The sequence below is a fragment of the Rhizobium sp. NLR8a genome (genome assembly GCF_019685235.1).
GTDB lineage: Bacteria > Pseudomonadota > Alphaproteobacteria > Rhizobiales > Rhizobiaceae > Rhizobium.
The window spans coordinates 1-113,128 of record NZ_JABDWI010000017.1 but is presented as its reverse complement, the minus strand read 5'-3'; the positions used below and the strand labels follow the sequence as shown (position 1 = coordinate 113,128).

The window sequence follows — 113,128 nt, the reverse complement described above, 5'->3', positions numbered from 1 at the left end:
CAGGCGGTGCGCCGCGAGGTCTCGGCCATGAACGAAGGCATCGAGCGCACCATTGCGCGCGCTTCCGAGCTGGAAACGCTGGTCCATTCCGAAGTCAACGCGCTGGAACGCTCCTATGCGGACAACGAGCTGCGCGTGCGCGGTCTTGTCCATGAACTCGGCTCGGAGCGGGAGGCGATCGTCAATCATGCCGACCGCATCCGCACCTCGATCGGCAGCGTCCACGACCAGCTGAAGGAAGAACTGTCGCTGGCGACCGAAGAGATCGCCGTGCGGCTCGCCACATCGGGTGAAGCCTTTGCCTCGCTGATCGACACGCGCGCAGCGACGATCCTGGAAAAATCGGACAGCGCCCTGCAGTCGATGGGCAGCCTGCTTGCCGCCAAGACCGACAGCCTCCTCCAGACACTGAACGCCTCCGGTTTTGCGCTCGCCACCGAATTCGATAACCGCCTCGAGGCGCTCTCCGTCAACCTCAACGAACACGGCGAAAGACTGCTCAGCCAGTTCGAGACGCGCGCCTCGACCATGGACAGCAGCACCGAGAAGCTGAACGCGGCGCTGAACGAGCGCACGCATCAGCTGAACGAGATCCTGATCGCCCGCACCCGCGAGATCAACGAGAGCCTGACATCGGGCGAACGCACCATCGGCGGGACGCTGGACGACGTGCTGTCCAAGCTGAACAGCGCGCTCGATGAGAAGGGCGCAAGCTTCCGCCAGAGCCTGCAGAGCACCGCCGACGACGCCGTCATGGATCTCGACCTGCGCTCGGGCTTCTTCGAAGAACGCCTGCAGACGACCGTTGCCCAGCTGTCGACCGCCTTCGACGAGCGTGTCGCCGAATTCACCAGCGCTTTCGACAAGCGCACCGGCTCGCTCGACACCAAGCTGATGGAGAGCCTTGCCCGCATCAACGAAACCCTGACCGGCGGTTCGGATTCGATCGAGGGCATTTTGACTTCCAGCATCGACCGGCTCGGCTCCTCGATGACCGACCAGTCGCTGGCGCTCGCGACTGCGCTCGCAACCGGTCATGAAGTGCTGGAGAGCACGCTCAACAGCCGCACGGAAGAAATCACCACCGCACTCACCAGCCGCACCGGCGAGCTGACCTCGGCGCTGCAGAGCGCCACGTCGGACATCGCGCTGGCGCTTGCATCAGGCACCTCCGATCTGCAGAACAATCTTCAGGCCCGCTCGGCCGAATTCCGCGATACGCTGCGCACAACCACTACCGATTTGACCGCCGCCGTTGCCGCCGGCACCGAGCAGGTCACGACGGCCTTCGGCGGCCGCGCAGAGGAACTCACCAGCGTATTGACAGCGCGCGCAGCAGAAATCCGGGACGCGGTTGGCACAGCCCATGAGCGTATTGACAGCGTCATGTCGGAGCGCGGCGGAGCGCTGATCGACGCGCTAACCACCCATCACGGCCGCTTCGAGGAAGCGCTGACGACCCGCTCCGACGCTATCATCAACGCCGTTTCCGGCACCCATGACCGTCTTGCGGAAACGCTTGACGAAAAGGCGATGGCACTTGCCATTTCCCTGAACGAGAGCCAGGCCCGCATCGAGGATACGCTCGAAACCCGCTCCGAGGCGCTGCTCACCGCCGTTTCCGGCACCCATGACCGCCTCTCCGAAACCCTTGATGAAAAGGCGATGGCGCTCGCCATCTCCTTGAACGAAAGCCAGAGCCGCATCGAAGACACGCTGGAGACCCGTTCCGCGGCTTTCCTCAACGCCGTCTCAGGCACGCATGATCGGCTATCGGAAACGCTGGATACCAAGGCAGCAGCCCTGACGGCTTCGCTCGACGAGCGCCATGCCCGCATCGAAGACGCGCTTGGAACCCGCGCCGAAGCATTGTTGAACAGTGTGTCCGGCACGAGCGACCGGCTTGCCGAAACCCTTGATGAAAAGGCGATGGCGCTTGCCATTTCCTTGAACGAGAGCCAGACCCGCATCGAGCAAACGCTCGCAACCGGTTCGGCGGGCCTGCTGAACGCCGTTTCCGGCACTCATGACCTGTTTGCCGAGACGCTGGAAGGTAAGGCGGCAGCTTTTGCCAACTCGCTGAGCGAGACCCAGTCACGCATCGAAAATACGCTCCAAAGCCGCTCCGCGGCCCTGCTGGATGCTGTATCCGGCACTCATGACCGCCTCGCCGAGACGCTCGACGAAAAGGCGATGGCGCTTGCCATGTCACTGACCGAAGGCCAGGCCCGCATCGAGGACACGCTGCAGACCCGGTCGGCAGCGCTGCTGAATGCAGTCTCCGGCACCCATGATCGCCTGTCGGAAACGCTGGACGAGAAAGCGATGGCGCTCGCGATCTCGCTCAATGAGAATCAGACGCGGATCGAAGACACGCTGGCAGCCCGCTCCGAAGCTTTCCTCAAGGCCGTCTCCGGTACGCATGAGCGCATCGCCGAAACCCTTGACGAGAAGGCATCGGCACTGACCGCCTCCTTGAACGAAGGCCAGAGCCGCCTGCAGGACACGCTGGAGAGCCGCTCGGAATCCTTCCTCAATGCGGTTTCCACCACCCATGACCGCCTGTCCGAGACGCTCGACGATCGGGCGATGGCCCTTGCCATATCGCTGAACGAGAGCCAGAGCCGTCTCGAGGAGACGCTGACATCAGGCGCCGATGCGATCACCAATGCGGTCTCCGGCACACATGAACGCCTGAATGGCGTGCTCGACCAGAAGGCCAGCGCGTTGGCCGCCTCGCTGAACGAAGGGCAGGTCCGCCTCGAGGAAGCCCTGGGACATCGCGCAGCCGCGCTTGTCGGTGCCGTAACGGCAAGCCATGACCGGCTCACAGATAGGCTCGACGAAAAGACCATGGCGCTCGCCATTTCGCTCGATGACAACCAGAGCCGATTCGACAGCGCCCTCGAAGCCCGCAGCAATGCGATCATGGAGGCCGTCACCAGTGCCGAGGCCCGTGTTGCCGGCGCGTTTGCCGACAAGACGGATGCCATCCACAACGCCTATGCCGACAATCAGCGGCGGCTTGAATCGGCGCTCTCCGAGCACAGCGCGGCTCTTTCGGGCATTCTCGATGCGGGCGGCGCCCGCTTTGAGGATCTCGTCGGCGGCTTGACCGGCCGCATCGAGGGCCGCCTCAGCGACGCCCATGCGCGGCTTGGGGGTCTGGCCGAGGAGGCCGCGGCACGCATCGAAGGCGGGCTTGCTTCCGCCCATGAGCGGATCCGCACGACGCTCGAGGACCGCGGCAATGCCATCGAGCTGTCGCTGAGCCAGGCGCATGCGCAGATCAGCGATACACTCACCGAACAGGCGACCAACATCGGCACTTCGGTGGCGACGAGCGTCAGCATGCTCGAAATGTCGCTGGAAGACCGAGAAGCCTCGATCCGCCAGGCGATCGATGCCGGCGCCCAGACGCTGGAAGATCGCATGCGCGCCGGCGCCGGCCAGATCGCCGGCCGCTTCCAGGAGGCGGCGAACACGATCTCGAGCTCCGCACAGAACCTCTCCACCCATCTCGACAAGTCGGTCGAGAACCTTGCTGGACGCCTTGAAGAAACCGGTTCTCGCATGGAATCCGGCCTTACAGCGATAGAGACCCGCATCCGCGACGGCGTCGGCGGCGTTGCCGAAAAGATCGAAGCCGCCAGCAGCCAGCTCTCCGGCGTGCTTGCCAACGGCATTTCCCGACTTGGCGCACTCGGTGATGACGCCACTCAACGCATCTCGACGACGCTCGAAGGCAGCGCCGCCAATCTTACGCAGGCAATCGACAGCCGCACGACCAGTCTGGCCGAGACGCTGGACAGCCGCACGACCACACTTGCAGGCGCCATCGAGGGCCGCACGGCAAGTCTCGGCGAAACCCTTGACCGCGGCAACGAACGCATCGAGGAACGCCTGTCCACCATGGATCGCGCCTTGACCGTCGGCCTCGAAGCCGTTAACCGCACCATCGAGGGCAAGGCCGCCGGCCTCGCCTCGACGTTGCGCAGCGCGGTGGCCGAAGCAGCCCAGGGAATGGAAGGCGAAGCGACGAGAACGACGGAACTGCTTGGCAAGACCGGCCAGCAGTTCGCCGAGGATCTCAATGCGAAAAGCGACGAATTCACCCGCACCATGGATGAGCGCTCGTCGCAGATCGTCACGCGGGTTGCCGAAGCGCAGAACCGCCTGGCAACTCAGGCCGCTGCCGTCGCCCAGACCTTCTCGGAAGCCGGCAATGCAATCGTCAACAAGGTCGCCGAGGCCGAGACGGTTGTCGGCACCCAGGTCAATGCCATTTCCAAGGCCCTGTCGGATGCCGGCCAGTCGCTCGAGGCACGCGGCAATGCCATCCGCACGACCCTGTCCGGGGCCGGCAGCGAGATTTCCGCCACCATGGCGGATGTCGAGCGGGCGCTCGAAGCCCGCAGCAGCGCCATCCGCTCCAATCTCGAGGAGCGCGTCCGCGAGATCGATACTTCCCTCTCCGACGTCGACCGGGCGCTCGAAGCGCGTGGCAACTCGATCCGCTCGACGCTTGAGGAACGCACCCGCGACCTCAATTCGATGCTGTCAGGCCGCTCTGTCGAATTGACCCGCATCCTTGACGAAACCGCCCGCCCGATCATCGATCGCTACACCGATGCCGGCGAGCAGGCGGCTGCCCGCATTACCGCCGCAGCCAATCTCAGCGCTGACCGTCTGCGCGCCGAGAACGAAGCGCTCGCCAGCGCCGTTGCCGCCCGCACCGAGAATGTCGCCAACGCCGTCAGCGCCATCGAGAATAGCCTGGTCGGCAACGTCAACGGCCTGGTTCAGCGCATGTCGGAAAGCAGCGCGGCGATGGCGATGATGATGAACCGCGCCGCCGAACAGTTGACGAGCGTCGACGGGCGTCTCGGCGAAACCACGACCCGCTTTGCCGACTCCGCCACCAAGGCGGCTGAAATGGTCAACGCCTCGACCAGGCTTCTCGAAGGCAAGGTCGACCGCCTCTCCGACATCTCTGGCCAGACGCTGGCCCAGGTCGGCAGCATCATCGGCCGCTTCGACGAACATTCCAAGGTTCTGACCCAGGCCTCGCAGCTTCTGGGTGCCGCCCAGTCCAACCTCGCCTCGACGCTCGAGGAGCGTGAAGGCGCGCTGCAGGCCCTCTCCGTCAGCCTGGTCCAGCGCTCCGACGAGATCGAAAAGACCATGCGCGGCCTCGGCGACATGATCGAAACCGTGTTCGAGCGGGCCGAGCAACGCTCCAACCAGGTCACCGGCAACCTGCGCCAGGGCGTACAATCTTCCTTTGCCGATATTGGCCGCGTTCTGACGGAAACCGAGAAGCGCGCTCAGGAGGCCGCCGAGACGATGCGCGAGGCGATCACCCGCGCCGGCGACGAGGCCAATACGACGATCGACAGCACCTTCGCCAATGTCGAACGCCGTTCCGGCGATCTCTCCAATCGCATTCGCGGCGGCCTCACCGCCTCCTTGTCGGAAGTCGAGCGCATGCTCGGCGAAGCCGGCCGCGCCTCCGATGGTGCTGCCCAGCACATGCGGGAATCGCTGCGCGAGGCGATCGAGGATGCCGTCGGCCGCTTCTCCGGCGCTACCGAGGACATCCGCCGCTCCGCTGCCGACATCCGCAACGAGCTCGACGCCACCCGCGCCGAACTGAAGCGCGGCGCCTTCGACCTGCCCGAGGAAGCCAAGGAAAGCGCCTCGGCCATGCGCCGCGCCGTCGCCGAACAGATCAAGGCCCTGCAGGATATCTCGCAGCTTGTCGGCCGCTCCAGCCAGCAGCTGGAAATCTCCGAGCCTGCCGCCCGCTCGCTTGCCCAGGCGCAGCCGGCTCCGCGCCCGACTCCGCCGGTCGCAGCTCAGCCGCCGCAGCCGTCAGCGCCTGCGCCGATCGAAGCGGCGGGTCTGCGCGGTACGATTGCGCCGTCCGCTCCGGCCGCCAGTCCTCAGCGGGCCGCTCAGCAGCCAGCTCCCACTCGCCAGGAATTGGGCCGCCAGGAACCGGCCCGGGAAAGTGGCGGCTGGATCAGCGATCTTCTGCGGGGCGCATCCCGTGAAGAGGCCGCGGACCAAGCGCCGACCCGTGCTCCCGCCCGCCCGGCGGAAACCGCCGCACCGGCCGCACGCAGCAACGACAGCCGCAATCCGCGCCATGTCGTGGAATCGCTGAATTCGCTCTCCGTCGATATCGCCCGGGCCATCGATCACGATGCGTCGGTCGATCTCTGGCGCCGCTACCAGCGCGGTGAGCGCGACGTCTTCACCCGCCGCCTCTACACGCTGAAGGGCCAGCAGACCTTCGACGAGATCAAGCGCAAATACGACCGCGAACCGGAATTCCGCACCGCTGTCGACCGCTATATCGGCGATTTCGAAAAGCTGCTCGCCGACGTCGCCCGAACCGACCCGAACCAGACAGTCACACAGTCCTATCTGACCTCGGATACGGGGAAGGTTTACACCATGCTCGCCCATGCAGCGGGCAGGCTGAGATAGAGTCTGGCCGATATCGTGGAGCTGAAGCCGCCTGAACATGTGTCAGGCGGCTTTCACTGATGACGGGGGTATGCTCTGCTCCCCAGCCCGGAACCGCGAACGAAATGACCAAGGCCCTTTTGATTATCGACGTGCAAAATGCAATTCTCTCGGGAAAGGCCATGCCGGACCGCCAACCACAGGTCGATTCCGCACTTGATGAGACCGTTGCTCGACTGGCATTGCTCAAGGAAAAGGCGCGACAGGCGGGCGTGCCGATCGTGCTGGTGCAACATGATGGCGATAGCGGCCATCGATTGGCCGTAGACACGCCAGGATGGGCGCTGCGCCGCGAAATTGCACCGCAAACAGGTGAGGTCGTCGTGCGCAAGACGAGCGCCGACTCCTTCTTCGGGACCGATCTTGCCGACCGCTTGCAAGAACGTTCGATTACCCACCTCGTTGTCGGCGGCTGCATGTCGCAATTCTGCGTCGACACGACCGTCAGGCGTGCCGTTTCGCTCGGTTATGACGTGACCTTGGTTGCCGACGGCCACACAACCGGCGACACGGCGACCTTCAGTTTCTCCGAGATTGTCGCCCACCACAACGAAACGCTTGATGGTTTCGATGCGGGTGACGCGACGGTGGAGGTCCGCCCCGCCGTCGACATTGCCTTTTCGTAAAGGCTCTGGCAACAACGCCTGACATCAAATCGGAAGCAGGTAATCGGTCCGATCGGCGCCTGGTCGATCTCCTGGCGCCTCCTGCAGCCGTTTCGACCATGATCGCCCCCCCACGCCTGCAGCAATTCGAAGTGCAGCGGAAAATTCGTGTGAAAGGCGCGCTTCATGCTCATGACGAATTTAGACGTGCCATGCGCGCGATTGTCAAAACCGCAGGGCCCGGGACAAAAGGTATCATCTGTGGATGGGCCTTTTTTATTTGCCCGCCTTCCTTCATTCCGTCACAAACTTTTTCGACCCGCTTGCGTTTAAAGCCAACGGCTCCTCGGCCGTGCAACGAAAGAGACAGCAATACCGATGACCACGACGACATCCCGGCTCCTTGCCATCGCGCTCTCCTCCACCCTGCTGATGGGCGCTTTCATTCCGGCAGAAGCCGGTCAGGCAAGCTTCGTCATCGATGCGCAGTCTGGCAAGGTTCTTGAAGCTTCCAACCAGGACGATCTCAACTATCCCGCGTCGCTGACCAAGATGATGACGCTCTATCTCGCATTCGAGGCGCTGCATGATGGACGCCTCACCTGGGATCAGAAGCTCACCATGTCGGAAAACGCCGAGAGCAAGGAACCCTTCAAGCTTGCCGTCGGCGCTGGCCGCAAGGTGACGCTGCGTGAAGCGGTCGAAAGCATCGTCGTGCTGTCTGCCAACGATTCCGCCGTGGCAATCGCTGAACAGCTCGGCGACTCCGAACAGGCTTTCGCCAGAGCGATGACCGACAAGGCGCGCCAGCTGGGGATGCAGGACACGGTCTTCAAGAACCCATCGGGCCTTCCCGATCCGGAGCAGGTTACCACGGCGCGTGACATGGCCACGCTCGGCCTTTCGCTGATGCGGGACTTCCCCGAGGAATTCAAGCTCTTCTCGATGCGCGGCTTTCAGTTCCGAGGCATGAAACTGCGCGGCCACAACAATCTGATGTATCGCTATGACGGTGTCGACGGCATCAAGACAGGCTATACCGATGCATCGGGCTACAATGTCGTGACCTCGGCGTTGAAGGATGGCCGCCGCGTCGTCGGCGTCGTCATGGGTGAAAAGACTGCAAGCCTGCGCGACGACAAAATGGCGAGCCTCCTCGACAGCACCCTGCCCTCATCACCAACCGCCACCGCCTCCACCACCCCAGGCAGCCAGCCTGCAGCGACGATGACCGACGCGCAACCGACGAAATAACCGGCAAGCCAAGCTGAAAGGGCGCGGCGCACTTTCGCTACCGGAAAGCCACCTCCAGGTTTTGCCGGTCTTGCGCAATTACCCGGCAATTGGTTTCAAAACCTTCGCCCTTGATGGCAAGAATGAATTCCAAAGGAATGCCCGCTGTACTGGAGACCGAAATGCCGGCGCTCTCCACGCCGATCGATTTCACCGTGCAGTCGATGGTCGAGCGCCGGTCGTTGAACAGGATCGCACCTGCCTTCAGCACGCGCCGCCGCGCGCCGATGGCGTGGTCGGCGTGAATGGAATTCGATGAGACGCAGCGGTTGCGCCCACTCTGCTTTGCCTGATACATCGCCGCATCCGCCTGAGCGAGCAGCGTTTCGATGTCTTTGCTGACGATCGAAAGCGCCGACGTTCCGAGGCTTGCCGTGACGTTCAGAGAGCCGTGATGGCCGAAAATGACCTGCGAGGCGATGGCGGCCCTGAGTTTTTCGGCGACGGCCGCCGCTCCTTCCCGATCGACATGCGGCAGAACGACGGCGAATTCCTCGCCCCCGATACGGCCAAACAAATCACCGGCGCGAAGCGTCGACCTGCAGATCGATGCGACCGCCTTGAGAACCGCGTCTCCTGTGGCATGCCCGTGCCCATCGTTCACCTGCTTGAAGTGATCGATATCGAAAACGATGCATGACAGGTCGTGCTGACGCCGCAGCGCGAGCGAAATCAGCTGATCGGCTTCCTGCTTGAATGCACGCCGCGTCATCGCCTCGGTCAGACTGTCGGTGGCGGCAGACTGCACGAGCTCGATGCGGTCCATCGCCGCTCCCGCCAATTCCTCGAGAAGACCGAGGTCCTTGCTGCCGAATGATCTCGGCCGACGATCGATGGCGCACACGGTTCCGATCATGTGGCCAGCCTTCGTTCTAAGCGGAACGCCGGCATAAAAGCGGATATGGTCCTCGCCCGTGACCGCTGGATGCCTTGCAAAGCGGAGATCCTTGCTGGCATCCGGAACGATAACGGGCTCATCACAGTCGACTACGCAGCGGCAGAACGTGTCTTCCAGCGACACCTCGTCGGCCGACATGCCGGAACAGGCCTTGTACCATTGCCGGTGCGCATCGATCAGCGACACGATGCCGATGTCGACGGAAAAGATCTGCTTTATCAGGCGGACGATCCGCTCGAATCCCTCGTCCCTCGGCGTGTCGAGCAGATCGAGCTGCTGCAACGCGGCCAGCCGGTCCTTTTCTCGCTGAAGCGCTTCCGATGACGACTTTCCGAATACTCGTGCGACCACCATGCAGCATGCCTCCTGACAGCGCTAACACGAGGCATTCCACAAATTCGTGAAGAAATTTAATACGACGAACGCCTCAACCTCGTGGCGCCCAATTTTTTTGGAACCCGCAACCCTTGATGTTGACGCGGCAGTCGCGAAACGCCCTCTCAGATTGAACGCAGGGTCCAGCTTACGATCTCCGAAACTACCGCCGAAAAGGCGCGGTCGAGACCTTTGACAAAGCCCGTATTGTCGCCGCCCGCCGGGGCCGTGGCGCGGAACACCTTCTGAGCGTGCACCGAGCCATTTCGGTCGTTCAGAATCTTGGCGGAAATTTCCACCACCGCCAGGTTGCCGCTCGAAGCGTCGATCTCGAATGAGCGGATGTCGGTGACGACCTGGTAATCGATTGCAAGCCCCTGGCCCGGCATCCCGACGCCGCCGAGTTTGCCCGAATTCTCGAAGGCCTCGACCAGTTTCGATTGCACCATGCGCGGCAGCTTGTCGCCCCACTGCGCTCGCGACAGATTCTGGATTTCCGAGGACGAGACGCGGATGACGATTTGGTCGCTGTCGAGCGCCCTCAGCGCCGTCGGGGTGGCAATCAGGATCTGGCGGGATTTGGCCGCGGGCCCATCGCCATCGACGGCGCCCGACAGGTCATAGGTGTCGTTCTTGGCAGTGGTACCGCACCCGGAAAGGATCAGCGCCGTCAGCGGCAGCGCGATCGCCGTTCCCCTGATCCAAGAACGGCGCGACAGCAGATGCGATGCGACCATATTAGGCTACCCCTGACTTCCCCTGTTAACGCCGCGTCCGGCCGTCGTACTGCTTGACCGTGTCCCCGCCGAAGATCAGGCGTTGCGGATTGCGGTCGAAGTTGCTGATCGTATCGTTGAGATTGCTCACGGTTCCGCGCATGTCATTGATGAGAGTCTGCACGTCGCGCAAGCCGCCGCTCGAGAATTTCTGTAGATTGTCGGCGATCGGACCGATGCGCGAATTCAGATTGTCCGCGACCTTCTTAAACGATTCGAGCGTCGCGCGCGCCTCGGTAAACAGAGATTGCGTATTGTCGGTGCCGAGCAACGCATCGACCTTGATGAGAATGCCGTCGATACGTGTCGAGGCTGAATTCAGCTTGTTGGCAAGCTGCGACACGTCTTGAATTGTCTGGTCGATATCCTTCTGGCGCAACGAAACCGTGTTGGCGACGTCGCGGATCGAGGCGACTGCCGCACGTGCATCCTTTGTGGCCTGCGAGATATCGTCGACGGAACCCTTGATCTTCGCCGGGTCGATCTGGGCGACGAGCGTGTCGACGCGATCGAGCGTCGCCTGCGCCTGCTTGCCGAAATCGTTGAAGGTGGTGGCCGTCTCGTCGAACTTCTGGATCGCGCCCTTGAGATCGCCCGAGGCATCGGCGACATTGGCAGTGATCTTCTCGGCATTGGAGACGATATTGTCGATCTTCTGAGCGTCGACCGCCTTGACCAGCGATTCCACAGCCTGGAGCGTCGAATCGAGACGCCCGGAAACCGCCTTCACCGTATTGGAGAGCTCACCGACGCTCTGCAGGAAGGAGTCGATATTGTCGGAATTCTTGGCCAGCGCATCCGAGAAGGTTTCGGCATTCTTGAACGTCTGGGTCAGCGGAGCACGCGAATCTTCGATGAAACCCTGAAGTTCGCCGACCGCGTCATTGGCGCGATCGAGGATCTTGTCCGCGGTCGCCAGCAGATTGGTGACGCTCGACTGGTCGGCCACGATGACGGCGCGTTTGCCGTTTTCGATCGCATGTTTGAGGATACTCTCCTCACCCTTGCGGCCGCCCGACAGTTCGATATAGGCGGCCCCCGTCAGGCCCTGAATTTCAAGGGCGGCCTTGGTGGAGGGGTAGATCGGTGCGTCCGCGCGCACCTGGGTGAAGGCCAGCGAATATTGCGGATCGTCGGCATCGATCGACAGCGTCTGCACCGAGCCCACCTGGATACCATTGAAGCGCACGGGCGAGCCGACGCTGAGCCCGTTCGCCGAGCCGGGAATACGCACGATCAGCTCCGTCATCGGGCCACCGCGGCCATATTCGGCCATCCAGTAGACGAAGCCGAAGGCGGCCGCGATCACCAGCACCGTGAAAAAACCGACAATCGTATAATTGGCTTTGGTTTCCATCTATCCGATCACTTCCCGCCGCTGCCGTTGCCGTGCCGCGCGCCATTGTCCTGCGGCACGATGGACCGTGCCCGTTTACCTTTGAAATAGGCCTGCACCCACGGATCGTCATAGGCCAGCATGTCGTCGATCGTGCCTTCCACCATTACCCGCTTCTTTCCGAGCACGGCAATACGGTCACAAACCGAAAACAGGCTGTCGAGATCGTGCGTCACCATATAGACGGTCAGTCCGAGACTATCGCGCAGATTGGCGATGAGTTCGTCGAACTCGGCCGCGCCGATCGGATCGAGACCTGAAGTCGGCTCGTCCAGAAAGACGAGCTCGGGATCGAGCGCCAGGGCGCGGGCAAGCGCGGCGCGCTTGATCATGCCGCCCGAAAGCTCGGACGGATATTTGTCGGCGGCGTCGGCCGCAAGCCCCACCATGCGGATCTTCAAGTGCGCCAGCTCATCCATCAGCGAGCGCGGCAGGTCGAGATATTCGCGCATCGGCACCTGGATATTTTCCTTGACGGTCAGCGACGAAAACAAAGCGCCCTGCTGGAAGAGCACGCCGAGCCGCATGTCGAGCGCGTTGCGCTGCGGCTCATTGAGCTCGTCGAAGTCCTGGCCGAGGATCTTGATCGTGCCGGAGCGGCGCGGCAGCAGCCGCAGCACCGTGCGCATCAGCACCGATTTGCCGGTGCCCGACGCGCCGACGAAGCCGAGGATCTCGCCGCGATAGATATCGAGGTTCAGTTTGTCGAGCACCACCTTGGAGCCAAAGGCGACGGTGACGTCGCGCGCCGAAAGCACGACATCCCTGCCCTGTCCTTCGCTTTCTATCGGTTGCTCGTCCACGCTGCCCGCCATGCTAGAAATCGATCGCTGCATAGAACATCGCAAAAAGCCCGTCCATCAGGATGACGACGAAAATCGCCTTCACCACCGAGGCCGTCACATGCTGACCGAGCGACTCCGCACTGCCGCCGACCTTCAGCCCCTCGACGGCGGCGACGATGCCGATGACGAGCGCCATGAACGGCGCCTTGATCATGCCCGACAGCACGGTCGACAGCGTAATAGCCTCGTGCAGCCGCGCCAGGAAATTGGCGAAAGTGATGCCGGAATAGCCCCAGGCGACGACCGCAGCCCCCGCCAGCGACGCGAAGTTCGCCAACACCGTCAGCAGCGGCAATGCAATGGTCAGCGCCACCAGCCGCGGGAAGATCAGCACGCCGATCGGGTTCAGCCCCATCACCTTCAGCGCGTCGATCTCCTCGCGCATCTTCATCGAGCCGATTTCGGCGGTAATCGCGCTGCCGGAACGACCGGCAATCATGATCGAGGTCAGCAGCACACCGATTTCGCGCAGCTGCAGAATTCCAACCAGATCGACAACGAACACCTCCGCCCCGAAATAACGCAGCTGGAAGGCACCCTGCTGGGCGATGATCGCACCGATCAGAAATGACATCAGCAGAATGATCGGAACGGCACGCACACCCATGTGATCGATCTGGTTGACGATCGAGGCCGGCGAGACGCCGCTGCCGCGGCCGAGCTTCATTTGCGCGCCGCGCACCGCCGAGCCGAGGATATACATCGAGGCGGCGAGATTGTCCCAGATGTCGTAAGTCATCTTGCCGATCGGCGCCAAGATGCGCGCGGCAAGCGAGACCTTCTCCTTCTGTTCCGGCTCCGGTTTGGCTGGCTCCTCCGAAAACATCTCCAGCATTTCGTCGATATGCGGATTGGTGCCGACGAAGCGCACCGTGCGCCCGGCCGCTTCCTCCTCCTTCTTTAGCCGGCAAAGAAGCCAGATACCGGCAGTATCGATGTCCGATACATCAGAAAGGTCCAGCGTCAGATTGCCGATCTTCTCTCGCCGAAGCTTATCGAAGTCGCGCAGCACAAGATGCACATAGGCGCTGCGCCAATTGCCGCTGAGACGAACATGCTGCCCCGAACCATCTGGCCGGTCGTCCACTTGCAGTGAGGCGGCGTTGCGATTCTCGGCGTTCAAGATACTTGTGTCTTTCAAGGCTTACGGCGACATTGCCGACTCGCGAAGCGGATCGCCGCCGGCGCGTCAATATACAGAAGCAACGTCCAATTTCCATGCTCGCAGGATAGCAATAATGCCGCGCACCCTCGATATCCAGATGAATTCCTTTCCGATTGCCGGGACCTTCACCATCTCGCGCGGCGCGAAGACGAAGGCCGAGGTCATTACCTGCACAGTCACGGAAGAAGGCGCGCAAGGGCACGGCGAATGTGTGCCCTACCGCCGCTACGGTGAGACCATGGAGAGCGTCTTCGCCCAGATCGAGGCGGCGCGCCCGCTGATCGAATCCGGCATTTCGCGCGACGATCTCTTGTCGGCGATGCCGCCGGGTGCGGCACGCAACGCGGTTGATTGCGCTCTCTGGGATCTCGAAGCAAAACGGACGGGCCAAACGGTCGCCGCCCGCCTCGGCCTCACTTCGCTCAAACCGCTCACGACAGCCTACACCATCTCGCTCGGTGAGCCGGACGTAATGGCCGCGCAGGCGCGCGAACATGCCGGTCGCGCTCTGCTCAAGGTCAAGGTGGGAACCGGCGACGATGAAAGCCGCATCCGCGCCGTCCGCGCGGCGGCACCCGAAGCTGCGATCATTCTCGACGCCAATGAGGGCTGGCCGGAGGCGGTGCTGGAACGTCATCTGCAGATCGCCGCAGAGGCGGGTGTTGCCCTCGTCGAGCAACCGCTGCCAGCGGGCCGCGATGCGCTGCTTGCCGAAATCCGCCGCCCGCTGCTGGTCTGCGCCGACGAGAGTGTGCACCACACCGGCGATCTCGCAAGCCTTGCCGACCGCTATGATGCGATCAATATCAAGCTCGACAAGACAGGCGGCCTCACCGAGGCCTTGGCAATGAAGACCGAAGCCGAGAGACTCGGCATTTCGATCATGATCGGCTGCATGGTCGGCACCTCGCTCGCCATGGCGCCGGCCGTGCTGCTCGCGCAGAATGCCGATTTTGTCGATCTCGACGGCCCGCTGCTGCTTGCCCACGACCGCGAGCCCGGCCTGCGCTACGCCGCTTCCCTGGTCTTTCCGCCGGAAAGCGCCCTCTGGGGCTGAAGATAATAGGCTGAGATGACGATCCCGAGGCCCGTAAGAGCGACGAGCGCCATGACGTAATAACTGACGAGACCGAGCCAAGCGTAGAGATAACCCGAAGCGATGGTCATTAACCCCATCGCCATGCCGACATAAAAGAAATAGGCGCCCTGCGCCGAGGCCTCCTGCGTCTCCTGCACTGTCGCCACGATCCGCCGCTGCACGCCGGTATGCACGAAGGCATAGGTGAAGCCGTGGAAGCATTGCAGCAGAAAGAAGCCGGCAAAGCCGGCATTCATGGGAAACAGGATCCAGCGGCAGACGCTGACGGCGCAGCCGAAGCGGATTAGGGTCCAGGCAGTGAAGCGCCGATTGAGCCGCTTCGACAGAAAGAACACCGTCACCTCCGAGGCAACGCCGGCGCTCCAGAGCAGGCCGACTTGCGTGCCGGAAAAGCCGAGCTGATGCCAATAGATCGAGGAGAAAGCATTGAGCACGGCATGGCTCGACTGCTGGATGGCGACGCCGATCAGAAGCAGCAGCAAATGCGGTTCGCGCAGGCCGCTGCCGGTGGCGGCAGGAAGGTCGATCGGCAGACCGCGCCGCCGGGTCGGCCCGATACGCGGACAGAAGATCGCCATCACTACCGTCATCATGAAGCCGAACACCATGACGATGAGCACCATGCCGCCGCCCCACCGGCTGATCAGCTGACCGCCGACCAGCGTCGAGACGATGAAGGCGATGGAGCCCCACACGCGCATCGACCCATAATCGAGCCCCCAACGCCGCACGCCTGAAATGACGATCGATTCGACCACGGGCACATAGGGCGCAAAGCTGGCGCCCTGCAGCGCGAAGACGATTGTCACCGGCCAGAAGCTGGTCGACCAGTAAAGCGCGATCGCCGTCAGCAGCGACAGGCTCCCCGACCAGAGCAGCACGGTGGCGCGCTCCTTCATGCGGTCGGCGATCATGGCGACGACAGGCGCCACCAAGACTCGAACCACCATCGGTATGGCGAGGATAATGCCGATTTCATGGTCGCTGAAACTATGGGTTTCCAGCCATACCGGGAAGAATGGCAGCACGACGCCATTGACGAGCAGCGGCGCGCAATAAGACAGCGCACTGAGCAGCCGGAAGCGCGGCGGCGCTCCCTCACCCGGGAAATGTTGAGCGGGAATCATCTGTGGACCTGAAGGAAACTGGATGTTTTCCTAACACACCACCCGGGGGGCGCCTATTGCGAGAAATAGCCGTCCGGAAACGTTTTAGAAAATAAATATGGCCTGTTACCTCGCGGTAACGGCTAAATTGCCGGCGAGCCGCCGCGACAGCGACGGCCGTAAAATCACGCCGCCTGCGGGGCGAGTTCCGCCTCTTCGGTACTCTCGATGGCGGTAAGCGCCGGTACGGCGGTGGCAAGCGCCCGCCAGGTGATCAGTTCGAAGGTGCCGTCGGCATGTTCGGCAACCGCCGTGCAGCTTTCCACCCAGTCACCCGTGTTGATGTAGCGAATGCCGTCCATATCCTGGATCATGGCGTGGTGGATGTGGCCGCAGATCACGCCGTCGGCGCCGCTCTTGCGGGCCTCTTCGGCTACGACGCGCTCGAACTCGCCGATGAAATTGACCGCGTGCTTGACCTGCAGCTTCGCCCAGGCGGAGAACGACCAATAAGGCATGCCGAGGCGGCGGCGTACGGCCGCGAGCAGGATGTTGATGCGGATCGCCGTATCATAGGCCCAGTCGCCGAGATAGGCGAGCAGGCGGGCGTTGCGGACGACGACATCGAACTCGTCGCCGTGCAGGATCAGGTATCTCTTGCCGTCCGCGCCGTCATGCATCATACGCTCGACGACCTCGATGCCGCCGAAATGCATGCCCGGGAAGTCGCGCAGAAATTCGTCGTGATTGCCTGGGATATAAACGACGCGCGTGCCCTTGCGCGCCTTGCGCAACAGCTTCTGGACGACGTCGTTGCAGACCTGCGGCCAGTACCAGCTGCGTTTCAGACGCCAGCCGTCGACGATATCGCCGACGAGCACGATGGTGTCTGCCTCGTGGTAGCGCAGGAAATCGAGCAGGAAATCAGCCTTCGCGGCCTTCGAGCCGAGATGAATATCGGAAATGAAGAGCGTGCGGAAATGTCTGGGTTCCATCATGTTTGTCACGAACAGTGCTCGTGCCCCATCTTTCATCTAGCCCTCCAAAACCAGACTCGTGTTTCAGGAAGATGACAAGCTGGGGAAAAGCCCTGCAGACCGACCCATACCGTCTGGATGGTAAACGCCGGTCCCGTCGGTCACGAAGGTCGCAAAACCGAAATCGGAAATCCGATCACCATAATTTCGTGCCGCGAGGTTCTAGATCTTTCCCGCATGCCGAGAATCAAATTAACAGCAGGTGCCGATTTGGCGTATCCTTGGGGGTTGATGATGCATGTCCACACCGCGACGATAATGATTTCTATTGCAATACTTGCAGGCTGTGCACCGACGCAGCAGGATTATGATGCGACCGTCACGTTGCTGCAAGGCAGCACCAGAGCGAGAAATGAGTTCGTCAAAGTTTGCGCAAAGGATTTCGATGCAAATGCGCGTCGCACCGCCGGGATCGTGACAAACGTCTCTGACAAGGACGCTCCGAGGGTCGCCTGCCAGCGATATCTGGCGGCCGCGATCTCCGGTCGGGCCACGTATCAGGATCTGCTCGACATCAAGGCTCACCGGTTTACGCCAAAGCTCGTCAAGATCTTCCAGGGCCGCTGATAGCGCGGAAGCCCCTCCCTCGCTCCTTGATTTTGGAACCGAGTGAACAAGATCGACGGGCCAAGCGGATTGGGGCAAGCGGCGACCAAACGCTCGCCCCCTTTTCCGACCGACGATATTGCCCTGCCAATCGAGCGCGTTCATGATGACGACGATTCCATATCCGATGAAGCGGGGATGGCCGATGCGTCTCTTTCTCGTTCGCCACGGCGAATCCCTCGGCAACATCAACGAACAGGCCTACCGTCAGTTCGGCGATCATAACGTGCCGTTGACCGAGTGGGGCTATCGCCAGGCGGCGGAGGCAGGCGCTGTCATCGCCTCGTACCTGAGAGGGCTGCCGAGCGAGGGATTCCAGAAGCTGCATATCTGGTATTCGCCGTTCCTGCGCACGCGCCAGAGCAAGGATGCGCTGCTCGAAGTGCTGCCGGAAAACTTCGTCGGCGATGTCAGGGAAGATTATCTTCTGCGCGAGCAGGATTTCGGCCTCTTCACCGAAATCTACGATCATGCCGAGCAGAAACAGAAATTCCCCGAGGAATTCGAAAAATGGGCGAGGCTCCGCAACAACAGCGGCAAGTTCTATGCACGGCCGCCGGACGGCGAAAGCCGGGCGGACGTGGCGCAGCGGGTGCGTCTCTTTCTCCAGACCGTCATGCGCGAAGCCGAGACCGGCGACCACAATGTCGCGATCGTCGGCCATGGCGTCACCAACCGCGCGGTCGAAATGAATTTCCTGCACCACTCCGTCGACTGGTTCGAGCGATCCGACAATCCTGGGAATTCCGACGTCACGCTGATCGAGGGAACGCGTTTGCAGGGCTACGACACGATCCTGCTCCACCAGGCCGCCGACCGGCAGCCGGGACAGGAGGACAAACTGCGCGATGCCTATGGCGCTGACGTGAGGATGACGCCGAAGTGCGGTGGGTAAACCGTTCCTGAGTTCGCGCACTCATCCATGTGCACGAGGTTCGGCCAGTCCCAGGCAAATGTGAATTCAAGCAGAGATTGGTGCCATATTCACTTGCGGCACAGAGTTGCAGATGGTTCATTTTCCCGAAATAGCTCGTGAGACATTCTGAAAGCTCTATTTCAACACTGCCATCCGCATGACGGTTCGGAGACGATGAAGGAGAGATGTCGAAATGACGAGGAGATCAAGTCTCGTACTGCAAGAAGTCCGTCGGCTAAACGCAAGGATGATGGCCGCGGCCACAGGCTCGCCGGATGAACGGTATGAACGCATTTTCGACCTTGTACCCCGCGAAGCCTTCCTTGGTCCCGGTCCGTGGCATATCGCCGTCCATCCTTGGAAGAAATCCTACCGGCATCGCTACATTGAAACTCCGAGCGACGATCCGGTGCATGTTAATCAGAACGTGCTGGTCGCACTTGATCGGACGAAGGGCATCAACAACGGCGAGCCCCTGTTGCATGCAGGTTGGCTCGGGAGCGTGAATCCACAGCGCGGCGAAGTGGTGACCCATATCGGAGCAGGCACTGGCTACTACACCGCAATGCTCTCGATGTTGACGCTCCCATACGGCAGCGTGCATGCCTTTGAAATCGATGACAATCTTGCTGAGCGTGCGCGTGAGAACCTCGTTCCCTTCGAAGGGGTTTCGGTTACTCATGGTGACGCTACTGTGCTGACGCTGCCGTCATCCGACGTGATCTACGTGAATGCCGGCGTTGTGGCCCCGCCAGCACATTGGCTCGAATCATTGCGTCCAGGCGGTCGTATGATCTTTCCTTGGCGCCCGAACGAGGATGTTGCCGTCACGATGCTCATCACTCGAGGTCAATCGGAATTCTCGGCGCAGCCATTAATGCCAGCTTGGTTCATTCCCTGCATTGGCGCAAGTGACCCTCGCCAGAGCCTTAGAGTCCCGGATCGCACCGGCGCACGAACCATCCGCTCCGCCTGGCTCACCAGAGATCGCAAACCCGACGAAAGCGCCGCCGCGATCTTCCGCGACGTATGGTTCTCCAACGATTCCGCAGCTCCAACCACAGTTGCCACGTAATTCGCAATTCCGCGAAAAGCTGCCAGCGCTTGAAGTGCGGCAGCCTAATTTCGCAAACCTGTCGCAAAGGCCTGTCTCCTGCGACAAGAAGCGTTCCAATTGAGGTACAGCGTCGACATTGGTGGCTTGCCAATCACCTGCCTCCATCGGTCCAATACTCGTGCCTGACCAGACCGCTTGAGCCGACGCGCGTCGCGGCCCGTCACGCAGCCCGCACGGCCGCCATCGGCTTCACATTCTGGTTCATCCGGAACAGATTGTTCGGATCGTAGCGCAGCTTGATTTCGGAAAGGCGCGCATAATTGGCCCCGTAAGCCATTTCGACCCGATCGGTCTCGTCCTCCGGCATGAAGTTGATGTAGGCAGTACCCACAGCATGCGGTTTGGTTGCCTCAAAGAGTTCGCGTGCCCAGCCGATGCAGTTTCCGTCCATCTCGGATTCCCGCCAGCGTGCATGGACATTCATGACAAAATGCGAACTGCGCTGTGGAAATGCTGTGGCTTCGGTCGGCACGCGGCCGGCGGCGCCGCCGACATGGCCGATGAATATTTCGCATTCCGGCCCTGGCAACTTCCGCACGGCATTGGTGAGAACCTCGATCGCCGCATCGGAGAGGGAGGCGAAATCCTGGCTCTTCCAGTAGTTACGGGCGCCGGGCGTTAGAAGCGGGTCGAATGCCTGCTGCCAGCCGATGAATGGCATCGGGCCGACGATGTCGGCGATCGGCTTTCCGATCCCACGCAATCTCGCCGCCGCCTTTTCGCCCGCCGCCATGTCCCCGCAATAGCACATGGCGAGCACCACGATTTCCTTGCCGTGCCATTCAGCCGGCAGGAACGGCAGCGGCGGCGCCTGGCGCATCACCACCCAGCAGGTCAGCTCGTCGGGTGCTGTTTCCAGCGCCTCGCGATACTCTCTGAGAACTTTTTCCGCATCGGCGAAGGGATGCACCACCAGTCCGGCGAAAACTTCGGGATGGAGCGGGTTGAGCTGGAATTCGAAGGAGGTCACGACGCCGAAATTGCCGCCGCCGCCGCGCAGGGCCCAGAACAGGTCCGGCCGCTCGGTCTCGCTCGCCTTCACCAGTTCGCCATCGGCCGTCACCACATCCACCGAAATCAGATTGTCGAGGGTCAGCCCGAATTTCCGGGTGAGCCAGCCGAAACCGCCGCCGAGCGTCAGGCCGGCTATGCCGGTCGTGGAATTGATGCCGGTCGGCAGCACCAGCCCGAAAGCCATCGTTTCCTTGTCGACGTCGCCGAGCGTAGCGCCCGGCTCGATCCTGGCGCGGCGCGTCTCGGGATCGACCCGCACGGACTTCATTGGCGACAGGTCGATGACAACACCACCCTCGCAGACGGCATTGCCGGCAATGCCGTGCCCGCCGCCGCGCACCGAAACGAGCAGATTGTTATCGCGCGCAAGACGCACCGCGCGCACGACATCAGCTGCCCCTGCGCAGCGCGCAATCAGCCCCGGCCGGCGATCGATCATCGCATTCCAGATCGCCCGCGCCTCGCCGTAATTCACGTCGTTGCTGGTCAGGAGACTGCCGCGAAAACCGGCGGCAAACGCATCCATGGCCACGTCATTGACCATCGTCTGACCCCGCTGCAGGGTCGTGAGGTTCAAATTGTCCATGATTTCCTCCATGCGACCGGCGCCCCGCACCGTCGCGGCCAGCATCTTGCGCTCGCAGGGGGCGTCAAACAAGTTTTCCAAAAGGATTAATACTGGCGATGCCGATACTCGGCCGGCCTGCGGCGTCGTGGGACACGCCCGTCTCGCGAAAACTTCTTCCAGCCCTCATTTCCATACTGTCGCCCGTATCCGATTGATGTATGGAGGGAACTCCAGAAAAAGACGTGCACGGAGGCGGCAATGGATCACCAGGATAAATCCAAGACGGACAAGAACCTGCCGGGCGGCGATCTCGACGAGCAGGCGCTCTTCTTCCATCGCTATCCCCGCCCCGGCAAGCTGGAGATCCAGGCGACCAAGCCGCTCGGTAACCAGCGCGATCTCGCGCTCGCCTATTCGCCGGGTGTCGCCGCCCCCTGCCTTGCCATCCGGGACAACCCGGAAATGGCAGCCGAATATACCTCGCGCGCCAATCTCGTCGCCGTGATTTCCAACGGCACCGCCGTGCTCGGACTCGGCAATATCGGGCCGCTGGCTTCGAAGCCGGTCATGGAGGGCAAGGCCGTGCTCTTCAAGAAATTCGCCGGTATCGACGTCTTCGACATCGAGATCGACGCCGCGAGCGTCGAACAGATGGTCTCGACCGTTTCCTCGCTGGAGCCGACCTTCGGCGGCATCAACCTTGAAGACATCAAGGCGCCGGAATGTTTCGAGGTCGAGCGGCGCCTGCGCGAGAAGATGAAAATCCCGGTCTTCCACGACGACCAGCACGGCACCGCGATCATCGTTGCCGCCGCGATCCTGAACGGGCTGGAACTCGCCGGCAAGGCGATCGATAACGTCAAGATCGTCGCCTCGGGCGCGGGTGCGGCCGCCCTTGCTTGCCTCAATCTGCTGGTGACGCTCGGCGCCAAGCGCGAAAATATCTGGGTCCACGATATCGAAGGCCTCGTCTATGAGGGCCGCACCGAACTGATGGACGAATGGAAGTCCGTCTATGCCCAGAAGAGCGACACGCGCACGCTCGCCGAAAATATCGGCGGCGCCGATGTCTTCCTCGGTCTCTCGGCCGCCGGCGTCCTGAAGCCGGAGCTGCTGGCGCAGATGGCCGACAAGCCGCTGATCATGGCGCTCGCCAATCCCACGCCGGAGATCATGCCGGATCTCGCCCGCGCTGCCCGCCCCGACGCAATGATCTGCACCGGCCGCTCGGACTTCGCCAACCAGGTCAACAACGTCCTCTGCTTCCCCTACATCTTCCGCGGCGCGCTCGATTGCGGCGCCGAGACGATCAACGAGGAAATGAAGATGGCCGCCGTGCGCGCCATCGCAGCGCTTGCCCGCGAAGAACCCTCCGATGTCGCTGCTCGCGCCTATTCCGGCGAGACCCCGGTCTTCGGCCCCGACTATCTGATCCCTTCCCCCTTCGATCCGCGCCTCATCCTGCGCATCGCCCCTGCCGTCGCCAAGGCCGCCGAACAGAGCGGCGTCGCGCGCCGCCCGATCCAGGATTTCGACGCCTACCTCGATCAGTTGAACCGCTTCGTCTTCCGCTCCGGCTTCGTCATGAAGCCGATCTTCACTGCGGCAAAGGCCGCCGAGCGCAAGCGCGTCATCTTCTCCGAAGGCGAGGATGAGCGCGTGTTGCGCGCCGCCCAGGTGCTGCTTGAGGAAGGCTTGGCCAAACCGATTCTGATCGGCCGCCCGCAGGTCATCGAGACACGCCTCAAGCGCTACGGTCTGCGCATCCGGCCACTGCAGGATTTCGAGGTCATCAACCCGGAAGACGATCCGCGCTTCCGCGAATATGTCGATCTCTATTTCTCGCTCGTCGGCCGCCGCGGCGTCATTCCGGAAGCCGCCCGCACCATCGTGCGCACCAACACGACCGTCATTGGCGCGCTGGCGCTGAGGCGCGGCGAGGCCGATGCGCTGATCTGCGGCCTGGAAGGCCGCTACGAAAAGCACCTCCGCGACGTCCGCCAGATCATCGGCAAGCGCAAGAATGTCCGCGATTTCTCGGCCCTCAGCTTGATGATCTCGCAGCGCGGCGCCACCTTCTTCACCGACACTTACGTGACCTTCAACCCGAGCGCAGAAGAGGTCGCCGAGGCGACGGTGATGGCGGCCGAGGAAATTCGCCGCTTCGGCATCACGCCGCGCGCCGCCCTCGTCTCGCATTCCAATTTCGGCTCGCGCGAATCCGAAAGTGCGACCAAGATGCGCAACGCCCTGCAACTCATTCGTGAAACCGCGCCCGATCTTGAAGTCGACGGCGAAATGCACGGCGAAAGCGCCATCACCGAAGCGCTGCGCAAGCGGGTCATGCCGGATACGACGCTGCATGACGAGGCGAACTTGCTCGTCTTCCCGAACCTCGACGCCGCCAACATTACCTTCGGCGTGGTGAAGTCGATGACAGACGGACTGCATGTCGGCCCGATCCTGCTCGGCGCCGCCCTGCCCGCTCACATTCTTGCTCCCTCGGTCACTTCCCGCGGCGTCGTCAACATGGCCGCACTCGCCGTCGTCGAGGCATCGCAGCCGGCATAAGCCGGCTTTGCGACCAGGAGATTCACGGATAACCAGCACTCGCCGAGATATTTCGCAAGTGCTGGCATCCTGCCGCGTTTTACCTCGGCGTTACGTCAAAGCCGAACCACTTCTGCGATAGCTTGACGATCGTGCCGTCCGCCTTGGCTGCTGCGATCGCGTCGTTGAACATGGCTTTCAGTTTTATATCCTCCTTACGCAAACCAACCGAGCTGCCTCGCCCGAGCATGCCGCCCTGGAAACGAGGGCCTGTGACGATCAAATCCTCGTTGCCCGGCTTTGCCGCCGCTGTCGAGAGATATGCCATCGACGCCATGACGAGGTCGACGCGACCGGCCTTCAGATCGAGATCGTGCTGTTCCGTCGTCTTGTACTCACGGATATCGACGACGCCCTTCAAATATTTGTCGAGGAAGGTCGCGGCGATCGATGCAGTCTGCACGCCGATTGTCTTGCCCTTGAGCAACGGCTCGAGCTGCTTCAGCGCAGCGACAGCGCCGGCCTCGTCCGTTGCGAGCGAAAACACCTTGCCCTTCAAAGGCAGAGTGGCAAGCGGGGAGTCTTTCAATGTCGCAAAGGTCTGCCCGGTCGTGCCGTAGGAATCACTGAAGGCAATGACCTCCTCACGCTTGGCGGTTGCAGACATCCCCGAAATGATTGCGTCGAACTTTCCGGCATTCAGGGCCGGGATCATACCGTCAAAAGGCTGGATCACGGTCGTGCATTCGACCTTCATATGGGCGCAAAAATACTTGATCAGCTCGATTTCGTAACCATCCAGGCTACCGTCTGCCTTGGTGAAGTTCCACGGCCGAAACGCCCCCTCGGTCGCAATCGTCACATGTGTCCAGTTCTTCTCCTCGGTGCGTGCCGCCGTGGAAACGGCTAAGGTGGCGACCATAGTGATCGCGGCCATGATTGCGGTCAGGTATTTCATACTTGAGTTCCCCTTCTTGATTGAGCCTGATGAACTATTGATTGATGAACTGGCGGAAGCGCTCCGACTTCGAATTCGAGAAGACATCCTGAGGTTTGCCCTCTTCCTCGACCAGACCCTTGTGTAAAAAGACAACGCGGCTGGAGACGTCGCGCGCAAATCCCATCTCATGTGTGACGACCAGCATGGTGCGCCCTTCCTCTGCCAAGGCGCGCATGACGCGCAGAACCTCTCCCACAAGCTCCGGATCGAGCGCCGATGTCGGCTCATCGAAGAGCATCACCTTTGGATGCATGGCGAGCGCGCGGGCAATGGCGGCGCGCTGCTGCTGGCCGCCGGAAAGATGAGCGGGATAGCAATTGCGTTTATCGGCGATGCCGACTTTGGCGAGCAAAGCTTCAGCTTCCTCGATGCATTCGGCGCGTGAACGGCGCTGAACATGGATCGGCGCCTCGATAAGGTTTTCCAGGACCGTCTTGTGAGACCAGAGATTGAAACTCTGGAACACCATGCCGAGCTGAGAGCGGATACGGTCGACCTGCCATCGATCCGTCGCCCGGTGTGCGCCTCCGGCATTGCGCTGCATCGAGATCGTTTCGCCGGCAACGGTCACTTCACCGGAATCCGGCGTTTCCAGCAGATTGATGCAACGCAGGAACGTCGATTTCCCGGAGCCGGACGAACCGACAATGGAGACGACATCGCCTTCCAAAGCATCAAGGGAGATGCCCTTGATGACTTGTACAGGCCCGAAGCTCTTGTGCATGTCGCGCACGCTGAGGGCGATTGGTGTAGCCGTCATCGATGTTCTCCTGCAGGGATCGCCACAACGGCATTCTCTCGGTTGACGGGAGGAGGCGCGCGCAAATGCGGGCTAAGCCTGTACTCGGCGAATTGAATGAGACGCGTCAGCAAGAAATTGAGGGCGAGATAGATGGCCCCGGAGACAACGAAGACCTCGATTGCCCGGTAGGTCTCGGAGATGATCTTCGCGGCAACTCCGGTTACCTCCATCAGCGTAATGATCGAGGCAAGCGATGTCGCCTTGACCATCGAGATCATCTCGTTGCCGTATCCGGGCAATGCCTGTCGGATTGCCAGCGGCAGGACGATCCGGCGAAACATCAGAAAACGGTTCATGCCGCAGGCGCGGGCAGCCTCGACTTGACCGTGCGGTACCGAGAGCATGCCGCCGCGAATGATCTCGCTGGCGTAGGCCGCGGTATTCAAGGTCAGCGCCAGAACCGCGCACCAGTAAGGATCGCGGAGAAACGGCCAGAAGACGCTGTGCCGTATGGCTGGAAACTGACCGAGACCATAATAGATGAGAAATATCTGCACCAAGAGCGGCGTGCCGCGGAAGACAAAGACATAGAGCCGCGCGAACCAGTCCAGCGCTGCCACACAGGAGAGGCGGGCAAGCGCCAGCAGCATCGCCAGAATGGCCCCAAGGCAGATCGACGTCACGGCAAGCTCGAGCGTCAGCGGAATTGCGAAGACCAGGCTCAGAAATGTTTCCTGGAGAAAGGGCCAGTCCATCACGCCCTCCTCACGCCGCGCGACAGGCGCCGCTCCGCCTGCCGGATGACGAGGCTCGAAACTGTCGAGATCATCAGGTAGATCGCGCCGGCCATCAGGTAGAAATCGAATGGAAGCCCGGTCGACCCCGCGCCGACCTGGGCCTGGCGCAGGAGCTCGGCAACACCGGTGATCGATACCAGTGCCGACTCCTTCAGGACGACCTGCCAGACATTGCCGAGACCGGGAAGCGCGTGACGTAGGGTCAGCGGCGCAACGATCCGCCGCAGACGAAGCCAGCGCGGCATGCCGCAGGCGATAGCCGCCTCGATCTCACCCGGATGGACCGCCTTGAAACCACCTCGCAGCACTTCCGTGAACTGAGCGCCGGAGGTGACGCCCACGGCGAGGGAGCCGGCAAGAAAGCCCGGAAAGCCGAGGAAACCTTCGGCGCCGAAAAGCCGGCCCACCGCCGTAACCACGGCGCTACCGCCGAAATAGAAGAGATAGATGACCAGCAGATCGGGAATGCCCCGCAGCACCGTTGTATAAGCGTCGGCGACTGCGCGAGCAAAGCCGTTACCTGCAATCTTGGCCCATGCCCCAAGCGTCCCAATACAGGCGCCGACGGCATAGCCGGCGATTGCAACAAGGATGGTCATCCACGCTCCGGCTAGAAGAGCATGGCCCCAGCCATCCGGACCGAAGCCGGCAAGCTCGAAAAAACCAGGCTGGCTCATGTTGCTGCCCCGGAAGAGCATGTTTTTGCAGGAACTGACATTGTCATAGCGTGGCTGGTCGACTGAACGACGCCGACCGTCTTGCCTTTGAGGGCTTCGCCGATTCCGGCAATCACCGGATCGGCCTTGGACTTGTCGTTCAAATTCGGCCGTTCGCCGAGCATCGGCAGAGGAGACACCGGCCGGTCCTTCAGATGCAGAAAGCTCTCGAGCTCCTCCCGCGTTCCGGACAATTTCACCCGACGGGCAAACTCGCGGATAAGCGCTGTCAGGCGTTCACGATCGGGCTGCAAGTCCTGGTTAGGCATCAGCCTGCTCCGGCAATGGCGGCTCAACGTCATCCGGGATCGGATTGATGAAAGGCGTCCGCTCCAGACGCGCCCTGTGATCGGCCTTGGCAGCTTCGATCAATCCGGGGTTACCGATGAGATCGGCGGCCGTGCTCGCCATCACCTTGGCCGCGTGTTCGGTTCCCTTGTGGGCAGCCGGCAGCTTCCCTTGCGCAACCAGCTGCCAGGAATGTCCTGGCGTTCCGACAGCATAGGTAGCTCCTCGCATCTGCACGGTCGGCACCACCCAGCTGACGGTCCCGACATCGGTGGAACCGACCAATGTGCCGTCACCGGCATTCAACGGAAAAATCTCCTCGCAGAGCGGCTGGTCCTCCTTCGGTTTCAGCGCGAAACGACCATAGGACGCTGCGATATCCTCTGCATTGAAGGTCTGCTGGAACTTGCGGGCCATTTCTCGATCCGCGTCATCGAACACGGGCGGGCCAAGGCGCTGCAGATGCGAGAACATGCATTCTTCGAGTGGTGTATTGCCGACGAGGTTGGCGTCGCCGCTGACGATTTCACTGCGGACGGCCGTCTCGGTCATCAGAGCCGCACCTTCGGCAACCTTCTTGACGCGGGCGACCAGAGACAGGAGTTCCGGCAAGGTCCTCGCGCGGACGAGATAGCGTACCGTCGCGCGCGCCTGCACGACGTTAGGCGCCCCGCCGCCCGCATCAGTGATAGCATAGTGGATGCGCGCGGTCGAAGGCATGTGCTCGCGCATATAGTTGACGCCGACATTCATAAGCTCCACCGCATCGAGAGCGCTACGGCCGAGATGCGGTGTGGCGGAGGCATGCGATGCGCGGCCCGAAAAATGGAAATTGATCTCATTGCAGGCGAGCGAAATGGGGTTATTGACCCCGGCAAAGGCTGCCGGATGCCAGGAGATCGCGATATCGACGTCGTTGAAAACGCCGGCGCGCACCATGAAGCCCTTCGAAGAGCCGCCTTCCTCGGCCGGGCATCCGTAATAGCGCACCCTTCCCTTCAAGCCGCTTTCGGCCAGGAAATCCTTGATCGCGGCGGCAGCGAGCATGGATCCGGCTCCGAGCATGTTATGGCCACAGCCATGACCATTGCCGCCGTCGACCAAGGGGCGCTGCTCGGCAATACCGGCCTCCTGACTCAGTCCCGGCAGCGCGTCGAACTCGCCAAGAATTGCAATGACCGGGCCACCCTCGCCTGCCTCTCCCATGACTGCTGTCGGCAGACCGGCAATGCCGCGCTCGACACGAAAGCCTTCCCTTTCCAGCATGCGGGCGTGCTCTTCGGCGGATTGATATTCGAGGTAATTGGTCTCGGGAATATCCCAGATGCGATCACTCAACTCGAAGAACGACGCGCGCTTTCTCTCGACTATTTCCCAAACCGCATCGGAGTTCTGCATGGATTTACAACCCGCCTCGTATAATGGTAATCAAATTGGCGCCAATTTTATGCTCCAATTGAGTCGGACACGCAAGCCATGAGCAGGAATATTTTTCGACGCTGTCAATCGGCCTCGTTGTTGGCCGGGGGAGAGCTATGATAGTCATCGCCGAAATCGGGCTGGGGAGAACTGCATGAATTCGCTGGAAAGCGGAGCGATGGTGCAAGCACAAGAGCTGCAAACCTCCGATGTGACCGAACTCATTCTCCAGGATATCCTTGCCGGCCGTCTCCCGCCTGGAACCTGGTTGAAGCAGATCGATCTCGAAAGGCGGTATAACTGTACGCGACCCGAGGTCCGCAGAGCTCTCGACAGATTGGTGCAGAAGCGACTGGTGGAGCATGTCCCCAATCGAGGTTATCATGTCCATGAGCAAGACGGGCGCCGCGCCCAGGAGGTCAGCGACATTCGCGTCATCCTCGAAGTTGCCGTCAGCGACCGCATCGTCGCGAATGCGAGCGAGACGGATATTGCGAACTTACGGGTTCTAGCTTCACGCTTCGACGATCTGGTGCTGAACGGCACCATGCTTGAACTTTACGAAGCCAATCTCGCCTTCCACCGCCATCTGCTTGCTCTCGCAGGCAACCAGGAACTCGTGGAACTGATCACGGAGATTCGGCAGCGGACATCCTCTGCGCCGGTGTCGCAGTGGCGAACGCGCGCCCGCATCGAGCAATCCGGTCGCGAACATCAACAGATGGTCGATGCGATAGAGAGACGCGACACCGATGGTCTGATGGAGCTGACGCGCAGGCACATTCTTCAAGCTTGATCGGCCTCGATGACGCGGCAGCTGTTGCTGGAACTTGGGATAACCGGAAATCGCTGGAGGGTGCATTTTTCGCCACCTCCGGCATGACCTCGTGGCTTTTATGCAATGGAACCGCCTGCAGTTTTGGCGCCGTGCCATCTCAACCATCCGCAGCCAGTTGATATCCCCATATCATGCACCTCGTACCGACAGCCGCCCTCCATCCGCAAGCTCATCCGCGCGTTCGTTGCCGGCTATGCCGGAATGGCCCTTGCACCAGGCAATGGTCACCAGGGCGTTCTGCGAGAATTGAAGATCGACCGCTTTCCAGAGTTCCGCATTAGCGATCGTCCGGCTTCGGGCGTTCCCATTCGGACTGCTTTTCTTCCAGCCGTTATTCTTCCAAATGTGCCGCCTGTCGTTGCAGCCTTTGACGGCATAGATCGAATCCGACCAGATGGTCGCTGCTTCGCCCGTTGCTTCGCTATTGATCCACATGATTGCCTTCAAGACGGCGGTCAATTCCATCGAATTATTGGCGGAATCACGCATACCGCCGAAGCTGGACGCGATTTCCGCAACCTCGCGATAGGCGACGAAGGCCCAGCCTCCGTGCCCGGAACCGGGGTCATAACAACCGTCCACAAAGACGTGGAGACCGTGGCTTTTCGGTAGTCCGGCCGTCGTTGTGGAGGAGCCTAGCTCATTGGAAATGCCCGCCATTTTCGCCTTCGCTGCGCCCCGCCCGGACCGGCGCGATTTGCGACGGCCACCCGAAGCCGACATTGGAATTGAACGTTCCCTTGTGTCAACTATTGACGACCGTGGGGCCGACAGCGCCTACTGCCGATGGGAAACTGTGAGGGGCAGCGCCATGGACAATCCGTTGAGCAGGGCCGGCAAGCGGGATCATGCCGTAACCGTTCGCCGTATTCTCAAGGTCAATCACGCCGGCGAATTCGGCGCAATTCGCATCTACGGGGCACAGATCTGGATGGCCCGTCGGCTGTTTCCTGAGATCGGGCCCGCACTTCGCGAAATTCGGGACGACGAGATCGAGCATTGCCGCCTGTTTCGCGACGCGATGCCATCCAGGAATGCCAAGCCATGTCGCGTCACGGCATTCTGGAGCCTCGGCGGTTATCTGCTCGGTTTCCTGACGGCCCTCGGCGGGCGTAACATGGTCTGGGTCTGCACCGAGGCGGTTGAAAGCACAGTTCACCGCCATCTCGAAGATCAATTGATCCTCCTCAAGAGCCGCGATCCACAGCTTCACGGCCTCATCGCCTCGATCCAAGAAGAGGAGTTGGCGCATCTCAGGGAGGCTGAGAGGAACCAGACGAAACGCGGCATCGGCCACGCCCTGCTTCTGCCAGTCATCGCCGCGCTCACGGACCTGATGATCTGGCTCTCGACATGGGGAGACTCAAGCTGGATGCGTGCCGAAATGGCGCGCTCCAAGGGTGTTTGATGGTCTGGCAGCCGCTTCTGGCGCCATTCAGTCATCACCGGTATTGGCCCAAAGCAGGCATTGCTCTGGGCCAAAGGGCTTAATTGAGACGGCGAAGTCAGTTCTTCGCAGGTGGCTTGGGAGGCTCGGCCAGGTTGATCCGGTTGCCCTCACCGTCGAATATCTGAGCCACGAGCCCAAAGTCGCCTTCGATTTTGTTGGCGAGTTGCAAGCCCTGACGCGAAAGCCTTTCGAGCTCAACCTCGAGCTCGGGGACGACGATCGTTATGATCCCGTTGCCGGCGCGTTTGTCATCCTTCCAGACCTGCAGGCCGGCCCCACCCATGTTACGCCACTGAGCCATGCCTGGTATCGGCCTGCTATCTGCTGGGCGCCCCATGAGCTTCTCATACCAGATGAGTGCCTCGTCAAAGTCGGAAACGGTGGCGGAAGCGAAGATGCTCTGTACTGCTATTGAAGTGGTGGTCATGTCGTACTCCTTTGTTGGACAAATGGATGTCGTGCAGGAGTTCTCGATTTCGACAGGCCGCGCAAAAAAGCTCGCAGTCAACACAAAACTTTTGAGCGCTGTTCTTCAAGGTGGTGCCGTTCTGCCTCCGACCAACACAATCCGATAGCGACCGTGAAAGCTTCCGCCGCCTCGACATGCCTTCCGAGATCGGCGCAAATTTGCGCTCGGGCCGTCCAGTACGGCAGGTAGTCGGCCATTCGCGGGTCGCCGGCAAGCGCATATATGTCACCAAGGGCCGCGTCCGCCTGCCCTATCCGCACGAGAGCCACGGACCGATTGAGCGTCACGACGGGCGACGGAGCAATCCTGCCCAGCACATCATAGAGGGAAACGACGGCCTGCCAGTTTGAGATGCCGCTCAAACGGCGCACGACATGGGCAGATTGGATGGCCGCCTCAATCTGGTAGCGGCCAGTCGCACCCTTTGCGTTGGCGTCTCGCAGGAGACCCTCGGCGAGGCGCAATTGCTCGTGATCCCAAAGTCCGACATCCTGGCTGTCCAGCGGTACGAATGCACCGGAGGGGCCCCTGCGGGATGATCGCCGCGCCTCCGTATAAAGCATCAGCGCAAGAAGACCTTTCGGCTCCGGCTCGTGCGGAAGCAGGGATACGACCACGCTTGCAAGCCAGATTGCCTCTTGTCCAAGCGCTTCCGCCCTGTCGATGTCCATCCACCCGCTGGTATAGGCGGCGTAGATGGAGGCGAGTATCGGCGGCAGCCGGTGCGATAGTTCCTCCTTTTCCGGCACGAGGAACGGAATTTTCCCATCCCTGATCCTCGCCTTGGCTCTTACGAGCCTCTGGCCCATGGCCCTTGGAGAGACGAGAAACCGCGCGGCGATGTCTGCAGCGGTCAGGCCCAGCACGGTCTGGAGGATCAGCGGCGTTCGCGCGGAGGCATCGATGCCAGGATGTGCGCAGGCAAACATGAGCGCCAGTCGCCTGTCCGCAATTTCCTCATCCATTTCCGCCGCTGCCGAGAGTTCCTCGGCGATGAGGGTAAGACGATCGGCGCTCTTCGCCTTCACTTTGTCCTTGCGCCAGTCGTCGAGCTTGCGCCTGCGCGCGATCGTCAACAGCCAGGCATCGGGGTTATCGGGCACGCCATCGACAGGCCATTTTTCGAGAGCCGTGAGGAAAGCAGTCGCGAGCGCATCCTCGGCGGACGCGATATCACCCAAGCGCGCGCCAAGATAGGCGACGAGGCGACCATAGCTCTCGCGCGCCACTCGCTCTGCTACACCTCGGGCAACGGTGGAACCCGAAACCGTCATCCTGCATGTTCCGACGCATCCCTGATGCGACGAACCTCAACCGTTCCCCAGGACGCAGCAGGGCAGCGCGCCGCCCATTTGTTGGCTTCGTCCATATCGGCAACGTCTATGATAAAGTACCCACCGAACTGTTCGCGAACATCCGCATAAGGGCCGTCCAGAACACTGACGTCATTCCCTTGAACGCGAACGACACTCGCCTCAGAGGAACCGACCAGGGCATTGCTGGAGACGAATGCTGCCGCTTTCTCCAGCGCTTGCTGATAGGCATACATCTGGCCCATGAAGCGCGCCATGTCCTCGGGCGCTATGGACTTCCCGGCAGCTTCGTCCGCATGCAGCATCAGCATGTAGCGCATTTGCTTTATCCCCAGTGAAAACCAATCCCCAGCAGGAGCGAGCTGGGAGAATAACAATTCGGATGAAGAAGGGAACTGCTGTTAACGGCTGCAGTGTCCGTCGCCGGGGCAACGCTGTTGCCCGCATCTTCTGGATAAAATCCCGAAAATGCGCTAGGAATTGATCCAAGCTTATTAAGAGAAATACCTTAAGAGACAAGGTACGGCGAATGGACGCCACCTTTGACCGATCGACACTTTCTCACTTCCGGACGATGCCGTGAAACGCCGAAACCTGTCTCTTGCTCTTGTGCTTGCGCTGGCATCGCCGGCTGCCGCACAGAGCAGCGCCGTCTGCAACGACCTGCGTGGTCGCCTGGCCGACCTACCACGATCGATCGGCAACAATAACGGGCAGGAAGCGCGCCAATATGCCAGCGCAATCGCCGAGCAGAACCTCGAGCTGCGCAAGGTCCGCAACGATCTGCGCAGCTATGGCTGCACCTCGGGTAGCATGGTGGTGATCGGCGGCGAGAATGCCGATTTTTGCGCCGAGCTTTCTGATGCCGAAGCCCGGATGGTCGACAATATCCGTTATCTCCAGGATCAGCGCGACGAGTTGCGCAGCCAGGCCGGCGATGACGACGCGCGCCGGGAATTGACGGCGGCACTCGAACGCAATGGCTGCAGCAGCGACAATTTCTATGCCCCGACCGAGCGCAGCGCCAGCGATCCTGCCCCAAGCGTCGAGGAACAGGCGATGCGCACCGACACCTTCATCCCGCTTGGCGGCGGTGAAGAGGCCGATCCATTTTACGGCCTGCCGAGGGCCGAAATGTTTTCGCCGGTCAGCACCATTTGCGTTCGCAGCTGCGACGGCGGCTTCTTCCCGATCAGCTCGAACACCACCTCGGTCGATTTCGGCCGCGATGCGCAGACCTGCGCCAAGATGTGCCCCGGCATCGAGACCGAGCTCTTCTATCGCGACGTGACCAGCACCGAAGCCTCGAACATGATCTCGGTCGCAACAGGCGCGCCCTATAGCGCCATGAAGAACGCCTTTGCCTACAAGAACCGCGCTCCCGGCGAGAAAAATACCTGCGCCTGCAATCTGACCGCCTATTACGAGGAGATGCGCGGCAAGCAGACCCTGAGCGAACCGCCGCAGCAGGGCTCGATCACGACGGTCCGCACCAATCCGCCGGCGAAAGATACTGCGGCAGCAGCAGTCCCGCCGCAGCCATCCGTTCCCGAACGTCCCTACGACCCCACGCAGAACAAGGTCCGTCAGGTCGGCCCGCAATTCCTTGCTGGCGACCAGGGCTCGATCGACCTTGCCAATCCGGCGACGCCGGGCCCGCAACCACAACAGCAGTAATTGCTAAGGGTCGTTGCGTCCCCATCCGTCGTGGAAAACCAGTTCCTCGAGCGGCAGCCGCTGCCGCCAGCCTTTGACCGAGAGTTCCGGTTCATCATAAAGCCGATCGACAAAGCCGGCGCATAGCCAGGCGACCACCTCGATATGCTCGGGTATGCCGAGAATTGATTTCAGGTCGCCTTCACGAAAGATGCTGACCCAGCCGATGCCGACCCCTTCGGCGCGGGCCGCAAGCCAGAGGTTCTGGATGGCGCAAACGGTCGAATAGGAATCCATCCGCGGATTGTGCGTCCGTCCCAGCACCACGCTGCCGCCGCGAGTGGGATCGCAGGTCACGCATATGCCGAGCGGCGCCTCCACGATGCCTTCGAGCTTGAGGGATCGATAGGCCTGCCGCCGCTCGCCTTCGAACATCGACGCCGCCTCTTCGTTGGCGTTGGCAAAGGCGTCGCGCACGCGCGCACGGACAGCTGGACTATTCACCAGAATGAAATTCCATGGCTGCATGAAGCCGACCGACGGCGCATGATGGGCGGCTGTCAGGAGCCGCGCCACGATGTCGTCGGGCAACGGATCGGGCAGGAACTGGCTGCGCACGTCACGCCGCGTCATGATCGCGTGATACACGGCTTCGCGCTCGGCCAGCGAAAAACCGGACGCCGCCGAAAGGGCATCCGCATCAAAGGGTCGCATCGTCAAATCCCCAACAACGCAACCGCCCGCCGTCCGCGCGGGTTGGGTCTATCTCGCCAGGCCGGTCTTCTGACTTGGCTTCATCCATCTGCCGCAGCCTTCCCGGCAAAAGCCAGTGGCGCGATGAAGCGGCAGACGTCGGCCTTACAGCGTTGGGCACGTTCCGGCCTTGCACCGGATTCCCGATTCTCCCGCCTGGACGGCGGGCACCTGACGGCGCATCTATTTCAGGAAACCGACGCGGCGGCAAGTGCACGCAGACCGAACCTGAAACCACGGCTGCATATGGCTGATCGAGGGGCGGATCACCGGGCAGACAACCCCCTCCTCGGCGATCTTTTGGTCGCAGGAGGAAACAGCCTCTGTGTGCCCGCCCATCCTCCTCTACTTTATGATTTATTCACACATCAAATCCACACTGCCTTTGCGCGTTTTGGGTCGCAAACTCCGACATGGGCATGAGCGCTCGTGATGTGACCGTCAGCGTCGATGCCGTGCTGATATGCCGGTCGCGAAGATGGTCGACCGAGCCGCAATTCCAGGCTCCACGGATGTTCCAATTCTTGAAAACGATGCCCCTGACAGCCAAGCTGGCGGCGATTATCGTTGCCGTCAATCTCTGCGGCATTTCCGCCTTGGCCACCTATACATGGATGTATGAAACCCGGGCGCTGGTTGATGGCGCCCACGCAAATTGGTCCAAGGATGCGGAGCAGTTTGCATCTCTGGCCGCCGGCGGCGTCAAATGGGGCAAGGCGAACGCCGTTCGCGAGGCTTATTCGCTGTATCGTGACGATCCCTCGCTCGATCTTGTGCAATTTGCCGCATTCAACGCAGAGCTCGCTGCCGTCGACAGCTGGACCCGCGACGGCGTTTCCGGTTTGCCAACGCCGGCCGACCTGGCGACCCGCCTCAGCGCAAAACCCGACAAAACGACGATCGATGACAGCGGAATGTCCGCCGGTTTGGTCACGATTATCGCGCCGCTGCCGCTGGACAAGTCGGGCAAGACAACCGGCTACATCGTCACGAACTGGTCTGTCGAAAAAATCACTTCCGAAGTCCGCCAGAAGGTCCTCGTTTCGCTGCTCACGCAGTCCGCCATCACCGCTCTCGCCGTCATCGCTTTCCTCCTCGCCATGCGCAGCCTCGTTGGCAGGCCGCTCAGGATCCTCAGCAAACGAATTGGCGCGCTGCAGAATGGCGACCTCGCCTCCTCCGTCGCCTACAAGGAGAATGGCGACGAAATCGGCTTCCTCGCCCGTGCGCTGGAGGTCTTCCGTCACGAGGCGATCGCAAAGGTCGAAAGAGAGCAAGTCACTGCCGAGCAGACCGCCTCGTTCGACGCCGAACGGGCCCGCAACGCATTGCTGACGGAAGAAGCCGGCAACAGGCAACGGCTGGTGATGACCACTCTTGCGAACGCATTGGAAAGACTGGCCGCCGGCGACTTCTCGATCCAGCTTGCCGATCTCGGCCCTGAATTCGATAAATTGCGGCAGGACTTCAACAACATGGTCCAGGCCGTCGCAGCCGCGCTGACAGAGATAAAGATCGCTTCCGTCGCGGTTGAGGGCGGATCGAGCGAGCTGGCTTCCTCCGCAGATCAGCTGGCCAAACGGACCGAACAGCAGGCGGCAGCACTGGAACAGACCGCTGCGGCACTAGATGAAGTGACGACGACAGTCAAAACATCGTCGCAGCGGGCTGAAAATGCTGGACAATTGGTCGAGGAAACCAAGCGAGGTGCTCACGTCTCGGCGACGGTGGTGCGCGACGCGATCGGCGCGATGGACCGGATCCAAACCTCCTCCAGTCAGATCGGCCGCATCATCGGCGTCATCGACGAAATCGCATTCCAGACGAATCTGCTGGCGCTGAATGCCGGCGTCGAGGCCGCACGCGCCGGCGAGGCCGGCAAGGGATTTGCGGTTGTCGCACAGGAGGTTCGTGAACTCGCCCAGCGCTCGGCAAATGCGGCAAAGGAAATCAAGAACCTGATCAACGTTTCCGGCCAAGAGGTTGCTGCCGGCGTCGGGCTGGTGAACGAGACTGGCGACGCTCTCCTGAAGATCGAGGAGCAGATCAACCGCATCAGCGACAGCATCGCTACCCTCGTTCAGTCCTATCGCGAGCAGGCGACCGGTCTGCAGGAAATCAACGGCGCGATCAACCAGATGGATCATGCGACGCAGCAGAACGCGGCCATGGTCGAAGAAACGAACGCGGCCTGCCAAGAGCTGCTGTCGCAGGGACGCCGGCTGCAGGATTCGGCCGGCCGGTTCCTCGTCGGCGCATCCTTGGCGAGTCAGCCCAGGCCGGTCCAGCCGAGCGCCAGTCAATCTCGTCCGGAAACCAGAACCGTCGTGCCGCGGCTTGCAGGAAATGCAGCCGTTGCCGCTTCTCCCGGTGCCTGGGAGGAGTTCTGACGCCGCCCCCCCGACGAGACTTTATTTTTCAGCAACTGATCACAGGAAGGGAACAGTTATGAAGAGAGTTGTGACCGCATTGCTTTTCACCTCTGCCGCTATCGTCGCGCCCATGAGCGTATCGATGGCTGAGGATGCCAAGCTTGCCCCTATCGCCGACTACGTGAAGAGCGACGTGAAGCCCTGGCTGAACGATCCCGCCATCATCGAGGCCATCAAGGCGCAGGACACTGCGAACGCCAAGCTGAGCGAAGCCGACATCGACGCTCTCGACAAGAAATGGCGTGGCGAGGTCGACGGTTCCGACCATTCCATGATCGATGGCGTGCTTGGCAATGCGCTGTCGAAATTCCTTCAGGCGAAGAAAGAAGCGTCTGGCGGCAAGATTACCGAGATCTTTGTCATGGACGCAAAAGGGCTGAATGTCGGTCAAAGCGACGTCACCTCCGACTACTGGCAGGGCGACGAGGCGAAATTCCAGAAGTCCTTCGGCGCCGGCAAGGATGCCGTCTTTGTCGACGAGATCGAAAAGGACGAATCGACCCAGACACTGCAGTCGCAGGCAAGCATCACGATCTCGGACGAAGCGGGAACGCCGATCGGCGCGGTCACCGTCGGCGTGAACGTCGACGCCCTCTGATTTCGGCATATGCATTTTTCGCGCGAATTATAGACCGTATGGCCCGGAAGTGGACGCTTCCGGGCCATACGCTTTGCCTCCCGAACCAGGAAGCCGCTCCCTCGAACGGTGGTTTCAGCTCGCAAATTTTGCGTGACAATGGACGGCGGCGACGCTACATACGCGCCATGTCGACGACTTCAATTTACGCCTCGCGATTTTATTCGTACCGCTGCTCTCAGCGGATGCGGGTCCGTGCGTAACTGAATTCGACGCGACGACCACCCGAACAGCCGCTAGTCTACCTGGCGGCTTTTTTGTTCCGCACGGTATGACCAAACAGGAGCCATGCCGTGTCCGATACCATCGATGATCTGCGTATCCTCGAGATCACCCCACTGACCAAACCCGCCGATATCATCGCGGAAATTCCCCGAACCGCTTCAGTCAGCGAGACGGTGACCAGCAACCGCAGTGCCATCCACCAGATCCTCAAGGCTGAAGACGACCGCCTGATCGTCGTCATCGGCCCCTGCTCCATCCACGATCCGGTTGCCGCGCTCGAATATGCCTCGCGGCTGGCCGAGCAGCGACAGCGCTTCTCCAGTGATCTGGAAATCGTCATGCGCGTCTATTTCGAAAAGCCCCGCACCACGGTCGGCTGGAAAGGTTTGATGAACGACCCGCACCTCGATGGCAGCTACCGTATCGAGGAAGGACTGAGGACTGCCAGACGCCTGCTGCTCGACATCAATGCGATGGGCCTTCCCGCCGGCGTCGAATTCCTTGAGACGATCACGCCGCAATACATTGCCGACCTCGTCAGCTGGGGCGCGATTGGCGCGCGCACGACCGAGAGCCAGATCCACCGCCAGCTCGCCTCCGGCCTCTCCTGTCCGATCGGCTTCAAGAACGGCACCGACGGCGGCGCACGCGTCGCGCTCGACGCGATCCTGGCCGCTTCACAGCCGCATCACTTCCCGGCCGTCACCAAGGACGGACAGGCGGCAATCGCTTCGACAAAGGGTAATGAGGACTGCCACATCATTCTGCGCGGCGGCAAGCGGCCGAATTACGAGGCGGCTGATGTCGAAGCCGTCACAGCGGAATGCCTTAAACTCGGCGTCGTCCCCCGCATCCTCATCGACGCCAGCCATGCCAATAGTGGCAAGGATCCGATGAACCAGCCGCTCGTCGTCCATTCCGTGGCCTCGCAGATCGCCGCCGGAAACCATCATATCAAGGGCATGATGGTAGAAAGCAACCTTGTCGCCGGCCGCCAGGATCTCGTTCCCGGCAAGCCGCTGGTCTACGGCCAGTCGATCACCGATGGCTGCATCGACTGGGATATGTCTGTTGGCGTGCTGGAAGATCTGGCGAAAGCTGCCCGCGAGCGGCGCAAGGCAGCCGTCGCAGCCTGACAGACAACATCAAGCACGGCGAGCAGACCCACCGCCTAACAGGGCGGTGGGGCCAACCCCGTTATCTCACGGCTACGCCTACCGGATACGGCTCATAACTCACGCCCAGTTGATCGATCCAAGTTCCGATTTGAAACTGGCACGAGCAACGTGGGTTACTAACCCACCGCCCGCCATCATGGGTGGGGTCCGGGCCTGATCAGCAGCACGCGGAATAGGAGCAGATTTAATAGAGCAGCCATGGATCCGTTGAATCGGGCTCGTGTTCAGTCGCGACCCTGTAATAGGTACGCATATCGTCGCGCTCTTTTTCGTAAGTCCACTTCAAGCCCCATCTGCATTCGTCCGTCATGCACTCACGGCTCTTCGATTCGAACATATCGAGTTGAAATTCCTCGCCATTGATTTCGCCGGTGATCGAGCCGGTTTTCCCCTTATCCTTCGATATGAGTTCAAACGCCCCTGCTCGACCATCCAGACAGTAGATCTTCCCGCGATAGGTTCGCTCGCCGGTCTCCAGCTTCCAGAAATTTGTCTTCACCTGCGACACGCTGTAGCGACCCTTGCATTGCTGCCTTTCGGCCGAGCCAATCTCAATCGTTCCCCCCGTCTGCTCACTCTCGTTACTTGCGATCACCTTTCCGAGCACCGGAGTACCCGTTGCGAGGTAGCTTCCCTCGACCCCGCGGACAAAAAGATATGAACATCCTGCGAGCGTGAAACCCATTCCCACCACGGAGCCGGCGATCGTGAAACCACGCAGCGTCCACGCCCATCTCAAGACAGCCAGCAAGTCTATACCTCCAGATTCATCCTCAGTAGGCGGTCTCTCGATATCATCAAATTCCCACCGCCCCATCATCAAATGGCGGTGCGCCGCTTTCAAGATCTCACCGGAAAATACCTGACATAGGCAAACTCATCACCATCCGGTGACCAGCAGGGCACGTTGATCGTGCCCTGCCCGCCGAAAAGCTCGAACAGCGTCTTCAGGTTGCCGCCGTCCATATCCATCAGCCGCAGCCGCACGTCGAGGTCGCGCGGATGGTCGAAAACCGATGGGTCGTAGGACAGGATCAGCACCTTGTCATTGCTGGGTGACGGATGGGCGAACCAGTTCACTTGATCATCCGAAGTCACCTGTTGGAGACCCGTGCCATCGGGGTGGATGCGCCAGATCTGCATCAGCCCGGTGCGGCTGGAGTTGAAATAGATCCATTGCCCGTCGGCGGAATAATCCGGCCCGTCGTTACGACCCTCGCCATGGGTCAGCCGCGTCTCGACGCCGCCATCGACGGAGATGGTATAGATATCGAAGAGGTCGTCGCGAATGCCGCAATAGGCCAGCTGACGCCCGTCCGGCGACCAGCCGTGCCAGTAGGATGGCTGGTTTTGAGTGACGAGCCGCGGCGTGCCGCCTTCGATCGGCAGGATATAGATCGCTGACTTGCCGAATTCGGTCTTGTCGGAGATGACGATCTCGGTGCCATCAGGCGAGATACCATGGTCATTGTTGCAGTTGACGGCAAAGCCGGTATCGACCTTGACTACCTCGCCGCCATTGAGCGGCAGCCGGAAGAGCAGCCCGTCGCCGTTGAGCAGGAGATAGGAACCATCGGGCGAGAAGTTCGGCGCTTCCACCAGCCTGTCCGTCTGCCAGACCTCGCGAGCCCTGCCCGTCCTGACATTGTAGATCTCGACCGAGCTTCGCATATTGCCTCCCCGATATGTCGATTACGTCAGCGATCGCGGAATCGGTTGGTGATCGGATAGCGCCGGTCGCGGCCGAAGTTCTTCTTGGTGATCTTCACGCCCGGCGCCGATTGCCGGCGCTTGTATTCGGCGAGATAGAGCAGGTGCTCTACCCGGTGAACGGTCGCGACGTCATGGCCGCGCGCGACGATCTCCTCAACCGCCATCTCCTTCTCCACCAGGCACTCGAGAATATCGTCGAGAACGGGATAAGGAGGCAGCGAGTCCTGGTCCTTCTGATCGGGACGCAGCTCGGCCGATGGCGCCTTGTCGATGATATTCTGCGGGATTACCTCGCCCGACGGCCCCAGCGCAGTCGGCGGCACATTCTCGTTGCGCCAGCGCGCCAGCGCATAGACCTGCATCTTGTAGAGGTCCTTGATCGGATTGAAGCCACCGTTCATGTCACCATAGAGCGTGGCGTAGCCGACCGACATTTCCGATTTGTTGCCCGTCGTCACCACCATCGCGCCGAACTTGTTGGAGATCGCCATCAGGATGACGCCGCGCGCGCGGCTCTGCAAGTTCTCCTCGGTGATACCACTCTCTGTACCCTCGAAGAGGTTGGACAGCGCGCTGCTGAATCCGGTTACTGGCTGCTCGATCGGTACGATGTCATAACGGCAACCGAGCGCCTTGGCGCAGTCGGCTGCATCCTTCAGTGAATCTTCCGAGGTGTAGCGATAGGGCAGCATGACCGTTCGCACCCGCTCCTCTCCGAGAGCATCGACCGCGATCGCTGTGCAGATCGCCGAGTCGATGCCGCCGGAAAGGCCGAGAACGACGGTTTTGAAGCCGTTCTTGTTGACGTAGTCGCGGAAGCCGAGCAGGCAGGCGCGGTAATCGGCCTCCTCGCCTTCGGGGATACGCGCCATCGGCCCTTCGGCGCAGTGCCAACCTGCTTCCCGACGTTTCCAGGTCGTCACTGCAAGCGCCGTCTCGAACTGGCTCATCTGGAAGGCGAGCGATTTGTCGGCGTTGAAGGCGAAGCTCGCCCCATCGAACACGAGCTCGTCCTGGCCTCCGAGCTGGGCGGCATAGATCAGCGGCAGGCCGGTCTCCAGCACCTGCTTCAGCACCACCTGATGCCGGATATCCACCTTGCCTCGATAATAGGGAGAACCATTGGGCGACAGCAGTATCTCCGCCCCGCTTTCGGCAAGCGTCTCGCAAACGCCGAGTTCGCCCCAAATATCTTCACAGATCGGAATGCCGAGCCGCACGCCGCGGAAATTCACCGGCCCCGGCATGGCCCCCTGCACGAAGACCCGCTTCTCGTCGAACTCGCCGTAATTCGGCAGATCGACCTTGTCGCGCACCGCGACGACCTTGCCGCCGTCGAGCACGGCAACAGAATTATAGCGCCCCGTCTCATCCTGCCTGGGGAATCCGATGATGACGCCCGGCCCGCCATCGGCGGTGTCGGCCGCAAGGCTTTCCACCGCGTTCCAGCAGGCGCGGATGAAGGCCGGCTTCAGCACCAGGTCCTCCGGCGGATAGCCGGAGATGAAAAGCTCGGTCAACGCGAGTAGGTGCGCGCCCTCTCGGGCTGCCTCGGCGCGCGCTTCACGTGCCTTGGCAAGATTGCCGGCGACATCGCCGACCGTTGGATTGAGCTGGCCGATCGCGATGCGGAAGATATCGGAGAGAGCGTTTTCCTGTGTCATGTCATCTGTTTAGCCTGCGGCTCCCGTTACCGCAACACGTTCGCGGCCAAAGCGTTGCATCGGGCTCACGAATTTTTTGTGAACAGGCGCGCTGAAGGCTTACGGCACCGATGCATTGCAATTTACCGGCGGAGCGGAATACTGACGCGCGAAAGCGGCAACATCGATAACGGTCATCGGAAACAGGCCATGAATAATCTCTCGAATTTCGTGCACCATCATTTCGACAAACCGGCCGAAGAACTCGGCGACACCGAAAAGCGCGTGCTGACGAAAGCGCACGAGCGCAAGATCATCTCGACCGACGTCAACGCCGCCTTTTCTGCCGAGGCCTCGTTTGGAGAACGTGTCGCCGACAGCATCGCCCGTGTCGGCGGCTCATGGTCATTCATCCTCGGCTTCCTGGCCTTCCTCGTCGTCTGGACGGTGATCAATACCATCGTTTTGGCGAGTGGCGCTTTCGACCCCTACCCCTTCGTCTTCCTGAACCTGATCCTGTCAATGCTCGCCGCCATCCAGGCGCCCATCATCATGATGTCGCAGAACCGCCAGGCCGAGCGCGACCGCTTCGAGGCCGCCAAGGATTACGAAGTCAACCTCAAGGCCGAACTCGAAGTGCTCTCGCTGCATCAGAAGATCGACATGAGCGTGCTGACCGAACTGACGGCGCTGCGCGAAGACGTCGCGCGTCTCACTGCCGCGCTCGCGACCAAGACCTGACGCGAGGCATCCTCAAATCAACCAGGCGGATACCTGTCATATTGCGGCAGACCGTCTGATATCTCGTAGAAATCGCCCTTGTCGGCGCAGTAGATATGGTGGCTGAAGGTGAGGCCGCTCGGTTCGTCGAAAGTGCCTGCCATCACCGAGACTTCCGATCGTCCGTCACCCTGCCAGAACAATGCCGAGCCGCAATTCGAGCAGAAGCCGCGCTGCGCCTCTTCGCTGGACCGATACCAGCGGATGGCTTCTGCTCCCTCGATCGAAAGAGAGGCGCGCGGCACGTTGACCGCGGCATAGTAAAATCCCGTCTGCCGGCGGCATTGCGAGCAATGGCAGCCAACCACCGGTCCTGGCTTCGCCGCGATTGAATATCGCACGGCGCCGCAAAGGCAGCCGCCTGTGTTTTGTTCGCGCATGATCGTTCTCTCCTCGCTCCTGGAGAAAGTGCGGCCACTCGGCCCTGCCGTCAAATCCATTCCCCTGAACGAGCGATCAGAAATCTTGAAGGTGCACGCCAAAAGCGGCACTCGCCCAAGCATGGCTGGCGACCCCTCGCTGTTGCCCATCGACCACACCGGCCCATCTCCTATCGTCACCGCGTTGAACCGGACGCCGTTCTCGGTGATACTATAGCCTCGATTTATTCAACCGCCGGGAGACTGAAATGAGAGCGACCCTGTCCAAACAGAAAGGAAACATCGCCCACAAGGACATTCTGCTTCATGCATACTCCGTTCTCCCGCGCGAGGAAAAGCTCGCGACGCCATAACCTCTTTCTGAACCTCTTCCGGGGCGATTGGAAAGCCGCCGACCGCGAGCGGCGCCGGTCGCGAATGCGCAAATTCATCTCCTATTACCGTCCGCATCTGCCGTTGCTGCTTGCGGATCTGCTTTGCGCCATCCTCGTCGCCGGCACGGCGGTTGCCTTGCCGCTCTGCGCCAACATCGTCACGAGCCGGCTTCTTGCTCTACCGGACACCCCGCAGGCCTTCGCTCAGATCCTTGCGATGGGCGGTGTGATGCTTGCCGTTCTCGCGGTCCAGATAGCGGCGATCTTCTTCGTCGATTATCGCGGACATGTCATGGGCGCCCGCATCGAAGCGACAGTGCGGCAGGAACTCTTCGAGCATTGCCAGAAACTCTCGTTCAGCTTCTACGACCGCCAGCGCACCGGCCAGCTAATGAGCCGCATCACCAATGACTCCCTCTGGCTGGGCGAGCTCTTTCACCACGGCCCGGAGGATCTCTCCATTGCCGTTCTGAAATATGGCGGGGCCATGCTGGTCTTGTTCTTCATCGATCCGCTGCTGGCGACTCTCATCCTGCTGCTCACTCCGGTGGCAGTGGTCTATGCGCTCTATTTCAACCGGCGCATGAACCGTGCGCTCGAAGCCAGCAAGCGGCAGATCGCCGCCGTCAACGAGCGTGTCGAAGATGCGCTCGCCGGCATCCGTGTCGTCCAGTCCTTCGCCAACGAGGCACTGGAACGGCAGCGCTTCGCCGCGCAAAACCAGCGTTTTCTGCAAAGCCGCGCCGAAGGCTACCGCAGCGAGGCGTGGTTTTCGGTCGGCACCGAAACCTTCGCCCAGCTCGTTACCATATTGGTAATCATCGCAGGAGGCTTGCGCATCCTGGCGGCGGACCTGACCGTCCCGGATATGCTGACCTTCCTGCTCTGCGTCGGCGTGCTGGTTGATCCCGTGCAGCGGCTCGCCAATTTCGTGCGCCTCTGGCAGGAAGGCTATACCGGCTTCATCAGAGCCATGGAAATCCTGGAGATCGATCCCGATATCACCGACCGGCCGAACGCCCGTCCGATGCCGGTGCCGAGGGGCGAGATCAGTTTTTCCGACGTCGCCTTCGGCTACGAAGCCGATGGTCCCAGGGTGCTGGAGCGGCTTTCCCTCACCATCGCCCCCGGAGAATTCGTCGCCCTGGTCGGGCCTTCGGGGGTCGGCAAGAGCACGCTCTGCGCGCTCATACCGCGCTTCTACGATATCGACGCCGGAGCGATCCGCATCGACGGAATCGATATCCGCGACGTGACGCTGGCCTCGCTCCGGCGCCATGTCGGCGTGGTGCAGCAGGACGTCTATCTCTTTGCCGGCACCGTCGCGGAAAACCTCCGCTACGGCAGGCCGGATGCGACCGATGCCGAGCTGGAGGCGGCTGCCCGCGCCGCCAATGCGCACGACTTCATCATGGCCCTGCCCAATGGCTATGATACCGATATCGGCCAGCGCGGCGTCAAACTGTCAGGAGGCCAGCGCCAGCGCATCACGATCGCCCGCGCCTTCCTGAAAGATCCGGAAATCCTGATCTTCGACGAGGCGACCAGCGCCCTCGACAACGAGAGCGAACGGGCGGTGCAGCAGGCGCTGCTCACTCTGGCGAACGGCCGCACCACCCTGGTCATCGCCCACCGGCTGTCGACAGTGCGACATGCCGACCGCATCCTGGTCCTGACCGGCGACGGCATCGTCGAACAGGGCACGCATGATGATCTGATGGCGCAGGGCGGTGTCTATGCCAACCTGCACAGCATTCAGGCGAGCATCTGAAGGCAACAAAAAACCCGGCATCGCGCCGGGTTTTTTATCACGTTTCCGGCTGGCTTAGCCGTTTGCAACCATGCGCTTCTCATCTCGGCCGCCCTTCATGCGCTCGGCAAGCAGGAAGGCGAGTTCGAGCGCCTGGTCGGAGTTGAGGCGCGGATCGCAATGCGTGTGGTAGCGGTCCTGCAGATCGTCGGCGGTGACGGCCCGGGCACCGCCGGTGCATTCCGTCACGTCCTTGCCGGTCATCTCGACATGGATGCCGCCGGGATGCGTGCCTTCGGCGCGGTGGATCTGGAAGAAGCTTTCGACTTCCGACAGGATCCGCTCGAAGGGACGTGTCTTGTAGTTGTTAAGCGTGATCGTGTTGCCGTGCATCGGATCGCACGACCAGACGACCTTGCGGCCCTCGCGCTCGACGGCGCGGATGAGGCGCGGCAGGTTTTCGGCGACCTTTTCGTGTCCGAAGCGGCAGATCAGCGTCAGACGCCCGGCCTCGTTCGAGGGGTTCAGAATGTCGATCAGTTGCAGCAGATCGTCGGCCTGCAGCGACGGGCCGCATTTCAGTCCGATCGGGTTCTTGATCCCGCGGCAATATTCGACATGCGCATGGTCGGCCTGGCGCGTGCGGTCGCCGATCCAGATCATGTGGCCCGACGTGGCATACCAGTCGCCCGAGGTGGAATCGACGCGGGTCAGCGCCTCCTCGTAGCCGAGCAGCAGCGCCTCATGGCTGGTGAAGAAATCGGTCTCGCGCAGGCTCGGGTGATTTTCCGAAGTGATGCCGATCGCCTTCATGAAATCCATGGTTTCGCTGATGCGGTCGGCAAGTTTGCGGTAACGCTCGCCCTGCGGGCTGTCCTTGACGAAGCCGAGCATCCACTGATGCACGTTTTCGAGATTGGCGTAGCCGCCCATCGCGAAGGCGCGCAGAAGATTCAGCGTCGCGGCCGACTGGCGGTAGGCCATGGCCTGGCGTTCGGGGTTCGGAATCCGCGACTCCTCGGTAAACTCGATGCCGTTGATGATGTCGCCGCGATAGGCCGGAAGCGTCACGTCACCCTGCTTCTCGACATTCGAGGAGCGCGGCTTGGCGAACTGACCGGCGATGCGGCCGACCTTGACGACCGGCAGCTGCGCCCCGAAGGTCAGCACGACGGCCATCTGCAGGAAAGCGCGGAAGAAGTCGCGGATGTTGTCGGCGCCGTGTTCGGCGAAGCTCTCGGCGCAGTCGCCACCCTGCAGCAGGAATCCATTGCCCTCAGCGACATTGGCGAGATGCTTCTTCAGGCGGCGCGCTTCGCCTGCGAAGACGAGCGGCGGATAGCTGGCAAGAGTGGCCTCTGTTGCCGCCAAAGCGGCTGCATCGGGATATTCGGGAACCTGCAGGATCGGTTTTTGCCGCCAGCTGCTCGGGGTCCAGTTCTCTGCCATCTTACTAACCTCACTCACATCCAATCCTCGGATGCCCTGTCTTAATATCCGGCGGCTTATAGACCTTTAGATCAAGCTTGCAAAGGCCAATCACCGGCCGCTTTAAACCAGCATATACCATGTCGATTTCCCCATATTTCAGATTTTGCATGTAGAACCCGAAGGAGTTTCAACATTGGGGACATGTCATGGCGATCCTTCCGCCCGGCTTCATTTTGGACCGCTCGGGCAATTTCGGCATCATGACCGCATTGCTTATGGTGCCGCTCGTGGGTGCGGCCGGCATGGCGGTGGATGTGGCCCACGCACTGAGTCTGAGGACGCAGCTCTACGCCGCCGCCGATGCCGCTGCCGTCGGTTCGATCGCCGAAAAATCGGGCGCGGTCGCCGCCGCGATGACGATGAGCGGCAACGGCACGATATCGCTTGGCAGCACCGACGCCCGTAACATATTCATGTCCCAGATGTCAGGCGAGCTGACCGGCATTCAAGTCGATCTCGGCATCGACGTCACCAAGGCCGCAAACAAGCTGAACTCTCAGGTTTCTTTTACGGCGAACGTGCCGACCACCTTCATGCGCGTTCTCGGCCGGGATTCGATCACAATCTCGGGCACGGCGACAGCCGAGTATCAGACGGCTTCTTTCATGGATTTCTACATCCTGCTGGACAACACGCCGTCGATGGGCGTCGGCGCCACCGCCAAAGACGTCTCGACGATGGAAAAGAACACCAGTGACAGCTGCGCCTTCGCCTGCCACGAAACTCAAAACAAAAACAACTACTACAATCTTGCCAAGAAGCTCGGCGTCAGCATGCGTATCGACGTCGTGCGCCAGGCGACCAAGGAATTGACGCAGACCGCAAAAGCGACGCGGGTTTCCTCCAATCAATTCCAAATGGGCGTCTATACTTTCGGCACCAAGGCCGAAGATGCGAAGCTCACGACCATATCCGAGCCGACGGATGACCTCGACAAGGTGCGCACCTACACCGACGCCGTCGACCTGATGACCATTCCATATCAGGGCTACAACAACGACCAGCAGACGAGCTTTGACAACGCGCTGACACAGATGAAAGACATCATTACTACCCCCGGAGACGGCAGCACCTCAACGACGCCGCAGAAGATCCTGTTCTTTGTCTCGGATGGGGTCGGTGACAGCGAGAAGCCGAAGGGCTGCACCAAGAAACTCACCGGCAAGCGTTGCCAGGAACCGATCGACACCTCCTTCTGCAAGCCGCTGAAGGATAAGGGCATAAGGATCGCGGTACTTTACACGACCTACCTGCCTCTCCCGAAAAACAGCTGGTACAATACCTGGATCAGCCCCTTCCAGAGCCAGATCCCGACCAAGATGCAGGAATGCGCCTCGCCGGGCCTCTATTTCGAGGTGACGCCGACCGAAGGCATCGCCGATGCTATGAAGGCTCTTTTCCTTAAAGTCATCCGTGCGCCGCGCATCACCAGTTGAGAGTCTTGCCTAGAAGCGCTTTCCGTCGCGGATTCGATAGCTCGGCGCATACATGGTGACGAGCTCTTCGGCCGCTGTCGGGTGCAGCGCCATCGTCCGGTCGAAATCGTCCTTGGTGCAGCCGGCCTTGAGCGTGACGCCGAGCAACTGCGCCATCTCGCCGGCATCGTGCCCGAGGATATGAGCCCCCACAACCTTTCGGCTCGCAGAATCGACGATCAGTTTCATGATCATCCGCTCGGGCCGGCCGGAAAGCGTCGCTTTCAGTGGTCGGAACTGCGCGCGGTATACTTCGAGCTCACTGTGCCGCTTGCCCGCCTCTTCTTCCGACAGGCCGACGGTGCCAATCTCGGGCTGTGAGAAGACGGCGGTGGGGATGAGTTCATGGTCCGGCCGGGTCGGATTGTTCTTGTACTCGGTCTCGATGAAGCACATCGCTTCGTGAATCGCCACCGGCGTCAGTTGTACTCGATTGGTGACATCACCGAGAGCATAGATATTTTCGACATTGGTACGGGAATAATCGTCGACGATGATGGCGCCGCGCTCGTCGACGGCTACGCCGGCTGCCTCGAGACCGAGACCTTCCGTATTCGGATCGCGCCCGAGGGCCAGCATGACGACATCGGCCTGCAGCGTGCCGCTGTTCAGCGTCTCCAGCACCAGTCCATCGTCGGCCTTGGAAACCTGCCGCAGCGTATCGTGGCAGAGGATGCGGATGCCCTTGGCGACCATTGCCTCGTGCAGGCCCCGCCTCAGATCCTCGTCGAAGCGAGACAGGATTTCGGCGCCACGATAGATCAGTGTCGTCGCCACGCCGAGACCATGGAAGATATTGGCGAATTCGACGGCGATGTAACCGCCGCCTGCGATCACGATCGATTTTGGCAGTTCCTCGAGATGAAAGGCGTCATTGGAGGAAATGCAAAGCTCGTGTCCGGGAAGCGCGACATGCGGGTTCGGGCGTCCGCCGGTCGCGATCACGATCGTCTTGGCCGTCACCGTCTGCCCTGTTTTCACGAGCCGCAGCGTATGGGCATCGACGAGTTCGGCGCGCGTTTCCAGGATCTCGGCATTGGCGCCGGCGAGCCCCTTCTTGTAGAGGCCTTCCAACCGCGCGATTTCCGCATCCTTGGCGGCGACCAGCTTCTTCCAATCGAAGCTGCTTCGGCCGACCGTCCAGCCGAAACCCGCTGCATCCTCGAAGTGCTCGTGGAACTGCGAAGCATAGACGAAGAGTTTCTTCGGCACGCAGCCGCGGATGACGCAGGTGCCGCCATAGCGGTATTCCTCGGCGATCGCCACCTTCTTGCCGAGCGAGGCGGCAACGCGCGCAGCGCGCACGCCTCCGGAACCACCGCCGATGACGAAAAGGTCGTAATCATAGGAAGACATAAGAAGCTCCGGAAGGGAATCGCAGGAAGGACGTTCCTGATATAGGGGCGATCGTCACGAAAACAAAAGCCCCGCTCCCGCGTCTTCCTGTACTCCATTGCCGAATATTGGCCGGAATCTGACCCGGTCACCGTTTACGGTTGACCCCGTCGACGGAGGCTGGCAGGCAATGCACGAGACTGAAAGGATGCCGGAGCAAAAGATGGATCAAACTCTCTTCGCCAACCTGTGCAAGGCCGGCAAATTCAAGGAAGCGCTGAACCTCGCCATCCAGGGCCACGAGAACGAGAAATTTACGCCGAGCCGCTTTGCCATGGACAAGAAAACCGGACTGCCGATCTTCTACCGCGGCAACAAACGCGTGGAGCCGGATGAGACTGGCATGTGGCGATTGGCCAAGAGTTCCAAGGATTGGGGCTGATCGCCAGCAGCGTGTTTGGCTCTCGGGGATTTGCGGCCGTCAGCCGGTAACGCGGAAACCAGTCAGCATATCCTCAAGTTCAGCCGTTTCCGTCTCTATGCTTGAGACCGATGCCCCCGCAGGACCACGCTTCAAGCACTCCAACATCGTCGAGATCGCGCTACCGGCTCCGGCGATCAGAGCGGAGACGGATCCGTCCGCTTCATTGCGCACCCAACCCGTTACTCCGAGCTGCAAGGCCTGATCGCGTGTCCACATGCGAAAACCCACACCGTGGACTCTGCCCGATATCCGCACTCGCACTGCCTCGTAATGATCGGACATGTAGCCTCACCAAGAGCTCGCCGCTATTGCCGGATCCATCATAACAAAAAAGCCCGGGCGATGCCGGGCTTTTGCAAATTCGATGAGGCAGGCCTTACTGCTGGGCAGCGGGAGCCGGAGCAACCGGGCTGTCGGTCGCCGGTGGCGGTGCCTTGATGACCTTGGACAGCTCGGCGTTGCTCTGCTTTTCCAGGTCGCGCGAAATGCCCTGGGCCCAGATATCCGCGGCCTTGGCTGTCTCGCGCGAGGCGACCGGGCCGTCCTTCAGCAGCTTCTTGCCGACGTCGGACGTGTAGAAGGCGGCGATCGCCTTCAGCTCATCGACCGTGAAGGCCTTGGCGTATGTAAGTGCTGCTTCCTTCTCGAGATCGCCGCGGCGCGGCGCCAGTGCCAGCGCCTGCGCATCAACGGTCGACGAGATGATGTCCTGGTAGTTCGGCGAATCCTGGATCAGGCCGGCCTTCAGGCGTTCGGCAAGACCGGGCAGGATATTGTCGAACTGGGCCGTAGCACCGATCGCGTCGATCGCCGCGCGCGCAGCCTTCAGCTGCTCTTCGGAAACTTCCTGCGCCTTGACGGCGGAGCCGAAGGCAAGACCGGAAAGAACCACGGTCGCAGCGGCAAGACGGCCAAGACCTGCAATGTTCATCATGAGTGTATGCTCCTGTTATCTGTTTGCCTGCAGCGTGCGCGCACCCGCAGGACCGGCAATGATCGCAAGTGCCGCCATATTGATGAAGAGCCCGTGTTCGACGACGCCGGGTATGGAATTCAGCTCGCTCGACAGCGCCTCTGCATCAGGAATGCGGCCAAAAAATGCATCGATGATGTGATGGCCGCCGTCCGTGGTAAACTCTCCGTCACCGGATTGGCGCAGGCTGAGTTCGCCGGAAAGGCCGAGCCGGGCCGCAACTTTTTCGATTGCCATCCGCGTCGAGACGAGGCCGAACGGATTGACCTCGATCGGCAGCGCAAAGGCGCCGAGTGTCTCGACCAGCTTGCTCTCGTCAGCGATGACGATCATCCTCTGCGAAGCCGCAGCGACGATCTTCTCGCGCAGCAGCGCGCCGCCGCCGCCCTTGATCAGCCTGAGCGCCGGATCGATCTCATCGGCGCCGTCGACCGTCATATCGAGAGCCGGCAGCTCGTCAAGCGACTTTAGCGGAACACCGAGCTCGACACAGAGGCGCGCCGTTCGTTCGGACGTCGGAACACCTTCGACCTGGAAGCCACCTGCGACCTTCTCCGCCAGCAGGCGGACGAATTCTTCCGCCGTACTCCCGGTTCCAATGCCGAGACGCATCCCGCTTTCGACATGGGCGAGCGCGGCCTCGGCGGCCTTGATCTTCATTTCGCGGGCATCCATGCGCCGCCAGCTCCGAATTATTGCGTTGGATGTGCTGTTTACACGGCTCGCCTGGCAAACGAAAGTCAAAATCATCACGGAAAATGAAAAGCCGAAACAAGCGCCTGCGGCCTTCCCGCTAATCCTCGGGCCGTTGCTTTCCGTCGCGCGATCGCCTACCTCAGGAGCAATATCATCGTTCTCGGGAATGACGCGTCTTTCCCAGGAATGACACCTCGTCGATCGAACGCCGCTCGCAAGACGCCCATCGCACAAAGAGGCAAACCCTTGACCCCTGCCCCCGCTCCGCTCGTCGTCTTCGATCTCGACGGCACCCTTCTCGACACCCATGCCGATCTGGTCGAAAGCCTGAATCATACGGTCGCAGCCCTCGGCCTCGACCCGGTCAGTTATGACGATCTTACCCATCTCGTCGGCCAGGGCGCGCGGGTTATGATCGAGCGCGCCTGCCGGCTGCGCGGCCATTCGCTCGCTGGAGACGACCTGCCGCTGCTGGTGGAACGCTTCGTCGCCCATTATGCAGGCAACATGCCCGGCCATACGGAACCCTATCCCGGTCTGGTCGCCGCCATGAACCGCCTGAAATCCGCTGGCTACCGCCTCGCCGTCTGCACCAACAAGATGGAGAGCCTCGCGCTCGGCCTACTCGACAAGCTCGACCTCCACAGCTATTTCGAAGCAGTCACCGGCGGCGACACCTTCCAATACCGCAAACCCGACGCCCGCCATCTCACCGGCACCATCGAGCGCGCCGGCGGCGATATTTCCCGAACCGTGATGATCGGCGACAGCATCAACGATATCGCCGTGGCCAGAAACGCCGCCGTGCCGTCGATCGCCGTGCCTTTCGGCTATTCGGATGTACCGGTCTCAAGCCTCGATCCGGATGTCATCATCACCCACTACGATGAACTGACGCCGGAACTGGTGGAGAGATTGCTGCGGGAGTTTGCGGAGAAGATTGCTGTTTGAGTTCTCCGCTCGCCTATCCTCCCTCATTCCTGTGCTTGTCAAAGGAATCCAGCCGGCTTCCGTCCGCAAGCCGATAAGACTTTAGAGTCGGGAACAATACGCGCGACTTGCTGGGGAGATCGCTGGCAGCAGCGGAACCATGTACCGACAGGCTGCGATTCTTCCGCCGCGTGGAAACGCGTCTGCTGGATTCCTGTGACAAGCATAGGAATGAGGGACGAGTTTGTGGCGCCAATCTGCCAAGGCTCACTACTCACAACCTCAAAAACAAAACGGGCGGCCCGAAAACCGCCCGTCAAACCATCACAAAATTAGGCGTCAGATCTGCGCCCCACGCGCCTTGGTCGTCGCATCGAAAGCCTTGTCGACATAGGCGTCACGGCCGTAGACGTCGTCGAAATACTCCACCACGCCATCCTTGTTCGGCCAGGCGGTGAAATAGGAGACGTAGACCGGGATCTTCTGCGGCACCTTCACCGCATGATTCTGGCCGCTCGCGATCTGCTTGGCGACATCGTCCGCCGTCGTGCCGAGCACGGCGGCTGCCATCGCGCGCGGATTGGCAAGGCGCACGCAGCCGTGGCTCAGCGCTCGCATGTCGCGCTTGAAGAAGCTCTTCGAGGGCGTATCGTGCATATAGATCGCGTGGCTGTTCGGGAACAGGATCTTCAGTTCGCCGAGGGCGTTATCGCCGCTTGGCGGCTGGCGCACCGAAACATTCGCGGTCGAGCCGTACCAGTCGACGCTGGACGAGGCGACAGCATGGCCATTCACCTCAACCTCATAACCGAGCTGATCGAGGTAGTTGGGGTCCGAGCGCAGCTTCGGCAGCATTTCGTTGATGATGATCGACTGCGGCACGCCCCAGAACGGGTTGAACTCCACCGTCTCGATCTCGTCGTTGAAGAAATAGGTCTGGTTGTTCTTGCCGCCGACCACCACGCGCATCGACAGCTGCTCCTTGCCGTCATTATGGTAATAGGCCATGTAGGCCGGCTGATTGATCATGACGTAGCGGGAACCAAGATCTTCCGGCAGCCAGCGCACCTGTTCCATGGCAACGACGAGCTTGTCGATCTTCGAGGCATCGGTGTCGCCGCCGGTCATGGCGCGCACCGTCGCCTGGCCGATGACGCCATCTGGCTTCAGACCGTGCTCTTTCTGGAAGTCCTCGACCAGCGAGACGATGTCGGGCGAATAGTCGCTGCCGCCGGCGTAGGCTGCAAACGTCGCCGCGTGATCAGTCTTCAACGTCTCGGACCCGTGCTTCTGCAGCGCCTTGACGATATTGGCGATCTCGGACGAGCTGTCGCCGGGTCTGAGCAGCCCTTGGAGCGAAATGACGACCTGCTCCTCATTGCTATCCGCGGCGCGAAGCTTGGCCAGCTCCGCCTTCAGCGCCTCGAACTGCTCGCTATCTGGCGACCGGCTGGCGATATAGGCGCCGGCATTCGGGCTCATGCGGGCAAGCTTCAGCACCGGCGCCAGATTGACCGCCTTGCGCTGGAAATCGTGATAACCTGAAATCTTGTTCGGATCGATGCGGCCGCGGACCGTGTCCTGCACGAAGGCAAGCACCTTGGCCGAAAGTTCCAGCTCGAATTGCGTCAGCGCCCGGTCACGCGCGGCAGGATCAGGATTGGCCGGATCGACCGCCGGCGCCTGCACGGCGTAATCGGCAGGGTCGAGGCCCACGGAAGCCGCATCGGCCAGCGCCGCCATTGCCGACTGGGCGCGTTCGCTGATCTGGTTGCCGTCGACCCAGACGAGCGGATTACGGCTATCGCTGTAATAGGTTTCGAGTGCCTTGGCGACGTCGGAATTGGCGCGAACCTTGGCCTGCGCCAGGAAACGGCGCTGCACCACCGGTTCGGAATCGCCCGCCGGCGAAACCTCAGCAACCGCACCAGTGACGATCGGATCGGCGAACTTGCTGGTATCGACGAACTGCAGGGCTTCGGTCTTGTAGGTATAATAACGCGGACCGCTCACCTTCGGCAGCGGCGCCTCCGGGTCAAGTCCGCCAAGCGATCCACCTTCGCCGCCACGCGGCGCCACACGCCCGGGCGGCATCTGATCCATGAAAATGGTGCTCTGGGTCCGCTGCCTGTCGCCGCGAAGCATATCCATCAGCGTATAGGCATGCGCGGGAGCGGCCATCATTGCCAGACCGCAGGAAACTGCCAATGCGGATACCGCGCTTTTCAAAACGAACGTCATATATATTCCAGTCCCGATGTCATGCTGTTCTCAGCTCAAATCCCGCGAAACTCAAGCAGCGTAGGGCCTCATTGATCAGAAACCGGCCTTCGCCGCCAGCGCCGGCGGACTCAATTTCATGTGAGAGGAATCCTGCGCGGCGCCGCACAGCAGTTCACACAAAATTATGAAATTATTAGTTAATTTTTTACCGAATTTTCGCCGCCGGACCAGTGTGGCAAAAACGCGCCGATGCATAAAATTTCCAACGTGGCCGAAAAAGCACGCCGCCCGGCAGGCACAAACATGACTGTGATCATCAATATTTCGCACGGCATTCGGTTTTCTTGCTCTGGTTTCCAACCTATAAGACCACATCTTTCGAAGATGCCAGAAAACAGCATGTGACAGGAAGGCAAGGCTCATGACCGCAACCCGCACCGAAACCGATACTTTTGGCCCCATCGAAGTCGCCGCCGACCGATATTGGGGCGCCCAGGCGGAGCGTTCGCTCGGCAATTTCAAGATCGGCTGGGAAAAGCAGCCGCTGTCGATCCTTCGCGCGCTCGGCATCGTCAAACAGGCGGCCGCCCGCGCCAACATGTCGCTCGGCCAGCTCGATCCGGCGCTGGGCAACGCCATCGTCGATGCCGCCCAGGAAGTGATCGACGGCAAGCTCGACGACCATTTTCCGCTGGTCGTCTGGCAGACCGGCTCCGGCACGCAATCCAACATGAACGCCAATGAAGTCATCTCCAATCGTGCCATAGAAATGCTCGGCGGAGTCATGGGTTCCAAAAAGCCTGTGCACCCGAACGATCACGTTAATATGAGCCAGTCGTCGAACGACACCTACCCGACGGCCATGCACATCGCCTGCGCCGAGCGGATCGCTCACCACCTGCTGCCCTCACTGAAGCACCTGCATGCCGCCCTCGACATGAAGGTCACCGAGTTCAGCCATATCATCAAGATCGGCCGCACCCATACTCAGGATGCCACACCACTGACGCTCGGCCAGGAATTTTCCGGCTACGCCGCCCAGCTCGGCTCGGCCATCAAGCGCATCGAGATGACCCTGCCCGGCCTCTGCGAACTCGCCCAGGGCGGCACCGCCGTCGGCACCGGCCTCAACGCGCCGGTCGGCTTTGCCGAGAAAGTCGCCGAGGAGATCGCCGATATCACCGGCATGCCCTTCGTTAGCGCGCCAAACAAATTCGAGGCGCTCGCCTCCCATGACAGCATGGTGTTCAGCCACGGCGCCATCAATGCGGCGGCTGCCGCTCTCTTCAAGATCGCCAACGACATCCGCCTGCTTGGCTCCGGCCCGCGCGCCGGCCTGGGGGAGCTGGCGCTGCCGGAAAACGAGCCCGGCTCCTCGATCATGCCCGGCAAGGTGAACCCCACCCAATGCGAAGCCCTGACGCAGGTCTGCATCCACATCTTCGGCAACCACGCCGCACTGACCTTCGCCGACAGCCAGGGCCATTTCGAGCTCAACGTCTACAATCCGATGATGGCCTATAACTTCCTGCAGTCGGTGCAGCTGCTCGCAGACGCCGCCGTCTCCTTCACCGACAACTGCGTCGTCGGCATCGAGGCGCGCGAGGACAACATCAAGGCCGGCCTCGAACGCTCACTGATGCTGGTCACCGCCCTCGCCCCCAAGATCGGCTACGACGCCGCCGCCAAGATCGCCAAAACGGCGCACAAGAACGGCACGACGCTGAAGGAAGAGGCACTTGCCAGCGGACTGGTGACATCGGAAGAATATGACGCGATCGTGCGTCCGGAGACGATGATCGGGCCGAAGTAATCGGTTAAGGAGGTCTGCTCCTCTTCTCCACTCGTTCCTTCTTCTCCATGGTCGAAGCAAGAGGGAGCGGGCAAGCTTGGCACTTGCTCCCTCATTCCTGTGACGAGCACAGGAATGAGGGGGTGAGTAGGCGCCCTCATATTTCTTGCCATCGCGGTCGCCCCTGCTGGCATCGGACGGGGAACCCCGCACGACATCAGACAAGCCTCAAACCAACAGCGAAAAATTGTCCATCACCACAGAATTGCCCATGAAGTCGAAGCGGATTTCTTCGATGTCTTCGAGATTGACCTCGAGATTGGGCCCGGTAACCTCGAGCTCCTGTTGATAGACGATCTGGCCGTCGTTCAGGGCAGTGAGCGTCAGATGAAAGGGCGATGCCGACAGTTCGGCGATCGAGACGCTCTGAAAGGTGAACTCCCCGCCATCGACCATTTTCAAGCTTACGGGCGCCGAGCCGGGGGATAAAACGGTGTCGCTGAAACCGTCTTCGGTGATGGCGTCGACGCCCGGAATGGTATCGTAGACAATGCCGTTCAGAAGCGTCACATCGTGGCTGCCGTTCACGGAGAGCGCAAAGCCCCGATAATTGGGGAGAGAGAAATTATCCGCCCTCGATAAGACGCCCATATCATCGAAATCCAGGACTTCGTGGTATTTTTCGCCTTCGTTGACGCCGTCGATCGCAAGGGTCAACACGCCGAGGTCCGTGCCCCCCGAGCCGTCGGACATCTTGTAACTCAGTTTTTCGATGAGCTGATCGGACTTCCCTAAATTCTTCACCACATCCAGCGTGGTATCCAGCTCATATGTGAAGTGACCGTCAGGCTTCACCTTGAAGGTTCCGTACTTGCCCTGAATGATCGTTTCGTGGTCAGGCCCATGTTTGGCGTCGATACGGACGCCATTGGCGAAGCGAACATACATGTCCGCACCTTCGGGATCGCTGGCGAAGCGCAGCAGATCGCCCCTGATCCAGTCATGTTCGAAAAAAACCAGAAGGTCGTCGACAGCAGTTGGCTTTGCATTTGTCATTGGAAGCCCCAGCAGGTTAACGATGCCGAGAATATGAACTGGGCTTGAATTGAAGGCAACCTGAAGTCGGTTGTTTCGCGACAAATGTCGAGTTCGCCATTGTTTCACTCGCTTATTGCGTGCAACGGGCGGGTTGCAAAACGTAGCACGACATGGCTCCAACTCCACACTCCGCCGTTCCCAATTGCATTTGCATCGCAGCAGATTTAGACCGGTTCCAATTTCAGCGACGCACGCCCACCAGAAAGGTCACTTGGATGGCTGACGATCTCTTCCCCCTCGGCGAGGATGCCACCCCCTACCGCAAGATCAGCAGCGACTACGTCTCGGCCGACAGCTTCAAGGGTCAGGAAATTCTGACGGTCGATCCCGAGGGCATCCGGCTGCTTGCCGAAACCGCCTTTGCCGACATCAACCACCTGCTGCGCCCCACGCATCTGAAGCAGCTTGCCGCCATCCTCGACGACCCTGAAGCGACCGACAATGATCGTTTCGTCGCCTACGATCTGCTGAAGAACGCCAATATCGCCGCCGGCGGCGTGCTTCCGATGTGCCAGGACACCGGCACGGCGATCATCATGGGCAAGAAGGGCCGCAGGGTCTGGACGGAGGGCGGTGATGCGGCGGCGCTTTCGAAAGGCGTGCTCGACGCTTATGAAAAGAAGAACCTGCGTTATTCGCAGCTCGCGCCGATCAAGATGTTCGAAGAGAAGAACACCAGGAACAACCTGCCGGCTCAGATCGATATTTATCAGGAAGGCACCGACTCTTACGACTTCCTCTTCGTCGCCAAAGGTGGCGGTTCGGCCAACAAGACATTCCTCTATCAGGGCACGCCCTCGCTCCTGACCCATGACCGGATGATCGACTTCCTTAAGGAGAAGATCCTGACGTTGGGGACGGCAGCCTGTCCCCCCTACCATTTGGCGATCGTCATCGGCGGCACCTCGGCCGAGATGAACCTGAAGACGGTCAAGCTCGCCTCGACCCGTTATCTCGACGCGCTGCCGACCGAAGGCTCCGAGAGCGGGCATGCCTTCCGCGACGTCGAAATGGAAAAGGAAATCCACAAGCTGACGCAGCAGATGGGCGTCGGCGCCCAGTTCGGCGGCAAGTATTTCTGTCATGACGTGCGTGTCATCCGCCTGCCCCGCCACGGCGCCTCGCTGCCGATCGGCCTCGGCGTCTCCTGTTCCGCCGATCGCCAGGCCAAGGGCAAGATCACGCGCGACGGCATTTTCGTGGAGCAGCTCGAAACCGATCCGTCGAAATACATGCCCGAGATCGACGAGGCGAAACTGTCGGAATCGACCGTGCATATCGACCTCAACAAGCCGATGGCCGAAGTGCTCACCGAACTCTCCAGGCATCCGGTCAAGACGCGCCTTTCGCTGACCGGCACCATTATCGTCGCCCGCGACCTCGCTCATGCCAAGATCCGCGATCGCCTGGAAAAGGGCGAAGGCATGCCCGATTACCTGAAAAATCACCCGGTCTACTATGCCGGTCCCGCCAAGACACCGGCCGGCTATGCCTCCGGCTCCTTCGGCCCAACGACGGCCGGCCGCATGGACAGCTACGTCGACCAGTTCCAGTCCTTCGGCGGCTCGCTGGTGATGCTCGCCAAGGGCAACCGATCGCGCGCCGTGCGCGAAGCCTGCAAGAAACATGGCGGCTTCTACCTGGGTTCGATCGGCGGCCCCGCCGCCCGTCTCGCCAAGGACTGCATCCGCAAGGTCGAAGTGCTGGAATATCCCGAGCTCGGCATGGAAGCAGTCTGGAAGATCGAGGTGGAAGATTTCCCCGCCTTCATCGTCATCGACGATAAGGGCAATGATTTCTTCCAGGAATTGAATTTGGGATAATCGTCTGGTGTGGTCTTCGAAGGCAGGTGAAGGGCAACTGACGGCTTGCCGTTAAGCCCCTGTCCGCCCGCCGGAGAAGGTGCCGCACGCCTTTCAGATATTTGCGCGCTCACTGAATATCTCCAGCGCTTGTCACATCTCCATCATCACCCACCCCAGGATCTCCGTCCGAATGCGCAAGGCGAGACCGGTGTGCTCCAGCAGCACGGCGCCCCCTGCGAAGACGGTGAAAACGAGGATGGCGAAGAAATGGCGCGGGACCTTTCCATAATCTCACGTCCTGATTTTCTGGCAGTATTTCGGGTTTGCCGGTGAAAATTGTCATTCCGCAATATGCATACGAAATAGGAGACAACCAAACTTGCTGTCGACAAGATGAATACGATCTTCAACCAGAAAAGATGCGTAAGTTTTTTAAATACGCCTCCCGCGCAACGGGTATACACTGTCCCGATGAAGATGCATTTTTCCATGAAGAATCAGAGACCTGCCTGAAGTATAGACCCACTGCGAAGTTTTCATATGTAATCTTTGGTATATATCGCTTTAATCTTTTCCCAAGAAATTTAAGCTAACAAATAAATATTGCCTTCGAAAAAATGAGGAGTTTGCCGGATGAATACGGCTGTCGCGCCCAAGGTGCAGGTTCCCGACGTAGCGGGCCAGATCACCTATGCCATGCGCTCGATGGGCGTTGCGCCGATACCCCGCAATTACGAACTCTTCTACGAAGCCTATATCGGCTCCAATCCGGCCCTCACCCGCGAACTCGCAGCTCTCGGCAGCCAGGCGACACAGGCCGAACTCGATGCGCTGGGCGCGCAGTATTTCACCAGCACCCCCGTACGCGTTTTCGACGATGCCCATACGCGCATATCAGGCGAACTCGACGGCCTGCTGCGGATACTGAGGCAGGAGCAAAGTTCGCTCGAAAGCTATACAAGGCTGCTCGGCGAGACTCATAAGCGCATCACCTCCAAAAGCAATGCCAGCGTCGAGCTGATCGAAAGCGCTATCGAACTTTTGAGCCAGGCGACCGGCGATACCATGGCGCATGGCGAACGTACCGTCGAGGACGTTGTCCAGCGCTCGCAGGAGATGGACCAGGTCCGCAAGGAACTCGACGAATACAAGCGCATTGCCAACACCGATTCGCTGACGCGCCTTTCCAACCGTCGCGCCTTCGACGACCGGCTGGCAGCGGTCTTCAACAATCCCGGCATGCGGCCGATAACGGCCCTGCTGCTCGCCGACATCGACAATTTCAAGAAGATAAACGACACCTACGGCCATCCTGTCGGCGACAAGATCCTGGCCACCGTCGCTTCCGTCATCCGCAGCAATGTCCGGCGAGATGTCTTTGTCGCCCGTGCCGGCGGCGAGGAATTTGCCCTGATCATCGAGGGCAACACGGCCGAGGAAGTGACGGCGATCGCCGAACGCATCCGCCGCACGTTGGAAACCACGCCGTTCAAGAATTCCCGGACCCGGGTGAATTACGGCCCGATCACTGTTTCGATCGGCATCTGCATGGCCTCGAATGCCGAGGATGCCGGCGAACTCTACAGCAAGACCGACATCGCGCTGTACGGCGCCAAGCACGCCGGCCGCAACTGCATCGTCCTCTATCAGGATGGCATGCAGAAGGACTTCAGCAAGAGCTGGCTGATCTACAAGGCTTGACGCTGAACCCTCATGATAGGGCACGCTGTCGCCACTAGGTGACAACCCTTCTTTCGTCATGCTCGGGCTTGTCTCGAGCATCTGCCGCCAGTGCAGCAGCTCCTCGGCAAAGGCCAAGGATGACGTCGATTAAAGGGCGAGCTTTGTCAAAACTGCACCGTCGCAATGAGATGACAGTGTTTACCACATCGTCTTCGCCGCCCGTCCCGGCCATTCCCGGTCGTAGGTTTCCTGATCGAAATCGCTGACGGCGGCCTTCAGCATCTGGCCCGGCGTCGGCAAGTTCGCCGGATCGGTGAAATGCGCAGCGTTCCACAGTTCGGCCCGCATCACCGCTCGCGCGCACTGGAAATAGACCTCGTCGATCGAGATGACGACGACGGTGCGTGGATGTTTGCCGTCCATTTCGAAACTCGAAAGCAGTATCTCGTCATTTGAAACGACACCGCGGCCATTGATACGCATCGTCGTGTTCGAGCCGGGGATCAGGAACATCAGCGCAAGCCGAGGGTCGCGCACGATGTTGGAGAGCGAATCCACGCGATTGTTGCCGCGCCAATCCGGCAGATGCAGCGTCTCGTCGTCGACAACGCGAACTACGCCACCGAGATCGCCGCGTGGCGAACAATCGAGCCCTTCCGGGCCTACGGTCGCCAGTGCCGCAAACGGCGAGCTTTCGATCATCTGGCGATAGAGCGGCGTCAGCCGCTGGGTCACCTTGTCGACCGAGGCCTGCGACAGCCCGGCGCCATAGATCGTATTGAGCTCTTCGATGCTGCTGATGATTTTCATGAAGCGTCCCGCCGCGGCTGATCTTTGCCACGGACGCTACAATGCCGCGCGCCTCGCCGGAAGCTCAAAAAACGGAATGATCTCTGCATCTTTTTTGATGCTTTCGCCGGCGTCCTCGTCCGCGTCGCCTTTAAGAAAAGCCGCGATCGCACCGAGCACGGGAGCCGCGCCGACGATGCGCCGGTGACCGAAGCCGTTCGCCCAGAACAGCCGCACAGTCTCGCCCGCCGCGTCATAACGCCTGGCGTGGGCCGGCGACACCTCTTTGTCGTCCTCGGCGTGGATGACGAGCACAGGCCAACCAAGCATGCCGGCCGTCTCGCTAGCCTCGAAATCCTCGAGTCTCCGCCCAGTGACACGATGGACTTCATTCTCCAGCGCAGCCTGCGCAGCCGGGTGAAGCCCGATCATCCGGCCGAAATCGGTAAAGAGCCAGGCCATGTCGCTCGGCGCGCCGATCAGCACCAGTCGCTCGCAGATGGCCGGCGCCGCATCGGGAATCAGGCCTGCCGCCGAGACCATCAGTACTGCGCCCCCGAAGGAATGGCCGATTGCAGCGTCGAATGCACCGAACCGCTCTCCTGCCGCTGCGACTGCCTGGACAGCAAGTCCCATATGTAGGAAGCGCCCGCCCGCCCGCCCGTGACCGGGAAAATCGAGCGCCACCACCTCGGCGCCCGTCGCCGCCAGCACCGAAACGAGATCTGTCATATAGACGGCGCTCGAGCCCCAGCCATGTGTGACGAGGTAGCGCTTGCGCTGGCCGATTGGCCCGCCGTTCAGGCGATAAGCATGCGCCTTGGCGCCGCCGGCGAGCCTGAGCACGAAACGTTCCGCGCCGGCAAGCCGCGCCGCACCAGCAGCATACGCTGCCTTCGCCTTTTCGCCCGTCGGCCGTCGCGATGGTGTGCGGCAGAACAGCAGGAATGCCGCCCTGCCCGCCAGCCGCGGCGAAATCGTCTGCAGAAGCCGGAATCCGAGGCGGGTGACCTTAAGCGCGAAATTTGCCATAGTGGGAATCCAAAAGACTGTTCAACACTGAACAATAAAGTACAACGATGAACAAAAATCAATCCCTTCCCTGGGATCATCCGCGTTTTCGCAGCTGGATTGCGGTGGCGCGCGCCTGTCAGCTCATGCAACAGTCCCTGGCGCGCTCGCTTGCCGATCTCGACATCAAGCCGCCGCATCTCGATATCCTCGTGAATCTCTACCGTTTCGAGGCCATCTCGCAGCAGGAACTGGCGCGCAAGCTCCTCGTCGGCCGCTCCAATATGAGCATGCTCTTACCGCAGATGGAAAGGCGCGGGCTGATCGAGCGGCGCGGCGACGAGCGTGACAAGCGGGTGCTGCGCCTTTATCTCACCGGAGAAGGCCGCAAAGTAACCGAGGCAGCGATGGCGATCCAGACCGATCTCATCGAGCGCACGCTCTCCGACGAGCCGATCGAGCAATGCACGGCGACCGCCACCTCGATGGAGCGCATCATCGCCGTGCTGCTGAAAGATCTGCGCGATGACGGGTGATGATCAATGCAGCGACGGTGCCGTCGACGCGCCGCTCAGCGATCGGTACTCCCAGGCGGCGACGATGATCAGCACCAGCGTCGCCAGAATGCCCAGCAGATAGATCTCGATGAAGGGGGCCACGAAGGCCAGCAGGACCACAAGCACGAGGCCGGCAAGATGCGACAGCGGTATCTGACCGCTAGTCGCGCCCTTGAACCAGAGATTGCCGACGAGGAACAGGCCGGAGCCGCCGAGCACCGCCGCGGCGACGCCGAAATCGCCCGTCTCGTGCGGATGCGAGAACATGAATTCGACCGCCACCGCATGCACGATGATGCCGGCCAGAATCGGAATATGCCCATAGGTGAAGGCCTGCCGGGCCAAGGCACCCGGCGTTTCCTCATGCTCAATGCGATGAGCTGCGCGCCCGTGGCCGAAGCGGAAATAGAGCCACCACATGGTGACGGTGCCAACGAAGCCGGTGACGAAGACAATGCTCGTCAGTCCTGAGATCGGCAACTCGGAAAAGGTACGGCCGGAAACGAGGATCGCTTCGCCGAGGCAGATAATAACGAAGAGCGCGCAGCGCTCGGCCATGTGCGCGCCGGACACGTCCCAGTCGCTTGGAACCGAACGGCCGAGCCCCGGCACTGCAAAGCCTGCGGCTGGCCCGGCATATTCAATAGCAAGCGCAATCATCCAGACAATCAACCTGGCTTCATGCTCGAGCAAGCCACCGGCGATCCAGAAGACGCCGGCCGCCGCTAGCCAGCTTGTGATGCGCACGAAATTCAGCGTATTGGCCCGGTCGACGCGGGTCATCGCGTAGGTCGTAAACAATGAGCGTCCGACCTGCATCGCCGCATAGGCCCCGGCAAAGAGCAATCCCTTGTCTCCGAAGGCCTCGGGGATGGAGGCGGAAAGCACCAGCCCGAGCATCATCAGCACCACCAGCATGCCACGCACCGGCATCCTGTCGGGATCGAGCCAATTCGTCACCCAGGCGGTGAAGATCCACACCCACCAGACGGCGAAGGTCATCAGCGCCGCTTCGACGGCGCCGAGCGGCGTATAATGAGCGGCGAGCGCATGCGAAAGCTGCGAGATCGAAAAGACGAAGACCAGGTCGAAGAACAGTTCAAGGAAGGTCACCTTGCTGCCGGCGGCGCTGCCCTTGGCGCGCAGCCAGTTCTTCCTATTCGCTTTCGCCATGTGTCCCCCGGTGGCCATGTATTGAAATTCAGCGCGGCTTTTCCGCCGTGTCGCGGTTCATGCCCTTTTCCCGAAGCTCGTCCTCATAGGCCGAAAACAGCTCTGCCCCCCGTTCGCCCAGTTCGCGCAGGTAGGTCCAGGTGTAGATGCCGGTATCGTGCATGTCGTCGAAACCGATTCGAACCGCATAATTGCCGGTCGGCGTCATCGAGATGATCGCGACATTGCGTTTGCCCGGCACCGTCACCTTCTGTCCCGGCCCGTGGCCCTGCACCTCGGCAGACGGTGACAGAACGCGCAGGAGTTCGGCCGAAAGATCGAATCTCTGGCCGTCGTTGAAGGTCACTACCAGCCGCTGCCGGTCCTTTGAAACGCGAAGTTCGCTCGGCCAGATATCGTTCATCTCTATCACCCTCTTTCCCTTGGAGAAGTAGGCGTTCGGCTTTTTCGAGGCAAGCGCAAATTAGCGTGTGCGAAATCCGTTTCCCTTGACGGGGCAATCACATATGCACAAATAGAAACATGTCGCTTGAAAACGGCCGGGGGTTCGGCTTGGCGCGCTACAATCGCGCCGCGGAGGAATTGGTGAATACGAGAGTGGGAACGATAGGCAGCGCATCGCCGCTCAAGGCAGATGCACATCCGATGATCGATCCTTTCGGCCGGACGGTCACCTATCTCCGCGTCTCCGTCACGGACCGCTGCGACTTCCGCTGCACCTATTGCATGGCGGAGAATATGACCTTTCTGCCGAAGAAGGATCTCTTGACGCTCGAAGAGCTCGACCGTCTCTGTTCCGCCTTCATCGCCAAGGGTGTCAGCAAGATCAGGCTGACCGGCGGCGAGCCGCTGGTGCGCAAGAACATCATGTATCTGGTGCGCAAGCTCGGCGAAAAAATCGGTTCCAGCCTCGACGAACTGACGCTGACGACCAACGGCTCGCAGCTTTCCCGCCATGCCGCTGAACTTTATGATTGCGGCGTGCGCCGCATCAACGTCTCGCTCGATACGCTCGATCCCGACAAATTCCGTAAGATCACCCGCTGGGGCGATTTCGACAAAGTCATGGAAGGCATCGACGCGGCGCAGAAAGCCGGTCTGAAGATCAAGCTCAATGCCGTGGCGCTGAAGAATTTTAACGATGCCGAGGTTCCCGATCTCTTGCGCTTCGCCCATGGCCGCGGCATGGACCTCACCGTCATCGAAACCATGCCGATGGGCGAGATCGAAGAGGACCGCACCGATCAATACCTGCCGCTCTCCGAGCTGCGCGCCGATCTCGAACGTCAGTTCACGCTAACTGACATAGATTACCAGACCGGCGGCCCGGCGCGTTACGCCAGGGTTGCCGAGACCGGCGGCCGTCTCGGCTTCATCACACCGATGACCCATAATTTCTGCGAAAGCTGCAACCGCGTCCGGCTCACCTGCACCGGCACGCTCTATATGTGCCTCGGCCAGAACGACGCCGCGGATCTCCGCGCCGCACTCCGCGCCACCGAAGACGACGCCCTCCTCCACGCCGCCATCGACGAAGCCATCACCCGCAAGCCCAAAGGCCACGACTTCATTATCGACCGGACTCATAATCGTCCCGCTGTGGCCCGGCATATGAGTGTCACTGGCGGGTGATGTTTGACGAGAAAGCCCATCCACCCTCATTCCTGTGCCTGTCACAGGAATCCAATGCGCCCAAGTCCTTGGGCGCGAGAGAGTCCCTTCCTGTGATAGGGGTCATTCACGGCTGGCGGCGCTCAGCGCCCTCCCCATCACCCAGGCTTACGCGCACAAATCGCAAACCGCTCCTGCATCATCCGCTCCAGCCCGCGCAGGAACGGCATCTTGCGCGCCTGCGCCCAATGAATATCGCCAAGCTTGCGGTCGACCACAATCTCCACGAAGCCGGCCTTGCTGAGAAGATCGACGATCGCTTCGGCCGGCATCTCGTGGGAAAAGTGCACGCGGGAGCGGATACTCTGGTGCCGTGCCATCATCTCCGGTGACATGTGGCTTGCCGCCGGTTTGCCCGTCACCTTTGTCCAAAACTTCTGCAGGCTCTTCACCCAGGTTTCCCGGCCCATATTGCCGTCGACGATCAGCACCTTGCCGCCCGGCTTCAGCACTGAAAACCATTCCTTGAAGGCCGAAGCCGGGTCCACCAGCGTCCAGACGAGATGGCGGTTGGTGATGGCGTCGTAGCTATCCTTCGGCTCCATGGTGTTTTCAGCGTCGCCGGAGACGAAGCGGATATCGGTACCGCGCTTCTTCGCCTTGGCGCGCGCCTGCGCCAGCATCGCATCCGACCAGTCGAGCCCCGTCACCTTGAAGCCGGCATCATTCATCAGATGCGAAATGACGGCCGTGCCGCAGGCAAGGTCGAGCGCCGCGCGCCCCTGCCCCTCGCCGAGATGCTTTCGGATCAGCCGCCGCCAGCCCTTCCGTTCCGCTTCGGAAAAGATTTCATGGCCGACGCTTTGATCGAAGGTCGCCGCTCTTTCCGACCAGAAATCGCGGATTTCATCGCGGATCGTGTAGTTCGTGTTCATGGAATTCATCGCAGGCACCCCCGGGTCGTATCAGTTTGGAAATGCTCTAAAACATATAACTTGATTCACAAAGTCATATTTCTTATGCCTGCGGACATTATTCAGACGTCAGGGGAATTTCCAGATGAATTTCGTGAAAATGCTCGCAGTTTCCGCAGCTGCGATTGCCGGCTTGATGCCGCTTTCGGCGCCCGCCCAGTCCTTTACCATCAAGGATGTGGCTGGCCGCGAAGTCAGCTTCGACAAGCCTGTCGAACGTGTGATCCTTGGAGAAGGCCGCATGCTCTACGCCGTCGCGCCGATCGAGAAGGAAGATCCCTTCGCCAAGATCGTCGGCTGGCGCAACGATCTCTGGACCACCGACAAGGACGGCTTCACCGCCTATGTCGAGAAGTTTCCCAAGGGCAAGGACCTGCCCTTCCTCGGGAACCTGACCGACGGCACGCTGCAGACCGAAGCGGTCGTCAAGCTTCACCCGGACGTGCTGCTTCTGCCGATCGGCAACAAGACGGCGGCTGACGAAGTGAAGCTCGAGGAGATGCTCTCCGGCATCGGAGTGAAGATCGTCTACATCGATTTCCGCGAGCATATTCTCGCCAACACCGAGCCGAGCCTGAAGATTCTCGGCAAGCTCTTCGGCCATGAGGACCGTGCCGAGGCTGTCGCCAGCTTCTGGAAGGAACAGATGGCGCGCGTCACCGACAGGCTGAAGGCGGCCAATCCGCCGAAGCCTGATGTTTTCATGTATCGCGCCGCCGGCCTGGTGGAATGCTGCGGCACATTCGGCCCGGATAATTTCGGCCTGATGGTCGATTTGGCCGGCGGCCACAATCTCGGCTCCGATTTCCTGCCCGGTTATACCGGCTCCATCAATGCCGAACAGGTCGTCGCCTCCAATCCCGAGGTCATCGTCGTCACCGGCTCCAACTGGAGCCAGACCAAGAATGCCAAGGATTATGTCAATGTCGGCCCGAATGCCACAGCCACCATCGGCGACAGCCGCAAGGCGCTGATCACGCTGATGGAAAACCCCGCTTTCACCGGCTCCAGGGCGGTGGCCGGCGGCAATGTTCATGCGATCTGGCACCAGTTCTATACCAGCCCCTACCAGTTCGTCGCCGTCCAGCAACTGGCCAAATGGCTCCACCCGAACCTCTTTGCCGATCTCGATCCCGATGCCACCTTCAAGGAATTCCACGAAAAATTCCTGCCGGTCGCCTATCAGCCGGGTTACTGGCTCGACGCCAGGATCGGACAGTAAATCGCTATGGCCGAGATTGCCGCACATTCGATCGACGTGGAAGCCGGGAGGGAGCGCTACCGCGCTCTCGCCCGGCGCAAGCTGCTGATCCTTTTCGCCATGACGGCAGCGCTCTGCCTGTCCTTCGCCGTCGATCTCGCCTGGGGGCCGGCTCGCTACAGTCTCGGCGACGTCGTCTCCGCCCTCCTCGACCCCGCCTCCGTTTCCGATCAGATCCGCGCCGTCGTCTGGGGCATCCGCATGCCGGTTGCCATCATGGCGATCGTCGTCGGCGCGTCGCTCTCCGTCGCCGGCGCGCAGATGCAGACGATCCTCGCCAATCCGCTCGCCAGCCCGTTCACCTTGGGCATTTCGGCGGCGGCAAGCTTCGGCGCGGCCCTGGCGATCGTCACCAGCGTTCCGCTTCTGCCCGTTGCTGCCGGCCTGCTGGTGCCGGTCAATGCCTTCATCATGGCGCTGATCGCCACGCTGTTCATACATTTCGTCTCGCAGGCCCGCGGGGTCTCGGTACAGACGGTGGTGCTGCTCGGCATCGCCCTGGTCTTCACCTTCAATGCCGCCCTCGCCTTCCTGCAATATCTCGCTTCCGAACAGGCACTGTCGGCGGTCGTCTTCTGGACGATGGGCAGCCTCACTAAGGCGACGTGGCCGAAGATCTGGGTGACGCTCGCCGTGCTGCTGGCTGCCCTTCCGCTCTTTGCCCGCAATGCCTGGGCGCTGACCGCCATCCGCCTCGGCGAGGACAAGGCCGCAAGCTTCGGCGTCAATGTCCGCCGCATCCGGCTGGAAACCATGCTCGTCGTCTCGCTGCTTGCCGCCGTGCCGGTCAGCTTCGTCGGCACCATCGGCTTCGTCGGCCTCGTCGGACCGCACATCGCCCGCATGATCCTCGGCGAGGACCAGCGCTTCTTCCTGCCGGGCTCGATCCTTTCGGGCGCACTGTTGCTGTCGCTGACCTCGATCGTCTCGAAATCGATCATCCCAGGCGTCGTCTTCCCGATCGGCATCATCACCGCACTCGTCGGCGTGCCCTTCTTCTTTTCGCTCATCCTCTCGAACAGGAGCCGATCATGGTAGCGCTTCATTTGCAGTCGGTCGGCGCCTATCACGGCCGCAAGCTTTTCGTCGAAGATGTGACGACGCCGGTGATGACATCGGGCGAGTTGATCGCGGTGATCGGCCCGAACGCCGCCGGCAAGTCGACGCTCTTCAAGCGCATCACCGGCCTGCTCAAGGGCCCGGGCCGTGTCGTCGTCGAAGGCTCAAAGGCGAAAAACGCCATCAGCTACATGCCGCAGGATACCTCCGCCAATGCGGTGCTGACCGTCTACGAATCCATCCTGCTCGCCCGCAAGCAGGGCCAGTCCTGGGCCGTCGGCGATGGCGACCTGCGCTTCATCGACGAGATCATGGCAGCGCTCGATATCACTTTGCTCGCCTTCCGCGATCTCGGCGCGCTCTCCGGCGGCCAGCGCCAGCTCGTCTCGATCGCCCAGGCGCTGGTGCGCGAGCCCGAAATCATGCTGATGGACGAACCCACAAGCGCCCTCGACCTGCACCGCCAGATCGAAGTCCTCGATTTCATGCGCCGCCGGGCGCGTGCCAAAGGCATGCTCGTCCTGATCGCCATCCACGACCTCAACCAGGCGCTGCGCTTCGCCGACAAGGTGATGGTCATCGCCAACGGCCGCATGCGCGCCTGCGGCGCGCCGAGAGATGTGGTCACTGCGGAGATGCTGCGGGAGATTTACATGGTCAAAGCCCGGATCGAGAAATGCTCGCTGGACCACGATCATGTCATCGTCGATGGGACGGCGCATTGACTCAGGGGAGCGAAGCCTTGAAGGACGAGGCGGGCCTTCCCCCTACCCCATCAATCGGTCAGTCGCTGCGCGGTAAACTTGTCAGTCACAAGCATATCGATCACCCCGACGCGCAGCGCGCCGGCGATCGCCTCGGTCTTCTTGGCGCCACCGGCAAGGGCAATGACCCGGTCCACCCGTTCGAGATCCTCGAGCGGAAGCCCTATCACCCGATCATCAAGCGGTGTCTTGACCGGCTTGCCGTTCCTATCGAAGAAGCGAAGCGAAATATCGCCCACGGCTCCCGCTTCCGCGAGATCGGAGAGTTCGCGGGCCGAAAAAATGTTGCCGGAACGCGCAAGAAGTTCGGATGGTTCGACGGCGCCGATGCCGACGATCGCAAGCGTTATGCTGCCGAAGAGGTCCATCGTCTCGCGGACGTACGGATCGGACTGCATCAGAAGTTTTGCCTCCCTTGACGTCGTCACGCCCTGCACGGGAAGCAGTTTCGGCTCGGCCCCGGTCAGCCGTGCAAGCCGCGTGGTCAGCTGCGTCGCATGCGTCTGCACCGAAGGATCTCCCATGCCTCCAAGGGTCTGGACGACGTATTTCGCCTGGGCGCTTTTCTGAGGATGAATGTTCTCGACCATCTTGAAAATGGTCTGGCTCCAGCTCGAAACGCCGATGATCTCACCCGGCGCAAGCGTCACCTCCAGGAGATGAGCCGCTGCCTCGCCGATACGGGCCATGATGGCGCCGTCCCGATCTTCCGTGCACTCGACGACGATCGCCTCCGGCAGATCGTATTTCTCGCGAAGCGCCGCCTCGAGCTCGCTATAGGTGCCGACGGGAGGGATCACACTGGTTCTGACGATATCTTCAGCCTCGGCGCGCTTCAGCATGCGCGACACCGTCGCCTGCGACAAGCGAAGGTGCTCCGCGATCTCCGCCTGTCGCCGTCCCTCGATATGGTACATCTGGGCGACCCTTGAAATGAGGCGGAGTTCGTTGAGGCGAGTCATCGCTAATCCCAGATTGAATTTTTATTCACCTTTAGCCTTTGTTTCGCGGAACGTCGAGCGGACGAGCGCATCATTCCAGCGATCGAGAAGTCCCGCCCGATCGAGGGATTGCGGCTCGATAATCTCGGTGTTTCGCGGCAGCTCCGCGACAATCTGAAGATCGCCCCACAGACCGAGTGACAGCCCCGCCAAATAGGCCGCGCCCAACGCCGACGCCTCGGGTGCCTCGCATTGGATCACCGGATGTTCGATAATGTTGGCGACGCACTGCATCAGGAAGCGGTTCCGGCTCGGGCCGCCATCCACATAGAGCGCGCCAAGCGCGCCGCCGCTCTGCGTCCGCATGGCCGCGATCACGTCATGCACCTGCAGGGCGATGGAGTCGGTCACCGACCGGGCCATTTGCGCGCGTGTCGTATTGAAGTTGATCTGGGAGAACAGGGCTCGGGCGTCGGCATTCCAGTAAGGCGCCCCCAGTCCCACGAATGCCGGCACGAAGCCAGGCCCGCCCGGCTCGGCGCTCGCTGCAAGTTCGACGAGCGCCGCCACATCCGCAAGGCCGAGAATATCGGCCATCCAGGGAAGACTGGCGGCGCAAACGAGAATATTGCCTTCGAAGGCGAAAGTCGGCCTCCCCCCGATACGCCACGCGACGGTTGTTGTCACGCCGTTACGCGGGGGAATGAAGTGCGGAAGCGTCGTCATGACCGACGAGCCGGTCCCGAAGGTCACCTTGCCGTCGCCCGGCTTGAATGCCCCATGACCGAACAGGGCGGCGTGGCTGTCTCCGATCGCGGCCATGATGGGGGTGCCGTCCGGCACACCCGGCAACCCTTGCGTTCTGCCGAAATCGGCCGAGCTGTCGAGCACCTCGGGCAGCAGCGCGATATCGACGCCGAAAATCTCGCCGAGTTCCTCGCTCCATCTCTGCTCCTTCAGATCGAACAACTGGCTCCTGGCGGCATTCGACGCGTCGCAGGCATGCCGGCGCCCGCCCGTCAGGCAGTGGACGAGCCAGCTGTCGATCGTTCCCAGCCGCACCGATCGCCCGGCCGGAACCCGGTCGAGCAGCCAGCGGAATTTCGAACCTGGGAACATCGCATCCAAGGGCAGGCCGGTGAGCGCCTGCACCCGGTCAAGCTGGCCTTCGGCAATCAGACGTTCGCAATCCTGCGCCGTTCGGCGGCACTGCCAGCTGACCACCGGCCCAAGAGCCTCTCCGGTATCGGCGTCCCACGCAGTGACGGACTCGCGCTGGTTGGAAACGGCCACGGCCTCGATCGTCACATCGCGACCGGCCGTCAGGCAGGCGTCGACCGCCTCGCAGACCGAGGCGTAGAGCCGGTGTGGGTCTTGTTCGACCCAGCCCGGCTTCGGATAGGAGATGCCGACCGGCGCCGAACCTCTGCCGACGATTTCTCCGTTCTCGGAAACCAGAACCGCCTTCGAATTGGTCGTGCCCTGGTCGATTGCCAGAATTGCCCGCATTCTATCCTCCCCGGATCAAGTGACGGCCGAAACGGCAAAAACGTTTCGGCCGGTCGCTGGATCCTATTACTTGCGCTTGATCAGCGCTTGCGCGGCGTCGGCGATTGCGAAAGGCGCCATCCCGAATTCGTCGAGCAGGAATTCTGCCGATCCGGTCGGGGCGTAGACGCCGGGAACGCCGAGACGCTTCATCGGCACCGGCGCATTGTCGACCACCACTTCGGCGACGGCGGAGCCGAGCCCGCCAAAGATCGAATGCTCTTCGGCTGTGACGATCGCCCCGGTCTCCCTGGCAGCAGTGATGATAGCCTCCTCGTCGATGGGACGAACCGTTGCAAGGTTGAGCACTCTGGCATTGATGCCGCGCTCAGCGAGGATTTCGGCCGCCTTGAGAATGCGATGGGTCAAAGTGCCGTTGGCGATCAGGGTGACGTTGGAACCCTGGCGAAGGAGATTTGCCTTGCCAAGTTCGAACTTATGGCCTTCCGGAAGCAGGTCGGGCACGCCGACCCGTGACAGACGCAGGAAACAAGGCCCGTCATAGGTCGCGGCCCAGGCAACGGCAGCAGCGGTTTCGATGCGGTCACAAGGCGCAATGACCGGAAGATTGGGCAGGACCCGTGTCCAGGCGAAATCTTCGATCGAGTGATGGGTCGGGCCGAGCTCGCCATAGGCCATGCCGGAGGAGATGCCGACCAGCTTGACGTTGGCGTTCGAGTAGGAAATGTCGGCCTTGATCTGCTCGAGCGACCGCCCGGTGAGAAATGGAGCGGCGGCGCAGACGAACGGAAGCCGTCCGCCATTGGCGAGCCCTGCGCCGACGCCGACCATATTCTGCTCTGCGATGCCGACATTGACGAGGCGTTCGGGAAATTTGGACTTGAAGCCGCCGAGCTTGGACGAACCGACAGAGTCGTTGCAGACGGCAACGATCGTTTCGTTTTCAGCGGCCAGCCGCTCAAGCGTGGCGGCGAATGCGTCGCGGCAATCATAGAGCTTGGGAGGGTTGATTGGCGCGTTCATTACAGTGCCTCCGACAATTCTGCCAATGCGATTTCGTATTGTTCTTTGCTCGGCACCTTGTGGTGCCAGTCAACCCGGTCCTGCATGAACGAGATTCCATGGCCCTTGTTGGTATGGGCGACAATACAATGCGGTCTCGCCCCCCGGTGTTCGAGAGCAGGAACGATTTCGCTCATCGTGTTGCCGTTGATCTCGGTGACTTCCCAATCGAAGGCTTCAAGCTTCGGACGAAGCGGCGCGAGATCGTTGGTTTCGGCCAGCGCCGCGCCCTGCTGGAACCTGTTGTGGTCGATGACCAGCGTCAAGTTGTCGAGCTTGAACTGGGCTGCCGCCATGATCGCTTCCCAGTTGGAGCCTTCCTGCATCTCGCCGTCACCGGTGACAACGTAGGTGTGAAATTTCGCACCCGAGAGCTTGGCCGCTTTCGCCATTCCGACTGCGACCGGGAGACCGTGGCCGAGCGGGCCGGTATTCGTTTCGACGCCCGGAACCTTGTTGCAGTTCGGATGTCCGTTCAGCCTCGAATGCGGCTGCAGGAAGGTGGAAATCTCCTCCTCCGGGATGAAACCGCGTTTTGCGAGTGTCACATAGAGGGCGCATGCCGTATGTCCCTTTGAGAGAACGAACCTGTCGCGGTCGGGATGTCTCGGCTGATCTGGCCAGACTTTCAGCACACGAAAATAGAGCGCCGTCAAAATGTCGATCACTGACATTTCCCCGCCAATATGGCCGGCGCCCGCTTCAAAGACCGCCTGAAGATCGCGCAATCGGATCTCGCGGGCGATGCGCTCAAGTTCTGTCGTATCCATCGATTCCTCGCGTGCATAAATATTCACTCGTCAATATTTTTGCACAAGACTCTGATTAGTCAACCCCCTTGCACCAAGTACCACAGACATCCACCAAACGAAATCCTGTTGACAGCTGGAAAGCAAGTTGTTAATGAATTTTCCAGCAGGAGTGAATAATTATTCTAGCCTGAACAAATATCGGATACAGGCCTACGCAGAGGGAGGAGCAATGGTGGCGCTCGATATCAATGAACACAGGCTTTCGTCCGGTGCGTGGTTGAGCAAGCTCAAGGGAGCGACCGGCCCACTCGTCGGGCTGCTCGTGCTGTGCGTCTTTCTGAGCGTCAGCACAGACACGTTTCTTTCGGTTCGAAACGGCCTCAACATCCTCGACCAGATCACCGTTCTCGGCATCATGGCGGTCGGAATGACCTTCGTCATCCTGATCGGCGGCATCGATCTCTCCGTCGGCTCGGCACTCGCTTTGGCGATGATGGTCATGGGCTGGACTGCCAATGTCGCCGGCCTGCCGCTGCCGGTCGGGATCGCCTTTGCGCTGATCGCCTCGGCGGTATCGGGCCTGATCGTCGGACTGCTGGTGACGCAATTCAGGGTTCCGGCCTTTATCGCCACTCTGGCAATGATGTCGGCCGCCCGCGGCGTTGCAAACATGATCACCGATGGCCAGCAGATCGTCGGCTTCCCCGACTGGTTCATGATGCTGGCGATCGATCGCCATTTCGGCGTCATGACAGCCACGGTCTTTCTGATGCTGGCGGTGGTTCTTGCGGCCTGGCTTTTCCTGCACTTTCGGTCCGAAGGCCGGATGCTCTATGCGGTGGGCGGCAACGCCGAAGTCGCGCGCCTCGCCGGCATCAACGTTCCGCTGGTGACGATCGGCGTCTATGTCATGAGTGCCGTCCTTGCGGGGCTTGCCGGCGTCGTGCTCGCCGCCCGGCTGGATTCCGTCCAGCCGTCCAGTGGTCTGGGCTATGAGCTGGACACCATCGCTGCGGTCGTCATTGGCGGCACTTCGCTCTCCGGCGGCGCCGGCGGCATCGGCGGAACGCTGATCGGCGTTCTGATCATCGGTGTCCTGCGCAACGGTCTCAACCTTCTCAACGTCTCACCGTTTCTTCAGCAAGTGATCATCGGAATCGTCATCGTGCTTGCGGTCGGCGCGGAGACCATTCGGCGGCGTCGCGCCTGACGAGCGGGGTCCGCCGCGTTGGCGGACCCGGAATTCCGCCCCGGGCTTCGGGACGGATCAATACCCCGAGGGGGAGGACATACCCGAGGGTTCCATCAAACAACGGAGGAAATACAATGAAAATAGCGCGCACCATGCTCGCGTCTGCTGCACTGCTCGGCCTCATGCTTGGCCCCGTACACGCGGCGGAACTGAAGAAGCTCGGCCTCGCCGTTGCCAACCTTCAGGCAAACTTCTTCAACCAGATCAAGCAATCGGTCGAGGCCGAAGCCAAGAAGCGCGGCATCGAAGTCATCACGGTCGACGCAAAGGGCGACGGGCCGACACAGGTCAACCAGATCCAGGATCTTCTGACCCAGAAAATCGACGCTCTGATCTACATTCCGGCCGGTGCGGCGGCTGCGACCGTTCCGGTCAAGCTCGCAAAGAGCGCCGGCATCCCGGTCGTAAACGTTGACCGCAACGCCGAGGGAGCACCGGGCGATACATTCCTTGCGACGGACTCCGTAGCCTCTGCCAAGGCCGTCTGCGACTACATTCTGAAGGAAGCCGGCGGCAAGGGTAAGATGGTCATCATCCATGGCCAGAAGGGCACGACGCCGGAAGTTGATCGCTCGAAGGGCTGCGCTGAATCCCTGAAGGCATATCCTGATGTCAAGGTCGTCGCCGAGCAGTTCTCCAACATCTGGAGCCAGGACGAAGGCTTCCAGATCATGCAGAATATGCTGCAGGCAAATCCGGACGTTTCGATCGTGTTCGCACAGGCTGACGGTCTCGCCCTTGGCGCCGCCCAGGCGATCAAGGTCGCCAATCCGTCGCAGAAGATCGTGGTCGGCGGCTTCGATGGCGACACCGCAGCGCTCGAAGCCCTCAGCAAAGGTGTCTTCAACGTGACTGCGACGCAGCAGACGCAGAAGATGGGCCGCGATGCGGTTGAAAATGCCGCCAAGCTTGTCGCCGGAGAAAAGGTGCCGCCGGTCCAGCTCCTGGATGCCACGCTGACAACCAAGGAAAACGTGGCAGGCTTCATCGCCAACCATCCCTGATAAAGTAGGTCTTGAGGAGGTGTGCCGTGACTGATCCCGTTCTTTCCCTGAGGGGCATATCCAAGTGGTATGGGCCGCTCCAAGTTCTGAAGGATGTCAGCTTGGACGTCTATCCGGGCGAAGTGGTTGCACTTCTCGGTGAAAACGGAGCGGGCAAGTCGACGCTGTCGGGCATCATTGCCGGATCCCGCACGCCCTCCGAAGGATCGATGACATGGCTGGGGCAACCTTATGCCCCGGCCACCCCGAGGGAAGCGATCGACAAGGGCGTTGTCCTGATCCACCAGGAGCTGCAGCTTCTGCCGCAGCTGTCGATCGCAGAAAACGTCTTCATCGGACGCTGGCCGATGAAGAACGGCGCCGTCGACCGTGCCCAGATGGTTCGCCGGGCCCAAGACCAGCTCGCCCGCTTGAACCTTCACATACCCGCGACGCGGACGGTCGCCGGCCTCTCCACCGCAAATCAGCAACTTATCGAGATCGCCAAGGCGCTGGCTCTCAACGCAAAGCTGCTGATCCTCGATGAGCCGACAGCCGCCCTTGGCGGCGCAGAGACGGAAGCTCTGTTCGAACAGGTTCGCAAGCTTCGCTCGGAAGGCGTCGGCATCGTCTATATTTCCCACCGCATGGAAGAGATCAAGCAGATCACCGACCGCATCGTCGTTCTTCGTGACGGCGAGCGCGTGCAGGAATTCTCCGACAGCGCGACCCCGGTGCGAACGATCGTTGAGAGCATGGTCGGACGCCCGCTCGACCGCTTGTTCCCCACCCTGCCCGTTCCGACAGATCGTCCGGTGCTTCAAGTCTCCGGGTTGAGCTCGCCGGACGACTCCTTCCGTAACGTCACCTTCGAGGTGCGGGCCGGTGAAATTCTCGGCATCGCCGGCTTGGTCGGCGCCGGCCGCACCGAACTGGTGCGCGCAATTTCGGGCGCCGATCCGATCAGTGCCGGTTCGATCAAGCTGGAAGGCGAGGAACTCAGGCTGCGCGACCCGGCGGACGCGATCGCCAAGGGAATCGTGATGGTTCCGGAAGACCGCAAGGAGCAAGGCCTGATTGTCGGGCACCGGATCAGCGAGAACATTATCTACGCCAATCTCGACAAGCTGGGCGGTGGCTGGATCACACCGCGCCTCAAGCGCTCCTTTGCGGAAAAGGCGGTGGCCAAGTTCGGCGTCAAGGGCCGTGCCGAGCAATACGCCTCGGACCTTTCAGGCGGCAACCAACAGAAGGTCGTGATCGCCAAGTGGCTCATGCGCGATCCCAAGGTCGTCGTGCTTGACGAACCGACCAGAGGCATCGATGTCGGCGCTCGCGCCGGCATTTACGACATCATCGTCAATCTTGCCAAACAGGGCGTGGCGGTCATCGTCGTAAGCTCGGACCTCGAGGAAGTTCTCGGCGTCTCCAATCGCATTCTCGTGCTTGCACAAGGCAAGCAGGCGGGGATCCTCAATCGTGACCAGGCCAATGACGTTTCGGTCATGGAACTGGCTACCATCTAAAGCAATTCCAGCAAAAGTGTGCAGCGGTTTTGCGTTAGGAACTGTGTGAAAAAAAAGAGATAGAGCTTTTTCGAGATTCGAAGAAAAACGGAAATGCTCTGAACAGACAGAGAAAGGAAGAGCGGTGTCCGACATCACTCTGAACGCCCCTAGGCTTTTCGATCTCAGCGGTCAGGTTGCCATCGTTACCGGCGCCGGGAGCGGCATTGGGCAGCGAATTGCTATCGGCCTTGCGCAATGCGGCGCCGACGTGGCTCTGCTGGACCGCCGGACCGATGACGGACTGGCCAGGACGGCTGAACATATCCGCGCTGCCGGCTGCCGCTCGATCCAGATCGCGGCTGACGTTACCAACAAATCCTCCCTTGCAGATTCGGTCGCACGCACCGAAGCCGATCTCGGCGCTCTGACGCTTGCCGTCAATGCTGCCGGCATCGCCAACGCCAACCCGGCGGAAGAGATGGAGGAAGATCAATATCAGACGCTGATGGATATCAACCTCAAGGGCATATTCCTGTCCTGCCAGGCCGAGGCCCGTGCCATGTTGAAGAATGGACGCGGCTCCATCGTCAACATCGCCTCCATGTCCGGTGTGATCGTCAACCGCGGCCTGAGCCAGGCGCATTACAACGCCTCCAAGGCGGGCGTCATCCACATGTCGAAATCCCTGGCGATGGAATGGGTCGACCGCGGCATTCGCGTCAACACAATCTCCCCCGGATACACGGCAACGCCGATGAACACCCGTCCGGAAATGGTCCACCAGACCAAGCTCTTCGAAGAGCAGACGCCAATGCAGCGCATGGCAACGGTCGACGAGATGGTGGGTCCGGCGGTGTTCCTGCTGTCGAATGCAGCAAGTTTTGTAACCGGCGTCGATCTTCTCGTCGACGGCGGTTTCTGCTGCTGGTGATGCGATCAGAAGCCGGCAGTTGGAATATGAACGGTCTCGCTCCCTCCCTGGCTGAGATCGAGGCGCTGAAGGGACTAACGGGCATGATGACGTGCGATATCGTCGTCTGCCCGCCCTTCACGCCGGACAGCCGCTGCCGCGCCCATTTGCCGTCTATTGAAGGATGCGAGGAAAGCCATGAAACGCTTTGAGCAAAAGACTGTCGTCATTACCGGGGGCAGCCGCGGTATCGGCGCCGCGATCGCCAGGCGCTTTGCGCGCGAAGGCGCCAATCTCGTCGTCTCGGCCAATGAAGATCTGGTCCACGGTGTCGCCGAGCACATCAGAACCGAAGGCGGTAAGGCGATCTCTTTCGTGGGCGATGTCACCGACAAGGCGAGCGTCGTAGCGCTCTACGATGCGGCCGAAAAGGAATTCGGCACTGTCGACGTCTCGATCCAGAATGCCGGCGTCATCACCATCGCCCGTGTCGAGGACCTGACCGAAAATGAGTGGGACAAGGTCATGGCCGTCAACACCAAGGGCGTCTTCCTCTGCGCCCAGGAGGCCATTGCAAGAATGCGCAAGCAAAAGCGCGGCGGCCGCATTATCAACACCGCCTCCGGCCAGGCCCGCGACGGCTTCATCTACACCCCGCATTACGCCGCCTCGAAAATGGGCGTCGTCGGCATCACCCAGAGCCTGGCCAAGGAAGTCGCGACCGAAAACATCACCGTCAACGCCTTCTGCCCCGGCATCATTGAAACCGATATGTGGGCCTATAATGACCAGGCTTGGGGCAAACTGCTCGGCAACTATGCCCCCGGCGAACTGATGAAGGAATGGGTCGAAGGCATCCCGATGAAACGCGCCGGCTCCGGCGAGGACGTCGCCGGCCTGGTCACTTTCCTCGCCAGCGACGACGCCGCCTACATCACCGGCCAGACGATCAATGTCGACGGCGGGTTGATTATGTCTTAGGTGGCCTTGGGGCGGCATTGAAGCAGCCACTGCCTTTGGCTTCCCGCTCAAGGCGTCGTCGCTGACGCTCCTCACCCCCCTCATCCGCCCTACGGGCATCTTCTCTCCGCTGGGGCGAAGGGGGAGCAACACACGGTGGCCACACCTATCGCGACGTCTCAAATGGAGCGAGGCGCCGCCGCGATTCCGCTTCTCCCCAGCGGGGAGAAGATGCCGGCAGGCAGATGAGGGGGCGCACGGCACATGGCACATCTTTCATTGCCTGGGCAAAATGCCCCCTCACCCATCCTACGTCCGGCTGATCGAAACCCCACCATCCGCCAGCATCGCCGTCCCCGTCACGAAGCTCGACAGATCCGACGCCAGGAACAACGCCGCATTGGCGATCTCTTCAGGCTGCGCCATGCGCTTCAGCGCATGCAATCCTTCGACGAAGGCGAGCAGATCAGGCGTTGCATCCGGTGCATTGGTGATGCTGGCGGGCGTATCGGTGCCGCCGGGAAGGAGGGCATTGACGCGGATATTCTGCTGCCCGAGTTCGGCGGCGAGCACCTGCACGAGGCCGATCAGCCCCGCCTTGCTCGCCGCATAGGCGGCCATGCCGGGCATGCCGGCAGTGTGGCCGACGAAGGTGGAGGTGAAGATCAACGAACCGCCACCCTCACCCATCGCCGCCGACTGGTGCTTCGCGCCGAGGAAAGCGGCGGTGAGATTGGTCTCGATCGTCTCGCGCCAGCCCTCCAGCGACAATCCGGCAACCGGCCCCATCTCGCCGAGACCGCCGGCATTGTTGAAGGCGATGTCGAGCCCGCCGAAGCGCGAGACCGCCATGTCGGTAAGCCTTGCCTGCAGCACCTCGTCCCTGACATCGCCGGCAACGGCGACGGCTTCTCCACCCTCCGCTTCGATTTCGGCGACAACGGCGTCGAGTGCATCCTGCCGCCGGCCGTTGATCACCAGCTTCGCACCTTCCCGTGCAAAGACCTTGGCAGCCGCGCGGCCGATGCCCGAGCTTGCGCCGGTGACGATTGCGGTTTTTCCGTTCAGAAGTGTCATGTCGGTTCTCCTCGATTGTTGAGGCATCCCAGATCTCAGACATTCGGCGCTGCAGCCACCCGGTTCCTGCGCGCAACAACAAAGGCCCCGATGGCATATCGTCTCGGTCAGATCAGTTTCGTCGGGATCGCCGCATCCGACATGCCGGTTTCACCAGACAAAACCGCCGCTTGCTGTAGTTTCCACATAAGCGCCTGCCGTTACGTCAGCAGCTTTGTGCAGCGCACCATCGATTTATCCCAGGTGTGACATTCATCCGATTCCCTTCATGTATCTTCCCGACTAAGAAAGGGCGCACAGGTAAGGGAATCTCTTCATGCCGCGGTCACGCAATACTGAGGGCGCCATTTATATGAGCATGGCGATGGCCGGCTTTTCCGCGAGCGATGCCCTCTCCAAATCGGTGGTCGCCTATATGAATGCCGGCGAGATCATGTTCCTGCGCGGCCTCTTCACCAGCCTGCTCGTCTATCTGATCGCCAGGAAAATGGGCGCTCTGCGCTCCTGGCGTGTCGTGCTGCAGCCGGTTATCATCCTGCGCATCATCTGTGAGATGTTGTCCGCCGTCACCTATATCACCGCACTCGGCATGATGCCGATCGCCAATGCCTCGGCGATCCTGCAATCGCTGCCGCTGGTCGTCACCTTCGGTGCGGCGCTCTTCTTCCGCGAGCCCGTCGGCTGGCGGCGCTGGTCGGCGATAACAGTCGGTCTTGTCGGCGTCATGATCATCATCCGCCCCGGACCGGAAGGATTCACCGCTGCCGCCCTGCTCTGCGTCGGCGCGGTACTGACGACGGCCGGCCGCGATCTCGCTACCCGCTCCATCGATCCGAAGATTCCCTCGCTGATGATCACCGTCATCACCGCGACCTCCATCTCCTTTTTCGGCGCGCTTCTCATTCCCGTGCTTGGCAGTTGGCAGTCGGTCAGCGCGACCTCCCTTGGACATCTCCTGCTTGCCTCGGTGCTGGTGCTCGTCGGTTACCAGTCGGTGATCCTCGCCATGCGCACCGGGGAAATTTCCTTCGTCGCGCCCTTCCGCTATACCAGCCTGATCTTCTCCTCGCTGCTCGGCTTTTTCTTCTTCGCCGAAGTACCTGACAACTGGACGCTCCTCGGTGCCGCAATCGTCATCGCTTCCGGCCTCTATACGTTCTATCGTGAAGCCAAGCGCCGCGTGCCTCCGATCGCGCAGGAATCGGCGCCGCGCTCACCGGTTTGAGGCAGGATGATGACTGAATTCCCGCTCGACAGATCCGATATAGCAGGCGTCGTGCTGGCCGGCGGCCGCTCGCAACGCATGGGTCGCGACAAGGCGGAGGTGATGCTCGGAACCGAGAGCCTGCTTCGCCATGTACTGCTCCGTCTCTCGCAGCAGGTCATCTCCGTTGCCGTTAACGCCGACGCAGTCGCCGAGGACGTGCCGGTGGTTCCCGACCGCATTCCTGGCAAGGCCGGGCCGATGGCCGGCATCCACGCGGCCATGGTCTACGGCGCCGGCCTTCCCGCGATTACCCATGTCGTCACCGTCTCGGTGGATTGCCCGTTCTTTCCCACCGATCTCGTCGCCCGCCTGGCCGCAGCCCTGGCGCGGCCGTCGCAGATCGCCATTGCCGCCTCCGAGGGCCGCAATCATCCCGTCTTCGGTCTCTGGCCGGTGACACTGGCAGCCGATCTGGAAGCCTGGATCGCTACCGACGAGAAACGCCGCGTGCGCGACTTCCTGTTGCGGCATGACGTTACGGAAGTGGACTTTCCGCTGCATCCGACCCGCGCCAGCCTGCTCGACCCCTTCTTCAACATCAACACGCCTGACGATCTCATCGAGGCGCAACGCTGGCTGGAGGCCCTGCGCACATGACCGCACCGAAAATCTTCGGCATTGCCGGCTGGAAGAACTCGGGCAAGACAGGGCTTGCCGTCCGGCTGGTGACGGAGTTCACCCGCCGCGGCTACCGGATCTCGACGATCAAGCATGCGCATCATGATTTCGACATCGACAAAGTCGGAGCCGACAGCTACCGCCACCGCCAGGCCGGCGCCCACGAGGTCACCATCGTCTCCGGCATGCGTTATGCCATCATGCATGAGCTGCGCGGCGCGCCCGAACCCGCGTTCGAGGAGATTCTCGCGCGTCTCGCCCCCTGCGATCTCGTGCTGATCGAAGGCTACAAGCGCGAGCCGATCCCGAAGATCGAGGCTCGCCGCCTGGAGGCCGCCAATCGTGAAGCGTTGGCGCCGAGCGATCCCAATATCTGCGCCATCGCCGCCGATCATACCGTCGGGGATACGGCCCTGCCCGTCTTCGATCTAGACGATACGGGCGCCATCGCCGATTTCATCGCAGCGGTCGTCGGCCTTGGCCGGGCGAGGCCCTGAAGCACCGGCGCCGCTGCCACATCTGAGACCCGGCGCCGCTTCGCCTGTCACCGCCTTGCTGATTTCCTTGGCAAGCTGCGCCTGATTATAGGGCTTTCCCAATCTCGGAAGATCGATATCGGTGCCGGCGGGTAGATCGGCATAGCCAGTTGCCAGCACGATTGGCAGCGCTGGCAGGATGTCCCGCGCGGCTTCAGCGAGCTGTGCGCCGGTCATACCGGGCATCGAATAATCGGTGATCATCAGATCGAAAGGCTGGCCGCTCCTGATCAGATCAAGCGCCTGCGAGCCGGAATTTGCCTCGATGACCTCGTGGCCGAGATCTTCGAGCATGTCGACCGAACTCATGGCGATCAAGGCATCATCATCGACCAGAAGGATCTTCAGTCTGGACGCGGCCTGCGGGACGGAGAGCTCCGCCTCGGCCAGCAGCACGGGGCGCCGTTCGGTCGCCGGAAGCCACAACTCGGCGGTCGTTCCCACCCCAAGCTCGCTTTTCAGAAGGAGTGCGCCATTGAGCTGAACGGCAAGTCCGTGGATCATCGATAGACCCAGACCCGTGCCCTTTCCGAGTTCCTTGGTCGAGAAGAACGGATCGACGGCCTTCTTCAGCGTCTCCGCGTCCATGCCCGTGCCGCTGTCGGCCACCGCCAAGACGAGGTAGGCCCCCTCGCCGAGATCGGCGCCATTGCCGACGACCTCTTCCTCGCGCAGCGAGATGGACAGCCTTCCCCCCTCCGGCATCGCATCGCGGGCATTGACCGCAAGGTTGAGCAGCGCCAGTTCGAGTTGGTTCGCGTCAACAAGCGCCGGCGGCAGCCCATTCGGCAGGAGGGTCTCGATGCTGACCGAGGGTCCGACCGAGCGCCGTAGCAAGTCGTTCATCCCGGAGACGAGCTCGGCCAGATCGACGGGCCTGACCTGCAGATCCTGCTGCCTGGCGAAAGCCAGCAGGCGCTGCGTCAGCGCCGCTCCCCGACGTGCACCCTGGAGCGCACCCTCCACCAGACGTGTGGCCTTGGCATCTCCCGCAACGTGCTTGCCGAGCAGCTCCAGATTTCCGAGAACTACCATCAGCAGATTGTTGAAATCATGCGCGACGCCACCAGTGAGCTGGCCGATCGCTTCCATTTTCTGGGATTGGCGAAGCTGCTCCTCGGCTCTCTCGCGCTGGGCGACTTCTTCGAGCAGTGTCTGGTGGGCGGCGTTGACCTCTCTGGTCCGCTCCCTGACGCGTTCTTCGAGGTTTTCGTTGAGACGTCTCAGATTCTCCTCGGCCGCCTTGCGGGCGGTGGTATCGGTGCAGACGCCTACGAGTTTCCTGGCGGAGCCATATTTGCCTGCATAGAGCTGCGCGTGAACCTCGGTCCAATGCAGCGATCCATCCGGCCAGATCGTCCGGTGCGCGATCGAATAGTCGCGTCCGGTGTCTATCGTCTGGCGCAGGCGCGCCTGCACGAGATCCCTGTCGCCGGGATGAATGCTTGCAATCAGCTCGTCGTACGTCACCTCCTCATCCGGCTCTCGACCGAAGATGGCTTTGCACGTCGCCGAGACGGACAAAGCCATCGACGATAGTTCGAGCTCCCACGCCCCGAGACGGCCGGCGGCGAGCGCCGTCTGCAATCGCCGCTCACTTTCGCTCAGAGCCTCGAGCCGTGCGCGCGCCTCATATTGGCGCAGGCGCCCCTTCAACGCGGTACGGGCGATGCTGATGAAGGAAGTCGCATGGAACGGCCGCTCCAGGAAGGTGACGTTGCCGAGAACCTCGGAAAGCCTGGCAGCGGATGGATTTCGCTCAGGCCCCCCGCCGCGGGTGGTGAGCACGATGAACGGCAGGTCCGACCAGCTCGGCTGGGCCGAAACCCAGGCGGCGATCGGCTTGAGGTCGCCCGAGCGAACGGCCTCTTCCGTCAGGACACCAAGCGCGATGTCATCGCTGAGCGACGACGCAAACATGGAAAGGTCGGCGGCGGCGATCGAGGCCAGTCCGGCCTCGTCGACCAGCGAAACCGCCACCCAGGCATCACGGCCGGCGGGCGTGTAGATCAATGCTTTCGGTTTACCGGAATTAGGAATCGCCGCCATCCCCGCCATCGGTCGACAGGAGCGGCGCCGACGTTCCGATGAATTCGGGAACGCCACGAAGGACGCCTTGGAACCCGACGAGAGGATCTCCGAACGTCAGGCCGGAACTGTCGATGCGATACTCCCGGATGGTATCCTCATGAAAGCCGGTCCTCTTCTTGATCACGGAGACGGCGCGGCGCACCTTTCCGGCAGCCTCGAAATAACGCAGCAGAATGACGGTATCGGCGAGATAGGTAACGTCGACAGGTGCCTTCATGTCACCGACCAGCCCGTGCTGGGCAACGGTGAGGAAGGTGTTGGCGCCTTGCCTGTTCAAATACTGCAGCAATTCATGCATGTGAAGGATCAGTGAATTCTCATCCGGCATCGAAGCCTGATAACCGTTAATGCTGTCGATGATGACAGTTTTCGCATTCGACTTGTCGACGCAGTCCCGCACGCGGTGGGCGAATTCGCCCGGCGACAGTTCGGCGGCATCGAGCTGTTCAATATGGACCTGGCCCGCGTCCCTCATCGCTTCGAGATCCATTCCAAATGCCTTCAGCCGGGCAAAGAGCAGACTGAGCTCCTCGTCGAAAATGAAGGCCGCCGCTTTCTCGCCGCACGCAACCGCTGCTGCCAGGAACTGAAACGAAAAAGTGCTTTTTCCTGTGCCGGCAGGACCGAGGATGAGGGTACTGGAACCTCGCTCCAGGCCGCCTCCTAAAAGAAGGTCCAGTTTCGGGATATTGCAGGAAATCCGATCGCGGAGGTAAGTCGATTTGTGTTCGGCGGCGACCAGGCGCGGAAACACCATGACGCCGCCGGTCTGGATGATGAAATCGTGATAACCGCCTCGGAAGGCCTGTCCACGATATTTGACGACCCTCAGACGGCGGCGTTCGGAGCCGTAGCTCGGCGCAAGTTCCTCAAGATGGATGACACCGTGCACGACGCTGTGCACCGTCTTGTCGAGTACGTCAGACGTTAGGTCGTCGAGCAATAGGACGGTTGCTCCCTGCCGGGCAAAATAATGTTTGAGCGCCAGGATCTGCCGGCGATAGCGGAGCGAGCTTTGCGCAAGCAGCCTGATTTCCGACAGGCTGTCGAGCACGACGCGCTGTGGCTTTACCCGCTCGAAAGCCGCGAAGATTTCCTTCGTCGTCTCGCCCAGTTCGAGATCCGACGAATAAAGCAGGCTCTGCTGCTGGTCGGAGTCCAGCAGGCTTTCTGGAGGCACGACTTCGAAGACCTCGATATTGCCGTCGATCACCATGCCATGCGACGCCGCACCCGCCCGTAATTCGCTCTCGGTTTCGGAAAGGGTGATGTAGAGCCCCTGTTCGCCAAGTCGTGCGCCTTCGATCAGAAACTGCAGCGCAATGGTGGTCTTGCCTGCTCCCGGATTTCCCTCGAGGAGGAACACATGGCCCGCCGAAAGCCCTCCCGCCAGAATTGTATCCAAACCGGACACTCCGGTCCGGGCTTTCGCGGCAGGCAGCGCAGTATTCATTCATTGTTTCCTTCATTTTCAAGTGTGAATTAGTGGGGAGTGATGGAATGTCAAATCGCCGGCACTGCAGGTTTTCACCCCCGGCAAAACGCCTCTCATAGTGTTACAGCAAGCATGGACAACCGCTTGTTGGGGACCCGAATCCGCCAACTATCCTCGATAGCGAAGCGTATCGACGATGAGAGCGAAAGCCGCCGAGGCGTGCCGGCGGCTTGGATAATAGAGATGGTAACCGGGAAACGGCGGACACCAGTCTTCGAGCACGCGCACCAGCCGCCCATTCGTTAGATGCGCCTGCACGGCGTCCTCCGGCAGATATGCCAGCCCTAGCCCGGCGAGCGTCGCATTCAGCCTGAGCGCGATATTGTTGAAGGTCAATTGTCCCTCGACGCGAACCTTCAACTCGTGCCCGGCCCGCTCGAATTCCCATGCATAAACACTGCCATAGGTCGGCAGGCGGAGATTGATGCAATTGTGCTCGGTAAGATTCTGCGGCGTCAGCGGTTTTGGGCGCCCTTCGAAATAGGCGGGGGCACCAACCACGGCCATGCGCATGTCCGGACCGATGCGCACTGCAATCATGTCTTTCGCCACCTGCTCCCCCAACCGGACGCCCGCATCGTAGCGTTCCGCGACAATGTCGGTCAGGCCGTAATCGACGATGATCTCGACATTGATATCGGGATAATCAGGTAGGAGCCTTTCCAGGGCGGGCCAGAGGATGGCATCCGCCGCATGTTCGCCGGCGTTGATGCGGATACTGCCGGCCGGCTTCTCCCGAAATGCGCTCAGGGCGGCAAGCTCGAACTCGATCTCGTCGAGCCGCGGACCAATGGTGAGAAGCAGCCTTTCACCGGCCTCCGTCGGCGAGACGCTGCGCGTCGTACGTGTCAGCAATCGCAAACCAAGCCGCTCCTCAAGCCCCCGGATAGTATGGCTGAGCGCCGACTGCGACACACCCAGCCTCGCCGCCGCCTTCGTGAAACTCTGTGCGCGGGCAACGGCAAGGAAGACGATCAGATCATTGACGGCAGGACGCGGCATTCATGAAACTTTCTCATAGGTCCTTGCCATGACTACCATCTAATCGCCACCAAAGGCACGCGCTAAATATCGGTCATCGCAGGACGAAGACATGCGCCACGGGGTGGACGAACCGTTCCACAAGCTCAGACACAGGAAAGGACGATCATGGAAATCAAGCGAAGCGGCTCGCAGCCTTCAGCCAAGGGACCGGCGGACTGGTTCACCGGCACGGTGCGCCTCGATCCTCTCTTTCAGCTGACCCACCCGGCACGCGCGGCTGGCGCCAGTGTCACTTTCGAGCCCGGCGCGCGGACCGCCTGGCACACCCATCCTCTCGGTCAGACGCTGATCGTCACATCCAGCTGCGGCCGCGTGCAGCGCGAAGGAAGGGCCAATCGAGGAGATCGGCGTTGGCGACGTCGTCTGGTTCTCCCCCGGTGAACGCCATTGGCATGGCGCATCGCCGACGACGGCAATGACCCATATCGCCATCCAGGAACAGCTCGATGGCAAGGTCGTCGACTGGATGGAGCATGTCACCGACAGTGAGTATCAGGCTTGGAAGGCAAACGGCTATGGAGAAGCGTGAACTTGGAAGGAGCGGTCTCGAAGTCTCGGGGATCGGTCTCTGCTGCATGGGGCTGAAGTATTTATGGCCCGGGGAAAGACATTCAGGAAGCGGTCGCGCTGATCCGGAAGGCGTTCGAACGCGGCGTGACCTTCTTCGATACTGCCGAGGCCTAGGGACCTATAGCCACGAAGAGCTTTAGGAGAGGCGCTTGCTCTCTTCCGCAGCGAGGTGGTGATCGCCACGAAATTCGGCTTCGACTTCGATGCCAATGGCGGCCAGGGTGGGATGAACAGCCGGCCGGAACAGATCCGCGCGGTTACCGATCAGGCGCTGAAGCGCCTGAAGACCGATGTCATCGCCGAGGATCTCGCCGATATCGAAAGCGCGCTCGCCACCATCAAGGTGGAAGGTGACCGGTATCCCGCGCATCTGCAGGCAAGGGTCAACCGCTCAAAAGAAAAACGACCACCTTCTTTGACGGCCGCTTCTTGATTGACCGCATCACCGTCGCGGCGCCGGCGCGTTCTCCTGGAAAGCCGGGATCGCCTCCAGCTTGGCGACAATCGCCGAGATATTGGGCCACCGGGCGAGATCGAATCCCATGCGCCGGGCGCTAACCGCTTGCGGAAAAAGGAAGATATCGGCAATGCTTGGCCGGTCGCCGACGGCGAAGGCGCCTTGCCTGCGGCCGGCAATCATCGTTTCCACAGCCGCCATTCCCTCACCGACCCAGTGACGGCTCCATGCGGCGACCGCATCGGCATCGGCGTTGAAGGTGCTTTTGAGATGCAGGCCGATCCGCGGCGGCAGCAGCGCATGGATCTCGGCTGCGATGGCAAGTGCAATCGAGCGGGCCAGCGCCCTATCCTCCGCCGTGTCAGGCAACAGCGGCGGCTCAGCCTCGATTTCCTCGAGATACTCGATGATCGCCAGCGATTGGGTGATGAGGATGCCGCTATCCGTCAGCAAGGCCGGCACCAGCCCCTGCGGATTGATCTTGCGGTATCCGGCCTGCCGGCTCTCGGCCTCCTCGCCAAGAATGGTGACCGGCAACGCCTCGGCCGTCAGCCCCTTCAGGCCGAGCGCGATCCTGACGCGCGACGTCGCCGAGGAGATTTCGTTCTGATAGAGCTTCATTGTCTTTCTCCCTCATGGCCTCGGATGAATGGCCGCCCTTGCGCCGCGGAAGCTGCCGATGCCGCTTTCACCAGGCCTGCAAGCGGCGAAGGCTCCTGCGAGCTTATGTCGTAGATGCAGGGTGCGGCAAACACTGCCGCCCCCAGCACGCAGATGATCATCAATCTCATTTTATCCTCCGTCGGCGAGGCCCCGACTGGCCTCGCCCTTTGTGCTTTCGGCTCCTGCCCGTCAGGCAATGCTCAATTCGACTTGGATATTGCCGCGTGTCGCCTTCGAATAGGGGCAGGTCCGGTGCGCCTCATCGACGAGCGCCTTTGCGGCATCCGCTTCGATGCCAGGCAGGCTGACCTTAAGGCGGGCCTGCAGGAAATAGTCGCCATCGGTTGTGCCGAGATCGACCTCGGCATTGACGGCGGTCTCTGCCGGCACCTTGACCTTCAACTTACCGGCGGCAATGCCGATCGCGCCGATGAAGCAGGCCGACCAGCCGGCTGCGAAAAGCTGTTCGGGATTGGTGCCGGGCTGGGCGCTGCCGGGAGGCGAGAGCCTGATGTCCAGCTCTCCGTCATCGCTCTGCGAAGCGCCGTCGCGCCCGCCGGTGGTGCGGGTTCTGCCGGTATAAAGAACCTTGTCGATCTTGGTCATGGAAACACTCCTTGTTGCGTCGCTTCATGCGACTGGCCGCTACTGCGGCCGGGTTGACGGAGTTGGTTTGATGGATCGATATATCCGGCATGTTTCCGGAAACGGCCGAAATGTCACAAAACGTAGCATCCGGCGTCCACGACATTTTCGCCTACAAAACATTCTGATAGTTTTGACATCACCGAATGGTGACTTCAGCCGCCAGTCCGCCACCCGAGCGATTGTAGAGCTTCAGAGATCCGCCGATCTTCGCCGTCAGCTGCTGGGCAATCGCCAGCCCGAGACCTGTGCCGCCGGTCTCGCGGTTGCGAGATTGCTCGAGCCGGAAAAAGGGCTGCATCGCGGCTTCGAGCATTTCATCCGGGATGCCGGGTCCGCGATCCATGACGCTGATGACGACGGAATTGTCAGCGCCGCGCTCGACGCTGAGCTCGGCGGCGCCGGCAAACTTCAAGGCATTGTCGATGAAATTCGATAGGATGCGGCGAAGGGCGTGCGGCCTGGTGAAGGCGGCGCCTTCAACCAGCCCGACGACCGTCACGGCCTTTCCTGTGTCCTGATAGTCGTAGGCTATGCTGTCGATAAACGATGCTAAATCGATGCGAGTGTTCTTTTCCCCGCTGCCGTGTGCGCTGCGCGCATAGGCGATGCCGTCCTGGACGAGACGCTGGATCTCGGCGAGATCATGCACCAGCTTGTCCTTCTCGGGTGAATCCTCCGCCATGTCGGCGCGCAGCCGCATCCGGGTGAGCGGCGTCTGCAGATCATGCGAGATCGCCGCCAGTATCTGGACCCGTTCCTCGAGATAGTGGGCGATCCTCTCCCGCATCGCATTGAATGCTCTTGCCGCATGCGCCACCTCGCTAGGCCCGGCCTCACTCAAAGCCTGACCGTCTTTATCAGGATCGAGTGCATCGGCGGCAGCAGCGAGTTCGCCGAGCGGCCGGATCGCCTGGCGGACGGCAAACCAGGTGCAGAGAATGAGCAGCGCCATTTGGATTGCGAAGACGTAAGGCAGCCATGCGGCGATCGGCATGACGCCTCTCGGCGTGACATCGATCGTCAGAGGCGTTCCGTCGCTCAGCGTCAGATGCGCCTGCAGCCGGTTCACCTCACCCGGAATCCGTTCGATGCGGATGGGAAAGCGATGCCCGGCGGCCGCCTCTATTTTTCCTGCGATCTCCCTCGCCTTGCTGGAGCTGTCGGGCACACCGGCCAGGCCGGGTCCGAGCTCGAAACGGTAGTTGCCGCGGCTCAGCCAATCCAGCAGGTCGCCGCGCTCACTTGCCGGAAGTCGGTCGAGAACGGCAATCGATGTCGCGACGTCGTTCTCCAGCGTGCCGAGCATCACCGCCTTGGCCGACATGTAGCGCTCCATGTAGAGCACGCTGAAGGAGAGCCCATAGGCGAAGGCCAGGCCCACCAAAAGAATGAGGAAGATCCGCGATCTGAGCGTTCTCGGCCACATCAGGCCCGATAGCATGGGGATATCAGCCCTCATCGGCGCGGCTCCGAAATTTCGACCGGAACCGAGAAGACATAACCTTCGCTGCGAACCGTCTTGATATAGGTCGGCTCGCGCGCATCATCCCCGAGACGCTGCCGCAGGCGGCTGACGAGAAGATCGATCGAGCGGTCGAAGAGTTCGGCGTCACGGCCCTGCGTCAGGCTCAGAAGCTGGTCGCGGTTAAGCACCCGTTGCGGATGGTCGATGAAGACACGAAGCAGGCGGTATTCGGCGCCGCTCAGCGCAATCGCGGTCCCGTCCTTGTCGAGAAGATGACGGGCGACAGTATCGAGCCGCCAGTCGCCGAAGGTCAGCAATTGACCCGCCTCACTGATCTGCAGGTTGGGCGGCAGCATGCGCGTACGCCGCAGCACCGCCTTGATGCGGGCAAGAAGCTCGCGCGCCGCAAAGGGTTTGGCAAGATAGTCGTCGGCGCCCATCTCCAGCCCGAGGATCCTGTCCATATCGTCGGTGCGGGCCGTCAGCATCAGAATCGGGATCGCCTTGTGCCGGCCGGCGCGCAGTTCCCGGCACAGCACCAGCCCATCGTCGCCGGGCATCATCACGTCGAGTACGATCAGATCGACGGCATTGGCTTCCAGAAAACTGCGCAACTGGCGCCCATCCGCGGCAACACTGGTCCTGAGGCCGTTCTTCTGCAGATAGCCCGAGACCAGCTCGCGAATTTCACGATCGTCGTCGACGATCAGGATGTGATCGACATGATCCATATTGCCTATTCCTCAACGATTGCGGCCGCGCCCGCCGCCTCGCTCTTGTCGAAGTGCCAGACGCGACCTACGCATATTCCGCCCGCGTGAGCAACGAAGCTTTGCCGCCAATCAGAAGCGGTCGACGTCGATGACCGCCCGGGCGAAGGCCTGCGGCGCCTCCTGCGGCAGATTGTGGCCGATGCCGCCGCCGATCGTGCGGTGTTCGTACCTGCCGGAGAATTTTCCGGCATAGGCGGAGGGCTCGGGATGCGGCGCACCGTTTGCATCGCCTTCCATGGTGATCGTCGGCACCGAGATCAGCGGCAGGGCGGCAAGCTTCTTCTCATAGGCATCATATTTCGCCTCGCCTTCGACAAGCCCCAGGCGCCAGCGGTAATTGTGGATGACGATATCCACATGGTCGGGATTGTCGAAGGCGGCCGCCGATCTGTCGAAAGTCGCATCGTCGAAATTCCACTTCGGCGATGCCGTCTGCCAGATGAGCCTTGCGAAATCGTGAGTGTTGCTCCGATAGCCCAGGCGGCCGCGTTCGGTGGCGAAGTAGAACTGGTACCACCAGGCAAGTTCCGCCTTCGGTGGAAGCGGTTTCTTGTTGGCCTCCTGGCTGCCGATCAGGTAGCCGCTGACCGAAACCATCGCCTTGCAGCGCTCGGGCCACAGCGCGGCCATGATATTGGCAGTCCGCCCGCCCCAGTCGTAGCCGGCAACGACAGCCTTTCCGATCTTGAGCGCATCGAGCAGGGCGATCATGTCGGCGGCAAGCGCCGAAGGCTGGCCGTTGCGCGGTGTCTTGTCATCGAGGAAGCGGGTCGTGCCGTAGCCACGCAGATAAGGCACGATCACTCTGTAGCCGGCGGAGGCAAGCAGCGGCGCGACGTCGACAAAGCTATGGATGTCATAGGGCCAACCGTGCAGCAGCAGCACGACCGGACCATCGGCCTTTCCGGCCTCGGCATAACCGATATCGAGCACATCGGTCTTGACCTGCTTCAGCGCTTCGAATGACGCATTGGTCCCGGCCTTTACGTCAGGCAGCGCGGCGCTGGAAGACTGCGGCAGTTGGGCTGCGGCCGCTCCGGCCACGCCGAATTCGACGGCTGCAAGCGCGATTGCCGTCATGCCAAAGAAACGGCGGCGATGATAATTGATTTGCTCTGACATCGGTCTCTCCTGTCGAATGGATCACGGCGCTGAGATGACGTTCGGCTTGTATCGGCCATATGTCACAGGCTGCGGTTTTTGAATGCGAGTGTAACCTCCGCCTGCCGAGATACATTCTGATACAAAAGCGCCGCCTCGGCAGGGCATGGGCGGAGGGTCGCAGTTTTCGCCGCCGCCTCTGCGGATAGGCAGTTTGTATTCGTTTGTATCGTCCGCGCTCCAGCGCAATAGTTCGGAACATTTTCCCGTCAAACCAGACACATCGGAGATACCTCCGGCCGGCTATCTCGCCGCCGTTGCTGGTTCGGGCCCATCGCCGTCCAGAGCCCGATCAAACGGTTTCAAAGGAAACGATGATGACACTTCTGATCATTGCCTATCTCGGAGGCGTGCTGACCATTCTCAGCCCTTGCATCCTCCCTGTCCTCCCCTTCGTCTTCGCCCGCTCCGGCCAGCCTTTCCTCAAGAGCACGCTGCCGATGCTAGCGGGCATGGCCGCCACTTTCGCGCTGGTCGCGACACTTGCCGCGGTCGGCGGCAGCTGGGCGATCCGTGCCAATGAATATGGCCGGCTTGCCGCGATCGTCCTGCTCGCGCTCTTCGGAGTGAGCCTGCTTTCGCCCCGCTTCGCAAGCACGCTTGCCCGCCCGATCGTCGATCTCGGCAACAATCTACTTAACGCCAGCGGCGGCGGACGCACTGCGCCGACGGTCAGGAGCGCGCTCATCCTCGGCGTCGCCACCGGCCTGCTCTGGGCGCCCTGCGCCGGACCAATTCTCGGCCTCGTGCTGACGGGCGCGGCATTGCAGGGCGCCAACCTGCAGACAACCGCCCTCTTGATCGCCTATGCCGCCGGTGCTGCGACCTCGCTTGCCGTCGCCTTGCTGGTCGGCGGTAAAATCTTCGCCGCGATGAAGCGCTCGCTCGGCCTTGGTGATCGAATCCGCCAGGCTGTCGGCGCTGCCGTGTTGGCGGGCGTGGCGGTTATCGCGCTCGGTCTCGACACCAGCCTGCTGGCGCGGCTTTCCTATGCCAGCACTGCCTCGCTGGAACAGGCCGTTCTGGACAGGCTGCATGCCAGGCCGGCCGGGGGCACGCCCTCTGAGGTGGCGAGCAACGACAAGATCATTCCCGCGGCCGATGGAAGCAAGCCTTTCCGCAGTGATCTGCCCGTCGAAGCTTATGCGCCTTCGTTCGACGGCGCGGTCGAATGGCTGAACTCGGAGCCTCTGACCAAGGAGCAGCTGCGGGGTAAGGTGGTGCTCGTCGACTTCTGGACCTATTCCTGCATCAACTGCATTCGCACCATTCCCTATGTCAGTGCCTGGGCGGAAAAATATGCGGATCAGGGCCTGGTCGTCATCGGCGTGCACGCCCCGGAATTTGCCTTTGAGAAGACGATCGACAATGTCAAGAAGGCTGTCGGCGACTTTCGGATCGGCTATCCGGTTGCGATCGACAATGATTACAAAATCTGGCGCGCCTTTGAAAACAGCTACTGGCCTGCCGCCTATCTGATCGATGCCAAAGGCCAGATCCGCTATCACCATTTCGGCGAAGGCAATTACGGCAGGACCGAAAAAGCCATCCAGGATCTGCTGCGCGAAGCGGGCAGCCAGATGGCGGAAACGGCACCGGTTGCGCCCGCTGCCAAGGGCGTGGAGGCAGGTCCCGACCTCGCCAATATCCGGTCCGGAGAGACCTACCTCGGCTACGGGCAGGCCGAAAATTTTGTCTCGCCCGAAAGGCTGCAAGCCGATATGCCGCAGAACTACTCGATCACCGAGCCCGGCATTAACGCATGGGGCCTGTCCGGCACCTGGACCATCGGTAAGGATCAGGCAACGCTCGATGAGGCAGGCGGCGGCATCGCCTATCGTTTCAGCGCCCGCGATCTGCATCTCGTTCTCGGACCCGGCGCCGACGCCAAACCGATCCGTTTCCAGGTGAGGCTCGACGGCAAGGCGCCGGGACCCGATCATGGCTCCGACATCGATGCCGACGGCAACGGCACGGTCACCGGAACGCGGCTTTACCAACTCGTTCGCCAGGCCGGCGCCGTCGCAGCCCGCACCTTCGAAATCCGCTTCCTCGATCCGGGCGTCCAGGGCTACGCCTTCACCTTCGGCTGAACCTCAAGATTCCCGCCCCGCAACGTCAACCACAAGGAGTGACCCCATGAACAAGCATCTGACTTTCATCGCAAGCCTGGCCTTTGCCACCGCCGGAATCGCTTTTGCGGCCGAGGCTGCCGCGGTCAAGAACATCGTGATCGTCCACGGTGCGCTGGCCGATGGCTCTGGATGGCGAAAAGCGACCGATATCCTCGAAAAGCGCGGCTTCAACGTCACCATCGTCCAGGAGCCTCTGACATCGCTCGATGACGATGTGGCGGCAACGAAGCGGATTCTCGACCTCCAGGAAGGACCGACGCTGCTCGTCGGCCACAGCTATGGAGGCATGGTCATCACCGAAGCCGGCAACAATCCAGGCGTTGCGGGCCTCGTCTACGTCGCCGCCTTCCAGCCAGACAAGGGGGAAAGCCTGCTGAGCCTCGCCAGCTCGAAGCCGGCCGGCAGTATGGACATCAAGGAAACTGAGGACGGCAAATATCTTTACCTCGACCCCGGCGCCTTCGCCGCGGCTTTCGCGGCCGACCTGCCGAAAGCCGAAGCCGATTTCCTGGCAAGATCGCAGGTCTTCGCCGCCAAGCAGGCCTTCTCGACCAAGATCGGAGAGCCGGCATGGCGAACGAAGCCGAGCTGGACGATCGTCGCCACCCAGGATCGCTCCATCAATCCCGAGCTGGAGCGTGACATGGCGAAACGAGCTGGCAGCGAAGTGACCGAGATCACGGCCAGCCACGCCGTCTTCGCATCCCAGCCGGAAAAAGTCGCCGACGTCATTGAAAAGGCGGCTGCGAAAGCCGGCCGATAGAGAGGGGTAAGACAAGAGCGCGCCCCCTTCTCCCGGCGGGAGAAGAGGAGGTCAGCGCCCCTCCCTGACACCGGGGAGGGGCGGAAGCAGCTACTGGTTGGCGGCGACCGGACGCACCAACGGAGTGACGCGGCGGATGGTGACGCGGCGGTTTTCCTGTTCGGGGCCCGACGTGTTGACCTTCAAGTAACGTTCGCCGTAGCCCTGCGTCGCCATGTTTTCCGGCGGAATGCCATAGACGTCGGAGAGCACATTGGCGACCGATTCCGCCCGCTGGTCGGAGAGGACCAGGTTGCTCTGGTCGGAACCGACAGCATCCGTATGGCCCTCGATCAGGAAGGTCTCGCTCGGATCTTTCTTCAGCACCTGGCTGATCGCGTCGGCGACCTTACGCAATGTGCGCGCCTGAGTCATCGGGATCTCCGCGCTGCCGGTCGCAAAGGTGATCGTATCAAGATCGATTCGGCGGACCTTGTCGCGAATACGAGCCGAATACTTCACCTCATTCAGCGAATAGACACGCTCCACCGGCTCGACGGGAGGTTCGCTCAGGAACTCGTAATAGTCCCTGTCCGGATCGCTGCGAGTATCGATGATGTATTCGTTGAGTGGCACGCGCAGCCGCATCGGCGGCAAGTCGGCACCCGCATCCTCGAAATAGTCGCGGTCCGGATCCTCATAGAGATCGGGCGAATAGTAGAGAACGTCCTCACGCCCGCGGGCATCGACGCGCGACCGCTGGATGATGTCGCCGTAGCGGTTGCGGATCGTGACGATGCGGTAACCCTCCGGTCGCGCAATCGTCTCGCGGTAACGGTCGCCCGGGAGCTCTTCGTAGATCGGCCGTTCGCCGTCGCGCAGGAACCGCCTGTCGTCGTCGCTGCGCACGATCACCTGATTGTTGTACTGAATGATCACGCGATTGTCGTCAGTCTGGTCGTCGACACGCGCCCCGTCCGGGCGAACGAATTGCGGCCGGGCGTCGAGTCTGGTTCCTTTCTCGCTAGTCACCGCCTCGAGCTTGACCGTCGGTGCCCTATCCGCGGTGGCGGCCTGCGCCTCGGCATCAGAGGTCGGCACCTTGAAGTCCTTGCTCTCGGCGCGCATCTTGTCGCGGTCGCGGCGGACTTCCCTGCCCTTGCTGCGGTCGGCATCCTTATCGCTGTCGAGCACGGCCGCACCGTTTTCAACCGGCAGGACAACGGTCTCGTTGCTCTTGGCCGGATCTTCGGCAATCTTCTTGCGGCGCTGCAGCTCTTCCGGCGAAACCTTTTCAGGCGCAGGAATGGCCTGCTCGGCCTGCTGACCGCCGCTGGCTTCAGGCAGCGGCTGGGCCGCGCCGGTGGCGGGTGCTGCCGGCTGTTCGCCGGCGGGCTGTTCGCCTGCAGGTTTCGCCGCCATGCCTTCCTTCGGTTTTTCGGCCGGAGCGGCTTCCGGGGCAACGGCCTTGTCCTGGGTCGCCTTGTCTTGGGTCGCCTTGTCCTGGCTCGCTTTATCTGCGGGCGCCACAGTCTCGCCGGCTGCGGGCTTCTTTTCGGCCGGCGCTTCGGCTGTGGGTTTTGCCTCCGGCTTGGCTTCGGGCTTGGCCTGTTCTTCGGTCGGCGTCACCGCCTCGGGAGCGGCTGTCTCGGCCTTGCCCTTGCCTTTATCGCGGGGGCGCTGCTTTCCTTCCGGCTTGGCCTCAGGTGCAGCCTGCTCCGTTTGCGGCTGGGCCTCCTTTGCGGCTGGCTGCTGCGCCTCGGGCTCGGCCTGCTGAGCCTCAGGCTTCTTGGGTCTTTTCGGCTTTTCCTGCGTTACCGGCTGCTGTCCTTGCTGCGGCGCGGCCTCCGGCTTTGCCTCGGGCTGAGCCTCCTGTTTGGCTTTCCGCGCGGGCTTGCTTTCGGGCTGTTCCGCCGGCGCCTCTTTCGGCGCCTCGGCTTTCGGTGACGCGGCCTTGGGTTCGGGTGCTGCCTTGGGTTCGGGCGCGGCCTTGGGTTCAGGCGCCGGAGCCTCCTTGGGTGCTTCGGCCTTCGGCTTTTCCGCAGGTGCTTCCTTTGGCTTCTCGGCGGCTGGCGCCTGTTCGGCTGGGGCCTCCTGCTTCTCCTTGTGCTTTTTCTTCTTCAGCAGCTCTTCTTCGGAAGGTGCATCCTCGGGCGCATCCTGCGCCACTTCGAAGCTCCACTGTTCGACTTGCCGCGCGGCGGCTGCCTGCGTCTCAGCGCCGCGCACGGCGGCCATCGCCGACACCGGCTGCAGCGCCAGCGAGAGGGAAAGCAGCGGAAAAGCCGCGCTTGCGAACAATCTTGATTTCTTGCCCATCGGGTTTCCTCGATCCTGTTTGAGCTTCCTGAAGGCCGACAGGCCCTAGTTCCGCCCCTAGCGTCGCATTGAGGCGAAACGGCGAAATGGCAAAGCGCCAACTCGCCGATTTGTTCCGGTTCTAGGAAGCCGGGGATTAACCTCAGGTGAATGTAGCGGTCTGCCGCCGTTCATCTCGCCTGCTGTTTGCGCCGCGAATAGCCCGGGAATTTCTGTTGCATTTCCATGAAAAAAAGTCTGATTATCGCCGCAAGGCGGTGCCCGTCACCGTTGAACAGCAGCCGTCAGCCCAAGAGAAAAAAGCGCGATGGCTACCAACAGAGAGGATCCTCATGCATATCTCCACCCGTATCTTCGCGGCAGCCTCGCTCGCGGCAATGTCGCTCTTTGCCGGCTCCGCCATGGCCGATGGCGAGAAATACGTGATCGGCACCGATTCGACCTATCCGCCCTTCGAATTTGTCGATGCCAGCGGCACCATCCAGGGCTTCGACATCGATATCGCCAAGGCGCTCTGTGCCGAGATGAAGGCCGAATGCTCCTTCGTCAGCACCGATTGGGACGGCATCATTCCGGCGCTGAACGCCAAGAAGTTCGACATGATCGTCTCCTCCATGTCGATCACGCCCGAGCGCCTCAAGCTCGTCGACTTCTCCAACAAGTACTACAACACCCCTCCGGCCATCGCCGTACCGAAGGATTCGAAGATCACTGACGTTGCCGGCCTCAAGGGCAAGGTGATCGGCGCACAGACTTCCACGACGCATGCCAACTACGCCGAGAAGCACCTCGCCGACACCGAGCTGAAGCTCTACCCCACGGCCGACGAATACAAGCTCGACGTTTCCAGCGGCCGTGTCGATGCTGTCATCGACGACGTCGTCGTTCTCTCCGAATGGGTCAAGTCCGACGCCGGTGCCTGCTGCAAGATCCTGACGACCCTGCCGGTCGACAAGGAAATCAACGGCAACGGCGCCGGTATCGCCATCCGCAAGGGCGACCCGCTGAAGGAAAAGCTCAACACCGCGATCGCTGCGATCCGCGCCAGCGGTGAGTACAAGAAGATCCAGGACAAGTACTTCGATTTCGACGTTTACGGCGAATAAGAAATTCGGTATCTGGCCGATCAAGCGAATGGCGGAAGGCTTGCTCTTCCGCCATTTTTGTTTGACAAAGGTGGCAAGATCAAAACGGCAAAAGCCGTGAGGGGAATTCACGCATGGGCGGATTGTTTTCCGCGCTCGGCTCCTTCTGGAGCTCACTTGTGCACATTTTCGATCCGCTATGCGGACCCGTCGGTATCTTCACCTGGTTGGGTCCGTCGACGATCCTAGCCTGTGGCGACACCGGCTGGGGCGACGAGATCGCCCTTGGCCTGCAGGTCACCGTATCGGTGGCGATCGTCACCCTGCCGATCGGCCTCGTCATCGGCTTCCTCGTGGCTCTCGGCCAGCAGTCGGAAGAAAAATCGCTGCGGCTGGCGGCCGGCATTTACACGACTATCTTCCGCGGCCTGCCGGAGCTTTTGACGCTCTTCATCATCTATTACGGCATGCAGATGCTCATCCAGTCTCTTCTGGAGCTTGCCGGCTATGTCGGGCCGCCGGTCGAGATCAACGCCTTCCTGGCCGGCGTGATCGCTCTGTCGGTTGTCTTCTCCGCCTATTGCTCGGAAGTATTGCTTTCGGCTTTCCGCGCCATTCCCAAGGGCCAATATGAGGCAGGAGATGCGCTCGGCCTGCATCGCGGCCGCACGCTACGGCTCGTCATCCTGCCGCAACTCGTTCGCATCGCCCTTCCCGGTCTGACGAACCTCTGGATGGTGCTCCTGAAGGACACCTCCTACGTCTCGATCATCAGCCTTGCCGATATCCTGCGCCAGACGAGCGTCGCAGTGCGGGTGACCAAGGAGCCGTTCTTCTTCTATGGCATTGCCTGCTGTCTCTATCTGGTGCTCGCCATTCTCTCCTCCTTCCTGCTTATCTATGTCGACCGCTGGGCCAAACGTTCGGATGTCCGCCGATGAGTTACGCTGAGACATTGATCCCCCCGCAGCCTGCGCCCCGCGAGGTGGCAAAGCCGGTCACAGTGGCACGCCTGTGCGGCTACGTCTTCGTTGCGGTCTGGGCTCTGCTTGCCGCGCTGCTGATCTTCACCGTCATCAATGGCTGGGATCCGGACAAATTCACTCGCTACGGACCGCGTTATCTGCACGGACTCTGGGTAACCCTCAGTCTGGTTGCCATCTCCGTCGTTTGCGGCGCCATCCTGTCCCTGCCGCTCGCCATGGCCCGGCTGTCGAAGAACCGGGCTCTTAACTGGTTCGCCTATGGCTATATATATTTCTTCCGCGGCACGCCGCTGCTTGCCCAGCTGTTCCTGGTCTATTACGGCCTCGGCGTCTTCCGCCCGCAGCTGGAAGCCGTTGGCATCTGGTGGTTTTTCCGCGAAGCCTGGTATTGCGGCCTCTTTGCCATGACGATCAATACGGCGGCCTATCAGGCGGAAATTCTGCGCGGCGCGATCGAAAGCGTGCCGCACGGCCAGCGCGAAGCAGCAGCAGCCCTCGGCATCCATAAGACCATCGCCTTCCGCAAGATCATCCTTCCGCAGGCCTTCATCGTGGCGCTTCGCCCCTACGGCAACGAGATCATCCTTTTGATCAAAGGCTCGGCGGTCGTCGCCATCATCACCGTCCTCGATCTGATGGGCGAAACCCGTTACGCCTTCTCCCGCACCTTCGACTACCAGACCTATCTCTGGGCAGCGATCTTCTACCTCACCATTGTCGAGGCGCTACGCCATCTCTGGGCCTGGATCGAGCGTCGACTGACGCGGCATCTCAAGCGCTGAGCATGAAGGGCAAAAGTGTATCGCGGTTTTGGGATTGCTAAAGAAGCGTGGCAGCACTCGTATTATCATGCTGCCAAACCGTTGAAAACAAAAAACAATACTTCCTTCGCAACGTATCTGTTAAGCTTGCATTAACCATTCGCGTGCTTCCATTTCACGTGGCGCTAATAAAGCGCGAGTGGGAACGAGAAGAAGCTGAATACGATGCACAAGGACATGGAAAAGCAACTGCAGGGTTACGGTCTGACGACCGCCCAGATCCTCTACCACCTCCCGGATCACCCGACGATCCTGCAGACCTATGTCTGGCAGGATTATGATCTGGCACCCGATTTTCCCGAGATGCGGGGCTTCCTTAAATTCTGGCAGGAGAAGCTCGACGGGCCGCTGCATTCAGTGCGCTACGTCCACCGCAAGCTGATCTCGGCGACAGAGTGGCGGGCGTTGAAGGGCGAGTTCATCCTGCATTGATCACACATGCGCCTCGCCATGGCCGAATTCGCCTTCGTCCCGGTCTGGACGCAGGGCGAAATAGAGCATGCCCAGGTAAAAGGTGACGACGATCGAAATGACCGCAAGGCCGGGGAGTGGCCCGAGCACGGCATTGTCGATGACATAGGCCCAGGACTGCGCCTGCAGCGCCGGCGCGCCCTCCGTCTGCAGTTTTGGCGTCGAGATCTTCAGGCACCAGGCAAGCAGCAGGATTAAATACATCCAGCCGTAATTGCGTTTGAGCCGCCGATGCATCGCTTCTCCATAACTGAGCAGAAAGCGCGGATGACGCAGGCTGTTGGCAATCACCGCGGCCCATTCGCTGCCGGCCGCAGCGTTCGGCGCCATGATCTGCGCGAAATAACAGCGCTCGACCTGCCGGATTCGGGCGCGGTAGATATCAAAGAAGCGGTAGCGCCGCGCCTCGATCATCAGAAGCAGCGTAATCAGCATCACGCCGAACAACAACACGCCGTGATGCGAGCTTGGTGTCGACAACGACACCGAAAGCAGCGCCGCGACCACGGTGATCGCCCAGTTGGACGTCCGGTCGATGCGGTCGCGCCAGCTCGTCATCCGTCCGAGTTCGCCGCGGTAATAATGGCTGAGCGTATTGGTGATCTCGCCCGGCGTCGTGGGCAGCAGCAAGGGGCGCTCGCCCCCTTCTTTCCTTGCCGGTGGCACCCTGTCGTGCTCCGCTTTCATGGCGTTTCCTCCCATCGTCTTCTTTTTGGCCATTCTGCGCCTGTTGCCGCGCCATTGCAAAACTTCGAAAGCCGCCGTAGAGCCATGCCTGAAACAGAAGGACATGCACCGCGATGGCAAAGAAGATCGACGAAGAAGCCCTTGCCGAGGCCTACAATCGTGCACTGGCGCTGGAGAAATCAGGTGATGTCGAGGCGGCCGTAGCGGCCTACGAGGACGTTTTGGCGATCGATCCCGAGGACCACGGCGGAGCCGCCGTGCGCATCGCGGCGATGGGCCGCGGCGAAACCCCGGTCAAGGCGCCCGACGCCTATGTCGAGACCCTGTTCGATCAGCATGCCGAGGTCTTCGAGGACGTGCTCGTCGAGCAACTCGGCTATCACGTGCCGATGCTGGTGCGCCAGCGCCTGCAGGCATTGAAGCTCGGGCCGTTCAAGCGTTTGCTCGATCTCGGCTGCGGCACCGGTCTCACAGGCGGCGCGCTGCGCGAGCTGTGCGAGGACATGACCGGCATCGACATATCGGAGAAGATGGTCGAGATCGCCCACGAAAAAGATCTTTACGAGACGCTCTTCGTCGCCGAGGTTGAGGATTTTCTCGACGACAATGACGAGGACGCTTTCGACCTCATCACCGCCACAGACGTGCTGCCCTATCTCGGCGCGCTCGAACCGCTCTTCTTCGGCGCCGCCGAAAATCTGACGCCGGGCGGCCTGTTCATTTTCTCCTCGGAGACCCTGCCTGACGAATTGCTTGCCGGCCGCCCCTACATGGTTGGACCACACCAGCGCTTCGCCCATGCCGACGCCTATGTGAGAGAACGGCTGACGGCCACCGGTTTCGCGCTTGTCGAGATATCCGACATCAACGTGCGCATGGAAGACGGACAGCCGACGCCGGGCCATCTGGTGATCGCCAGATACATCGGCTGAAGATAATAGTTTCACGATCGGTGAACTATCTGTTGCGCGATGCCTGCGGACCTGATAGTTAGTCAGTCGGCAAAGTTTTCAGCCAGACAGGAAAGGTCGCCGCATGTCGCTCGTCTTTTATGGGCATCCGCTCGCCTCCTTCTGCCACAAGGTGCTGATCGCGCTTTATGAAAACGAGACCCCCTTTGAGAACCGTATCGTCGATCTGTCCGACGAGGCCTCACGCGCCGATCTCTTTCGCTTCTGGCCTATCGGCAAGATGCCGCTGCTCCGCGACGAAGCCCGGGACAGCACCATCCCCGAGACTTCGATTATCATCGAATATCTCGATCACTATTATCCCGGCGCCGTGCCCCTGCTGCCGCTGGAGATCGACCGGGCACTGCAGGTCCGTCTCTGGGACCGCTTCTTCGACCATTATGTCCAGATGCCGATGCAGACGCTGGTCAGCAATCGCCGCCGCCCTGAAGGCAAGGCGGACGAAATCGAGATGACCGCTTCCCGGGCGACGCTGGCCACGGCCTATACCATGATCGAAAAACAACTGGGCGAAAGCCCTTGGATAACCGGCGAGGCCTTCACCATGGCCGACTGCGCCGCAGCCCCCTCTCTCTTCTACGCCGAGACGCTGGTTGCGTTTTCATCAGATCAGCCGAAGCTTCGCGCCTATTACGAGCGGCTGCTGGCGCGCCCGTCCTTCGCCAGGGCGCTGAAAGAGGCCCGCCCCTATTTCAAGTTCTATCCCTATCACGACAGACTGCCCGCCCGCTTTCGGGATGAAGCGGAATGATCGAAAGCCAGGCGGATCTCGACCGCATGTTCCACGCGCTTTCCGACCGCAGCCGCCGCGGCATGATCGACCGGCTCGGCCGCGGCCCGGCCTCGGTCACCGAACTGGCCGCTCCGCTCGCCGTCGCCCTGCCGACGGTGATGAAACATCTGCAGGTGATGGAGGAGAGCGGGCTCGTCCTCTCCGAAAAATCCGGCCGAGTGCGGACCTACCGGCTGCAGCAGGATGCGCTCGCCGCTGTCGAACGCTGGGTGGAACAGCGAAAGACCCGTTGGACCGCCGCCTTTGACGGGCTGGATCAATTTCTCGCCGATGAGCCGGAGACACTCCCCGAATGACGATACGATCTGCCGAACATGCCACCTTCGTCATAGAACGCCGCCTGACGGCACCCGTCGCCCGGGTCTTCCGCGCCTGGTCGACGCCGGAGTCCAAGCGGCAATGGTTTGCCTGCCACGGCGAATGGGTGCCCATAGAATACGCGCTCGATTTCAGGCCGGGCGGTACAGAGAGGAACTATACCGCCGACACCGAGGGGCTTCTGCACGCCTATGACGCCCACTACATCGATATCGTCCCGGATACTCGCATCATCTATGCCTATGAGATGAAGCTCGGGCAAAGCCGCATCTCAGCCTCGCTCGTCACCGTCGCCTTCGACACCGAAGCCAGCGGAACCAGAATGGTCTTCACCGAGCAAGTGGTTTTCCTCGACGGCTACGCCGACAACGGCGCCCGCCTTCAGGGCACAGAAATCGGCCTCACCAATCTCGAACTCTTTCTCGAACGCGAGGCAAGCCCAATTCACTAACGCGGCCGGATGAAGCGTCACACGCTGCTTGATTTCTTCCGCGAACCGGCCGCCCGCACCGACGCATTTAGCGCCGCGGCGGCTCGAATGAGCGCCTTCAGCGCCTCCTCGTCGATCTTGTCGCCTTCATGAAGGTCGATGGCGCGCCGGGTGTTGCCGTCGAGACTGGAGTTGAAAAGGCTTTTCGGATCCTCAAGCGAGGCTCCCTTGGCGAAGGTAAGCTTGACCACGCTCTTATAGGTCTCACCGGTGCAGATGATGCCGGCGTGCTCCCACACCGGAACGCCTCGCCATTTCCATTCCTCGACCACTTCGGGCTCGGCCTGCTTGATGAGCGCGCGGACCCGCGCGAGCACGTTGCCGCGCCAATCCTTGAGTTCCTCGATCCTCGCATCAATCAGTTGAGAGGGAGAGGCTTGCCCGGTCCCTTCCTCGGAATCGATTTTCTTCATGGTGGCCGTCGTCTTCTTCATATTTATCGTTCTCCCATCGCCGCGCATCAAAACCTCACACCCGTTCGCCCGGCAAACGGCTCGCCTGCTCTACCCAGGAGGCGATCTGCGCCTCGTCGAAAGGGTCGTCCTCGCGTATGTCGAGGTAGCGCACCTCTTTCTGCTTGGACTCGCCTGGCGGTAGGGGATGCAGCGACGCACCCTTGAAGAAAGCCACCTTGACATAGCTGGCGTAGCAATGGACGCCGAGGAACCAACCTTGCCCTTCCATGCCGTAAAAGGGCGAGTTCCACTTGACCGCCTTGCAGACGCCGGGCACGGTTCTGCTGATCAGCGCATCGAGGCGACGCCCGATCTCACTTTTCCAGTCCGGCATGGCGGCGATATAGGCTTGCACGGGCGCATCGCCGTAACCCTTGGGGATTTGCGGGTTGCCACCCGACAGAAGCTTCGGCGCGGCGACCGCCGGTTTGGCAGTCTCTTTCATGAATTTCTCCGCACCCTGCGACGTTTTGCCCGCCATGGATCACCTCCTATCCGCCGATGCATCCCACGCGCCGTTTCGCGGCATAGGGCAGCACAAACAGGCCGAACGGCAGCAACGCCAAGAGCCCAACCCAGACCGCCGACTTCTCCTGCACCATGGCGATGATATTGACGATGACGACCAGCGTAAAGGCAATCGACAGCCAACGGTGGACCTGCCGACACCAGTTGTTCCGGTTCAATGAAGCCTCCTCGAACGAGCCCGACCGGCCGCCGCCAATGGATTAGTCAACCCGCGTCAACACCTGTTCCAGCTTGTCGAAGAATTGCGGCCACCCGCTCCTGGCGCCGCCATAGGCCTGCCGCTGATCCGCCCGAAAACCCGACTGCTCCATTCGCAGATGCGTACCCGCGCCCGTTGGGGTGAGCGTCCAGGTCACGACGGTTTCGAGGCCATAGGCGCCCCAGCTGTAAGCGAGGGTCTTGTGTGGTTCGACTTCCAGAACTCGGCAGTCGACGGCGCCCCAATCGGCGTTGAAGTTGAAGTGATGGTCGACGACCGGCCTGAAGTCGCTTTTCATCAACCACTCTTGGATCAGGTGCGGCTGGGTCAGCGCCCGCCAGATCTTTTCCGCTGGAAAAGGCATTTCCCGCTCGATGACGACGGAACGCGTTTCGGTCGATATGTCTGTCATTGATCCATCCTCTTCAACAAATCTTCGAGCGCATTGAAGCGGCTTTGCCAGAAGCCGGCCATCTCGCTCGTCCAGTCGACGAGCGGCGCAAGCGCTCCGAGCTGCGCGCTATAATGCGTCTGCCGCCCTTCATGACGGTCGCGCACCAGGCCGGCTTGCTTCAGCAGCCCGAGATGCTTCGAAACGACCGGCTGCGAGACCCCGGCCTGCGCCGTCAACGCCCCGACCGTCTTCTCCCCTTCCCGGCACAGCCGCTCGAAAAGCGCGCGCCGGGTGGGATCCGCAAGCGTCCTGAAGAGCACGTCCTGAACGTTCGACATTGAAGACCCATACCCGTAAAGCTATGAATAGACCTATATCCATGGAGGTATACCTATGTCAAGCGACGAACAGAACGCGACAATCGAACGAAAAATGTATTGCCAACCCGTCAATTGATACAACAATCGAAAGGACTACGAATACGGCCATCATAGCCCATCCACTATGAATAATCCCTACTCGCCAGCCACGAGGCTAACCACAGAAACGCCGAAAGCCGCAGACGGCATCCGGCGATACATGCATCTGCGTTCATGAGCCCGAGGCGACTTTCAGGTTGCCGCCATGGCTGCTGCGCCGGCGAAGATCTGTTTGCGGCCGAATTTATTGTTGAAAGCCTGGCAAGCCCGCTCTTGGCGAGCGGACACACGCCTGACATGGCCGCCACCCCGCAGATGCCCAGAAAGATAGCAGCGGCGCCTGGTGAAATGGTGCCCGGAACCGCTATTGGAAGCAGTTCCTCGCCCTCGCCTTGCCCGCTACTTCCCCCGGCGTTCGGCGGCCAGCCGCTCGTGAATGACGGCGGGACCGCCGGCAAGACGTTTCGCAAGCAGGCTCGCCGGATCGACGATGCGCCAATAGGGCGTCACCATCGAAGGTGGTTCGCCCTTCTCCAGTTCACCGACGGACAGGTCGGCAATCGCACGCAAATGCCGCTGCACCGTCACCGGACAGCAGGCGTCCGCTCCGTATTGGGCAGCGAGACGGCGGCGCAGAACGCCAGCCTCGGTAAGGACACCTTCAGGCGCCAACCGAATCTGCTCTGCGACCATCTTCTGAGACGGAATAAGCATCGCCTGCGTGCCGCTGCGGCCTTTGCGGCGCAGCTCGATTCTTGGAATTTCGCTCATGTCACCCCCAGTAACATTGTGCTTCGTTCCATCTAGGGCTCGGCCGATCGGCGACCAGCCTCAAAGAAGCAATCGAAAGGAAGTCCGTCTTCACGGCTTTTCTGCTTGCGCCGTTTCAGTTAATCCTCAGGGCCTCTCACTCTGGATAAGGATAGGAACATATGGCTAAAGTCGCGTTCATCGGTCTCGGCGTCATGGGCTTCCCCATGGCCGGTCATCTGAAGACAAAGGGCGGCCACGATGTCACCGTCTACAATCGCACGGCCGAAAGAGCTGCTGCCTGGGCCGAGAAATTCTCCGGCAAATCCGCCCCCACTCCGGCCGAGGCAGCGGAAGGTGTCGATTTCGTCTTCGTCTGCGTCGGCAATGACGACGATCTCCGCTCGGTCACCTCAGGCGAAAACGGCGCCCTGCACGGCATGAAGCCGGGTTCGGTGCTGATCGATAACACCACCGCCAGCGCCGAGGTCGCCCGCGAGCTTTATGCCGCGGCAAAGGAAAAGGGTGTGGATTTCATCGACGCTCCGGTCTCTGGCGGCCAGGCCGGCGCCGAAAACGGAGTGCTGACCGTCATGTGCGGCGGCGATGAAGCCGTCTTCGAGAGAGCCCGGCCGGTGATCGACGCCTATGCGCGTATGGTCGGCCTGATGGGGCCAGCTGGCTCCGGACAGCTTACCAAGATGGTCAACCAGATCTGCATCGCTGGCCTCGTCCAGGGGCTTTCAGAAGCGCTGCACTTCGGCAAGCGCGCCGGCCTCGATATTGAAAAGGTCGTCGAGGTAATCTCGAAAGGCGCGGCCGGCTCCTGGCAGATGGAAAATCGCCACAAGACCATGAACGCCGGCAAATATGATTTCGGCTTCGCGGTCGACTGGATGCGGAAAGACCTTGGCATCGTGCTCGCCGAAGCCCGCAGCAACGGCGCCAAGCTGCCGGTCACCGCCCTCGTCGACCAGTTCTACGGCGATGTGCAGGCGATGGGCGGCAATCGTTGGGACACTTCTTCGCTGCTCGCCCGGCTTGAGAAATGATCGGTCGCTCTTCCGATCCGGCTGAACTGATCGCGCATCTCGAAACGCTGCGCTCGGAGGAGAATGCCGCTGGAATGGCGCGATTCGGCATCGTCACCGACCGCGCCCTCGGAATTTCCAATGCTGATATCAGGGCGGTCGCCAGATTGGCGAAGAGGAATCACCTCAGGGCAATGCAGCTCTGGCGAAGCAATATTCGCGAGGCTCGGCTGCTCGCTCTCTATACCGCCGAGCCGAAGCGGCTGACGCCGGAAGAAGCCAGAAACTGGGCTCATGATTTCGACTCCTGGGAAGTCGTCGACTGCGCCGCCGATCTCTTCGTCGAGGCGGGCCTGGACGAGCTCATTCCTGAATTCGCTGCAGACGAGCGCGAATTTGTTCGTCGCGCCGCCTTCGCCATGATCGCGGGCGCCGCCGTACATCGAAAGGGCGCTACCGATACGGCCATCCTCTCCTGGCTGCCTGTGATCGAGGCGCATTCCGGCGATTCCCGCAACTTCGTACGCAAGGCGGTCAATTGGGCACTGCGCAGCATCGGCAAGCGCAATCGCGCCTGCCATGGACCGGCACTGGGGTTGGCGAAGCTGTTGGCTGAACGTCCAGATAAAACCGCCCGCTGGATCGGCAGGGATGCGGTCAGGGAGCTGAGCGGTGAAAGGCTGTTGGCACGGCTGAAATAGCGCGATGCGTCCCAGACTGAGGCTGTCGCCTCGTCGTCAATGACGCTTGGATTTTTCCACCACAAAATCGATGAGCACTCTGACCGCCGGCGGCATGCACTTGGCGGTTGTGAAGACGATATGGAACTGGCTTTCTTCCGACTGCCATTCCGGCAGCACCCGCACCAGCCCGCCGGCCTGCAGATCCGCCTCACACGCGCTTTCGAGCAGAAGTCCGAAGCCGAGGCCGGCGAGGGCTGCATCGAGAATGGCGGTCACGCTGCGGCAGGTCAACCTCGGCTGATGCCGGATTACCCGTTTGTCGTCATTCGGAGCGATGAGCTCCCAGGTATGGAACGACACCCACGGGGTCATCGCCAGCGTCGGAAGGTCGGCGAGCTCGTCGACGCAATTTTCAACCGCCGATACGTTCGATGAGCTACGGGCTTGCGACCAGAACGCGCCGCGCCCGGTCGAGCTTGCGCATCGTCCGGCTCGTCTGTGTCTCCGGCTCGCTGGTCGCCCTCACCTCAAGATCGATTCGTTGATGAGGTCGGCGCGGCGGTCGGAGCCGATAATCTGCAGCTTTATCTTCGGAAAGCGTTCGAGGAATTCAGGCAGGATACCTCCGACCGAAATGTCGACCAGACCTAGCGGGCAGCCCGTCCGCACCACGCCCGGCGGGTCGGATTGAGCCTCGGTGACGATCGATTTGGCGGGGTCGGCCTCCTGCAGAATGGTCTGGCATCTTTCGTAAAAAGCTTGACCGATCTCTGTCACCCGGAAGTGACGGGTCGAACGCTCTATGAGCCGTGCGCCAAGCCCATCCTCAAGCCAGCTGACCCGCCTGCTCAATTTTGAGCGCGGTATTTTGAGATTGCGACTTGCAGAAGCAAAACCACCGCTGGAGACGACGGCTGCAAATAATAATAGTCGTTGAGATCGTCCATACGAACAAGCTGTCCGAGAGTAGGAATGAATGCCGCCCCCCGAAAGGGCTGTATCCTCTCTCCACCAAAGCTGTAATCACATTGTCGGCATTGGATTTTCTTTCCACGACCCGTCGCGGCAACGCCAATCAATGGCCAACGGTCAATCCAAACTCTCTTGAGAATAAGCATGGCCTTAAGCAAGGTCGACAGGATGCCGACGTGCGATACACAACATGCCGGTTCGGCTTACCTGGATGACGCTCCGGAAAGACAGCCACAAGAGCGCGTCTCAAAAACGCTGCAAGGACGGTCCGGCAGGGAAGACCGGACCCGTCCCCGTAGCTGATCGGAGGTCACTCGGATCAGAAACTGATTGAAGCGTCCCCGGTCTGAAGACCGGGGACACTCACCAAGTGGATTAGAACGAACGCTGCAGGCGGAAGTAGCCCGAGGTAGAGTCGTCAGCGTCTTCCGGATCGAGGTACTGAACCGAAGCCTTGGCGTAGAAGTTGTCGACGATCTGGTAATCAACCGTCAGACCAA

General features: G+C 61.1%; 105 protein-coding genes, 4 pseudogenes and 1 riboswitch (1 of these 110 cut by a window edge). Of the genes and pseudogenes, 50 read left to right on the top strand and 59 right to left on the bottom strand.

Features of this window, described 5'->3' with window-relative positions; genetic code table 11:
• The 3 genes from HJC04_RS28120 to HJC04_RS28110 all read left to right on the top strand — a co-directional run.
• Positions 1-6,495: the 3' portion of a hypothetical protein gene (locus HJC04_RS28120; protein ID WP_221147619.1), read on the top strand. 612 nt of this gene lie to the left of the window's left edge; 6,495 of the gene's 7,107 nt are visible here — the last part of the coding sequence; its start codon lies off the left edge, out of view; the stop codon is at positions 6,493-6,495.
• 104 nt (positions 6,496-6,599) lie between these two features.
• Positions 6,600-7,160 (top strand): cysteine hydrolase family protein, encoded by a 561-nt coding sequence (locus HJC04_RS28115; RefSeq protein WP_210631113.1) that lies wholly within the window; start codon positions 6,600-6,602, stop codon positions 7,158-7,160.
• A gap of 357 nt (positions 7,161-7,517) precedes the next feature.
• Positions 7,518-8,393, top strand: coding sequence for a D-alanyl-D-alanine carboxypeptidase family protein (locus HJC04_RS28110; protein WP_210631112.1), 876 nt, complete (start codon positions 7,518-7,520; stop codon positions 8,391-8,393).
• 37 nt (positions 8,394-8,430) lie between these two features.
• Here HJC04_RS28110 and HJC04_RS28105 read toward each other — a convergent pair whose 3' ends face one another.
• The 5 genes from HJC04_RS28105 to HJC04_RS28085 form a co-directional block, all read right to left on the bottom strand.
• Positions 8,431-9,684: a sensor domain-containing diguanylate cyclase gene (locus tag HJC04_RS28105; protein WP_221147618.1), complete on the bottom strand. Its 1,254-nt coding sequence runs from the start codon at positions 9,682-9,684 to the stop codon at positions 8,431-8,433.
• 146 nt (positions 9,685-9,830) lie between these two features.
• Entirely contained in the window at positions 9,831-10,442 is a 612-nt protein-coding gene (locus HJC04_RS28100; RefSeq protein ID WP_221147617.1) for an ABC-type transport auxiliary lipoprotein family protein, read from the bottom strand.
• A gap of 25 nt (positions 10,443-10,467) precedes the next feature.
• Positions 10,468-11,838 (bottom strand): MlaD family protein, encoded by a 1,371-nt coding sequence (locus tag HJC04_RS28095; protein WP_210631109.1) that lies wholly within the window; start codon positions 11,836-11,838, stop codon positions 10,468-10,470.
• A gap of 8 nt (positions 11,839-11,846) precedes the next feature.
• Positions 11,847-12,692, bottom strand: a complete 846-nt coding sequence (locus tag HJC04_RS28090) for an ABC transporter ATP-binding protein (protein ID WP_210631108.1) — start codon at positions 12,690-12,692, stop codon at positions 11,847-11,849.
• 1 nt (position 12,693) lies between these two features.
• Positions 12,694-13,863: an MlaE family lipid ABC transporter permease subunit gene (locus HJC04_RS28085; RefSeq protein WP_210631107.1), complete on the bottom strand. Its 1,170-nt coding sequence runs from the start codon at positions 13,861-13,863 to the stop codon at positions 12,694-12,696.
• Positions 13,864-13,960: 97 nt separating this feature from the next.
• Between HJC04_RS28085 and dgcA the strand changes: the two genes are divergently transcribed.
• Positions 13,961-14,944, top strand: a complete 984-nt coding sequence (dgcA, locus tag HJC04_RS28080; RefSeq protein ID WP_210631106.1) for an N-acetyl-D-Glu racemase DgcA — start codon at positions 13,961-13,963, stop codon at positions 14,942-14,944.
• Here the strand turns inward: dgcA and HJC04_RS28075 are convergent.
• On the bottom strand, positions 14,896-16,113 hold the full coding sequence (locus tag HJC04_RS28075; protein WP_221147616.1) for an MFS transporter: 1,218 nt from the start codon (positions 16,111-16,113) through the stop codon (positions 14,896-14,898). The genes dgcA and HJC04_RS28075 overlap by 49 nt on opposite strands.
• A gap of 164 nt (positions 16,114-16,277) precedes the next feature.
• Positions 16,278-17,090, bottom strand: a complete 813-nt coding sequence (locus tag HJC04_RS28070) for a UDP-2,3-diacylglucosamine diphosphatase (protein ID WP_221147642.1) — start codon at positions 17,088-17,090, stop codon at positions 16,278-16,280.
• A 270-nt stretch (positions 17,091-17,360) separates the two neighbouring features.
• Here HJC04_RS28070 and HJC04_RS28065 point away from each other — a divergent pair, with 270 nt between their 5' ends.
• The 3 genes from HJC04_RS28065 to HJC04_RS28055 all read left to right on the top strand — a co-directional run bounded on the left by HJC04_RS28065 (position 17,361) and on the right by HJC04_RS28055 (position 19,726).
• Positions 17,361-17,696, top strand: a complete 336-nt coding sequence (locus HJC04_RS28065; RefSeq protein ID WP_221147641.1) for a hypothetical protein — start codon at positions 17,361-17,363, stop codon at positions 17,694-17,696.
• Positions 17,697-17,880: 184 nt separating this feature from the next.
• Entirely contained in the window at positions 17,881-18,630 is a 750-nt protein-coding gene (locus tag HJC04_RS28060) for a histidine phosphatase family protein (RefSeq protein ID WP_221147640.1), read from the top strand.
• A 271-nt stretch (positions 18,631-18,901) separates the two neighbouring features.
• Entirely contained in the window at positions 18,902-19,726 is an 825-nt protein-coding gene (locus tag HJC04_RS28055; protein ID WP_311044475.1) for an SAM-dependent methyltransferase, read from the top strand.
• A 202-nt stretch (positions 19,727-19,928) separates the two neighbouring features.
• On the opposite strand, the gene HJC04_RS28050 is transcribed toward HJC04_RS28055, so the two are convergent.
• Positions 19,929-21,368, bottom strand: coding sequence for an FAD-binding oxidoreductase (locus HJC04_RS28050; protein WP_210631103.1), 1,440 nt, complete (start codon positions 21,366-21,368; stop codon positions 19,929-19,931).
• Positions 21,369-21,608: 240 nt separating this feature from the next.
• On the opposite strand from HJC04_RS28050, the gene HJC04_RS28045 reads away from it, so the two are divergent.
• Complete coding sequence (locus tag HJC04_RS28045) at positions 21,609-23,921, top strand: NADP-dependent malic enzyme (RefSeq protein ID WP_210631102.1); 2,313 nt, start codon at positions 21,609-21,611, stop codon at positions 23,919-23,921.
• A 79-nt stretch (positions 23,922-24,000) separates the two neighbouring features.
• Here HJC04_RS28045 and HJC04_RS28040 read toward each other — a convergent pair whose 3' ends face one another.
• Genes HJC04_RS28040 through HJC04_RS28015 form a run of 6 tightly spaced genes read right to left on the bottom strand, consistent with a single transcriptional unit; the run spans position 24,001 to position 28,841 of the window.
• Entirely contained in the window at positions 24,001-24,858 is an 858-nt protein-coding gene (locus HJC04_RS28040; protein WP_221147614.1) for a transporter substrate-binding domain-containing protein, read from the bottom strand.
• A gap of 34 nt (positions 24,859-24,892) precedes the next feature.
• Entirely contained in the window at positions 24,893-25,660 is a 768-nt protein-coding gene (locus HJC04_RS28035) for an ABC transporter ATP-binding protein (protein WP_221147613.1), read from the bottom strand.
• The gene (locus HJC04_RS28030; RefSeq protein ID WP_221147612.1) at positions 25,657-26,397 is read right to left on the bottom strand and encodes an ABC transporter permease; all 741 of its coding nucleotides are present in this window, start codon (positions 26,395-26,397) and stop codon (positions 25,657-25,659) included. Before HJC04_RS28030 ends, HJC04_RS28035 begins: the two co-directional genes overlap by 4 nt.
• Positions 26,397-27,116 (bottom strand): ABC transporter permease, encoded by a 720-nt coding sequence (locus tag HJC04_RS28025; RefSeq protein ID WP_210631098.1) that lies wholly within the window; start codon positions 27,114-27,116, stop codon positions 26,397-26,399. Before HJC04_RS28025 ends, HJC04_RS28030 begins: the two co-directional genes overlap by 1 nt.
• Positions 27,113-27,424 (bottom strand): hypothetical protein, encoded by a 312-nt coding sequence (locus HJC04_RS28020; RefSeq protein ID WP_210631097.1) that lies wholly within the window; start codon positions 27,422-27,424, stop codon positions 27,113-27,115. Before HJC04_RS28020 ends, HJC04_RS28025 begins: the two co-directional genes overlap by 4 nt.
• Complete coding sequence (locus tag HJC04_RS28015; RefSeq protein ID WP_221147611.1) at positions 27,417-28,841, bottom strand: M20 family metallopeptidase; 1,425 nt, start codon at positions 28,839-28,841, stop codon at positions 27,417-27,419. Before HJC04_RS28015 ends, HJC04_RS28020 begins: the two co-directional genes overlap by 8 nt.
• Before the next feature lie 175 nt (positions 28,842-29,016).
• Between HJC04_RS28015 and HJC04_RS28010 the strand changes: the two genes are divergently transcribed.
• Complete coding sequence (locus HJC04_RS28010; RefSeq protein WP_221147610.1) at positions 29,017-29,658, top strand: GntR family transcriptional regulator; 642 nt, start codon at positions 29,017-29,019, stop codon at positions 29,656-29,658.
• A gap of 171 nt (positions 29,659-29,829) precedes the next feature.
• Here the strand turns inward: HJC04_RS28010 and HJC04_RS28005 are convergent, their stop codons facing one another.
• Positions 29,830-30,360 carry a ribonuclease H gene (locus HJC04_RS28005; protein ID WP_221147609.1) on the bottom strand — a complete coding sequence of 177 codons (531 nt, stop codon included), beginning with the start codon at positions 30,358-30,360 and terminating at the stop codon, positions 29,830-29,832.
• A gap of 151 nt (positions 30,361-30,511) precedes the next feature.
• On the opposite strand from HJC04_RS28005, the gene HJC04_RS28000 reads away from it, so the two are divergent.
• The gene (locus HJC04_RS28000; protein ID WP_221147608.1) at positions 30,512-31,108 is read left to right on the top strand and encodes a demethoxyubiquinone hydroxylase family protein; all 597 of its coding nucleotides are present in this window, start codon (positions 30,512-30,514) and stop codon (positions 31,106-31,108) included.
• Positions 31,109-31,205: 97 nt separating this feature from the next.
• Here the strand turns inward: HJC04_RS28000 and HJC04_RS27995 are convergent, their stop codons facing one another.
• From HJC04_RS27995 to HJC04_RS27985, 3 genes are all read right to left on the bottom strand, one after another.
• The gene (locus HJC04_RS27995) at positions 31,206-31,577 is read right to left on the bottom strand and encodes a VOC family protein (protein ID WP_221147607.1); all 372 of its coding nucleotides are present in this window, start codon (positions 31,575-31,577) and stop codon (positions 31,206-31,208) included.
• Positions 31,578-31,654: 77 nt separating this feature from the next.
• Positions 31,655-32,893 carry an RNA polymerase sigma factor gene (locus tag HJC04_RS27990; protein ID WP_221147606.1) on the bottom strand — a complete coding sequence of 413 codons (1,239 nt, stop codon included), beginning with the start codon at positions 32,891-32,893 and terminating at the stop codon, positions 31,655-31,657.
• Positions 32,890-33,252: a YciI family protein gene (locus tag HJC04_RS27985; protein ID WP_210631090.1), complete on the bottom strand. Its 363-nt coding sequence runs from the start codon at positions 33,250-33,252 to the stop codon at positions 32,890-32,892. Before HJC04_RS27985 ends, HJC04_RS27990 begins: the two co-directional genes overlap by 4 nt.
• A 259-nt stretch (positions 33,253-33,511) precedes the next feature.
• Here HJC04_RS27985 and HJC04_RS27980 point away from each other — a divergent pair, with 259 nt between their 5' ends.
• Positions 33,512-34,609, top strand: coding sequence for a DUF2865 domain-containing protein (locus tag HJC04_RS27980; protein ID WP_221147605.1), 1,098 nt, complete (start codon positions 33,512-33,514; stop codon positions 34,607-34,609).
• 3 nt (positions 34,610-34,612) lie between these two features.
• Here HJC04_RS27980 and bluB read toward each other — a convergent pair whose 3' ends face one another.
• Positions 34,613-35,302, bottom strand: a complete 690-nt coding sequence (gene bluB / locus HJC04_RS27975) for a 5,6-dimethylbenzimidazole synthase (protein ID WP_221147604.1) — start codon at positions 35,300-35,302, stop codon at positions 34,613-34,615.
• Between the two features lie 41 nt (positions 35,303-35,343).
• A riboswitch (cobalamin riboswitch) is annotated at positions 35,344-35,531 on the bottom strand.
• 322 nt (positions 35,532-35,853) lie between these two features.
• Here bluB and HJC04_RS27970 point away from each other — a divergent pair.
• The 3 genes from HJC04_RS27970 to HJC04_RS27960 all read left to right on the top strand — a co-directional run bounded on the left by HJC04_RS27970 (position 35,854) and on the right by HJC04_RS27960 (position 39,771).
• Entirely contained in the window at positions 35,854-37,731 is a 1,878-nt protein-coding gene (locus HJC04_RS27970) for a HAMP domain-containing methyl-accepting chemotaxis protein (protein WP_221147639.1), read from the top strand.
• 58 nt (positions 37,732-37,789) lie between these two features.
• Positions 37,790-38,371, top strand: coding sequence for a hypothetical protein (locus HJC04_RS27965; RefSeq protein WP_221147603.1), 582 nt, complete (start codon positions 37,790-37,792; stop codon positions 38,369-38,371).
• 332 nt (positions 38,372-38,703) lie between these two features.
• Positions 38,704-39,771 (top strand): 3-deoxy-7-phosphoheptulonate synthase, encoded by a 1,068-nt coding sequence (locus tag HJC04_RS27960; RefSeq protein ID WP_221147602.1) that lies wholly within the window; start codon positions 38,704-38,706, stop codon positions 39,769-39,771.
• Between the two features lie 226 nt (positions 39,772-39,997).
• Here the strand turns inward: HJC04_RS27960 and HJC04_RS27955 are convergent, their stop codons facing one another.
• From HJC04_RS27955 to HJC04_RS27945, 3 genes are all read right to left on the bottom strand, one after another.
• Positions 39,998-40,564, bottom strand: coding sequence for a hypothetical protein (locus tag HJC04_RS27955; protein WP_221147638.1), 567 nt, complete (start codon positions 40,562-40,564; stop codon positions 39,998-40,000).
• A gap of 89 nt (positions 40,565-40,653) precedes the next feature.
• Positions 40,654-41,484, bottom strand: coding sequence for a hypothetical protein (locus HJC04_RS27950; protein ID WP_221147601.1), 831 nt, complete (start codon positions 41,482-41,484; stop codon positions 40,654-40,656).
• Positions 41,485-41,510: 26 nt separating this feature from the next.
• The gene (locus HJC04_RS27945) at positions 41,511-43,190 is read right to left on the bottom strand and encodes an NAD+ synthase (protein WP_221147600.1); all 1,680 of its coding nucleotides are present in this window, start codon (positions 43,188-43,190) and stop codon (positions 41,511-41,513) included.
• Positions 43,191-43,379: 189 nt separating this feature from the next.
• On the opposite strand from HJC04_RS27945, the gene HJC04_RS27940 reads away from it, so the two are divergent.
• Complete coding sequence (locus tag HJC04_RS27940; RefSeq protein WP_221147599.1) at positions 43,380-43,910, top strand: DUF1003 domain-containing protein; 531 nt, start codon at positions 43,380-43,382, stop codon at positions 43,908-43,910.
• 17 nt (positions 43,911-43,927) lie between these two features.
• Here the strand turns inward: HJC04_RS27940 and HJC04_RS27935 are convergent, their stop codons facing one another.
• Complete coding sequence (locus HJC04_RS27935; RefSeq protein WP_210631080.1) at positions 43,928-44,329, bottom strand: GFA family protein; 402 nt, start codon at positions 44,327-44,329, stop codon at positions 43,928-43,930.
• A 306-nt stretch (positions 44,330-44,635) separates the two neighbouring features.
• Between HJC04_RS27935 and HJC04_RS27930 the strand changes: the two genes are divergently transcribed.
• Positions 44,636-46,474 (top strand): ABC transporter ATP-binding protein, encoded by a 1,839-nt coding sequence (locus tag HJC04_RS27930; RefSeq protein ID WP_221147598.1) that lies wholly within the window; start codon positions 44,636-44,638, stop codon positions 46,472-46,474.
• Between the two features lie 54 nt (positions 46,475-46,528).
• Here HJC04_RS27930 and HJC04_RS27925 read toward each other — a convergent pair whose 3' ends face one another.
• The gene (locus HJC04_RS27925) at positions 46,529-47,902 is read right to left on the bottom strand and encodes a class II 3-deoxy-7-phosphoheptulonate synthase (protein WP_210631078.1); all 1,374 of its coding nucleotides are present in this window, start codon (positions 47,900-47,902) and stop codon (positions 46,529-46,531) included.
• A gap of 188 nt (positions 47,903-48,090) precedes the next feature.
• Between HJC04_RS27925 and HJC04_RS27920 the strand changes: the two genes are divergently transcribed.
• Positions 48,091-49,380 (top strand): VWA domain-containing protein, encoded by a 1,290-nt coding sequence (locus HJC04_RS27920; RefSeq protein ID WP_210631077.1) that lies wholly within the window; start codon positions 48,091-48,093, stop codon positions 49,378-49,380.
• 9 nt (positions 49,381-49,389) lie between these two features.
• Here HJC04_RS27920 and gor read toward each other — a convergent pair whose 3' ends face one another.
• Positions 49,390-50,775, bottom strand: a complete 1,386-nt coding sequence (gene gor / locus HJC04_RS27915; RefSeq protein WP_221147597.1) for a glutathione-disulfide reductase — start codon at positions 50,773-50,775, stop codon at positions 49,390-49,392.
• Positions 50,776-50,977: 202 nt separating this feature from the next.
• Here gor and HJC04_RS27910 point away from each other — a divergent pair, with 202 nt between their 5' ends.
• A complete protein-coding gene (locus HJC04_RS27910; RefSeq protein ID WP_247241728.1) occupies positions 50,978-51,196 on the top strand; it encodes a hypothetical protein in 219 nt (72 codons plus the stop codon).
• A gap of 39 nt (positions 51,197-51,235) precedes the next feature.
• On the opposite strand, the gene HJC04_RS27905 is transcribed toward HJC04_RS27910, so the two are convergent.
• The 3 genes from HJC04_RS27905 to rpiA form a co-directional block, all read right to left on the bottom strand.
• Positions 51,236-51,520, bottom strand: coding sequence for an acylphosphatase (locus HJC04_RS27905; RefSeq protein ID WP_221147596.1), 285 nt, complete (start codon positions 51,518-51,520; stop codon positions 51,236-51,238).
• 94 nt (positions 51,521-51,614) lie between these two features.
• Complete coding sequence (locus HJC04_RS27900; RefSeq protein WP_210631073.1) at positions 51,615-52,172, bottom strand: DUF2059 domain-containing protein; 558 nt, start codon at positions 52,170-52,172, stop codon at positions 51,615-51,617.
• Between the two features lie 15 nt (positions 52,173-52,187).
• A complete protein-coding gene (gene rpiA, locus HJC04_RS27895) occupies positions 52,188-52,886 on the bottom strand; it encodes a ribose-5-phosphate isomerase RpiA (protein WP_221147595.1) in 699 nt (232 codons plus the stop codon).
• Between the two features lie 267 nt (positions 52,887-53,153).
• Between rpiA and HJC04_RS27890 the strand changes: the two genes are divergently transcribed.
• Positions 53,154-53,858, top strand: coding sequence for an HAD family hydrolase (locus HJC04_RS27890; protein WP_210631071.1), 705 nt, complete (start codon positions 53,154-53,156; stop codon positions 53,856-53,858).
• Positions 53,859-54,176: 318 nt separating this feature from the next.
• Here HJC04_RS27890 and HJC04_RS27885 read toward each other — a convergent pair whose 3' ends face one another.
• Both HJC04_RS27885 and HJC04_RS27880 read right to left on the bottom strand, forming a co-directional pair.
• Positions 54,177-56,078, bottom strand: a complete 1,902-nt coding sequence (locus HJC04_RS27885) for a murein L,D-transpeptidase (RefSeq protein WP_221147594.1) — start codon at positions 56,076-56,078, stop codon at positions 54,177-54,179.
• A 75-nt stretch (positions 56,079-56,153) separates the two neighbouring features.
• Entirely contained in the window at positions 56,154-56,483 is a 330-nt protein-coding gene (locus tag HJC04_RS27880) for a hypothetical protein (protein WP_210631721.1), read from the bottom strand.
• Between HJC04_RS27880 and fumC the strand changes: the two genes are divergently transcribed.
• Positions 56,482-57,873 (top strand): class II fumarate hydratase, encoded by a 1,392-nt coding sequence (fumC, locus tag HJC04_RS27875; protein ID WP_221147593.1) that lies wholly within the window; start codon positions 56,482-56,484, stop codon positions 57,871-57,873. The genes HJC04_RS27880 and fumC overlap by 2 nt on opposite strands.
• Positions 57,874-58,080: 207 nt before the next feature.
• On the opposite strand, the gene HJC04_RS27870 is transcribed toward fumC, so the two are convergent.
• Positions 58,081-58,908 carry a VCBS domain-containing protein gene (locus HJC04_RS27870; protein ID WP_221147637.1) on the bottom strand — a complete coding sequence of 276 codons (828 nt, stop codon included), beginning with the start codon at positions 58,906-58,908 and terminating at the stop codon, positions 58,081-58,083.
• Positions 58,909-59,165: 257 nt separating this feature from the next.
• Here HJC04_RS27870 and HJC04_RS27865 point away from each other — a divergent pair, with 257 nt between their 5' ends.
• Positions 59,166-60,773, top strand: a complete 1,608-nt coding sequence (locus HJC04_RS27865; protein ID WP_221123385.1) for a fumarate hydratase — start codon at positions 59,166-59,168, stop codon at positions 60,771-60,773.
• A gap of 615 nt (positions 60,774-61,388) precedes the next feature.
• Positions 61,389-62,456, top strand: a complete 1,068-nt coding sequence (locus HJC04_RS27860; protein WP_210631067.1) for a GGDEF domain-containing protein — start codon at positions 61,389-61,391, stop codon at positions 62,454-62,456.
• Between the two features lie 180 nt (positions 62,457-62,636).
• Here HJC04_RS27860 and HJC04_RS27855 read toward each other — a convergent pair whose 3' ends face one another.
• Together HJC04_RS27855 and HJC04_RS27850 are read right to left on the bottom strand one after the other, a co-directional pair.
• Positions 62,637-63,248 carry a pyridoxamine 5'-phosphate oxidase family protein gene (locus tag HJC04_RS27855; protein WP_210631066.1) on the bottom strand — a complete coding sequence of 204 codons (612 nt, stop codon included), beginning with the start codon at positions 63,246-63,248 and terminating at the stop codon, positions 62,637-62,639.
• Between the two features lie 36 nt (positions 63,249-63,284).
• Positions 63,285-64,259, bottom strand: coding sequence for an alpha/beta hydrolase (locus HJC04_RS27850; protein ID WP_210631065.1), 975 nt, complete (start codon positions 64,257-64,259; stop codon positions 63,285-63,287).
• 47 nt (positions 64,260-64,306) lie between these two features.
• Between HJC04_RS27850 and HJC04_RS27845 the strand changes: the two genes are divergently transcribed.
• Complete coding sequence (locus HJC04_RS27845; protein ID WP_210631064.1) at positions 64,307-64,774, top strand: MarR family winged helix-turn-helix transcriptional regulator; 468 nt, start codon at positions 64,307-64,309, stop codon at positions 64,772-64,774.
• 3 nt (positions 64,775-64,777) lie between these two features.
• On the opposite strand, the gene HJC04_RS27840 is transcribed toward HJC04_RS27845, so the two are convergent.
• Positions 64,778-65,968 carry a low temperature requirement protein A gene (locus tag HJC04_RS27840; protein ID WP_221123386.1) on the bottom strand — a complete coding sequence of 397 codons (1,191 nt, stop codon included), beginning with the start codon at positions 65,966-65,968 and terminating at the stop codon, positions 64,778-64,780.
• 28 nt (positions 65,969-65,996) lie between these two features.
• A complete protein-coding gene (locus HJC04_RS27835) occupies positions 65,997-66,371 on the bottom strand; it encodes a gamma-butyrobetaine hydroxylase-like domain-containing protein (protein ID WP_210631062.1) in 375 nt (124 codons plus the stop codon).
• Between the two features lie 182 nt (positions 66,372-66,553).
• Here HJC04_RS27835 and moaA point away from each other — a divergent pair, with 182 nt between their 5' ends.
• Positions 66,554-67,600 carry a GTP 3',8-cyclase MoaA gene (gene moaA, locus HJC04_RS27830; protein ID WP_221147592.1) on the top strand — a complete coding sequence of 349 codons (1,047 nt, stop codon included), beginning with the start codon at positions 66,554-66,556 and terminating at the stop codon, positions 67,598-67,600.
• A 137-nt stretch (positions 67,601-67,737) separates the two neighbouring features.
• On the opposite strand, the gene HJC04_RS27825 is transcribed toward moaA, so the two are convergent.
• Positions 67,738-68,523, bottom strand: a complete 786-nt coding sequence (locus HJC04_RS27825) for a methyltransferase domain-containing protein (protein WP_210631060.1) — start codon at positions 68,521-68,523, stop codon at positions 67,738-67,740.
• Positions 68,524-68,638: 115 nt separating this feature from the next.
• Between HJC04_RS27825 and HJC04_RS27820 the strand changes: the two genes are divergently transcribed.
• The 3 genes from HJC04_RS27820 to HJC04_RS27810 are packed head-to-tail and all read left to right on the top strand — an operon-like array spanning position 68,639 to position 71,598.
• Positions 68,639-69,775, top strand: a complete 1,137-nt coding sequence (locus HJC04_RS27820; protein WP_221147591.1) for an ABC transporter substrate-binding protein — start codon at positions 68,639-68,641, stop codon at positions 69,773-69,775.
• Positions 69,776-69,781: 6 nt separating this feature from the next.
• On the top strand, positions 69,782-70,852 hold the full coding sequence (locus tag HJC04_RS27815) for an iron ABC transporter permease (RefSeq protein ID WP_210631058.1): 1,071 nt from the start codon (positions 69,782-69,784) through the stop codon (positions 70,850-70,852).
• On the top strand, positions 70,846-71,598 hold the full coding sequence (locus tag HJC04_RS27810) for an ABC transporter ATP-binding protein (protein WP_221123388.1): 753 nt from the start codon (positions 70,846-70,848) through the stop codon (positions 71,596-71,598). The genes HJC04_RS27815 and HJC04_RS27810 overlap by 7 nt, the downstream gene beginning before the upstream one ends.
• A 50-nt stretch (positions 71,599-71,648) precedes the next feature.
• Here the strand turns inward: HJC04_RS27810 and HJC04_RS27805 are convergent, their stop codons facing one another.
• The 4 genes from HJC04_RS27805 to HJC04_RS27790 form a co-directional block, all read right to left on the bottom strand.
• On the bottom strand, positions 71,649-72,599 hold the full coding sequence (locus tag HJC04_RS27805) for a sugar-binding transcriptional regulator (RefSeq protein WP_210631056.1): 951 nt from the start codon (positions 72,597-72,599) through the stop codon (positions 71,649-71,651).
• 21 nt (positions 72,600-72,620) lie between these two features.
• On the bottom strand, positions 72,621-74,087 hold the full coding sequence (locus tag HJC04_RS27800) for an FGGY family carbohydrate kinase (RefSeq protein ID WP_221147590.1): 1,467 nt from the start codon (positions 74,085-74,087) through the stop codon (positions 72,621-72,623).
• 66 nt (positions 74,088-74,153) lie between these two features.
• Positions 74,154-75,110, bottom strand: coding sequence for a transketolase family protein (locus tag HJC04_RS27795; RefSeq protein WP_210631054.1), 957 nt, complete (start codon positions 75,108-75,110; stop codon positions 74,154-74,156).
• Positions 75,110-75,919 carry a transketolase gene (locus HJC04_RS27790; RefSeq protein WP_221123389.1) on the bottom strand — a complete coding sequence of 270 codons (810 nt, stop codon included), beginning with the start codon at positions 75,917-75,919 and terminating at the stop codon, positions 75,110-75,112. Before HJC04_RS27790 ends, HJC04_RS27795 begins: the two co-directional genes overlap by 1 nt.
• Positions 75,920-76,130: 211 nt before the next feature.
• Here HJC04_RS27790 and HJC04_RS27785 point away from each other — a divergent pair, with 211 nt between their 5' ends.
• The 6 genes from HJC04_RS27785 (at position 76,131) to HJC04_RS27760 (ending at position 81,535) form a co-directional block, all read left to right on the top strand.
• Positions 76,131-77,111 (top strand): ABC transporter permease, encoded by a 981-nt coding sequence (locus tag HJC04_RS27785; RefSeq protein WP_097612907.1) that lies wholly within the window; start codon positions 76,131-76,133, stop codon positions 77,109-77,111.
• A 116-nt stretch (positions 77,112-77,227) separates the two neighbouring features.
• A complete protein-coding gene (locus HJC04_RS27780; protein ID WP_003540275.1) occupies positions 77,228-78,157 on the top strand; it encodes a sugar ABC transporter substrate-binding protein in 930 nt (309 codons plus the stop codon).
• A 26-nt stretch (positions 78,158-78,183) separates the two neighbouring features.
• Positions 78,184-79,662, top strand: a complete 1,479-nt coding sequence (locus tag HJC04_RS27775; protein ID WP_210631052.1) for a sugar ABC transporter ATP-binding protein — start codon at positions 78,184-78,186, stop codon at positions 79,660-79,662.
• Between the two features lie 124 nt (positions 79,663-79,786).
• The gene (locus HJC04_RS27770) at positions 79,787-80,575 is read left to right on the top strand and encodes an SDR family oxidoreductase (RefSeq protein ID WP_221147589.1); all 789 of its coding nucleotides are present in this window, start codon (positions 79,787-79,789) and stop codon (positions 80,573-80,575) included.
• Positions 80,576-80,601: 26 nt separating this feature from the next.
• The gene (locus tag HJC04_RS27765) at positions 80,602-80,766 is read left to right on the top strand and encodes a hypothetical protein (RefSeq protein ID WP_210631720.1); all 165 of its coding nucleotides are present in this window, start codon (positions 80,602-80,604) and stop codon (positions 80,764-80,766) included.
• The gene (locus HJC04_RS27760; protein ID WP_210631050.1) at positions 80,753-81,535 is read left to right on the top strand and encodes a glucose 1-dehydrogenase; all 783 of its coding nucleotides are present in this window, start codon (positions 80,753-80,755) and stop codon (positions 81,533-81,535) included. The genes HJC04_RS27765 and HJC04_RS27760 overlap by 14 nt, the downstream gene beginning before the upstream one ends.
• Positions 81,536-81,823: 288 nt before the next feature.
• Here HJC04_RS27760 and HJC04_RS27755 read toward each other — a convergent pair whose 3' ends face one another.
• On the bottom strand, positions 81,824-82,591 hold the full coding sequence (locus HJC04_RS27755) for an SDR family oxidoreductase (RefSeq protein ID WP_210631049.1): 768 nt from the start codon (positions 82,589-82,591) through the stop codon (positions 81,824-81,826).
• A gap of 316 nt (positions 82,592-82,907) precedes the next feature.
• On the opposite strand from HJC04_RS27755, the gene HJC04_RS27750 reads away from it, so the two are divergent.
• From HJC04_RS27750 to mobB, 3 genes are read left to right on the top strand one after another with little or no spacing between them, the layout of a single operon-like run.
• On the top strand, positions 82,908-83,816 hold the full coding sequence (locus tag HJC04_RS27750; protein ID WP_210631048.1) for a DMT family transporter: 909 nt from the start codon (positions 82,908-82,910) through the stop codon (positions 83,814-83,816).
• A gap of 9 nt (positions 83,817-83,825) precedes the next feature.
• Positions 83,826-84,455, top strand: coding sequence for a molybdenum cofactor guanylyltransferase MobA (gene mobA / locus HJC04_RS27745; protein ID WP_210631047.1), 630 nt, complete (start codon positions 83,826-83,828; stop codon positions 84,453-84,455).
• Entirely contained in the window at positions 84,452-84,973 is a 522-nt protein-coding gene (mobB, locus tag HJC04_RS27740; RefSeq protein WP_221147588.1) for a molybdopterin-guanine dinucleotide biosynthesis protein B, read from the top strand. Before mobA ends, mobB begins: the two co-directional genes overlap by 4 nt.
• Here mobB and HJC04_RS27735 read toward each other — a convergent pair.
• The 3 genes from HJC04_RS27735 to HJC04_RS27725 form a co-directional block, all read right to left on the bottom strand.
• Complete coding sequence (locus tag HJC04_RS27735; protein WP_221147636.1) at positions 84,905-87,070, bottom strand: hybrid sensor histidine kinase/response regulator; 2,166 nt, start codon at positions 87,068-87,070, stop codon at positions 84,905-84,907. The two genes, mobB and HJC04_RS27735, sit on opposite strands and share 69 nt — an antisense overlap.
• Complete coding sequence (locus HJC04_RS27730) at positions 87,045-88,556, bottom strand: ATPase domain-containing protein (RefSeq protein WP_221147587.1); 1,512 nt, start codon at positions 88,554-88,556, stop codon at positions 87,045-87,047. Before HJC04_RS27730 ends, HJC04_RS27735 begins: the two co-directional genes overlap by 26 nt.
• Positions 88,557-88,706: 150 nt before the next feature.
• A complete protein-coding gene (locus tag HJC04_RS27725) occupies positions 88,707-89,600 on the bottom strand; it encodes a LysR family transcriptional regulator (RefSeq protein WP_210631044.1) in 894 nt (297 codons plus the stop codon).
• Between the two features lie 147 nt (positions 89,601-89,747).
• Between HJC04_RS27725 and HJC04_RS27720 the strand changes: the two are divergent.
• Both HJC04_RS27720 and HJC04_RS27715 read left to right on the top strand, forming a co-directional pair.
• A pseudogene (locus tag HJC04_RS27720) lies at positions 89,748-90,171 on the top strand (cupin domain-containing protein).
• Positions 90,158-90,510, top strand: a pseudogene (locus HJC04_RS27715) (aldo/keto reductase); the annotation flags it as partial. The pseudogenes HJC04_RS27720 and HJC04_RS27715, both read left to right, overlap by 14 nt.
• Positions 90,511-90,654: 144 nt before the next feature.
• Here the strand turns inward: HJC04_RS27715 and maiA are convergent.
• The 5 genes from maiA to HJC04_RS27690 all read right to left on the bottom strand — a co-directional run bounded on the left by maiA (position 90,655) and on the right by HJC04_RS27690 (position 95,340).
• The gene (maiA, locus tag HJC04_RS27710) at positions 90,655-91,290 is read right to left on the bottom strand and encodes a maleylacetoacetate isomerase (RefSeq protein ID WP_210631042.1); all 636 of its coding nucleotides are present in this window, start codon (positions 91,288-91,290) and stop codon (positions 90,655-90,657) included.
• A 231-nt stretch (positions 91,291-91,521) separates the two neighbouring features.
• A complete protein-coding gene (locus tag HJC04_RS27705) occupies positions 91,522-91,938 on the bottom strand; it encodes an organic hydroperoxide resistance protein (protein WP_221147586.1) in 417 nt (138 codons plus the stop codon).
• A gap of 178 nt (positions 91,939-92,116) precedes the next feature.
• A complete protein-coding gene (locus HJC04_RS27700; RefSeq protein WP_221147585.1) occupies positions 92,117-93,439 on the bottom strand; it encodes an ATP-binding protein in 1,323 nt (440 codons plus the stop codon).
• Entirely contained in the window at positions 93,436-94,176 is a 741-nt protein-coding gene (locus tag HJC04_RS27695) for a response regulator (protein ID WP_221147584.1), read from the bottom strand. Before HJC04_RS27695 ends, HJC04_RS27700 begins: the two co-directional genes overlap by 4 nt.
• Positions 94,177-94,287: 111 nt before the next feature.
• Positions 94,288-95,340, bottom strand: a complete 1,053-nt coding sequence (locus HJC04_RS27690; RefSeq protein WP_221147583.1) for an alpha/beta fold hydrolase — start codon at positions 95,338-95,340, stop codon at positions 94,288-94,290.
• A 356-nt stretch (positions 95,341-95,696) separates the two neighbouring features.
• Between HJC04_RS27690 and HJC04_RS27685 the strand changes: the two genes are divergently transcribed.
• Positions 95,697-97,472 (top strand): cytochrome c biogenesis protein DipZ, encoded by a 1,776-nt coding sequence (locus HJC04_RS27685; protein WP_221147582.1) that lies wholly within the window; start codon positions 95,697-95,699, stop codon positions 97,470-97,472.
• A 46-nt stretch (positions 97,473-97,518) separates the two neighbouring features.
• Positions 97,519-98,277 carry an alpha/beta fold hydrolase gene (locus HJC04_RS27680; RefSeq protein ID WP_210631036.1) on the top strand — a complete coding sequence of 253 codons (759 nt, stop codon included), beginning with the start codon at positions 97,519-97,521 and terminating at the stop codon, positions 98,275-98,277.
• Positions 98,278-98,367: 90 nt separating this feature from the next.
• On the opposite strand, the gene HJC04_RS27675 is transcribed toward HJC04_RS27680, so the two are convergent.
• Positions 98,368-100,575 carry an OmpA family protein gene (locus HJC04_RS27675; RefSeq protein ID WP_221147581.1) on the bottom strand — a complete coding sequence of 736 codons (2,208 nt, stop codon included), beginning with the start codon at positions 100,573-100,575 and terminating at the stop codon, positions 98,368-98,370.
• Positions 100,576-100,907: 332 nt separating this feature from the next.
• On the opposite strand from HJC04_RS27675, the gene HJC04_RS27670 reads away from it, so the two are divergent.
• The 4 genes from HJC04_RS27670 (at position 100,908) to HJC04_RS27655 (ending at position 103,899) form a co-directional block, all read left to right on the top strand.
• Positions 100,908-101,681 (top strand): transporter substrate-binding domain-containing protein, encoded by a 774-nt coding sequence (locus HJC04_RS27670; RefSeq protein ID WP_210631034.1) that lies wholly within the window; start codon positions 100,908-100,910, stop codon positions 101,679-101,681.
• A 113-nt stretch (positions 101,682-101,794) separates the two neighbouring features.
• Positions 101,795-102,601, top strand: coding sequence for an ABC transporter permease (locus tag HJC04_RS27665; RefSeq protein WP_221147580.1), 807 nt, complete (start codon positions 101,795-101,797; stop codon positions 102,599-102,601).
• The gene (locus tag HJC04_RS27660; protein WP_210631032.1) at positions 102,598-103,428 is read left to right on the top strand and encodes an ABC transporter permease; all 831 of its coding nucleotides are present in this window, start codon (positions 102,598-102,600) and stop codon (positions 103,426-103,428) included. The genes HJC04_RS27665 and HJC04_RS27660 overlap by 4 nt, the downstream gene beginning before the upstream one ends.
• A gap of 204 nt (positions 103,429-103,632) precedes the next feature.
• Complete coding sequence (locus tag HJC04_RS27655) at positions 103,633-103,899, top strand: usg protein (protein ID WP_011425678.1); 267 nt, start codon at positions 103,633-103,635, stop codon at positions 103,897-103,899.
• Here HJC04_RS27655 and HJC04_RS27650 read toward each other — a convergent pair whose 3' ends face one another.
• On the bottom strand, positions 103,900-104,625 hold the full coding sequence (locus HJC04_RS27650; RefSeq protein WP_210631031.1) for a DUF2270 domain-containing protein: 726 nt from the start codon (positions 104,623-104,625) through the stop codon (positions 103,900-103,902).
• A 113-nt stretch (positions 104,626-104,738) separates the two neighbouring features.
• On the opposite strand from HJC04_RS27650, the gene HJC04_RS27645 reads away from it, so the two are divergent.
• The 4 genes from HJC04_RS27645 to HJC04_RS27630 all read left to right on the top strand — a co-directional run bounded on the left by HJC04_RS27645 (position 104,739) and on the right by HJC04_RS27630 (position 107,158).
• Positions 104,739-105,557: a methyltransferase gene (locus tag HJC04_RS27645; protein WP_210631030.1), complete on the top strand. Its 819-nt coding sequence runs from the start codon at positions 104,739-104,741 to the stop codon at positions 105,555-105,557.
• Positions 105,558-105,660: 103 nt separating this feature from the next.
• Complete coding sequence (locus HJC04_RS27640) at positions 105,661-106,347, top strand: glutathione S-transferase family protein (protein WP_221147579.1); 687 nt, start codon at positions 105,661-105,663, stop codon at positions 106,345-106,347.
• Positions 106,344-106,685, top strand: a complete 342-nt coding sequence (locus tag HJC04_RS27635) for a helix-turn-helix transcriptional regulator (protein ID WP_221147578.1) — start codon at positions 106,344-106,346, stop codon at positions 106,683-106,685. Before HJC04_RS27640 ends, HJC04_RS27635 begins: the two co-directional genes overlap by 4 nt.
• Entirely contained in the window at positions 106,682-107,158 is a 477-nt protein-coding gene (locus tag HJC04_RS27630) for an SRPBCC family protein (protein WP_221147577.1), read from the top strand. The genes HJC04_RS27635 and HJC04_RS27630 overlap by 4 nt, the downstream gene beginning before the upstream one ends.
• A gap of 17 nt (positions 107,159-107,175) precedes the next feature.
• Here the strand turns inward: HJC04_RS27630 and HJC04_RS27625 are convergent, their stop codons facing one another.
• The 6 genes from HJC04_RS27625 to HJC04_RS27600 form a co-directional block, all read right to left on the bottom strand.
• Positions 107,176-107,631 (bottom strand): DUF1801 domain-containing protein, encoded by a 456-nt coding sequence (locus tag HJC04_RS27625; RefSeq protein ID WP_221147576.1) that lies wholly within the window; start codon positions 107,629-107,631, stop codon positions 107,176-107,178.
• A 34-nt stretch (positions 107,632-107,665) separates the two neighbouring features.
• Positions 107,666-108,133 carry a DUF1801 domain-containing protein gene (locus tag HJC04_RS27620; RefSeq protein ID WP_221147575.1) on the bottom strand — a complete coding sequence of 156 codons (468 nt, stop codon included), beginning with the start codon at positions 108,131-108,133 and terminating at the stop codon, positions 107,666-107,668.
• 10 nt (positions 108,134-108,143) lie between these two features.
• The gene (locus HJC04_RS27615; protein WP_221147574.1) at positions 108,144-108,338 is read right to left on the bottom strand and encodes a hypothetical protein; all 195 of its coding nucleotides are present in this window, start codon (positions 108,336-108,338) and stop codon (positions 108,144-108,146) included.
• 42 nt (positions 108,339-108,380) lie between these two features.
• Positions 108,381-108,791, bottom strand: coding sequence for an SRPBCC domain-containing protein (locus tag HJC04_RS27610; protein ID WP_210631024.1), 411 nt, complete (start codon positions 108,789-108,791; stop codon positions 108,381-108,383).
• A complete protein-coding gene (locus HJC04_RS27605; protein ID WP_011425688.1) occupies positions 108,788-109,111 on the bottom strand; it encodes a helix-turn-helix transcriptional regulator in 324 nt (107 codons plus the stop codon). Before HJC04_RS27605 ends, HJC04_RS27610 begins: the two co-directional genes overlap by 4 nt.
• Before the next feature lie 480 nt (positions 109,112-109,591).
• Positions 109,592-109,963 (bottom strand): hypothetical protein, encoded by a 372-nt coding sequence (locus HJC04_RS27600; protein ID WP_221147573.1) that lies wholly within the window; start codon positions 109,961-109,963, stop codon positions 109,592-109,594.
• A 161-nt stretch (positions 109,964-110,124) separates the two neighbouring features.
• On the opposite strand from HJC04_RS27600, the gene HJC04_RS27595 reads away from it, so the two are divergent.
• Positions 110,125-110,994: an NAD(P)-dependent oxidoreductase gene (locus tag HJC04_RS27595; RefSeq protein WP_210631022.1), complete on the top strand. Its 870-nt coding sequence runs from the start codon at positions 110,125-110,127 to the stop codon at positions 110,992-110,994.
• Positions 110,991-111,674: a DNA alkylation repair protein gene (locus HJC04_RS27590; RefSeq protein ID WP_210631021.1), complete on the top strand. Its 684-nt coding sequence runs from the start codon at positions 110,991-110,993 to the stop codon at positions 111,672-111,674. The genes HJC04_RS27595 and HJC04_RS27590 overlap by 4 nt, the downstream gene beginning before the upstream one ends.
• 36 nt (positions 111,675-111,710) lie before the next feature.
• Here HJC04_RS27590 and HJC04_RS27585 read toward each other — a convergent pair.
• A pseudogene (locus HJC04_RS27585) lies at positions 111,711-112,603 on the bottom strand (LysR substrate-binding domain-containing protein).
• Between the two features lie 400 nt (positions 112,604-113,003).
• Positions 113,004-113,128 (bottom strand): annotated as a pseudogene (locus HJC04_RS27580) (porin); the annotation flags it as partial.

Bases quoted from the DNA above. Each gene is read 5' to 3' on its own strand.
- HJC04_RS28115 (WP_210631113.1), top strand. From the start codon at position 6,600: ATGACCAAGGCCCTTTTGATTATCGACGTGCAAAATGCAATTCTCTCG.
- HJC04_RS28110 (WP_210631112.1), top strand. From the start codon at position 7,518: ATGACCACGACGACATCCCGGCTCCTTGCCATCGCGCTCTCCTCCACC.
- HJC04_RS28105 (WP_221147618.1), bottom strand. From the start codon at position 9,684: ATGGTGGTCGCACGAGTATTCGGAAAGTCGTCATCGGAAGCGCTTCAG.
- HJC04_RS28100 (WP_221147617.1), bottom strand. From the start codon at position 10,442: ATGGTCGCATCGCATCTGCTGTCGCGCCGTTCTTGGATCAGGGGAACG.
- HJC04_RS28095 (WP_210631109.1), bottom strand. From the start codon at position 11,838: ATGGAAACCAAAGCCAATTATACGATTGTCGGTTTTTTCACGGTGCTG.
- HJC04_RS28090 (WP_210631108.1), bottom strand. From the start codon at position 12,692: ATGGCGGGCAGCGTGGACGAGCAACCGATAGAAAGCGAAGGACAGGGC.
- dgcA (WP_210631106.1), top strand. From the start codon at position 13,961: ATGCCGCGCACCCTCGATATCCAGATGAATTCCTTTCCGATTGCCGGG.
- HJC04_RS28075 (WP_221147616.1), bottom strand. From the start codon at position 16,113: ATGATTCCCGCTCAACATTTCCCGGGTGAGGGAGCGCCGCCGCGCTTC.
- HJC04_RS28070 (WP_221147642.1), bottom strand. From the start codon at position 17,090: ATGATGGAACCCAGACATTTCCGCACGCTCTTCATTTCCGATATTCAT.
- HJC04_RS28065 (WP_221147641.1), top strand. From the start codon at position 17,361: ATGATGCATGTCCACACCGCGACGATAATGATTTCTATTGCAATACTT.
- HJC04_RS28060 (WP_221147640.1), top strand. From the start codon at position 17,881: ATGCGTCTCTTTCTCGTTCGCCACGGCGAATCCCTCGGCAACATCAAC.
- HJC04_RS28055 (WP_311044475.1), top strand. From the start codon at position 18,902: ATGGCCGCGGCCACAGGCTCGCCGGATGAACGGTATGAACGCATTTTC.
- HJC04_RS28050 (WP_210631103.1), bottom strand. From the start codon at position 21,368: ATGGACAATTTGAACCTCACGACCCTGCAGCGGGGTCAGACGATGGTC.
- HJC04_RS28045 (WP_210631102.1), top strand. From the start codon at position 21,609: ATGGATCACCAGGATAAATCCAAGACGGACAAGAACCTGCCGGGCGGC.
- HJC04_RS28040 (WP_221147614.1), bottom strand. From the start codon at position 24,858: ATGAAATACCTGACCGCAATCATGGCCGCGATCACTATGGTCGCCACC.
- HJC04_RS28035 (WP_221147613.1), bottom strand. From the start codon at position 25,660: ATGACGGCTACACCAATCGCCCTCAGCGTGCGCGACATGCACAAGAGC.
- HJC04_RS28030 (WP_221147612.1), bottom strand. From the start codon at position 26,397: ATGGACTGGCCCTTTCTCCAGGAAACATTTCTGAGCCTGGTCTTCGCA.
- HJC04_RS28025 (WP_210631098.1), bottom strand. From the start codon at position 27,116: ATGAGCCAGCCTGGTTTTTTCGAGCTTGCCGGCTTCGGTCCGGATGGC.
- HJC04_RS28020 (WP_210631097.1), bottom strand. From the start codon at position 27,424: ATGCCTAACCAGGACTTGCAGCCCGATCGTGAACGCCTGACAGCGCTT.
- HJC04_RS28015 (WP_221147611.1), bottom strand. From the start codon at position 28,841: ATGCAGAACTCCGATGCGGTTTGGGAAATAGTCGAGAGAAAGCGCGCG.
- HJC04_RS28010 (WP_221147610.1), top strand. From the start codon at position 29,017: ATGAATTCGCTGGAAAGCGGAGCGATGGTGCAAGCACAAGAGCTGCAA.
- HJC04_RS28005 (WP_221147609.1), bottom strand. From the start codon at position 30,360: ATGGCGGGCATTTCCAATGAGCTAGGCTCCTCCACAACGACGGCCGGA.
- HJC04_RS28000 (WP_221147608.1), top strand. From the start codon at position 30,512: ATGGACAATCCGTTGAGCAGGGCCGGCAAGCGGGATCATGCCGTAACC.
- HJC04_RS27995 (WP_221147607.1), bottom strand. From the start codon at position 31,577: ATGACCACCACTTCAATAGCAGTACAGAGCATCTTCGCTTCCGCCACC.
- HJC04_RS27990 (WP_221147606.1), bottom strand. From the start codon at position 32,893: ATGACGGTTTCGGGTTCCACCGTTGCCCGAGGTGTAGCAGAGCGAGTG.
- HJC04_RS27985 (WP_210631090.1), bottom strand. From the start codon at position 33,252: ATGCGCTACATGCTGATGCTGCATGCGGACGAAGCTGCCGGGAAGTCC.
- bluB (WP_221147604.1), bottom strand. From the start codon at position 35,302: ATGCGACCCTTTGATGCGGATGCCCTTTCGGCGGCGTCCGGTTTTTCG.
- HJC04_RS27970 (WP_221147639.1), top strand. From the start codon at position 35,854: ATGTTCCAATTCTTGAAAACGATGCCCCTGACAGCCAAGCTGGCGGCG.
- HJC04_RS27965 (WP_221147603.1), top strand. From the start codon at position 37,790: ATGAAGAGAGTTGTGACCGCATTGCTTTTCACCTCTGCCGCTATCGTC.
- HJC04_RS27950 (WP_221147601.1), bottom strand. From the start codon at position 41,484: ATGCGAAGCTCGGTCGAGATCTACAATGTCAGGACGGGCAGGGCTCGC.
- HJC04_RS27945 (WP_221147600.1), bottom strand. From the start codon at position 43,190: ATGACACAGGAAAACGCTCTCTCCGATATCTTCCGCATCGCGATCGGC.
- HJC04_RS27940 (WP_221147599.1), top strand. From the start codon at position 43,380: ATGAATAATCTCTCGAATTTCGTGCACCATCATTTCGACAAACCGGCC.
- HJC04_RS27935 (WP_210631080.1), bottom strand. From the start codon at position 44,329: ATGCGCGAACAAAACACAGGCGGCTGCCTTTGCGGCGCCGTGCGATAT.
- HJC04_RS27930 (WP_221147598.1), top strand. From the start codon at position 44,636: ATGCATACTCCGTTCTCCCGCGCGAGGAAAAGCTCGCGACGCCATAAC.
- HJC04_RS27925 (WP_210631078.1), bottom strand. From the start codon at position 47,902: ATGGCAGAGAACTGGACCCCGAGCAGCTGGCGGCAAAAACCGATCCTG.
- HJC04_RS27920 (WP_210631077.1), top strand. From the start codon at position 48,091: ATGGCGATCCTTCCGCCCGGCTTCATTTTGGACCGCTCGGGCAATTTC.
- gor (WP_221147597.1), bottom strand. From the start codon at position 50,775: ATGTCTTCCTATGATTACGACCTTTTCGTCATCGGCGGTGGTTCCGGA.
- HJC04_RS27910 (WP_247241728.1), top strand. From the start codon at position 50,978: ATGGATCAAACTCTCTTCGCCAACCTGTGCAAGGCCGGCAAATTCAAG.
- HJC04_RS27905 (WP_221147596.1), bottom strand. From the start codon at position 51,520: ATGTCCGATCATTACGAGGCAGTGCGAGTGCGGATATCGGGCAGAGTC.
- HJC04_RS27900 (WP_210631073.1), bottom strand. From the start codon at position 52,172: ATGATGAACATTGCAGGTCTTGGCCGTCTTGCCGCTGCGACCGTGGTT.
- rpiA (WP_221147595.1), bottom strand. From the start codon at position 52,886: ATGGATGCCCGCGAAATGAAGATCAAGGCCGCCGAGGCCGCGCTCGCC.
- HJC04_RS27885 (WP_221147594.1), bottom strand. From the start codon at position 56,078: ATGACGTTCGTTTTGAAAAGCGCGGTATCCGCATTGGCAGTTTCCTGC.
- fumC (WP_221147593.1), top strand. From the start codon at position 56,482: ATGACCGCAACCCGCACCGAAACCGATACTTTTGGCCCCATCGAAGTC.
- HJC04_RS27880 (WP_210631721.1), bottom strand. From the start codon at position 56,483: ATGAGCCTTGCCTTCCTGTCACATGCTGTTTTCTGGCATCTTCGAAAG.
- HJC04_RS27870 (WP_221147637.1), bottom strand. From the start codon at position 58,908: ATGACAAATGCAAAGCCAACTGCTGTCGACGACCTTCTGGTTTTTTTC.
- HJC04_RS27865 (WP_221123385.1), top strand. From the start codon at position 59,166: ATGGCTGACGATCTCTTCCCCCTCGGCGAGGATGCCACCCCCTACCGC.
- HJC04_RS27860 (WP_210631067.1), top strand. From the start codon at position 61,389: ATGAATACGGCTGTCGCGCCCAAGGTGCAGGTTCCCGACGTAGCGGGC.
- HJC04_RS27855 (WP_210631066.1), bottom strand. From the start codon at position 63,248: ATGAAAATCATCAGCAGCATCGAAGAGCTCAATACGATCTATGGCGCC.
- HJC04_RS27850 (WP_210631065.1), bottom strand. From the start codon at position 64,259: ATGGCAAATTTCGCGCTTAAGGTCACCCGCCTCGGATTCCGGCTTCTG.
- HJC04_RS27845 (WP_210631064.1), top strand. From the start codon at position 64,307: ATGAACAAAAATCAATCCCTTCCCTGGGATCATCCGCGTTTTCGCAGC.
- HJC04_RS27840 (WP_221123386.1), bottom strand. From the start codon at position 65,968: ATGGCGAAAGCGAATAGGAAGAACTGGCTGCGCGCCAAGGGCAGCGCC.
- HJC04_RS27835 (WP_210631062.1), bottom strand. From the start codon at position 66,371: ATGAACGATATCTGGCCGAGCGAACTTCGCGTTTCAAAGGACCGGCAG.
- HJC04_RS27825 (WP_210631060.1), bottom strand. From the start codon at position 68,523: ATGAATTCCATGAACACGAACTACACGATCCGCGATGAAATCCGCGAT.
- HJC04_RS27820 (WP_221147591.1), top strand. From the start codon at position 68,639: ATGAATTTCGTGAAAATGCTCGCAGTTTCCGCAGCTGCGATTGCCGGC.
- HJC04_RS27815 (WP_210631058.1), top strand. From the start codon at position 69,782: ATGGCCGAGATTGCCGCACATTCGATCGACGTGGAAGCCGGGAGGGAG.
- HJC04_RS27810 (WP_221123388.1), top strand. From the start codon at position 70,846: ATGGTAGCGCTTCATTTGCAGTCGGTCGGCGCCTATCACGGCCGCAAG.
- HJC04_RS27805 (WP_210631056.1), bottom strand. From the start codon at position 72,599: ATGACTCGCCTCAACGAACTCCGCCTCATTTCAAGGGTCGCCCAGATG.
- HJC04_RS27800 (WP_221147590.1), bottom strand. From the start codon at position 74,087: ATGCGGGCAATTCTGGCAATCGACCAGGGCACGACCAATTCGAAGGCG.
- HJC04_RS27795 (WP_210631054.1), bottom strand. From the start codon at position 75,110: ATGAACGCGCCAATCAACCCTCCCAAGCTCTATGATTGCCGCGACGCA.
- HJC04_RS27790 (WP_221123389.1), bottom strand. From the start codon at position 75,919: ATGGATACGACAGAACTTGAGCGCATCGCCCGCGAGATCCGATTGCGC.
- HJC04_RS27785 (WP_097612907.1), top strand. From the start codon at position 76,131: ATGGTGGCGCTCGATATCAATGAACACAGGCTTTCGTCCGGTGCGTGG.
- HJC04_RS27780 (WP_003540275.1), top strand. From the start codon at position 77,228: ATGAAAATAGCGCGCACCATGCTCGCGTCTGCTGCACTGCTCGGCCTC.
- HJC04_RS27765 (WP_210631720.1), top strand. From the start codon at position 80,602: ATGAACGGTCTCGCTCCCTCCCTGGCTGAGATCGAGGCGCTGAAGGGA.
- HJC04_RS27760 (WP_210631050.1), top strand. From the start codon at position 80,753: ATGAAACGCTTTGAGCAAAAGACTGTCGTCATTACCGGGGGCAGCCGC.
- HJC04_RS27755 (WP_210631049.1), bottom strand. From the start codon at position 82,591: ATGACACTTCTGAACGGAAAAACCGCAATCGTCACCGGCGCAAGCTCG.
- HJC04_RS27750 (WP_210631048.1), top strand. From the start codon at position 82,908: ATGCCGCGGTCACGCAATACTGAGGGCGCCATTTATATGAGCATGGCG.
- mobA (WP_210631047.1), top strand. From the start codon at position 83,826: ATGACTGAATTCCCGCTCGACAGATCCGATATAGCAGGCGTCGTGCTG.
- mobB (WP_221147588.1), top strand. From the start codon at position 84,452: ATGACCGCACCGAAAATCTTCGGCATTGCCGGCTGGAAGAACTCGGGC.
- HJC04_RS27735 (WP_221147636.1), bottom strand. From the start codon at position 87,070: ATGGCGGGGATGGCGGCGATTCCTAATTCCGGTAAACCGAAAGCATTG.
- HJC04_RS27730 (WP_221147587.1), bottom strand. From the start codon at position 88,556: ATGAATACTGCGCTGCCTGCCGCGAAAGCCCGGACCGGAGTGTCCGGT.
- HJC04_RS27725 (WP_210631044.1), bottom strand. From the start codon at position 89,600: ATGCCGCGTCCTGCCGTCAATGATCTGATCGTCTTCCTTGCCGTTGCC.
- maiA (WP_210631042.1), bottom strand. From the start codon at position 91,290: ATGAAGCTCTATCAGAACGAAATCTCCTCGGCGACGTCGCGCGTCAGG.
- HJC04_RS27705 (WP_221147586.1), bottom strand. From the start codon at position 91,938: ATGACCAAGATCGACAAGGTTCTTTATACCGGCAGAACCCGCACCACC.
- HJC04_RS27700 (WP_221147585.1), bottom strand. From the start codon at position 93,439: ATGAGGGCTGATATCCCCATGCTATCGGGCCTGATGTGGCCGAGAACG.
- HJC04_RS27695 (WP_221147584.1), bottom strand. From the start codon at position 94,176: ATGGATCATGTCGATCACATCCTGATCGTCGACGACGATCGTGAAATT.
- HJC04_RS27690 (WP_221147583.1), bottom strand. From the start codon at position 95,340: ATGTCAGAGCAAATCAATTATCATCGCCGCCGTTTCTTTGGCATGACG.
- HJC04_RS27685 (WP_221147582.1), top strand. From the start codon at position 95,697: ATGACACTTCTGATCATTGCCTATCTCGGAGGCGTGCTGACCATTCTC.
- HJC04_RS27680 (WP_210631036.1), top strand. From the start codon at position 97,519: ATGAACAAGCATCTGACTTTCATCGCAAGCCTGGCCTTTGCCACCGCC.
- HJC04_RS27675 (WP_221147581.1), bottom strand. From the start codon at position 100,575: ATGGGCAAGAAATCAAGATTGTTCGCAAGCGCGGCTTTTCCGCTGCTT.
- HJC04_RS27670 (WP_210631034.1), top strand. From the start codon at position 100,908: ATGCATATCTCCACCCGTATCTTCGCGGCAGCCTCGCTCGCGGCAATG.
- HJC04_RS27665 (WP_221147580.1), top strand. From the start codon at position 101,795: ATGGGCGGATTGTTTTCCGCGCTCGGCTCCTTCTGGAGCTCACTTGTG.
- HJC04_RS27660 (WP_210631032.1), top strand. From the start codon at position 102,598: ATGAGTTACGCTGAGACATTGATCCCCCCGCAGCCTGCGCCCCGCGAG.
- HJC04_RS27655 (WP_011425678.1), top strand. From the start codon at position 103,633: ATGCACAAGGACATGGAAAAGCAACTGCAGGGTTACGGTCTGACGACC.
- HJC04_RS27650 (WP_210631031.1), bottom strand. From the start codon at position 104,625: ATGAAAGCGGAGCACGACAGGGTGCCACCGGCAAGGAAAGAAGGGGGC.
- HJC04_RS27645 (WP_210631030.1), top strand. From the start codon at position 104,739: ATGGCAAAGAAGATCGACGAAGAAGCCCTTGCCGAGGCCTACAATCGT.
- HJC04_RS27640 (WP_221147579.1), top strand. From the start codon at position 105,661: ATGTCGCTCGTCTTTTATGGGCATCCGCTCGCCTCCTTCTGCCACAAG.
- HJC04_RS27635 (WP_221147578.1), top strand. From the start codon at position 106,344: ATGATCGAAAGCCAGGCGGATCTCGACCGCATGTTCCACGCGCTTTCC.
- HJC04_RS27630 (WP_221147577.1), top strand. From the start codon at position 106,682: ATGACGATACGATCTGCCGAACATGCCACCTTCGTCATAGAACGCCGC.
- HJC04_RS27625 (WP_221147576.1), bottom strand. From the start codon at position 107,631: ATGAAGAAGACGACGGCCACCATGAAGAAAATCGATTCCGAGGAAGGG.
- HJC04_RS27620 (WP_221147575.1), bottom strand. From the start codon at position 108,133: ATGGCGGGCAAAACGTCGCAGGGTGCGGAGAAATTCATGAAAGAGACT.
- HJC04_RS27610 (WP_210631024.1), bottom strand. From the start codon at position 108,791: ATGACAGACATATCGACCGAAACGCGTTCCGTCGTCATCGAGCGGGAA.
- HJC04_RS27605 (WP_011425688.1), bottom strand. From the start codon at position 109,111: ATGTCGAACGTTCAGGACGTGCTCTTCAGGACGCTTGCGGATCCCACC.
- HJC04_RS27600 (WP_221147573.1), bottom strand. From the start codon at position 109,963: ATGAGCGAAATTCCAAGAATCGAGCTGCGCCGCAAAGGCCGCAGCGGC.
- HJC04_RS27595 (WP_210631022.1), top strand. From the start codon at position 110,125: ATGGCTAAAGTCGCGTTCATCGGTCTCGGCGTCATGGGCTTCCCCATG.
- HJC04_RS27590 (WP_210631021.1), top strand. From the start codon at position 110,991: ATGATCGGTCGCTCTTCCGATCCGGCTGAACTGATCGCGCATCTCGAA.